Annotated in this window: 112 protein-coding genes (1 of these 112 only partly in view); 75 read left to right on the top strand and 37 right to left on the bottom strand. The window is 44.5% G+C overall.

Translation table 11 applies throughout. The features are described 5' to 3' along the window. Together DN92_RS01230 and DN92_RS01235 are read right to left on the bottom strand one after the other, a co-directional pair. Positions 1 to 72, bottom strand: partial view of a symmetrical bis(5'-nucleosyl)-tetraphosphatase gene (locus DN92_RS01230; protein ID WP_173959537.1) — the 5' end (the start) only. It extends 768 nt beyond the left edge of the window; only the first 72 of its 840 coding nucleotides appear in the window; it begins with the start codon at positions 70 to 72; its stop codon lies off the left edge, out of view. Positions 73 to 112: 40 nt separating this feature from the next. After that, positions 113 to 1,603 carry a cryptochrome/photolyase family protein gene (locus tag DN92_RS01235; RefSeq protein ID WP_173959538.1) on the bottom strand — a complete coding sequence of 497 codons (1,491 nt, stop codon included), beginning with the start codon at positions 1,601 to 1,603 and terminating at the stop codon, positions 113 to 115. Between the two features lie 61 nt (positions 1,604 to 1,664). Here DN92_RS01235 and DN92_RS01240 point away from each other — a divergent pair, with 61 nt between their 5' ends. The 8 genes from DN92_RS01240 to DN92_RS01275 all read left to right on the top strand — a co-directional run bounded on the left by DN92_RS01240 (position 1,665) and on the right by DN92_RS01275 (position 8,225). Then, the gene (locus tag DN92_RS01240; RefSeq protein WP_173959539.1) at positions 1,665 to 2,465 is read left to right on the top strand and encodes a YdcF family protein; all 801 of its coding nucleotides are present in this window, start codon (positions 1,665 to 1,667) and stop codon (positions 2,463 to 2,465) included. A 106-nt stretch (positions 2,466 to 2,571) separates the two neighbouring features. After that, a complete protein-coding gene (locus tag DN92_RS01245) occupies positions 2,572 to 3,156 on the top strand; it encodes a YqgE/AlgH family protein (RefSeq protein ID WP_173961220.1) in 585 nt (194 codons plus the stop codon). A 1-nt stretch (position 3,157) separates the two neighbouring features. Next, entirely contained in the window at positions 3,158 to 3,568 is a 411-nt protein-coding gene (gene ruvX, locus DN92_RS01250; RefSeq protein ID WP_173959540.1) for a Holliday junction resolvase RuvX, read from the top strand. A gap of 1 nt (position 3,569) precedes the next feature. Beyond that, positions 3,570 to 4,073: a bifunctional pyr operon transcriptional regulator/uracil phosphoribosyltransferase PyrR gene (pyrR, locus tag DN92_RS01255; RefSeq protein ID WP_173959541.1), complete on the top strand. Its 504-nt coding sequence runs from the start codon at positions 3,570 to 3,572 to the stop codon at positions 4,071 to 4,073. Further along, the gene (locus tag DN92_RS01260) at positions 4,070 to 5,032 is read left to right on the top strand and encodes an aspartate carbamoyltransferase catalytic subunit (RefSeq protein ID WP_173959542.1); all 963 of its coding nucleotides are present in this window, start codon (positions 4,070 to 4,072) and stop codon (positions 5,030 to 5,032) included. Before pyrR ends, DN92_RS01260 begins: the two co-directional genes overlap by 4 nt. 24 nt (positions 5,033 to 5,056) lie before the next feature. Further along, the gene (locus DN92_RS01265; protein ID WP_173959543.1) at positions 5,057 to 6,397 is read left to right on the top strand and encodes a glycosyltransferase family protein; all 1,341 of its coding nucleotides are present in this window, start codon (positions 5,057 to 5,059) and stop codon (positions 6,395 to 6,397) included. Then, entirely contained in the window at positions 6,394 to 7,293 is a 900-nt protein-coding gene (locus DN92_RS01270; protein WP_173959544.1) for a DUF6492 family protein, read from the top strand. The genes DN92_RS01265 and DN92_RS01270 overlap by 4 nt, the downstream gene beginning before the upstream one ends. Continuing rightward, positions 7,293 to 8,225, top strand: coding sequence for a glycosyltransferase family 2 protein (locus tag DN92_RS01275; RefSeq protein ID WP_173959545.1), 933 nt, complete (start codon positions 7,293 to 7,295; stop codon positions 8,223 to 8,225). Before DN92_RS01270 ends, DN92_RS01275 begins: the two co-directional genes overlap by 1 nt. 2 nt (positions 8,226 to 8,227) lie before the next feature. Here DN92_RS01275 and DN92_RS01280 read toward each other — a convergent pair whose 3' ends face one another. Further along, entirely contained in the window at positions 8,228 to 9,112 is an 885-nt protein-coding gene (locus DN92_RS01280) for an alpha-1,2-fucosyltransferase (protein WP_173959546.1), read from the bottom strand. Between the two features lie 81 nt (positions 9,113 to 9,193). Here DN92_RS01280 and DN92_RS01285 point away from each other — a divergent pair, with 81 nt between their 5' ends. From DN92_RS01285 to waaC, 6 genes are read left to right on the top strand one after another with little or no spacing between them, the layout of a single operon-like run. Further along, a complete protein-coding gene (locus DN92_RS01285) occupies positions 9,194 to 10,417 on the top strand; it encodes a glycosyltransferase family protein (RefSeq protein WP_173959547.1) in 1,224 nt (407 codons plus the stop codon). A gap of 57 nt (positions 10,418 to 10,474) precedes the next feature. Continuing rightward, entirely contained in the window at positions 10,475 to 11,533 is a 1,059-nt protein-coding gene (rfbB, locus tag DN92_RS01290) for a dTDP-glucose 4,6-dehydratase (protein WP_173959548.1), read from the top strand. A gap of 16 nt (positions 11,534 to 11,549) precedes the next feature. Further along, the gene (gene rfbD / locus DN92_RS01295; protein ID WP_173959549.1) at positions 11,550 to 12,539 is read left to right on the top strand and encodes a dTDP-4-dehydrorhamnose reductase; all 990 of its coding nucleotides are present in this window, start codon (positions 11,550 to 11,552) and stop codon (positions 12,537 to 12,539) included. A 16-nt stretch (positions 12,540 to 12,555) separates the two neighbouring features. After that, positions 12,556 to 13,485, top strand: coding sequence for a glucose-1-phosphate thymidylyltransferase RfbA (gene rfbA / locus DN92_RS01300; protein WP_173959550.1), 930 nt, complete (start codon positions 12,556 to 12,558; stop codon positions 13,483 to 13,485). Beyond that, entirely contained in the window at positions 13,482 to 14,048 is a 567-nt protein-coding gene (rfbC, locus tag DN92_RS01305; protein ID WP_173959551.1) for a dTDP-4-dehydrorhamnose 3,5-epimerase, read from the top strand. The genes rfbA and rfbC (DN92_RS01305) overlap by 4 nt, the downstream gene beginning before the upstream one ends. Positions 14,049 to 14,089: 41 nt before the next feature. Next, positions 14,090 to 15,106 carry a lipopolysaccharide heptosyltransferase I gene (gene waaC, locus DN92_RS01310; RefSeq protein ID WP_173959552.1) on the top strand — a complete coding sequence of 339 codons (1,017 nt, stop codon included), beginning with the start codon at positions 14,090 to 14,092 and terminating at the stop codon, positions 15,104 to 15,106. Here the strand turns inward: waaC and DN92_RS01315 are convergent. Further along, complete coding sequence (locus DN92_RS01315; protein WP_173959553.1) at positions 15,087 to 16,700, bottom strand: TolC family protein; 1,614 nt, start codon at positions 16,698 to 16,700, stop codon at positions 15,087 to 15,089. The two genes, waaC and DN92_RS01315, sit on opposite strands and share 20 nt — an antisense overlap. A gap of 119 nt (positions 16,701 to 16,819) precedes the next feature. Here DN92_RS01315 and DN92_RS01320 point away from each other — a divergent pair, with 119 nt between their 5' ends. The 4 genes from DN92_RS01320 to trmB are packed head-to-tail and all read left to right on the top strand — an operon-like array spanning position 16,820 to position 19,940. Continuing rightward, positions 16,820 to 17,671: an undecaprenyl-diphosphate phosphatase gene (locus DN92_RS01320; protein ID WP_173959554.1), complete on the top strand. Its 852-nt coding sequence runs from the start codon at positions 16,820 to 16,822 to the stop codon at positions 17,669 to 17,671. A gap of 39 nt (positions 17,672 to 17,710) precedes the next feature. Beyond that, positions 17,711 to 18,169: a DUF2721 domain-containing protein gene (locus DN92_RS01325; protein ID WP_173959555.1), complete on the top strand. Its 459-nt coding sequence runs from the start codon at positions 17,711 to 17,713 to the stop codon at positions 18,167 to 18,169. A gap of 6 nt (positions 18,170 to 18,175) precedes the next feature. Beyond that, positions 18,176 to 19,129, top strand: a complete 954-nt coding sequence (locus DN92_RS01330) for a UDP-glucuronic acid decarboxylase family protein (protein ID WP_173959556.1) — start codon at positions 18,176 to 18,178, stop codon at positions 19,127 to 19,129. 1 nt (position 19,130) lies between these two features. Then, entirely contained in the window at positions 19,131 to 19,940 is an 810-nt protein-coding gene (gene trmB / locus DN92_RS01335) for a tRNA (guanosine(46)-N7)-methyltransferase TrmB (RefSeq protein WP_254598311.1), read from the top strand. Between the two features lie 59 nt (positions 19,941 to 19,999). Here trmB and DN92_RS01340 read toward each other — a convergent pair whose 3' ends face one another. From DN92_RS01340 to ribBA, 4 genes are all read right to left on the bottom strand, one after another. Further along, entirely contained in the window at positions 20,000 to 21,478 is a 1,479-nt protein-coding gene (locus DN92_RS01340) for an NAD-dependent succinate-semialdehyde dehydrogenase (RefSeq protein ID WP_173959558.1), read from the bottom strand. Positions 21,479 to 21,640: 162 nt separating this feature from the next. Beyond that, positions 21,641 to 22,135 carry a transcription antitermination factor NusB gene (nusB, locus tag DN92_RS01345; RefSeq protein ID WP_173961221.1) on the bottom strand — a complete coding sequence of 165 codons (495 nt, stop codon included), beginning with the start codon at positions 22,133 to 22,135 and terminating at the stop codon, positions 21,641 to 21,643. 8 nt (positions 22,136 to 22,143) lie between these two features. Further along, positions 22,144 to 22,659 (bottom strand): 6,7-dimethyl-8-ribityllumazine synthase, encoded by a 516-nt coding sequence (gene ribH, locus DN92_RS01350; protein WP_173959559.1) that lies wholly within the window; start codon positions 22,657 to 22,659, stop codon positions 22,144 to 22,146. Between the two features lie 11 nt (positions 22,660 to 22,670). Next, on the bottom strand, positions 22,671 to 23,810 hold the full coding sequence (gene ribBA, locus DN92_RS01355) for a bifunctional 3,4-dihydroxy-2-butanone-4-phosphate synthase/GTP cyclohydrolase II (protein ID WP_173959560.1): 1,140 nt from the start codon (positions 23,808 to 23,810) through the stop codon (positions 22,671 to 22,673). A gap of 140 nt (positions 23,811 to 23,950) precedes the next feature. On the opposite strand from ribBA, the gene DN92_RS01360 reads away from it, so the two are divergent. From DN92_RS01360 to DN92_RS01385, 6 genes are read left to right on the top strand one after another with little or no spacing between them, the layout of a single operon-like run. Next, positions 23,951 to 24,298: a type II secretion system protein gene (locus DN92_RS01360; RefSeq protein ID WP_173959561.1), complete on the top strand. Its 348-nt coding sequence runs from the start codon at positions 23,951 to 23,953 to the stop codon at positions 24,296 to 24,298. Then, positions 24,228 to 24,854, top strand: coding sequence for a PilW family protein (locus tag DN92_RS01365; protein ID WP_173959562.1), 627 nt, complete (start codon positions 24,228 to 24,230; stop codon positions 24,852 to 24,854). The genes DN92_RS01360 and DN92_RS01365 overlap by 71 nt, the downstream gene beginning before the upstream one ends. Continuing rightward, on the top strand, positions 24,851 to 25,180 hold the full coding sequence (locus tag DN92_RS01370; RefSeq protein ID WP_173959563.1) for a hypothetical protein: 330 nt from the start codon (positions 24,851 to 24,853) through the stop codon (positions 25,178 to 25,180). The genes DN92_RS01365 and DN92_RS01370 overlap by 4 nt, the downstream gene beginning before the upstream one ends. Next, positions 25,173 to 25,721 carry a GspH/FimT family pseudopilin gene (locus DN92_RS01375; RefSeq protein ID WP_254598312.1) on the top strand — a complete coding sequence of 183 codons (549 nt, stop codon included), beginning with the start codon at positions 25,173 to 25,175 and terminating at the stop codon, positions 25,719 to 25,721. Before DN92_RS01370 ends, DN92_RS01375 begins: the two co-directional genes overlap by 8 nt. A 47-nt stretch (positions 25,722 to 25,768) precedes the next feature. After that, complete coding sequence (gene ribD / locus DN92_RS01380; RefSeq protein ID WP_173959564.1) at positions 25,769 to 26,896, top strand: bifunctional diaminohydroxyphosphoribosylaminopyrimidine deaminase/5-amino-6-(5-phosphoribosylamino)uracil reductase RibD; 1,128 nt, start codon at positions 25,769 to 25,771, stop codon at positions 26,894 to 26,896. Between the two features lie 32 nt (positions 26,897 to 26,928). Further along, complete coding sequence (locus DN92_RS01385) at positions 26,929 to 27,546, top strand: riboflavin synthase (RefSeq protein ID WP_173959565.1); 618 nt, start codon at positions 26,929 to 26,931, stop codon at positions 27,544 to 27,546. A gap of 1 nt (position 27,547) precedes the next feature. Here the strand turns inward: DN92_RS01385 and DN92_RS01390 are convergent, their stop codons facing one another. From DN92_RS01390 to tolQ, 9 genes are all read right to left on the bottom strand, one after another. Further along, positions 27,548 to 27,901, bottom strand: coding sequence for a type II toxin-antitoxin system RelE family toxin (locus tag DN92_RS01390; protein WP_415836387.1), 354 nt, complete (start codon positions 27,899 to 27,901; stop codon positions 27,548 to 27,550). Beyond that, positions 27,825 to 28,079 (bottom strand): type II toxin-antitoxin system prevent-host-death family antitoxin, encoded by a 255-nt coding sequence (locus tag DN92_RS01395; protein ID WP_173959567.1) that lies wholly within the window; start codon positions 28,077 to 28,079, stop codon positions 27,825 to 27,827. The genes DN92_RS01390 and DN92_RS01395 overlap by 77 nt, the downstream gene beginning before the upstream one ends. A 90-nt stretch (positions 28,080 to 28,169) precedes the next feature. Further along, positions 28,170 to 28,910 (bottom strand): 7-cyano-7-deazaguanine synthase QueC, encoded by a 741-nt coding sequence (queC, locus tag DN92_RS01400; RefSeq protein WP_173959568.1) that lies wholly within the window; start codon positions 28,908 to 28,910, stop codon positions 28,170 to 28,172. Between the two features lie 26 nt (positions 28,911 to 28,936). Then, the gene (gene ybgF, locus DN92_RS01405; RefSeq protein WP_173959569.1) at positions 28,937 to 29,674 is read right to left on the bottom strand and encodes a tol-pal system protein YbgF; all 738 of its coding nucleotides are present in this window, start codon (positions 29,672 to 29,674) and stop codon (positions 28,937 to 28,939) included. Further along, complete coding sequence (pal, locus tag DN92_RS01410; RefSeq protein ID WP_173959570.1) at positions 29,674 to 30,186, bottom strand: peptidoglycan-associated lipoprotein Pal; 513 nt, start codon at positions 30,184 to 30,186, stop codon at positions 29,674 to 29,676. The genes ybgF and pal overlap by 1 nt, the downstream gene beginning before the upstream one ends. Positions 30,187 to 30,317: 131 nt before the next feature. After that, the gene (tolB, locus tag DN92_RS01415) at positions 30,318 to 31,613 is read right to left on the bottom strand and encodes a Tol-Pal system beta propeller repeat protein TolB (RefSeq protein ID WP_173959571.1); all 1,296 of its coding nucleotides are present in this window, start codon (positions 31,611 to 31,613) and stop codon (positions 30,318 to 30,320) included. Positions 31,614 to 31,616: 3 nt separating this feature from the next. Continuing rightward, positions 31,617 to 32,453 carry a cell envelope integrity protein TolA gene (tolA, locus tag DN92_RS01420; RefSeq protein WP_173959572.1) on the bottom strand — a complete coding sequence of 279 codons (837 nt, stop codon included), beginning with the start codon at positions 32,451 to 32,453 and terminating at the stop codon, positions 31,617 to 31,619. Between the two features lie 19 nt (positions 32,454 to 32,472). Beyond that, entirely contained in the window at positions 32,473 to 32,892 is a 420-nt protein-coding gene (locus tag DN92_RS01425; protein WP_173959573.1) for an ExbD/TolR family protein, read from the bottom strand. 2 nt (positions 32,893 to 32,894) lie between these two features. Then, positions 32,895 to 33,551 (bottom strand): protein TolQ, encoded by a 657-nt coding sequence (gene tolQ, locus DN92_RS01430; protein ID WP_173959574.1) that lies wholly within the window; start codon positions 33,549 to 33,551, stop codon positions 32,895 to 32,897. Between the two features lie 76 nt (positions 33,552 to 33,627). On the opposite strand from tolQ, the gene glyA reads away from it, so the two are divergent. Both glyA and nrdR read left to right on the top strand, forming a co-directional pair. Continuing rightward, entirely contained in the window at positions 33,628 to 34,872 is a 1,245-nt protein-coding gene (glyA, locus tag DN92_RS01435; RefSeq protein ID WP_173959575.1) for a serine hydroxymethyltransferase, read from the top strand. A gap of 26 nt (positions 34,873 to 34,898) precedes the next feature. After that, positions 34,899 to 35,345 (top strand): transcriptional regulator NrdR, encoded by a 447-nt coding sequence (gene nrdR, locus DN92_RS01440; protein ID WP_173959576.1) that lies wholly within the window; start codon positions 34,899 to 34,901, stop codon positions 35,343 to 35,345. A 5-nt stretch (positions 35,346 to 35,350) separates the two neighbouring features. Here nrdR and DN92_RS01445 read toward each other — a convergent pair whose 3' ends face one another. From DN92_RS01445 to DN92_RS01480, 8 genes are all read right to left on the bottom strand, one after another. After that, positions 35,351 to 35,668 (bottom strand): helix-turn-helix domain-containing protein, encoded by a 318-nt coding sequence (locus DN92_RS01445; protein WP_173959577.1) that lies wholly within the window; start codon positions 35,666 to 35,668, stop codon positions 35,351 to 35,353. Beyond that, positions 35,661 to 36,044 carry a type II toxin-antitoxin system RelE/ParE family toxin gene (locus tag DN92_RS01450; RefSeq protein ID WP_173959578.1) on the bottom strand — a complete coding sequence of 128 codons (384 nt, stop codon included), beginning with the start codon at positions 36,042 to 36,044 and terminating at the stop codon, positions 35,661 to 35,663. Before DN92_RS01450 ends, DN92_RS01445 begins: the two co-directional genes overlap by 8 nt. A 100-nt stretch (positions 36,045 to 36,144) precedes the next feature. Continuing rightward, complete coding sequence (gene adk, locus DN92_RS01455) at positions 36,145 to 36,810, bottom strand: adenylate kinase (protein WP_173959579.1); 666 nt, start codon at positions 36,808 to 36,810, stop codon at positions 36,145 to 36,147. A 104-nt stretch (positions 36,811 to 36,914) separates the two neighbouring features. Beyond that, a complete protein-coding gene (gene kdsB, locus DN92_RS01460; RefSeq protein ID WP_173961223.1) occupies positions 36,915 to 37,661 on the bottom strand; it encodes a 3-deoxy-manno-octulosonate cytidylyltransferase in 747 nt (248 codons plus the stop codon). A gap of 35 nt (positions 37,662 to 37,696) precedes the next feature. Then, a complete protein-coding gene (locus DN92_RS01465) occupies positions 37,697 to 37,876 on the bottom strand; it encodes a Trm112 family protein (protein WP_173959580.1) in 180 nt (59 codons plus the stop codon). Between the two features lie 19 nt (positions 37,877 to 37,895). After that, positions 37,896 to 38,912 (bottom strand): tetraacyldisaccharide 4'-kinase, encoded by a 1,017-nt coding sequence (lpxK, locus tag DN92_RS01470; protein ID WP_254598313.1) that lies wholly within the window; start codon positions 38,910 to 38,912, stop codon positions 37,896 to 37,898. A 90-nt stretch (positions 38,913 to 39,002) separates the two neighbouring features. After that, on the bottom strand, positions 39,003 to 39,449 hold the full coding sequence (locus DN92_RS01475) for an ExbD/TolR family protein (RefSeq protein ID WP_173959582.1): 447 nt from the start codon (positions 39,447 to 39,449) through the stop codon (positions 39,003 to 39,005). Next, complete coding sequence (locus tag DN92_RS01480) at positions 39,446 to 40,096, bottom strand: MotA/TolQ/ExbB proton channel family protein (protein WP_173959583.1); 651 nt, start codon at positions 40,094 to 40,096, stop codon at positions 39,446 to 39,448. Before DN92_RS01480 ends, DN92_RS01475 begins: the two co-directional genes overlap by 4 nt. Positions 40,097 to 40,410: 314 nt before the next feature. On the opposite strand from DN92_RS01480, the gene xseA reads away from it, so the two are divergent. From xseA to DN92_RS01495, 3 genes are read left to right on the top strand one after another with little or no spacing between them, the layout of a single operon-like run. Continuing rightward, positions 40,411 to 41,631, top strand: a complete 1,221-nt coding sequence (gene xseA, locus DN92_RS01485; RefSeq protein ID WP_173959584.1) for an exodeoxyribonuclease VII large subunit — start codon at positions 40,411 to 40,413, stop codon at positions 41,629 to 41,631. A gap of 1 nt (position 41,632) precedes the next feature. After that, a complete protein-coding gene (locus tag DN92_RS01490; protein WP_173959585.1) occupies positions 41,633 to 43,528 on the top strand; it encodes an NHL repeat-containing protein in 1,896 nt (631 codons plus the stop codon). Continuing rightward, on the top strand, positions 43,500 to 43,649 hold the full coding sequence (locus DN92_RS01495; RefSeq protein ID WP_173959586.1) for a hypothetical protein: 150 nt from the start codon (positions 43,500 to 43,502) through the stop codon (positions 43,647 to 43,649). Before DN92_RS01490 ends, DN92_RS01495 begins: the two co-directional genes overlap by 29 nt. A 90-nt stretch (positions 43,650 to 43,739) precedes the next feature. Here DN92_RS01495 and DN92_RS01500 read toward each other — a convergent pair whose 3' ends face one another. The 3 genes from DN92_RS01500 to murB form a co-directional block, all read right to left on the bottom strand. Beyond that, entirely contained in the window at positions 43,740 to 44,159 is a 420-nt protein-coding gene (locus DN92_RS01500; protein ID WP_173959587.1) for a helix-turn-helix domain-containing protein, read from the bottom strand. A gap of 7 nt (positions 44,160 to 44,166) precedes the next feature. Further along, positions 44,167 to 44,586: a type II toxin-antitoxin system HicB family antitoxin gene (locus tag DN92_RS01505; protein WP_173959588.1), complete on the bottom strand. Its 420-nt coding sequence runs from the start codon at positions 44,584 to 44,586 to the stop codon at positions 44,167 to 44,169. Positions 44,587 to 44,733: 147 nt separating this feature from the next. Beyond that, positions 44,734 to 45,786: a UDP-N-acetylmuramate dehydrogenase gene (gene murB, locus DN92_RS01510; protein WP_173959589.1), complete on the bottom strand. Its 1,053-nt coding sequence runs from the start codon at positions 45,784 to 45,786 to the stop codon at positions 44,734 to 44,736. 117 nt (positions 45,787 to 45,903) lie between these two features. On the opposite strand from murB, the gene DN92_RS01515 reads away from it, so the two are divergent. The 6 genes from DN92_RS01515 to DN92_RS01540 all read left to right on the top strand — a co-directional run bounded on the left by DN92_RS01515 (position 45,904) and on the right by DN92_RS01540 (position 48,553). Then, a complete protein-coding gene (locus DN92_RS01515) occupies positions 45,904 to 46,389 on the top strand; it encodes a YajQ family cyclic di-GMP-binding protein (protein ID WP_046329570.1) in 486 nt (161 codons plus the stop codon). 81 nt (positions 46,390 to 46,470) lie between these two features. Continuing rightward, positions 46,471 to 46,770, top strand: a complete 300-nt coding sequence (locus DN92_RS01520) for a BrnT family toxin (protein ID WP_173959590.1) — start codon at positions 46,471 to 46,473, stop codon at positions 46,768 to 46,770. Then, the gene (locus DN92_RS01525) at positions 46,757 to 47,032 is read left to right on the top strand and encodes a BrnA antitoxin family protein (protein WP_173959591.1); all 276 of its coding nucleotides are present in this window, start codon (positions 46,757 to 46,759) and stop codon (positions 47,030 to 47,032) included. The genes DN92_RS01520 and DN92_RS01525 overlap by 14 nt, the downstream gene beginning before the upstream one ends. Before the next feature lies 1 nt (position 47,033). After that, a complete protein-coding gene (gene xerD, locus DN92_RS01530; protein ID WP_173959592.1) occupies positions 47,034 to 47,933 on the top strand; it encodes a site-specific tyrosine recombinase XerD in 900 nt (299 codons plus the stop codon). A 75-nt stretch (positions 47,934 to 48,008) separates the two neighbouring features. Then, a complete protein-coding gene (locus tag DN92_RS01535; protein WP_254598314.1) occupies positions 48,009 to 48,230 on the top strand; it encodes a type II toxin-antitoxin system HicA family toxin in 222 nt (73 codons plus the stop codon). Continuing rightward, complete coding sequence (locus DN92_RS01540; RefSeq protein ID WP_173959593.1) at positions 48,227 to 48,553, top strand: type II toxin-antitoxin system HicB family antitoxin; 327 nt, start codon at positions 48,227 to 48,229, stop codon at positions 48,551 to 48,553. Before DN92_RS01535 ends, DN92_RS01540 begins: the two co-directional genes overlap by 4 nt. A gap of 22 nt (positions 48,554 to 48,575) precedes the next feature. On the opposite strand, the gene vapB is transcribed toward DN92_RS01540, so the two are convergent. Then, positions 48,576 to 48,788, bottom strand: coding sequence for a type II toxin-antitoxin system VapB family antitoxin (gene vapB, locus DN92_RS01545; RefSeq protein WP_173959594.1), 213 nt, complete (start codon positions 48,786 to 48,788; stop codon positions 48,576 to 48,578). A 93-nt stretch (positions 48,789 to 48,881) separates the two neighbouring features. Here vapB and plsY point away from each other — a divergent pair, with 93 nt between their 5' ends. The 5 genes from plsY to DN92_RS01570 all read left to right on the top strand — a co-directional run bounded on the left by plsY (position 48,882) and on the right by DN92_RS01570 (position 51,532). Further along, entirely contained in the window at positions 48,882 to 49,538 is a 657-nt protein-coding gene (gene plsY, locus DN92_RS01550) for a glycerol-3-phosphate 1-O-acyltransferase PlsY (RefSeq protein ID WP_173959595.1), read from the top strand. Next, on the top strand, positions 49,538 to 49,909 hold the full coding sequence (locus DN92_RS01555) for an MAPEG family protein (protein WP_173959596.1): 372 nt from the start codon (positions 49,538 to 49,540) through the stop codon (positions 49,907 to 49,909). The genes plsY and DN92_RS01555 overlap by 1 nt, the downstream gene beginning before the upstream one ends. An 86-nt stretch (positions 49,910 to 49,995) precedes the next feature. After that, positions 49,996 to 50,775: a GTP cyclohydrolase I gene (folE, locus tag DN92_RS01560; protein ID WP_173959597.1), complete on the top strand. Its 780-nt coding sequence runs from the start codon at positions 49,996 to 49,998 to the stop codon at positions 50,773 to 50,775. Between the two features lie 66 nt (positions 50,776 to 50,841). Then, on the top strand, positions 50,842 to 51,045 hold the full coding sequence (locus DN92_RS01565; RefSeq protein ID WP_173959598.1) for a hypothetical protein: 204 nt from the start codon (positions 50,842 to 50,844) through the stop codon (positions 51,043 to 51,045). Between the two features lie 178 nt (positions 51,046 to 51,223). Beyond that, positions 51,224 to 51,532 (top strand): high-potential iron-sulfur protein, encoded by a 309-nt coding sequence (locus DN92_RS01570; protein WP_173959599.1) that lies wholly within the window; start codon positions 51,224 to 51,226, stop codon positions 51,530 to 51,532. Between the two features lie 128 nt (positions 51,533 to 51,660). Here the strand turns inward: DN92_RS01570 and DN92_RS01575 are convergent, their stop codons facing one another. Next, a complete protein-coding gene (locus tag DN92_RS01575) occupies positions 51,661 to 51,822 on the bottom strand; it encodes a hypothetical protein (protein WP_173959600.1) in 162 nt (53 codons plus the stop codon). Positions 51,823 to 51,955: 133 nt separating this feature from the next. Here DN92_RS01575 and DN92_RS01580 point away from each other — a divergent pair, with 133 nt between their 5' ends. The 9 genes from DN92_RS01580 to DN92_RS01620 all read left to right on the top strand — a co-directional run bounded on the left by DN92_RS01580 (position 51,956) and on the right by DN92_RS01620 (position 59,701). Continuing rightward, positions 51,956 to 53,485, top strand: a complete 1,530-nt coding sequence (locus tag DN92_RS01580; protein WP_173959601.1) for a mannose-1-phosphate guanylyltransferase/mannose-6-phosphate isomerase — start codon at positions 51,956 to 51,958, stop codon at positions 53,483 to 53,485. 63 nt (positions 53,486 to 53,548) lie between these two features. Further along, positions 53,549 to 54,679 (top strand): GDP-mannose 4,6-dehydratase, encoded by a 1,131-nt coding sequence (gene gmd / locus DN92_RS01585; RefSeq protein WP_173959602.1) that lies wholly within the window; start codon positions 53,549 to 53,551, stop codon positions 54,677 to 54,679. Between the two features lie 84 nt (positions 54,680 to 54,763). Further along, positions 54,764 to 55,741, top strand: coding sequence for a GDP-L-fucose synthase (fcl, locus tag DN92_RS01590; RefSeq protein ID WP_173959603.1), 978 nt, complete (start codon positions 54,764 to 54,766; stop codon positions 55,739 to 55,741). Between the two features lie 140 nt (positions 55,742 to 55,881). After that, entirely contained in the window at positions 55,882 to 56,505 is a 624-nt protein-coding gene (locus DN92_RS01595) for a PI-PLC domain-containing protein (RefSeq protein ID WP_173959604.1), read from the top strand. Further along, entirely contained in the window at positions 56,502 to 57,134 is a 633-nt protein-coding gene (locus DN92_RS01600) for an HAD family hydrolase (protein WP_173959605.1), read from the top strand. Before DN92_RS01595 ends, DN92_RS01600 begins: the two co-directional genes overlap by 4 nt. Continuing rightward, a complete protein-coding gene (locus DN92_RS01605) occupies positions 57,131 to 57,859 on the top strand; it encodes a glycosyltransferase family 2 protein (RefSeq protein ID WP_173959606.1) in 729 nt (242 codons plus the stop codon). Before DN92_RS01600 ends, DN92_RS01605 begins: the two co-directional genes overlap by 4 nt. Then, on the top strand, positions 57,856 to 58,185 hold the full coding sequence (locus tag DN92_RS01610; RefSeq protein ID WP_173959607.1) for a cupin domain-containing protein: 330 nt from the start codon (positions 57,856 to 57,858) through the stop codon (positions 58,183 to 58,185). The genes DN92_RS01605 and DN92_RS01610 overlap by 4 nt, the downstream gene beginning before the upstream one ends. 14 nt (positions 58,186 to 58,199) lie before the next feature. After that, positions 58,200 to 58,910 (top strand): glycosyltransferase family 2 protein, encoded by a 711-nt coding sequence (locus DN92_RS01615; protein WP_217426033.1) that lies wholly within the window; start codon positions 58,200 to 58,202, stop codon positions 58,908 to 58,910. An 8-nt stretch (positions 58,911 to 58,918) separates the two neighbouring features. Further along, positions 58,919 to 59,701: an SGNH/GDSL hydrolase family protein gene (locus tag DN92_RS01620; protein ID WP_173959609.1), complete on the top strand. Its 783-nt coding sequence runs from the start codon at positions 58,919 to 58,921 to the stop codon at positions 59,699 to 59,701. 15 nt (positions 59,702 to 59,716) lie between these two features. Here the strand turns inward: DN92_RS01620 and DN92_RS01625 are convergent, their stop codons facing one another. Both DN92_RS01625 and DN92_RS01630 read right to left on the bottom strand, forming a co-directional pair. Then, positions 59,717 to 60,424: a DUF268 domain-containing protein gene (locus DN92_RS01625; protein WP_173959610.1), complete on the bottom strand. Its 708-nt coding sequence runs from the start codon at positions 60,422 to 60,424 to the stop codon at positions 59,717 to 59,719. Positions 60,425 to 60,441: 17 nt separating this feature from the next. After that, positions 60,442 to 61,359 carry a WavE lipopolysaccharide synthesis family protein gene (locus tag DN92_RS01630; protein WP_173959611.1) on the bottom strand — a complete coding sequence of 306 codons (918 nt, stop codon included), beginning with the start codon at positions 61,357 to 61,359 and terminating at the stop codon, positions 60,442 to 60,444. A gap of 140 nt (positions 61,360 to 61,499) precedes the next feature. Between DN92_RS01630 and DN92_RS01635 the strand changes: the two genes are divergently transcribed. The 21 genes from DN92_RS01635 to DN92_RS01735 all read left to right on the top strand — a co-directional run bounded on the left by DN92_RS01635 (position 61,500) and on the right by DN92_RS01735 (position 80,338). Continuing rightward, entirely contained in the window at positions 61,500 to 62,888 is a 1,389-nt protein-coding gene (locus DN92_RS01635) for an O-antigen ligase family protein (RefSeq protein WP_173959612.1), read from the top strand. Between the two features lie 186 nt (positions 62,889 to 63,074). Continuing rightward, positions 63,075 to 64,313, top strand: coding sequence for a hypothetical protein (locus tag DN92_RS01640; protein WP_173959613.1), 1,239 nt, complete (start codon positions 63,075 to 63,077; stop codon positions 64,311 to 64,313). Positions 64,314 to 64,382: 69 nt separating this feature from the next. After that, positions 64,383 to 65,372 carry a GDP-mannose 4,6-dehydratase gene (locus DN92_RS01645; protein ID WP_173959614.1) on the top strand — a complete coding sequence of 330 codons (990 nt, stop codon included), beginning with the start codon at positions 64,383 to 64,385 and terminating at the stop codon, positions 65,370 to 65,372. 67 nt (positions 65,373 to 65,439) lie between these two features. Continuing rightward, positions 65,440 to 66,210, top strand: coding sequence for a glucose-1-phosphate cytidylyltransferase (gene rfbF / locus DN92_RS01650; RefSeq protein WP_173959615.1), 771 nt, complete (start codon positions 65,440 to 65,442; stop codon positions 66,208 to 66,210). Between the two features lie 2 nt (positions 66,211 to 66,212). Continuing rightward, positions 66,213 to 67,298 (top strand): CDP-glucose 4,6-dehydratase, encoded by a 1,086-nt coding sequence (gene rfbG, locus DN92_RS01655; RefSeq protein WP_173959616.1) that lies wholly within the window; start codon positions 66,213 to 66,215, stop codon positions 67,296 to 67,298. Beyond that, positions 67,295 to 67,855 carry a dTDP-4-dehydrorhamnose 3,5-epimerase gene (gene rfbC, locus DN92_RS01660; RefSeq protein WP_173959617.1) on the top strand — a complete coding sequence of 187 codons (561 nt, stop codon included), beginning with the start codon at positions 67,295 to 67,297 and terminating at the stop codon, positions 67,853 to 67,855. Before rfbG ends, rfbC (DN92_RS01660) begins: the two co-directional genes overlap by 4 nt. Beyond that, on the top strand, positions 67,852 to 69,075 hold the full coding sequence (locus DN92_RS01665) for a class I SAM-dependent methyltransferase (RefSeq protein ID WP_173959618.1): 1,224 nt from the start codon (positions 67,852 to 67,854) through the stop codon (positions 69,073 to 69,075). The genes rfbC (DN92_RS01660) and DN92_RS01665 overlap by 4 nt, the downstream gene beginning before the upstream one ends. Further along, complete coding sequence (locus tag DN92_RS01670; protein WP_173959619.1) at positions 69,072 to 69,923, top strand: NAD-dependent epimerase/dehydratase family protein; 852 nt, start codon at positions 69,072 to 69,074, stop codon at positions 69,921 to 69,923. Before DN92_RS01665 ends, DN92_RS01670 begins: the two co-directional genes overlap by 4 nt. Beyond that, a complete protein-coding gene (locus tag DN92_RS01675; RefSeq protein ID WP_173959620.1) occupies positions 69,923 to 71,431 on the top strand; it encodes a lipopolysaccharide biosynthesis protein in 1,509 nt (502 codons plus the stop codon). Before DN92_RS01670 ends, DN92_RS01675 begins: the two co-directional genes overlap by 1 nt. Positions 71,432 to 71,451: 20 nt before the next feature. Continuing rightward, positions 71,452 to 72,348, top strand: a complete 897-nt coding sequence (locus tag DN92_RS01680; RefSeq protein WP_173959621.1) for a class I SAM-dependent methyltransferase — start codon at positions 71,452 to 71,454, stop codon at positions 72,346 to 72,348. Then, on the top strand, positions 72,345 to 73,550 hold the full coding sequence (locus DN92_RS01685) for a glycosyltransferase family 2 protein (protein WP_173959622.1): 1,206 nt from the start codon (positions 72,345 to 72,347) through the stop codon (positions 73,548 to 73,550). Before DN92_RS01680 ends, DN92_RS01685 begins: the two co-directional genes overlap by 4 nt. Next, positions 73,543 to 74,118 carry a glycosyltransferase family 2 protein gene (locus DN92_RS01690; protein ID WP_173959623.1) on the top strand — a complete coding sequence of 192 codons (576 nt, stop codon included), beginning with the start codon at positions 73,543 to 73,545 and terminating at the stop codon, positions 74,116 to 74,118. The genes DN92_RS01685 and DN92_RS01690 overlap by 8 nt, the downstream gene beginning before the upstream one ends. A gap of 72 nt (positions 74,119 to 74,190) precedes the next feature. After that, a protein-coding gene (locus DN92_RS01695; RefSeq protein ID WP_173959624.1) for an IS3 family transposase occupies positions 74,191 to 75,332 on the top strand; the annotation gives its coding sequence in 2 pieces (ribosomal slippage) (positions 74,191 to 74,458 and positions 74,458 to 75,332; 1,143 coding nt in all). Between the two features lie 330 nt (positions 75,333 to 75,662). Beyond that, a complete protein-coding gene (locus tag DN92_RS01700; protein ID WP_173959625.1) occupies positions 75,663 to 75,941 on the top strand; it encodes a type II toxin-antitoxin system RelE/ParE family toxin in 279 nt (92 codons plus the stop codon). Next, positions 75,941 to 76,276, top strand: a complete 336-nt coding sequence (locus DN92_RS01705; protein WP_254598315.1) for a HigA family addiction module antitoxin — start codon at positions 75,941 to 75,943, stop codon at positions 76,274 to 76,276. The genes DN92_RS01700 and DN92_RS01705 overlap by 1 nt, the downstream gene beginning before the upstream one ends. A 10-nt stretch (positions 76,277 to 76,286) precedes the next feature. Next, complete coding sequence (locus DN92_RS01710; RefSeq protein ID WP_173959626.1) at positions 76,287 to 76,760, top strand: hypothetical protein; 474 nt, start codon at positions 76,287 to 76,289, stop codon at positions 76,758 to 76,760. A gap of 211 nt (positions 76,761 to 76,971) precedes the next feature. Beyond that, positions 76,972 to 78,009: an STAS-like domain-containing protein gene (locus DN92_RS01715; protein WP_173959627.1), complete on the top strand. Its 1,038-nt coding sequence runs from the start codon at positions 76,972 to 76,974 to the stop codon at positions 78,007 to 78,009. A 477-nt stretch (positions 78,010 to 78,486) separates the two neighbouring features. After that, the gene (locus DN92_RS01720; RefSeq protein ID WP_173959628.1) at positions 78,487 to 78,855 is read left to right on the top strand and encodes a hypothetical protein; all 369 of its coding nucleotides are present in this window, start codon (positions 78,487 to 78,489) and stop codon (positions 78,853 to 78,855) included. A gap of 361 nt (positions 78,856 to 79,216) precedes the next feature. Next, positions 79,217 to 79,471: an AbrB/MazE/SpoVT family DNA-binding domain-containing protein gene (locus DN92_RS01725; protein WP_173959629.1), complete on the top strand. Its 255-nt coding sequence runs from the start codon at positions 79,217 to 79,219 to the stop codon at positions 79,469 to 79,471. Next, positions 79,471 to 79,797 carry a type II toxin-antitoxin system PemK/MazF family toxin gene (locus tag DN92_RS01730; RefSeq protein ID WP_173959630.1) on the top strand — a complete coding sequence of 109 codons (327 nt, stop codon included), beginning with the start codon at positions 79,471 to 79,473 and terminating at the stop codon, positions 79,795 to 79,797. Before DN92_RS01725 ends, DN92_RS01730 begins: the two co-directional genes overlap by 1 nt. A gap of 220 nt (positions 79,798 to 80,017) precedes the next feature. Next, entirely contained in the window at positions 80,018 to 80,338 is a 321-nt protein-coding gene (locus DN92_RS01735) for a hypothetical protein (protein WP_173959631.1), read from the top strand. A gap of 118 nt (positions 80,339 to 80,456) precedes the next feature. Here the strand turns inward: DN92_RS01735 and DN92_RS01740 are convergent, their stop codons facing one another. Continuing rightward, entirely contained in the window at positions 80,457 to 81,413 is a 957-nt protein-coding gene (locus tag DN92_RS01740) for a site-specific integrase (protein ID WP_173959632.1), read from the bottom strand. A gap of 294 nt (positions 81,414 to 81,707) precedes the next feature. On the opposite strand from DN92_RS01740, the gene DN92_RS10675 reads away from it, so the two are divergent. Beyond that, positions 81,708 to 81,839, top strand: coding sequence for a hypothetical protein (locus DN92_RS10675; RefSeq protein ID WP_302479687.1), 132 nt, complete (start codon positions 81,708 to 81,710; stop codon positions 81,837 to 81,839). A gap of 23 nt (positions 81,840 to 81,862) precedes the next feature. Here DN92_RS10675 and DN92_RS01745 read toward each other — a convergent pair whose 3' ends face one another. The 4 genes from DN92_RS01745 to DN92_RS01760 form a co-directional block, all read right to left on the bottom strand. Continuing rightward, positions 81,863 to 82,948 carry an MraY family glycosyltransferase gene (locus DN92_RS01745; protein WP_173959633.1) on the bottom strand — a complete coding sequence of 362 codons (1,086 nt, stop codon included), beginning with the start codon at positions 82,946 to 82,948 and terminating at the stop codon, positions 81,863 to 81,865. Between the two features lie 102 nt (positions 82,949 to 83,050). Then, complete coding sequence (locus tag DN92_RS01750; protein ID WP_173959634.1) at positions 83,051 to 83,758, bottom strand: M23 family metallopeptidase; 708 nt, start codon at positions 83,756 to 83,758, stop codon at positions 83,051 to 83,053. A 130-nt stretch (positions 83,759 to 83,888) separates the two neighbouring features. Then, complete coding sequence (locus tag DN92_RS10625; protein WP_254598316.1) at positions 83,889 to 84,488, bottom strand: hypothetical protein; 600 nt, start codon at positions 84,486 to 84,488, stop codon at positions 83,889 to 83,891. A gap of 4 nt (positions 84,489 to 84,492) precedes the next feature. Next, positions 84,493 to 85,083, bottom strand: coding sequence for a hypothetical protein (locus tag DN92_RS01760; RefSeq protein WP_173959635.1), 591 nt, complete (start codon positions 85,081 to 85,083; stop codon positions 84,493 to 84,495). Positions 85,084 to 85,155: 72 nt separating this feature from the next. Between DN92_RS01760 and gspG the strand changes: the two genes are divergently transcribed. The 4 genes from gspG to DN92_RS01780 are packed head-to-tail and all read left to right on the top strand — an operon-like array spanning position 85,156 to position 87,350. Then, positions 85,156 to 85,668: a type II secretion system major pseudopilin GspG gene (gene gspG, locus DN92_RS01765; RefSeq protein WP_302479688.1), complete on the top strand. Its 513-nt coding sequence runs from the start codon at positions 85,156 to 85,158 to the stop codon at positions 85,666 to 85,668. A 28-nt stretch (positions 85,669 to 85,696) separates the two neighbouring features. After that, the gene (locus DN92_RS01770; RefSeq protein ID WP_173959636.1) at positions 85,697 to 86,221 is read left to right on the top strand and encodes a prepilin-type N-terminal cleavage/methylation domain-containing protein; all 525 of its coding nucleotides are present in this window, start codon (positions 85,697 to 85,699) and stop codon (positions 86,219 to 86,221) included. Beyond that, positions 86,218 to 86,631, top strand: coding sequence for a type II secretion system protein (locus DN92_RS01775; protein WP_173959637.1), 414 nt, complete (start codon positions 86,218 to 86,220; stop codon positions 86,629 to 86,631). The genes DN92_RS01770 and DN92_RS01775 overlap by 4 nt, the downstream gene beginning before the upstream one ends. Then, entirely contained in the window at positions 86,628 to 87,350 is a 723-nt protein-coding gene (locus tag DN92_RS01780) for a PulJ/GspJ family protein (protein ID WP_173959638.1), read from the top strand. The genes DN92_RS01775 and DN92_RS01780 overlap by 4 nt, the downstream gene beginning before the upstream one ends. Positions 87,351 to 87,448 lie beyond the last annotated feature (98 nt).

The raw sequence follows: 87,448 nt of genomic DNA on the forward strand, positions 1-87,448 counted from the left end.
CGATTTTTTGATGAGCGCCTTTAAGGATGGTGCGCACCCTTGAATATCCCCTACGGCATAGATCTTACTCATACCCTATCTTAAATCGGAATCAACATCACGTATGAAAACTTCAATCAGCTGGAGATTCAGGGTTAGCCTTCTTGACTATGCTGTAGCGAACCAGGGTCTTTTTACGTGCCTCATCATGGTTAACGATCGGTAGAGGGTAGTCTCGCCCCAAGAGAATACCGGCAGCCTCAAGCTCGATATGACCAGACTCCCAAGGCGCATGGATCGATTTTTTAGAGAGCTGATCTAGCTGCGGCAGATAACGTCGAATGAATTTACCCTCAGGATCAAATTTTTGCGATTGGGTAATGGGATTAAAGATTCTGAAATACGGTTGTGCATCACATCCTGAGGAAGAGGCCCACTGCCAGCCACCATTATTGGATGAGAGTTCAAAATCATTGAGGTGTTTGGCAAAGTACGCCTCACCCCAACGCCAATCAATTCCTAAATCTTTGGTAAGAAAGCTGGCAACCACCATACGCAGGCGATTATGCATATAGCCACTTTGATTGAGTTGATGCATAGCGGCATCGACTAATGGATAACCGGTTTTGCCATCACACCAGGCCTTAAACAATTTCTGGGCGTGAGCACCACTTTCCCACTTGATATTGTCATAGTCAGGCTTGAATGCTGCTCCTTCAGCCAGTCGTGGATGGTTAGCGAGAATCATGAAATAAAAATCGCGCCAGATGAGTTCACTTAACCAAATCGTTGCACCCATACTGCCTGCAAGCATGCGGCGGTGGGCTTCGCGCACCAAGCCGCGGATGGAGAGCATGCCAAAGCGCAGGTGAGTTGAGAGATAGCTTACGCCCTTGATGGCGGGAAAGTCTCTGCCAATTTGGTATTGATCGATGCGATGAAGAAACTCCTCCAAAAAATGTTGCCCGCCTTCAGATCCTGGCGGCAGGTAGGTCTCAATTCCAGTTGGAGTAAAGCCCATGGATTCCAGCGAAGGTAAGGGGGCTTGCAACGCTTTGGGAATCTCCGCTAGCTGATCTTTATTAGGAGTGCATTCATATGCGGCAATATGTTTTTCTTGTAAGGTTTTGAGCCAATTATTTTTGTAGGGTGTAAAGATCGAAAAAACCGCATTGGAATTGGTCAGAATCTCTTTCTTCTCAAAAATGACTTGATCCTTGAAGCTCTCCAATTCAATGCCCAATTTTTCTAGTGATCTTGCAATGGTGCCATCACGGGCAATTGCTAATGGTTCATAGTCATGATTGACATACACGGTGTTGACACCTAAGATTTCCGCAATCTTCGGAATACAGGTAGTCGACTTACCAAACTGAGCAATCAATCCACCACCTTGTTTGCGTAATTCTTTATCAATTTGTTGGAGACCTTGCCAAATAAAGTCGACGCGGCGATCATGGCTAAGCCCGTTTTCGTCTAAACCCTCAGTACGTAGAGGCTCCAGAATGTCAGTATCGAAAATGAAGGCCACCCAGACCTGGTCATTATTTGCGAGGGCGTGATGAAGTGCGGCATTGTCATAGAGACGCAGATCGCGGCGGAGCCAAACTAGAGCTTTTTTCATAGCCACTATATTAGGGCTTATTGGCTGATTGCGCTAGGCTTGCAGGTAATATTGGGCTTATATGGATACCTTATTTTTTATCTTCTCGAAGATGGTGCAATTTTGTATTGAGCCCCTCAATTGGGTGATTGTCTTTGTAGCATTCAGCCTTTTATTTCTTGGCTTGAAAAAACCCCACTTGTGCAAACGATTTTTGCTTTTAGCCTTAGCAGATTTGTTGCTAGTTGCTTGGCTACCCACTTCAGAGATCTTCTTGAGGGCGTTCGAGGATGTAGTCCCTAAAGTCAATCTTGCGCAAATGTCAGAAAAAGACTTTAGTGGAATCATTATTTTAGGGGGCGCAATTGAGGGTGGTGCAATTGCTCTGGACCGGGGTGAGGTGTCAATTTACTCCTCAGCTGAACGCGTCACCAAAGCCTTTGAACTCATTCGAAAATACCCCGAGTTACCGTTTATCTTTAGCGGCTTCTCTGGACGCCTTTCCCCTCAGGGAATGTCCGAGGCAGATGCCTTTCGGCAGCTCATTGCGGAGCAGGGTTTGCCAGACAAATATGCCCATTATGAAAATCAGTCCCGTAATACGTATGAGAATGTGCTTTATATGAAGCCAATGATCTTCGAGCTAGGGACTGGAGATCCACAAAAGCCTTGGCTCATGGTTACTTCGGCTTCCCATATGTATCGATCACTCAAGATATTTCAGAAACAGGGAATCCAGGTTATTCCCGTTCCCGTGGATTACCAGACGGGTAATCATTTGCGGTGGGATAAATTTGATCTAGAGGATGGCATGCAAAACTGGAACAAGCTCATGCATGAGTGTATTGGGCTTGTGGCCTACTGGATTACCGGCAAGATCTGACAATAATTCGGTAAAATAAACCCACATGAACATGGCTAAAAAAGCCCCTGTGGGTCAAGTTGCAGCACCCACCCACACTTCCCAGACTTCTGCTGTTGGGTCCTCAATTGCTTATTCTGCCGATCACCTAGCTAATCAGTTCTTAATTGCTATGCCAGGCATGGTCGACCCCAATTTTGCAGGTACGGTCATCTATCTGTTTGAGCATACTGAGCGTGGTGCCATGGGCCTGGTGGTCAATCGCCCAACAGAGGTAGATTTAGCTACCTTGTTTGATAAGGTTGAGCTCAAGCTAGAAATTGCACCATTACTGGATCAGCCCGTCTACTTTGGCGGCCCCGTCCAAATTGAGCGCGGCTTTGTGTTGCATGAACCAACTACTGAGGTGCTTTACAGCTCCTCCTTGGCTGTACCCGGTGGCCTGACGATGACCACCTCCAAAGATGTGCTTGAGGCGGTAGCAGCGGGCAATGGGCCGGGCAAGTTTCTGATGACTTTGGGCTATGCAGGTTGGGGTGCTGGGCAGCTAGAAGAGGAATTGACCCTGAATGGTTGGATGAATGTCCCTCTATCTCAGCAACAAATGATCGATATTGTTTTTGATACTCCTTCCAGCCAGCGCTATGAGCGAGCGATGAGCCATTTAGGCTTTGACCCCTCTCATCTATCTGATCAGATGGGGCACGCCTAATATGGGAGCCCCCGAGTTAACAGTAATGGCTTTTGACTATGGCACCCGTCGAATCGGCGTGGCAGTTGGCAATACACTTACTCAGGCAGGCAGGCCCCTGAAAACCGTCTCCGAGGGATCAGGCGAGGCTTGTTTTAAGGCGATCGAAGCGCTGTTGAAGGAATGGCAGCCAGACCGTCTAGTAGTAGGTATGCCTTGCCATCCAGACGGCGCTGAGCATGAGATGAGCACAAAAGCACGTCGATTTGGCAATCAGCTGCACGGCCGGTTTAACTTACCAGTAGATTGGGTAGATGAGCGCTATACATCGGCAGTTTTAGAGAGCGATCCAGAGATGCGAGACAATTTGGATGCACAGTCTGCAGCCTTAATATTAGAGCAATATTTTCTAGAAAAGAATTGGATTAGTTGAAATGAATGCAGAGCAGTCCTACCTAAAATTATTGGAGGCATTGCGCAAACGCAAAGATGCTGGCGATCTATTTGAGTTAGCCGGTCTTGCAATGGGCGGCGCCTGGATTGCAGAGCGTTTAGCGGCAGACTTAAATTTGCATCACTATGGGGTGATCAATGTAGCCTTTCATCGAGATGACTACGCTGAAAAGGGAATGACCGCACTTCGCACCTCTAGTACGATGCCTACGCACCTTCCCTTTGAGGTCAATGGCGCCCACATTGTTTTGATTGATGATGTGTTGCTGACAGGTCGTACGGTTCGTGCTGCGCTCAATGAGCTGTTTGATTTTGGTAGACCGGCGCAAGTCGAGCTGATGGTTTTGGCTGATCGTGAAAATCGGGAGTTACCCGTTGCCGCTGATTTTATTGGTGAGCAAGTCAAGATTTCGGATAAGCAAATTTTAGTTTTGGAAAAAGATGGTGCTGGCAAGTTCAGCTTCCAATTAGAGGAGCGTGAATGATGAGTCAGCTAGTCAATCAATTTAATTCTGCTGGAGAGTTAACGCATTTATTGACTTTGGAAGGTTTGCCCAAAGAGCAAATCCTCCATATTTTAGATACTGCCCAGCAGTTTGTGAGCGTAACGGATCCCGCGAGAGAAGTGAAAAAAGTTCCACTACTGCGTGGCAAGAGTGTATTCAACCTCTTTTTTGAAAATTCTACTCGTACTCGCACTACTTTTGAGATCGCAGCAAAGCGTTTATCCGCTGATGTGATCAATTTAGATATTTCTACTTCTTCAACCGCTAAGGGCGAGAGCCTGTTAGACACGATTGATAACTTAGTGGCAATGCAGGCTGATATTTTTGTAGTTCGCCATAGCACTTCTAGGGCCCCCATTGAGATTGCGCAACATGTACCGGCGCATGTTCATGTCGTCAATGCCGGCGATGGTAGCAATCAGCATCCTACTCAAGGCTTGCTTGATATGTACACTATGCGCCACTTTAAAAAAGACTTTAGCGGTCTCAAGGTCGCTATCGTTGGCGATATTGTGCATAGCCGAGTGGCTAAATCCAATATCTGCGCCTTAAGAACTCTGGGTTGTACTGATATTCGTGTGATTGGTCCTGAAAGCCTTTTGCCAAGTGATTTGGATATGCTGGGTGTGAAGGTTTTTCACAGTATGGAAGAGGGTCTTAAGGGAGTTGATGTCGTCATGACCTTGCGGATTCAGAAAGAGCGTATGGAGGTCGGACAAGTTCCTGAAGGGGATGCATTCTTTAGGCAGTATGGCTTGACGCCCACACGCTTAGCACTGGCCAAGCCCGACGCGATCGTGATGCATCCAGGACCCATGAATCGCGGTGTAGAAATTGACTCGGTAGTAGCAGATGGCCCCCAGTCAGTCATCCTGAATCAAGTTACTTTTGGTATTGCGGTGCGTATGGCTGTGATGTCGATTGTTGCTGGTAACTAGCTGACCGCATTAACGAATGCACTAATGCAAAAAAGGAACTGGTTAATTCTGTCGCATGGTTTCAATATGGATGGTCGGGCATCTAGTCTCACCATTACTGACAAGATTCCTTACTTATTGGAGTCTGGCATAAAGCCTCATGTCTTCAGTGCGATTACCGGAATTAAGGATAACCGCTTTCCGCATCAGCAATTTCTAGCATGGGGTCCGGCAGCTTTTCGTTTCGACTTCCGGCATTGGATTGCAAATCAATATGGTCGCGGACTTTTTTATAAGATTTCTACTGGCTTAGTCTCGTTATTGCTTGCCCCATTCATCGCGCTGGAGAAATTCTTTCTTGGCTACTCTAGTCAATGGTCTTGGGCGATGCCGGCATATGCCCATGGCTTAAAGTTAATCAGAGACGGTAAGGTCGATTTAATTTATTCGACTGGAGGCGCTTGGTCTGCCCACTTAGCAGGTTTATGGCTGAAGAAAAAAACTGGACTGCCTTGGATTGTGGAAATTCATGACCCTTTAGTAATACGTAAAAATCCTGATGATTCTGGATTTGATAAGCCCAAAAACCGCGATGCACAATTTCGTCAATATTTAGAAAAGCAAATTTGCAAATATGCAGATTTAGCTTGGTGGTTTACCGATGGTGCTTTGCATTACGCAAAAGTGCGCAATCCCAATCTCAATACCCCAAATAATGCCCATGGTTTTATGGTCCTTCCTGGTGCTGAGCCGCCAGGCGGCCTGAGTGCATCTAAGATACATTCCTATTCTGAGCATCTCAATTTATGCCACTTTGGGTCTCTGGCTAATGACCGATCACTCTCCAGCATCCTGAGAGCCCTTGTTGCGCTATTCAACAAATTCCCCGAAGCAAGAGAGTGCATTCGGGTGCATGCCTATGGTGCGCCCTTAGATCCTTTGACTGTGGAGGCAGTTAAAAATCTTCAGATGGAAGATATATTACTAGCCCATGGTCGATTGGAGAAAGACGCTGTAACTGGTAAATCGGGAAGAGAGCGGGTTATTGAAAAGATGCAATCTGCAGATGTGCTAATTCTTTTGCATGGCAACGATGAGTGGTGCGCTGAGTACATTCCGTCTAAGCTCTATGACTACCTTTGGACTGGAAGGCCGATTTGGGGTATTACGCATCGCAATCCCCAACTAGACCAGATGTTACTAGATCGGTCGGCCTACTTGAGCCCCCAGAGTGATGTAAAGGCTATTGAGCTTGCTGTAGAAAGAATTTGGTTGGACTGGAGAAATCAGCAATTGATTGAGCCTAAGTGGTTGCCAGTTGGCGTTGATCAGGCTGCGTATAGAATACTTTCAGAAGTTCAAAAAAATACTGAAAGAAGCGCTTGAAAGATCTCGTTCTCTACTGCAAGTCTTATCGCCGAGATTTCCTCCGCTTAAAGAGATTACTTGCCTCGATTGATCGGTATAACATTGATCAAATACCATTTTATATTTCTACCCCAAGATCAGATAAAGCATTACTGGAGGAAACATTGGGTGTGATCGGGTATTTCTGGGTAGCTGATGAAGAAATTGTTTCGGCTAATCCAATGGCTAAGCTTAGTCAATATCAAGATATGCCCGGGAGGCTTTCTCAGCAAATCGTTAAAGCCGAGTTTTGGCGCCTGGGTTTTTCTGAGAACTATCTTTGCTTGGATTCAGACAGCAAATTTATCCGTGATTTTCAACAATCAGATTTTGTCATTGATGGCAATGTACCCTATACCGTTTTGCATCAGAATAAAGAGTTGTTTCAAATGGCTGATAACCGCGGACACATAAAGGTTGAGCGGGATTTACGGCTGGAAGCTGAGCGAGTAAAGGCTTTGTTTGAGCGGTCTGGCCCCATTTTTTATGGTGCACCATCGCCTTTTAATTGGTCGGCAAAGGTTTGGAGATCTTTGGATCGGGAGTATTTGCAGCCACGAGGTATGACTATCTGGGACTTTATTACCCCGGAATTTCCAGAGTCATTGGTTTACTGCGAGACTTTATTGAAATACCATGCAATTCCTGTGATAGCAATAGAGCCTTTATTTAGGGTCTATCACTATGATTGGCAATACTATTTAATGAAACGTCTCGGCGAGACTGAAGAAAAAATTGCAAGACATTTTTTGGGTGTGATTTATCAATCAGCCTGGGATGTGAATAATCAGATTGATTTGACCAATAAGTCCCTACCATCACGTCTTTTGCGAAGTATTAAGCGATTTGGACGTTATCTGCAGAGTTTTATCTAATGACTGTCACAACTGCATCTCCATTGGTAAGCGTATTAATGCCTGCATTTAATGCCGAGCAACACATAGCGCAAGCAATTAAGAGTATTTTGCAGCAAACCTATCCACATTTTGAACTGCTCATTCTGAATGATGGCTCCACAGATCAGACAGAAAAAATCATCGATCAATTTGATGATCAGAGAATTATAAAAATACATCTAAACCAGAATAAGGGTTTAGTAAATGCTCGCAATCAATTGGTTTCTGCGGCTAAAGGGCATTACATTGCTTTTTTAGATGCTGACGACATCGCCTTTCCAAATCGATTGCAGTTGCAGGTTTCTTTTTTAGAAAAACATAATGCAGATCTTTGTGGCGGGGCACATTATTCGCTTTACGAAAGTAGCGGACGAATGAAGGCATCAAAACAGCGATATTCAGATCCGGATATCCGTGCCTTGATTACTGTATGTAGCCCTTTATGCAATCCTGCTGTTATGGGTTTGGCGGATGCATTCAAGAGGCATCCTTTTAGACTTGGAAAAGATGGTGCAGAGGATTACTCGCTCTGGGTGGACTTGGCTTTGGCTGGATATCACTTCGCTAATCTGCGTGAAAAGTTAATTACTTATCGCATACATGATAGGCAAATTAGTCAGGTTCAGAATTCAGAAATAAACTGCATTTTTAATGATGGTAGAAGTGCTTATCTTGTGGGCCTTGGAATGGATGGCGAGTGTTATCCAAAATCAATTCCATTCTTCAATAGGTTGCAGTTGGCATTACCATTTATGTTGAGGTTAAATCAGAAAATTCCGAATGTTTCTGTGGCAGCCAACTATGAAATCTTTGCACGTTTCCAATTTCGTGGCAACGGCGTATTCACACCATTTACTCGAATAGAGCGGATCCTAGTGGCGATGCTTGCATCGCTTAGGGGTAGGATGTAGTTTTAGATTCGTTGCCAATGAGCTGGTAATAAATCATCCCAGTTCAACGCAGAATCATTGGTCCAGCGGCTTGGGCAAATCACTGTGTTAGCTGGATTCTTTGCTAGCCAGGCCGCCCACCAACTCAAGGAACTATTTGCTATTAAATGACTTTGACAGTGCGTCATTAACTCTAACTCTTGAGTGACCGCGTCACTACTCTCCAGAGTTTGAATAAAGGTAATCTTGTCTTGGTGGGGTAAATTTGATCTTGCCCAAACTAAGTCGTCTGAAAATACAAAAAAATGGGTGTCGGGATCCCTGCTTAGAAGGTTAGACATTCCTTGCACATAGTAATCTAGGCCAACAAAGCCATGTACCTTTGCTGCATTCGCCAGATGAACATAATCACCACGCCGAACATGAACCATCGCAGATTTACTCGCTTGAATTTGATTCAAGTAGTTTTGGTAATGCGTATGTAGTGAGACTTTTAGGCTTATTTCAGACTGTAATATGTTTTTGATCTGATCAAAGTAGCGATAAGACTGCCAATATCCCATCAGGTATAGGTTTTGAGCTTTAAAGGTGGGGGCTTTTGTTAGATAGGGATCGAAACAATATGGGGTTTTTTCTGAATAAACATAGGGGTTAACAGGCCACACTTTCTGAAGGATGCGGCGAATGAGCTTGGGCTTCTTTGGTGGCGAATCAAGGGAAATGAAGGCCCCCTTAGTGTTTAACGTGGTGAGGAGTAATTCCCTGGGAGTAACGTCATCATAAGTCTTAGTGAACCAGCCTTGATCAATCAGCAGGGAGGTTTGGTGCCGATGCGCTAAGGCTCTAGCAGTGGCGTACTGAAATAATTGGTTTCCTAAGCCGCCTTGGAGCTGTACGATGATGTTCATAATTCTATAATTAGACCATCAGATGAGCTCAATTGGGAGTCTTGTCATGTAAAACTACATTCTTTGTATTTCAAGCTGAATATGACTCTTAACCACTTGTTGCAGCTTGCTAAAAAACGCAAAGTCAAACTACAGCGCTCATTTGAAAAGCATCAATTTGATTGGCGCTTCAATTCAACTAGCCTTCAACAGCATGATCTCATTCTTGCTCAAGTGGAAAGTGCATTACGAAATAAGTTAATCCACGAAGATATAGAAAATTGCTTTAATTCAAATGACCCCCTAGTTCAGCAAGGAACTCGTTTGAGAATAGATTTAGAGGCACTTTTCAAAAATTGCATGACTGGGTTAAGTGACGAGCGCATCATGATTCAGATTCCGGAGGCACGTTTTTCTCCGGCGGGATTCTCGCTCTTCTCGAATTTGATGGAGAGCTTAAACTACATTGGTATTCCTGCGAGAGCTCTGGGCTGGGAAGAGGATACACAAATAGCATTAGATCAATTTAAGCCTACTGTTTTGCTCTCTAGTGATCATGATGAATATCTCCGTCGTATTGATTGGGGTGCCATTACTCGTTATAAAGCAAGCAAGCACTTGCGGGTAGGGTTAAGCGCTGCATTAGAAGAGTACGAGAGCTCGCCACTATTGCCACGGCTCGCGTGGGCAAAAAAATATCAAATCGATTTTTACTATAGCTATAGAGATAAAGATTACGTCAAAAGTCGCAAAGAGTACCAGCCTTTTTTCGATGCAGGATTTAATATTATTTTTATTCCATTTGGCGCGAATATATTGCACTATTTTCCTGTTGCAGAATTTGAGCGCGATCTAAACTACGTGTTGATGGCTTCCCGAAAGCGTGAGCACATTACTTATTTAAAAAATATTACATCCGAGTATTCTGGATTTCTCGATGGGCCTGGCTGGAAGCAGGTGAAGAATTTTCAATTTAATCGAGAGCGAGATCGTTATATTTATGCACGCGCGAAGGTGGGTTTGAATGTCCATCTTCCGGAGCAAATTGATTGGGCATGTGAATTAAATGAACGTACTTATCAATTGGCGGCATGTGGTGTTCCCCAACTCATTGATCATCCAATGCTCTTAGATAAGATGTTTGGGTCAAAGTCATTCTTTATTGCTGAATCACCTGCTCAATACTTCGAGTTATTTAAAGAATTAATGCATGACCCGCAATTGGGAGTTGAAAAAGCACTGTATGCGCAAAAGGAAGTTTTCGCTTCCCACACTACTTTTCATCGAGCCAAGTCTTTGATAGATCAGTTAAAATTATTAACATAATCTTAATTCTTATCCACCGCATGAAGACACATAAGTAATTGTTTTAAAAGGTAAAAAATGATCTTAGTAACTGGCGGTGCTGGCTTTATTGGTGGTAACTTCGTGTTAGATTGGCTTGCTAACCCCAATGCCGATGGCATTCTAAATTTAGACAAATTAACTTACGCCGGTAATTTGACTACCCTGGAATCGTTAAAAGATGATCCTCGCCATGTCTTTGTGCATGGTGATATTGGCGACAAAGCTTTGGTTGCGCAATTGCTTAAGGATTATCAGCCGCGTGCTATTGTCAATTTTGCTGCTGAAAGTCATGTGGATCGATCGATTCATGGCCCTGCTGATTTTGTAAATACGAATATTGTGGGTACCTTTAATCTGCTTGAATGTGCTCGTGAATATTGGAATGGTTTAGACGACGCTGAGAAAAAAGCGTTTCGCTTTCATCACGTATCTACTGATGAAGTTTATGGTTCTCTATCCGCTACCGATCCTGCTTTTACGGAAACCAATTCCTATGAGCCCAATAGTCCTTATTCTGCATCTAAAGCAGCTTCAGACCATTTAGTTCGAGCCTGGTTTCACACATACGGTTTCCCGGTAGTCACTACGAATTGCTCCAATAACTATGGCCCGTATCATTTCCCAGAAAAGCTCATTCCACTGGTGATTCTTAATGCATTGAATAGCAAGGCATTGCCAATTTATGGCGATGGTCAACAGATTCGGGATTGGCTTTATGTCGGGGACCATTGTTCCGCTATTCGCGAGGTCTTAGCACATGGAAAATTAGGTGAGACCTATAACATTGGTGGTTGGAATGAAAAGGCCAATATTGATGTTGTTAAAACCATCTGCACTATTTTGGATGAATTACAGCCGCGCCCTGATAACAAGTCTTATTCAGAGCAGATTACTTTTGTTAAAGATCGCCCTGGTCACGATCGTCGCTATGCCATTGATGCCGGTAAGGTAGAGCGTGAATTAGGTTGGCGTCCAGCAGAGACCTTTGATACCGGGATTCGGAAGACGGTGCAGTGGTATTTGGATAATCCAGTATGGGTAGAGGGTGTTGTTAGCGGCTCCTATCGTGACTGGTTGCAAAAGCAATACAGCTAGACTACGCAAGCTACTAATGAATATCCTGATATTTGGCAAAGATGGACAGTTGGGTAAAGCGTTTCATGTTTTATTAGACTCGCTATTGCCTGCTTTAGTGGCTAAGCCCAACATTCAATACGTTGGTCGTATTGAATGTGATCTGACGAATGAACAAGCTATTACAAGCCTGTTAAGTCATTTTCAGCCGAACCTGATCATTAATGCATCAGCATATACCGCGGTTGATAAAGCCGAGACGGAACTGGATTTAGCATTTGCAGTCAATGCGAGATCTCCTGAAATAATGGCTCAATATGCTGCCCAGCATGGCGCTACTTTTTTACATTACTCAACAGATTATGTTTTTGATGGCGAGAAGTATGGATTTTATCTAGAGGATGACATACGCAATCCTCTGGGGATTTATGGCAAGAGCAAGGCTGCTGGAGAAGAGGCAATTGCAAAAGCATTTTTGAGTAGTACTGCAAAAGAGACTGCTCAATATGCCATTTTCAGAACGAGTTGGGTTTATGGCGAAGGTGGCAATTTCATTCGTACTATTTTGCGTTTGGCTAAAGAGCGTGAAGACCTAAAAGTGATTCATGATCAGTTTGGTGTTCCTACTAGTGCCCATTGGTTGGCACAAGTGAGTCTGAATTTAGCTGTAGATGACAGTATCCGATTAAGAAGATTCGCATCGGGTATTTATCACGCTGTACCTACCGGTGAAACGACGTGGTTTGGCTTAGCGTCTTTGGCTGTGCAGGCAGCTTTAGACGCCGGCGCTACTCTAAAGGCTAATCCAGGAGCTATCAAGCCCATTCAAGCTGTGGAATATCCATTACCCGCCCCAAGACCCATGAATTCAAGGATGTCTAGCGATAAATTGCGACTCGCTCTGGCCAGGTCCGAAGCCGATCATTCCAACTCTTATAATGAAGTGGCTAGGATTATTGAGTTTCCGGGGTGGGAGGCTATGGTGCGTGAATATGTATCTAAGCTGGCTCGCGATAAATTGATTTAAGTATATTGGGACTGCAATGGCGACTAATCGCAAAGGTATTATTTTGGCAGGAGGGTCTGGTACACGCTTATACCCAGTTACCCAAGCTGTTTCCAAGCAGCTCATGCCTGTCTATGACAAGCCGATGGTGTACTACCCATTAACAACTTTGATGCTTGCTGGCATTCGAGATATCTTATTGATTTCTACACCGCATGACACACCTCGCTTTACTGAATTGCTGGGGGATGGTTCGCAGTGGGGTTTGAATATTGAATATTGTGTCCAGCCTTCACCTGATGGATTAGCTCAAGCATTTACTTTAGGTAAAAATTTCGTTGGTAATAATCCAAGCGCTTTGGTGCTTGGGGATAATATTTTTTATGGCCATGAATTGGTTGATCAACTCAATAGCGCTCATGATCGTACTAGTGGTGCTACGGTATTTGCTTATCACGTCACCGATCCAGAGCGTTATGGCGTTGTTGAATTTGATAAAGATTACAAAGCACTCTCCATTGAGGAGAAGCCACTCATGCCGCGCAGTAGTTATGCGGTGACTGGCCTCTACTTTTATGACAATCAAGTCTGTGATATCGCGGCCTCAATTAAGCCCAGTGCTCGTGGAGAGCTCGAGATTACCGATGTCAATCGCGCATATCTAGCCAAGAATGAACTCAGTGTAGAGATTATGGGCCGTGGTTTTGCGTGGCTAGATACTGGAACGCACGATTCACTATTAGACGCGGCTGGTTTTATTGCGACCTTACAAAAGCGTCAAGGTTTGATGGTGGCTTGCCCAGAAGAAATTGCTTATCGTCAAGGCTGGATTAGCGCAGAGGATGTTCTCAAGGTAGCTACTCAATTGAGCAAAAATAGTTATGGCCAATATTTAACGAAGATTGTGAATGAACTGAATACGTCTGCTCAACCTGTTGCTTTATCGCATAAGAAGATGATTGGATGAGTACCACTTCAAAACTTCTAGTGACGCCGACAGCGATTCATGATGTGCTGATTATTGAGCCCAAAGTATTTGGTGATGAGCGTGGTTGGTTTACCGAATCCTTTAATGCGCAGGACTTTGCAGCGGCCACTGGTTTGAATATGGAATTTGTTCAGGATAACCATTCTTTTTCTCGTCAATGGACTTTGCGTGGTTTGCATTATCAGTTAGAGCAGACCCAAGGTAAATTAGTACGTGTTGTTGCTGGTAGCGTGTTTGATGTCGCAGTGGATATTCGTAAAGATTCGCCTACTTACGGTAAGTGGGTGGGTGTTGAGCTAAGCGCTCAAAACCACAAGCAAATGTGGGTCCCTCCAGGCTTGGCTCATGGTTTCTTAGTTCTTTCAGAAACTGCAGAGTTTTTGTACAAAACTACGGATTACTATCATCCGCAAAGTGAAGCCTGTTTAGCCTGGAATGATCCTCAGATGAATATCAAATGGCCCTTTCCCCAAGGCATCAGCCCCAATATGAATGCCAAAGATTCTGCTGGCTTATCGTGGGATGCTGCTCCTAAGTTTTAATTAAATTGTGGAGCATTGTCAAAAGATAAGATAATGCTCGCATGAGCGCTTCTCCCAAAATCCTGCTGGTAAAGTTGTCCTCTCTCGGGGATGTATTGCATAACTTACCGATAGTGTGGGATTTACGTGCACGTTTGCCAGATGCGCAAATTGATTGGGTAGTGGAGGAGGGATATGTTCATCTTTTGGAGCCCTTACGATCACGAGATGGTTTCCGAGGAATAGATCGCATCATTCCTTTTGGCTTGCGTCGTTGGAAGAAAAATATTTTTAGCCTGACAACCTGGAAAGAATTTTTCTCTTTCAGGAAAATACTTCAATCCACTACCTACGATGTATTAATCGAAACCCAAGGTTTATTGAAATCGGCCATGGTGTGCTCTTTTGCTAAGAAGAGCTCTGGGGCAGTAGTTGCGGGCCTTGCCAATGCCACTGAGTTTTCAGGTTATGAGCCCCTTGCAAGGAGCTTTTACAGCCAGTCCGTGCAAGTCCCAGTCCAATGCCATGCAGTAGATCGCTCGCGTTGGGTCACTTGCTCGGCATTGGATTGGCCTTTGATAGAGCGCACTGATACACCACAGTTTTATCCTCAAGAATGGATTAAGAGCATTCCAAAGAGTGCTGTCGTAGGTTTGAAGGCTCCTTATGTATTGTGCTTTCATTCCACTGCTCGAGAGGCTAAGCGTTGGTCTAATGAGCATTGGGTGGCCTTGGGTAAAGAATTATCTGCCAAAGGCTACCAACTGGTTTTTCCTTGGGGAAGCCCTGCGGAGAAGGCGGTTAGTCAGCTCCTTGCTGCGCAGATTCCGGGGGCGTTTGTACCGCCGGCTTTTTCTATTGAAGATGCGTTCTCGGTGATTGCAGGAGCTGCATTAACAGTGGGTGTTGATACAGGATTAACGCATCTTGCAGCAGTGCTGAATAAGCCTACCGTAGAAATTTACTGCGATTCACCGCGCTGGAAGACTGATGGTTATTGGTCTGATCGCATTGCTAATGTCGGTGATATTCAAAATCCACCAAGCATCCAAGAGGTTCTTAGCGCAGCAAAGTATTAATCGAAATCAGATCCTCATCAGTTAATGCGGCGGCATGAGCCTTTAACCTGATCGCATTCAGAATCGTGTTGTAGCGCGCCTGCTGCAGTTGTGAGCGGGTGGTAATTACAGTATCCAGCGCAATCAGCACGTCAATATTGATTAAAGTTCCCACCTGAAATCCCAGCTTGCTAGATTCCAGTGCTGAGGTAGATGAGCGCTCAGCAGCTTCATAAGCTTTGACGCTGGCCAAGCCTCCGTAGAAGCCAGTAAATGCAGCTCGCGTATTTTGGGCTGCGGTGCGACGAGCGTTGTCGAAATTGGCTTTGGCTGCATCGAGTAATGCTGCATTTTGACGAATCACCGAGTTATTGTATCCACCAGACACCAACGGGATTGTCATTTGCAATGCGATAGTGTTGTTGTAAATATTGGTTTGCGCTGGCGTTAAAGTATTGCTCGTGCCATTTGAAGTGTTATAGCCTGCTGTACCGACAAAATTAACCGATGGATAGTTCAGCGCCTGTGATGCTCTAAAGGAGCTTTCTGCTAAGTTCACTGAAAGCTGGCCCGCCAACACGCTAAAGTTTGCTGCTTCAGCCTGCAAAATCCAGTCATCGAGAGTCTGGCCTTTGGGTAGCTCTGGATTAACACTGTCCGCAATCGGGATGCCCTTGCTGTCTTTATTTTTGGAGCGAGGATCTTTTAGTACCCCGTCAATTTTTGCTTCTTTAATAAGCGGTCTTAGTGGTCCAACTGGGCGCCCTGTCAATTGCTCTAAAACGCCACGTTTAACAATTAAATCTGCTTGCGCAGCAATTTCTTGGGAGTTAGCAAGGTCCAGAGCTGCTTGAGCGGTGTTGACATCAACAATAGTAGCTAGGCCAGTATCAAACTTGGCTTGGGCAATCTCGAGCTGCTGCTGAATAAGGCTTTTCTTATTGCGAAATAGTTCAACATTATCTTGGCTGGTGAGCGCATCAAAGTAGGCTTGTGAAACTCGCAGAATCAGATCTTGTTGCGCTAAGTAAAACCGCATATCAGCGATCTTCGTATTAAGGTCACCTTGCTTAAATGCTTCTAGGGCAGCCATATTAAATACAGGCTGCGTCAGAGTGACGGTGTAGTTTTTTTGGTCATATACCCGAGAGCCTGTCGCAGCCCCTGGGGGTGCATTGCCAGCGGTATGCTGGTAATAGCGTGTACCACCAGGTACTGCATTAGCTTGGGGTAGCAAGAGGGATAGACCTTGCCAGTAGAGCTCTTTACTCGCCTGGTAATTAAAACGCGCAGCATTGAGAACGGGATCGCTAAATGCAGCCTCTTGGTATAGACGAATCAGATCCACAGCAGAACCAGTATTAGCCGCACCGTTTCCATTAAGGTTTGAGGGCGCGCTATTAGTGGGGATAGCCTGCTTTGGGGCAATCACCATTTGTGGTGGCATCTCTAGCCCAACTAAGGACTGGGCGCTCATTGCAGTGGGTAACGATGGTTTTGCACCAATAGCAGCCTGCGCAAAGGCGTTGCCTGAGACCATACTCAGCCCGAGCGCCTGCCCTAAGACCAAACCTAGTGTGCTGAGCTGCAAGAGTCGAAAACGGGCTGGGATCATCTGATTTGCTTACTTTTGATGTGCCATGAAGTTTAAGGCCTAATTCAGTAAAGCGCCTGAATTGACCCCCATTTTGCCAAATACCAAGACCGACTTCATCTATCTATAAAATCACGCTTATGGATTTAATTTTGCTAGGCAAAGCCGTCATACTGGGGATAGTTGAGGGCTTAACGGAGTTTTTGCCAATCTCCAGTACGGGCCATCTGATACTGGTAGGGGATTTGCTCGACTTTAACGATGAGCGCGGTAAGGCTTTTGAGGTGATTATTCAGTTTGGTGCCATTTTGGCAGTTTGCTGGGAGTTCCGAGCAAAGATCTGGAAGGTCACGTCGACTTTAAAGACAAGCGCTATCTCCCGTCGCTTTGTTATGAACCTATTCATTGCCTCCATTCCCGCGATGGGTTTGGCATTCATATTCGGAAAACAGATTAAGACATTCTTGTTTTCGCCTATCCCAGTGGCTAGCGCTTTTATTGTGGGTGGCTTGATTATTTTCTGGGCCGAGCGTCGTCAAAGTAAAGCACTTCACTCGACTGGAAAATCCTACATTCAGTCGGTGGATGATCTGACTCCCTTAGATGCTATTAAGGTTGGTTTAGCTCAATGCGCTGCGTTAATTCCCGGGACATCGCGCTCTGGAGCAACCATTATTGGCGGCATGTTATTTGGCTTACCGCGCGCCGTAGCAACCGAGTTTTCATTCTTCTTGGCTATTCCGGTCATTGGTGGTGCTACTGCTTATGAGCTACTCAAGTTATGGAAAAGCCCTGTTTCTTTATCGGGTGACTTTACTTGGGCGATTGCAGTCGGATTTATTTCAGCGTTTATTTCCGCTTTCATTTGTGTGCGCTGGCTAATTCATTATGTTGCTGGGCATAACTTCATCCCTTTTGCCTGGTACCGCATTATCTTTGGTTTGTTAGTCTTAATAAGTGCTTATAGTGGTTTAGTTGCTTGGTCTCATTGAGATCCCCCTCAACATCAATAAAGATCGACTGAAATTCCTATGGATGTATCAATAGACGCAATCACAAATAATATTCAGCTAGCACTGGCTCCGGTATTTTTACTTACTGCCGTTGCTACTTTAATTAATGCAATTTCTGCTCGATTGGCTAGATCGGTTGATCGGATGAGAGCGATTCAGCATCGTATTCAAGAGGGCAGCATTAAGGACCAGGCGATGCTAGTCCATATGGTTAAGGAAGCGAATGAGGCAAAAGTTCGAGGCCGTCTTTGCACGGCTGCAATCTTCTTTAATGTGTTGAGCGGGGTGCTGATTTCACTAACTGTTCTGGAGTTATTTTTCTTTCAGGCTGGTGCAGTTCGTGCCTTACAAGCTACTTATGTTATTTGGACTTTTGTCCTCGGCCTGATTTCATTTATGACTTCTCTTTCGATCGTACTGGCTGAAGTAGTCTATGCCTATCGTTCAGCGGGCTGGGATACCCCTTTTCTAAAATAAAAAATTATGCAAAATCATAATCGCAATAACAAAATCCTCATCACTGGCGGCGCTGGCTTTCTAGGTTCTCACCTTACTGAGAAACTACTTAAAGAGGGTAATGAGGTTTTGGTCGTCGATAACTTCTTTACCGGTACTAAGCAAAACTTAGCTCATCTATTGGGTAATCCCCATTTAGAAATCATGCGTCATGATGTCACCTTCCCACTTTATGTAGAAACCAATCAGATCTATAACCTGGCTTGCCCAGCATCACCAGTGCACTATCAGTACGATCCGGTGCAAACCACCAAGACCAGCGTGCATGGCGCCATTAATATGCTCGGCTTAGCCAAAAGAACCCGGGCGCGTATCTTGCAAGCGTCTACTAGCGAAGTCTATGGTGACCCTGAAGTGCATCCGCAGCCAGAAGCGTATTGGGGCAAGGTTAATCCGATTGGCATTCGCTCTTGCTATGACGAGGGCAAGCGCTGTGCGGAGACCCTATTTTTTGACTATCACCGCCAACATCAATTAGATATCAAGGTTGTACGCATCTTTAATACGTATGGTCCCCGCATGCATCCCAATGATGGCCGCGTGGTGAGTAACTTTATTGTTCAAGCACTGCAAGGCAAAGACATCACCATTTATGGTGATGGTCAGCAAACCCGTAGCTTTTGCTATGTCGATGATCTGATTGATGCCATGGTCAAAATGATGAACTCTGAGGATGGCTTTACAGGCCCAGTCAACATTGGTAATCCAGGCGAGTTCACCATGCTGCAATTGGCAGAAACAATCCTCAAGCTCTCAGGCAGTAAATCGAAAATCATTCACAAACCATTACCCTCAGACGATCCCAAGCAACGTCAACCCGATATCGAGTTAGCAAAAGAAAAGCTAGGTTGGGAGCCCAAGGTGAATCTAGAGGATGGTCTTAAAGAGACGATTGCGTATTTTAAGAAGGTAGTTGCTTAAGGTGTCCTCGGAAAAATCAGAGAAACATTTCGATCGTATTCGTTCCTTTGTCTTGAGAGCAGGAAGGACTACTGCTGGTCAACAGCGAGCGATGGACGAACTAGGTCCCCAGTTTTTGATTCCCTATCAAGCTCAAGAGCTGCATCTTCAAGAGGTTTTTGGTGGCTCCACTAAGCCCAAGATCTTAGAGATTGGTTTTGGGATGGGAGAGACTACTGCCAAAATTGCTACCTCACGCCCCGAAGATGATTTTTTGGCGATTGAGGTGCATCCTCCTGGCGTAGGCGCTTTACTGAAGTTGATTGGCGAAAATAATCTCAGTAATTTGCGTTTGATTCGTCATGACGCCGTTGAGGTTCTGGAGCAAATGATTGCTCCCAATTCTTTGGATGGCATCCATATTTATTTTGCAGATCCATGGCATAAAAAGCGTCATCACAAGCGTCGACTCATTCAGGCAGAGTTCGTGAAATTATTAGTTTCTCGTTTAAGGCCCGGAGCCTATTTGCATTTGGCTACCGATTGGCATAACTATGCAGAGCAAATGCTTTTAGTCTTAAATGCTGAATCTCATTTAGTAAATACTTCCACCGAGCAAATTCGCATTGAGACTTTTTCAGCGGCCGATGTTGCTAGCGAGTTAGAGCTAAGCAAAGAATCCTTTAAAGAATTCAAGCCTACTCTTGAGCAGCTTGATGCTAAACATCCTGCTTATGTAGAGCGCCCCGCATACAGACCCATTACCAAGTTTGAAAACCGAGGCATAAAGTTGGGTCATGGGGTGTGGGATTTAGTTTATAAGAAAAAGTAGAACAGAAAAAATCAAGCCGCTATTTAGCGGCTTGATTAATAGATTCTTACTGCTGACTCTTAAAGTCCCAAGCAAACATATTTGAGTTCTAAATATTCATCCATACCGTAGGCGCTACCTTCTCGGCCTAGTCCGGATTGTTTCACTCCTCCAAAAGGACCCGCCTCATTGGAGATGATTCCAGAATTCACACCCACAATCCCATATTCAAGGGCTTCGGCGGCTTTCCAGATACGACCAATATCTCTGCTGTAGAAGTAGGATGCCAGACCAAATTGACTATGGTTTGCGAGTCTTAAGGCCTCTTCATCGCTTTCAAATGACATGATCGGGGCTACCGGACCAAAGGTTTCTTCGTAAGTGATCAGCATGTCATTGGTGACATTGGACAAGATCGTGGGCTCATAAAACGTGCCACCTAGTGCTGAGCGTTTACCGCCTGCCACTAATGTAGCTCCCTTGCTGAGAGCATCGGCTACATGCCGCTCCACTTTTGCTAGTGCGGCTAGCTCGATGAGGGGCCCTTGGGTAACTCCAGCTTCCATGCCGCCACCAAGCTTAATCACCTGAATCGCCTTAGCAAACTTCTCTACAAATTCATCATGTACTTTCTTGTGGACATAGAAGCGGTTAGCACATACACAGGTTTGACCAGAGTTACGATATTTTGATGCCATGGCGCCCGTTACAGCCGCATCGATGTCAGCATCTTCAAATACGATGAAGGGGGCGTGACCGCCGAGCTCAAGCGCTAATTTTTTGACAGTAGGTGCGCACTGTGCCATCAAGATGCGACCCACTTCAGTAGATCCCGTAAAGGAGAGATGCCGTACTACAGGCGATGCACAAAGCGTTTTGCCGATCGCAATAGACTGTTCGGCATCTGCTGTCAGGATATTGATGATCCCAGGTGGGATTCCTGCACGTTGAGCAAGTTCAGCTAATGCGAGTGCAGACAGCGGCGTGAGCTCTGCCGGCTTGATCACAATAGTGCAGCCTGCCGCCATTGCAGGAGCAATCTTGCGGGTAATCATGGCGATAGGAAAGTTCCAGGGCGTAATGGCTACACATACCCCAATTGGTTGTTTCATCACGATGAGGCGCTTATCGCTCCAAGTACTAGTTGGAATAGAGCCTGCAACGCGTTTTGCCTCTTCTGCAAACCACTCAATAAATGAGGCGCCGTAAGCTACCTCACCGGCAGACTCAATGAGGGGCTTGCCTTGCTCCAAGGTCATCAGAGTGGCTAGGTCTTGGGTATTCGCAATGATCAAATCAAACCACTTGCGCATAATGTTGGCGCGCTCTTTACCAGTTCTATTTTTCCAACTCTGAAAAGCCTGTTCGGCTGCAGCAATAGCGAGCTCGGCCTCTTGAGGACCCAGGTTACTTACATTGCCAATCAGATCATTGTTTGCTGGATTGGTAACTTCAAAGGTTTTACCTGAGAGACTCTTTACCCATACTCCATTAATGAAGGCTTCCTCTTTAAAGAGGCTGGGATCTTTAAGTAAGTTCCGAATATCTATTTTTTGCATTATTAGTCTCCGAGAGGCCCCAGGCTTGATGAGTGAATTCATTTTATCCCGCTAGCTTCACTTTGCCATGAGATCAGGCTAACAGCCAATAAAAAACCCCTAGACTCTAAGGGAGTGCAGGGGTTTGTGTAGCCATAGAAGCTATTAGGAACTTCGATCCATTTAGCCAGCTTGGATTTCAGTGCTACGTAATTTCTGTGCAAGAAGGTCTAAAACTCCGTTGACATACTTGTGGCCATCGGTGCCACCAAAAGTTTTCGCAAGTTCCACTGCTTCATTGATGGCTACCTTGTAAGGCACAGCCAAATCCATGGCCAATTCATAGGTACCAATTAATAAAGCAGCGTGCTCTACTGGGGAGAGCTCATTAATGGGGCGATCGAGAGCTGGAGTGATGAGGCCTTCCAATTCATCGGTATGCTCAAGGACACCAGCAAAGATACCTTGAAATAGCTCGAGTTGGCAGCGACGAAAGCCGGGATCTTCAGCGAGTTGTTTGGCAATAGCTGCAGCATTCGGTAGGCTACCTGCGCGGCGCATTACCAAGCTTTGATATACACCTTGCAGTGCGTATTCACGAGCTCGACGTCGGGGTGTGAGGGATCTCTTTGGTGCGCTAGCTACAGGAGTTTGTGATGTTGAGGGAGTCTGAGTCATATCAATCATTACTCCTGGCCAGGGTGGATTTCAAAATCAATATCGGGAGTTAAGGCAAGTGCTAAGTTGGCCATTTCAACAACAGCTTTAGCACAATCAGCACCTTTGACCTGAACCCGTACTTGCGCTTGCTCATCGGTATCGCAGGTGAGAACGCCATTCGCAATGGGTAGACCAGAATCCATGGAAACCCGAGTGATGCCAGAAGCAGACTCATTGGAAACCAATTCAAAGTGGTAGGTCTCGCCGCGAATGACGGCGCCCAAGGCAACCATGCCATCAAACTCACCAGTCTCCGCCATTTTTTGGAGGGCAAAGGGGAGTTCTAGTGCGCCTGGTACCGTAACTAATTTAATGTCGGATTGAGATACGCCTAGCCTGATGAGTTCTTCAATGCAGGCGGTAGTCAATGCAACGCAATGCTCTTCATTAAAGCGGGCTTGCACGATGCCTACGCGCAGATCCTGGCCATTGAGATCGGCCTCTAAAACGCCAACAGCTTGTTCATTATTAGTTATGGTCATGTTTGAATAGCTTATTGTTTAGGTTCAAAAGGGGTGTAGCCGGTAACTTCAAGCTTATACCCAGAAAGACTGGGTACTGGATTGGGGTTAGCGAGTAAGCGCATTTTTCCAACGCCAATATCTTTTAGGATTTGAGCGCCAATGCCATAGCTGCGGAAATCCGTTTTGCGAGCTAAAGGTTTTTGGGTCTGCTCTGCATGAGTGCCGTTGAGTTTATGAAATTGCGCCAACCAATCGACATCATTTGGAGATGCAATACCCGAAGCATTTAACAGTACTGCTACGCCTGCTGGTGAAGATGCGAGCTTTTGTAATGCTTGCGCTAGTGGCCAAGAGTGAGTGCTGACGTTGGCATCTAAGAAATCCAAAACGGTCACAGGCTCATGTACGCGTACGAGGGTTTCTTCAGTCTCAGAGGGCTTGCCATGAATCAATGCAAGATGAATGCATGAACTTGGTGTGTCACGATAAATGATTCCGTGAAACTTACCCCAAGGAGTAGCAAATTCACGCTCACCTTCCCGAACCACAATACTTTCATGTTGGCTACGGTACTGAATCAAGTCTGCAATGCTACCAATCTTCAATTGATGTTCTTTGGCAAACTCTAATAAATCTGGCAGGCGCGCCATGCTGCCATCGTCTTTCATGATCTCGCAGATGACGGCAGTAGGAGAGCAACCAGCCATAGCAGCTAAATCGCAGCCTGCTTCGGTGTGTCCTGAGCGAATGAGTACACCACCTGGTTGCGCCATTAATGGAAAAATATGACCAGGTTGAACGAGATCGTCTGGCTTAGCTTGTTTGGCTACCGCAGTTTTGATGGTGTGTGCGCGATCTGCTGCGGAGATACCGGTGGTGACACCACTAGCAGCCTCAATTGAGACGGTGAAGTTTGTCCCCATGGAGGTGCCGTTATCTCTCACCATTAAAGGGAGGTTGATTTGTTGGCAGCGCTCACGGGTTAAGGTGAGGCAAATCAGGCCACGACCATACTTGGCCATGAAATTGACTGCCTCTGGGGTGACATGGTCAGCGGCTAGTACGAGGTCACCCTCATTCTCACGATCTTCTTCATCGACCAGAATGACCATCTTGCCAGCCTTGAGTTCGGCAATGATTTCTTCTGTGGAGGCGAGATTATTTTGCATAGCCTTCTATTTTAAGCTGAGGAGGAGTTTTAGAGCTGTAAGCCTGGATCTCCTCAAATAGGCGCTCTTATCCGCTGTTTCTGACAAGTGGCATCTATCGATGGCATTTTTTTATCACTCCAGCCTCGAGAAAATGTCCTATGCCCCAATTTTGCCGAGTAAACCCAGAATCGTTGAGTGCACTCAGGCCATCTAGACAAGTCAATGGGTTTATCTTGCTCGAGGTTTTGGTGGCTCTGAGTTTAGTGGCCGGCAGTTGGGTTGCTCTGGGGAGCACTTACCAAGGGATTATTTTGCGCTTAGGTCAACTGCAGGCAACAAGAGATGCAATAACAACAGAGTGGGATCGGCATGAGATGGCCGTATTGAACACTGCGCAATTGAGTTCGACCACTTCACCCTTAAGAAAGTCATCTAATGAGCTTGCTGGAATGTCTCGTCGCTCTCGCCCTCTCTCTCATTCTCGTAGCGCCTCTGATAAAAAATAGCGGGGAGTTTATTGCCAAGAAAATTGCGCATGAAAAATCCCAATCTCTGACTGCTGAAGCGGACCGTGCTTTCGAGTTGATAGGGCGAGCAATTCGGATGGCTGGATATCGAAATATCCCCTCATCGATTTCGTCTGCAAAAAAACACATTGCTTTGAGTGATTACATTCAAATTCAAAAAGGGAGCGGGTATCGAGGCTCAGATTCACTCATGGTTAAGCATGAAATCTCTCAAGGACAAGACTTTGATTGCATTGGTAACACCCTATCAAAGGACCGTACTAAACATGATTTAGCGCAGCAGGGATTTTTTCTTGATCGACAGTCATCGATACCCAAAGGTATGCGAGTCAATGGTGGATCATTGGTCTGCCAGTCATTAGATCGTCAGGGACGCCTACAAAATACTACTCTGATGAATGGTGTGAATTTCCTTTCCTTCGAAGAGCTTACAGGTAGCGCTGGTAAGGCCTACAGGGTGAAGTTGGAGATGACAGACGGGGCGTCTATTCATCAAGAGTTTGTGCGTACATTTGCTACTCGCAATTTGCTGTGATTATTACCTGGATCCTATCGCTATTGACACTACTCTCCACCCTAGTCATGGAGTTAGAGCGCTTAGCGGCACTTGAAGTGATAGCTCTTAACACTTATGTGGAATCTCAAAAACAATTTATTGCTGCAGAAAAATCTTTACTTGAATGTGAGCAGTATATTGCAAACGTTGCTCTATTGCCCAATTCCCCATGTCATCTTCAGTCCGTAGGAAAAAATCTGTGGCTGGTATCCAGTAAGGGCAAACCTAGACTGGAGGTGATGGTTCTTTGGGATGAAAAAAAGACTATAGCTACTCGTTTGAATTGGCGGCAGAATTTTGATTAACTCAGATCGTGGATATAGCTTATTGGAGCTTATGGCGGTAGTCCTCATTATCGCCATCATGGTGCTGATGACGATGCCGCTATTGCATGAACACATGGCTGCTCGAGAAATCGACATGATCGCTAGACGCTTTATTGCGCATGCGCAATTTGCACGGGCACAAGCTTTAAGATTGGGAGCACCTGTCCGCATCATGCCTCTGCATGAAAATCTATGGGATGAGGGATGGATTGTTAAAAACGCTTGCGACCGCAACCAATTGAAATCTACCTGTGTTGAACGGCAGTGGTTTTCACAGGGTGATATTGCCCCGGTCTATTTCAAGGGGGGTGGTAAGCAGTTTATTGACCCCCATACATCCCAGAGGGGGATTTTATTCAATGGGGCGGGTGCTGCAAAGACCACCCAGGGAGGGTTTGTGGCTAACCGCCTCATATTGGGTCATGAGCGCAATTCTTTGCTCGAGCGTCAGTTGATATTGGGTAGCGGGGGCCGCTGGAGAATTTGTGACCCGACTCGGGACTCAAAAGCTTGTAAGTAAAGAGGGTAAATTTGCCGCTTCCGGCCACAATCGGTTTTAATAGACCCATGTACACCGCAGTTGACCATCAATTTATGAGTCAGGCATTAGCCGAGGCTCAAAATGCCCTATATTTAGCCAACCCCAATCCTCGGGTGGGATGCATCATTATTAAAGATGATGAAGTGATTGGGCGGGGTTATACCCAAAAAGTTGGCGGTCCCCATGCGGAAGTTCAGGCTTTAGCTGATGTGAAGTCAAAGGGGATAGATCCTGCTGGATCGACCATCTATGTCACGCTAGAGCCCTGTAACCATACCGGTAGAACCCCGCCTTGTGTCGATGCCTTAATTGCAGCTAAGCCAGCCAGGGTGATTGTGGCGATGTTAGACCCCAACCCCTTAGTTAGCGGTAAAGGCCTCGAGCGTCTAAGGGCTGCAGGAATTGATGTCCGTTGTGGCCTATTAGAGTCAGAATCTCAGGAGCTTAATCGGGGTTTTATTTCTAGAATGACGCGCAGTTTGCCTTGGGTTCGCATGAAGATCGCTGCGAGCTTAGATGGCAAAACCGCTTTGCCGAATGGCCAAAGCCAATGGATTACAGGCCCTTTAGCTAGAGCTGATGGGCACCACTGGCGAGCTCAAGCATGCGCCATATTGACTGGAGTAGGTACGGTTAAAGAGGATGATCCGACTCTCAATGTCCGCGATGTTAAAACTGAACGTCAGCCCTGGAAAATCATTGTCGACTCTAAGCTAGAGACACCACTGACCGCTAAAGTATTAAGCAATCCCAAAGCATCAGGCATCATTCTGGTTTGCGCTTCATTAGATTCGGTAGACGCACAAGAGAAGAGAAAAGCATTCGAGGCCATTGGTGTTGAAGTGATTGCGATGGCTAATACCCATGGCAAGGTCGACTTAACTAAGCTCTTTGCTTACTTGGCACAAGAGCGTCATATGAATGAAATCCACATCGAGGCAGGATTTAAACTCAATGGCTCCCTACTGAGAGAAGATTGTGTTGACGAGTTATTACTGTATTACGCCCCCTTTATGGTGGGTGATGGTATTGGTATGGCAAACATCTCTTCATTGACAGCTCTGGATCAGCGGCAGGATTGGCAAATAATGGATCACAGCCTATTTGGTCCTGACCTTCGCTTACTTCTGCGTCTAGATAAAAAAACGATTTAAGAAAATTACAAACACCTTTTTAAGATCTCACTATGTTTACTGGAATTATTACTGCAGTTGGCCAAATTAAAAGCATTCAAGCTAAAGGCGATGGTTTGTACTTGGTGGTTGAAGTACCTACGGGCTATCTCGATGATGCGGTAATGGGCGATAGCATTGCGATACAGGGGGCCTGTATGACCGCTACGGAATTGACTAGCAATACTTTTGCCTTAGATATCTCGCGCGAGTCTCTTAATAAAACTGTTGGTTTGGATCGGGTCGGCCCAGTGAATCTAGAAAAAGCACTGCGTTTAAATGATCGCCTAGGAGGTCACTTGGTAAGCGGCCATGTGGATGGCGTTGGTAAGGTCACGCATTTTGCAACTGTGGCACAAGATCCCTATGGCTCTTGGTTACTGCGGATTGAAGCTCCAAAAGCGCTGGCACCATTCTTGGCATACAAAGGATCTATTGTGGTGAACGGCGTTTCGCTCACAGTCAATAAAACTGAAGACAGTAAACATGTCTGCATAGTGGATATCAATATCATTCCACATACGCTAGAGAATACGACTTTGGGTAAGTTAAACCAGGGTGATGCAGTGAACTTAGAGGTAGATTTAATTGCGCGCTATGTTGCGCGGATGATGGAAGCGCAAGTCAAATAATTTACCGTCTTTTACTTGCTTTTTCATAAACCTCAGATTGATCTCGCCTGCCAACAGCAATAATGAGTACGACCAACTTATGGTCTATGACCTCATATACAAGCCTATAGCCAACTGCCGCTAGTTTTATCTTGTAAAAATTATCTAAGTCTCCATGGAGTTTAGCCGATGCAACTCTAGGATTCTGAACTCGCTTTTCAAGTTGCTTTTTAAACTGGCTGCGGACTGAATTATCTAATTTTTTCCACTCTCTGAAGGCTAGTACATTGAATTCAAGACTATAGATCTGCAAGCTTGACCTTAATTGTTTTTCCACCGCTTCTAGACTTAATAGTTTTAATGAGTGAGACATCATCTACTAAATCAAGTAAAGCCTCATATGCTTTTGCTGAGAGAAGGTAGGCTTCAGGTTTATTGTGATTCAGAACGGCAACGGGTAGGTCGCCAGCAATCTCTAAAATTTTGCTCGGATTGCGCCTAAGGTCAGTCATGCTGACGGTCGTTTTTGCGTGAATGGTTTGTGTCAAAGTCATAATAAATTGCCCATAATTAAGTGCATTATTATGCGCTTATTAGGTAAAGTCAAACCCTTTTAAGGGAAGGACTTTGACGTACAGATACGCTTAAAGTCGGCGATATCGCGTTGGATCACTGAGATTGGCTTGCTTAAAGCCAATCTGCCTCAACCGACAAGACTCACATTCTCCGCAAGCCTCACCTAAATCGTTGGCTTGATAGCAAGAAACGGTTTGCGAGTAATCCACGTCTAGGGTGGTGCCCAGTTGAATGATCTCTGCCTTGGTCATGCCAATGATGGGCGCATGCACCCGAAAGCGATTTTCAAGATGAATGGCTTCTACGCCAGCCTTGGTAGCTAAGTTTGCCATCGTTTCAAATGAGGCAACGTACTCTGGACGGCAGTCTGGATAGCCAGAGTAATCGACTGCGTTAGCGCCATAAAAAATATCTAAGCCACCTAAGGATTCTGCCCAACCCAAGGCAAGTGATAGCAGAATCGTATTACGTGCTGGCACGTAAGTCACAGGAATCTCTTGATCTTTACCGGGAGTAGTTGGCACATCAATCGATGCATCAGTTAAGGCTGATCCGCCAAAACGGGTGAGATCTAAATTGACTACTTCATGACGGACTACACCCATCTTCTTAGCGATATGTTTTGCAGCGGCCAGCTCAGAGGAGTGCCGCTGTCCGTAACCAACTGACAGAACATAGGGCGCGTAACCAAGATCCTTTGCAAGCGCCAAAATCGTGGTGGAATCGAGACCACCAGAAAACAGGATGACTGCGGGGGCATTCGGCTTGCGTGGAGCGATATTTTGAAATGCAGCAGATAACAGAGACATCGGAATTGGGCTTACCTTTTTACTTCTTACTTAATCGCAGCATTGAGTTGTTGCGCGTCTTTTGCTGCTTCCGTATCGGGATACCTGCTGATGATCTCAGCAAACGTTTTTTTAGCCGCTGCCTTATTGCCACTTTCCAGCTGTGCATTACCCAAGGTCAACATTGCAGACGGAATGCGAGGATGAGTAGGGTAGCGCTTGATCAAGCTTTGTAACTGCGCAATAGCGCCGGCATAGTCTTTATTGGCGTACTTGCTGTTGCCACTCCAAAAAATAGCTAGTGGAGCATAAGGACTCTTGGGATAGCGTTTATCAAAAGCAGAGAAACCTTCATCTGCCTTTTTGAGGTTGCCGGCCTGGAACGCCTTTAATGCTTCGTCATACGCCTTTTTCTCCTCAGGTTGGATTGTGCCGCTGACCCCTTCAATGGTCGCATTACGTGGCTCAAAATTACCTAAGCGGGTATCCAGGTCCTGGTAGTAAGTTTTTTGACTGCTATTGATATCCTCGCCTTGCTTCTCCAAATTTTCAACCTTGCCACGCAACTCTGCATTTTCTGTTTTGAGCTTTTCAATTTGATTTTGTAAGTCCAATTGCGTTGTTGCTAGAGACTTACGTAAATCCAAAATCGCTTTGCGAGCATCATCGTCGGCAAAGAGTGCCCAAGCATTACTTGAGAGGCCCAAGCAAAGTGTGGCAACACTTAAACAAAACGCTCGTGAGAGCGTTCGTTGGAAAGAGCAAGCCTGATGCATGAGTCGCATTAGTTCGTGATGTAAACAATGTCAGCGCGGCGGTTTTCTGCCCAGGCTGCTTCGTTATCACCTTCGGCTTTTGGTCTTTCTTTACCAAAACTGACTGCTTCCATTTGGTCATCAGATACACCCATCAGATTCAGTGACTTACGAACCGCATCCGAACGACGTTGGCCTAATGCTAAGTTGTACTCAGCTGTACCACGCTCATCAGTATTACCCTGAATAATGATCTTTTGCTTAGCATTGGCTTTTAGAAAACTGGCGTGGGCAGATAATTGTTTTTGGTATTTTGTCTGAACGGTGTACTCATTCAAATCAAAATAGACGCTGCGCTGAAAAAGGGGGCTACTAGGATCGTTCCATGGTTGTGAGCCAAACTTACCATTACCACCGCCACTACTACCGCTATTAGCGCCATCTACATCATCTAATTTGACGCTAGAGCAAGCGGCTAAAAACAGTGCTGTTACACCAAGGAGGGTGAGGGTTGCGGCACGGCGTGCGATAGAAATTGTCATGATCTTTCCTTTTCCTACAAATGAAGCTATGAAATGAGCTAATAATTAATAGCTAGTATTTAATATTATGCCCCTAAGAGTCTAATTTTAGCTATTGAACTGGAAAGATCTGTGTTTATTTGCTGAAGTGATTAATCCATAAATGGACCCCAGGATGGCTGACGGACATCAGATCCTGGAATACTTAACACCTGCTTGGAATTGCCATCTACTGATACGGCTGCCAATACTCGCTTGCCACCGACCTTGGTGGAATACAAGACATAGCGACCATTTGCTGCAAAGGAAGGGGACTCATCACTACTGCTGTCCGTTAAGGCCTGGGCATCACCTGTAGCCAAATTGAGGATATAGAGTCGGAAAGCACCCCCAATATTGGCAATATAGGCCAAATACTTGCCATCTGGAGAAATGCGCGGGGATGTCACAAAGCCTTGCTTAAAGGTGATGCGCTTGGCACCTTCAACTTGTTCGCCATCCGCACTCATTCGGTAAATCTGGGGATTTCCGCCACGATCGCTGGTGAAATAGATAGAGCGACCGTCAGCAGAATATTGGGGCTCTGTATCAATCGTACGGCCCTGAGTCAGGCGCTGTAAGCCGCTCCCATCAGCGTTGATGCTATAGATCTGGGTATTGCCATCTTTCGAAAGGGAGATCGCTAGTTTTTTACCATCCGGTGACCAAGCCGGCGCACTGTTATTACCCTTTTGATTTGAGAGGGGGATGCGACGACCTGTTGCGAGTTCATGAACGTAGATCACTGGCTTGCGATCTTCAAAGGACACGTAGGCCACTTTCTTGCCGTCGGGGGACCAAGATGGGGAGATGATGGGCTCACCACTATTCATGGCATTACGAATGTTTTGACCATCTGCATCGGAGATGACCAAGCGATAGCGTCTACCTTCTTTAATGACATAAGACAGCCGTGTAGAGAAGATGCCGCGCTCACCCAGCAATTTGAAGATGATGTCATCGGCAATCTTATGGCCGGCAGCGCGTAAATTATCCGCGCTGGAATTGATATTGAGGCCGCCCAAGCTCAACGATTTACGCACATCAAATAATTTGTATTGAATCTCAAATTGATCACTTCCTTTTTGGACCACAGAGCCCACTACCAAAGCATCTGCTCCGCGAGCAGCCCAAGACTTGTAGTTAGGAGTGCCTTCATCGCTCTCACTGGCATTACCGTTCTCAGTATTTTTAAAGTAACCACTACGAGCTAAGTCTTGGCGAATGATTTCGGTAACACTCGTTGGTAGTTTGTTCTCATCCTTAAAGCGCATAACGGCGATGGGATAGAGTGACTGTCCCACACCAGTGATTTCAATATTCATTTGCGCTGTAGCGGGAATGGCGAGGCCAATCAATGACAACGCAACTGCAACAAATGAAAAATACTGCTTAGCTAATTGCAACATGCTTTAGTCCTTGGGTTTAAAGGTCAGCTTAACTTCTCTTTGAGGAATTTTGCCATTGTCGTCTTTTGGTAGGCTTTCTGCGCGAGTGAGTGCGAGTAATACTGCACGATCCCAGCCAGCACTGCCGCTAGAACTTAACAACTCAGTGCTCAAAATAGCCCCATCGGGCGCGAGATTGACTTTAACTACTGCCGCAGGATTGCCGCTGATGGACTCTGGGTTGTAGACAATTAAGGGTTTTACTTTTTTAATGACCTTATCGGTCCAGCCGGGAGGGGCATTGCCACCACCACCTACTCCACTACCGCTGGTACCGCCACTACCGCCTTCTGCGCCAGCTGCAGCGCGAAGACGTGCCATCTGATCGGCGCGGACTTTCTCGGCAGCAGCATTGGCTTTGGTGTCTGCAGGAGTTGCTGCCTTAGGTGCTTCCACTTTTTTGGCTGGCTCCGCCTTTTTAGGCTGCTCTTTTTCCTTCTCCTTGGCTGGAGTCGGCTTAGGTGGAGTTACCGGCTTAGGAGTTTCTTTCACCACCTCTTTTTTAGGAGGCTCTTTTTCAAGTTGCTTTTTCTTAATCGCAATATCGGCGGCCTCTTCCTTCATCTCGGTTTTGATTTCTGGGACAACAGGCGCTACTACTTGCTGACTGGCATCCCATAGTTCAACCTCGACCCCAGAAGGGGTAGAGTTATTCCAGCTAATACCGATCACCAAGAAAGCCACCAAACCTAAGTGCGCAGCCAGAGAAAAACTAAAAGCACGTTGAGTGCTTTCGTTTTGAGTAGGGCGACCTCGTTTGAAAGTCGACGGGCTTAAGTGAAATGTTTGCGCGCTATTCATGAATGAAAGACAAAGAGGTTTACTGACTCTTCACTGCAAGACCAACCCGTTTCACACCATTTTCTTTAAGCTTGGACATGACATCCATGACTACTTCGTATTTAATGGATTTGTCAGCGGCGAGTACTACTGGTTGCTCAGCTGACTTTTCTGCTTGCGAACGTGCAAAGGCACCCAGTTCGAGCTTATTCAAAGTTTGCACTGGATCACCATCTTTACGAACAATGACATTCTCATTGGCGTCAATCGTTAAAAAGACAGGAGGCAAGGTTTGTACTTTGGCGCCACCGACGGTCGGAAGGTTGACGACGCCGGGATTTACCATCGGTGCGGTCACCATGAAAATGACCAACAACACCAACATCACGTCGATGTATGGCACTACGTTAATGTCGGCCATTGCTCGACGCTTGGAGGACTTTCTGAGTGAGCCAGCCATACTTATTTTCCTGAGGCTTGACGTTGCAAGATGTTTGTAAATTCTTCAATGAAGGTTTCAAAGCGAATTGCCAAACGATCTACATCCGTTGCAGCGCGGTTATAGGCCACTACTGCTGGAATGGCAGCAAATAGACCAATCGCAGTAGCGACTAGCGCTTCTGCGATTCCAGGAGCAACTGCTGCCAAGGTCGCGTTTTGAACATTAGCTAGGCCACGGAATGCATGCATGATCCCCCAAACGGTGCCAAAGAGGCCGATATAAGGTGATACCGAGCCCACAGAGGCCAGGAATGGCAGATTGGCCTCTAGCATGTCCATTTCGCGTTGGTAAGTGGCTTTCATGGCGCGGCGGGCGGCATCTATCTCTCGACACTTAGTGAACTCCTGCATGCCAGCTTCAAAAATATGCTCCAAGACGGCGTCGCTACGGGTATTACGCTGGGCAGCTTCAAGGAGGGTGCCCAGGTCGCCACCGGACCAAAAGTCCCGCTCAAAGCGCTCGGTATCCCGCCTAACACCACGCAAAATGGCCGTTTTCTTAAAAATGATGGTCCATGAGGCCACAGACATGCCCAGTAATAACAACATTACTAACTGTACTAATAGGCTGGCATTGAGGACTAGAGAGAGAAATGAGAGGTCTTGAGTAGGAGTCATGATGGATTTTGTATGATGTAGGTTGATTTTACTAAGTTAATTCACTTAGCAATCCAACTTTTTCAGGATTATTATCATGTTCGACCGCCAAAACACCTTAGCCAAAACCGATCCAGAATTGTGGGCATCGATTCAGAATGAAAATCAGCGTCAGGAAGACCATATTGAATTGATCGCTTCTGAGAACTATGCCTCACCAGCAGTGATGCAGGCACAGGGCTCTCAGCTGACCAATAAGTATGCTGAAGGCTATCCAGGTAAGCGTTATTACGGTGGTTGTGAGTTTGTGGATGTCGCCGAGCAATTAGCGATTGATCGCGTGAAAGCGTTATATGGTGCTGAGGCAGCAAACGTTCAGCCCCATTGCGGCGCGTCTGCGAACCAAGCTGTGTTCTTGGCGTTTTTAAAGCCAGGAGACACTTTTATGGGAATGAGTTTGGCTGAAGGCGGTCACTTGACTCACGGTATGGCCCTGAATATGAGCGGTAAGTGGTTTAACCCGATTTCTTATGGCCTCGATAAAAACGAAGCGATCGATTACGAGCAAATGGAGCGTTTAGCGCGTGAGCACAAACCTAAATTAATTATTGCCGGTGCATCTGCCTATTCTCTCGTGATTGACTGGGAGCGCATTGGTAAGCTGGCTAAAGAAGTCGGTGCTATTTTTATGGTGGATATGGCGCATTATTCTGGCCTGATCGCCGCTGGTGTTTATCCCAGCCCAGTACCGCACGCAGATATCGTGACTTCTACTACGCACAAGAGTTTACGTGGCCCCCGTGGCGGCATCATCTTGATGAAGGCTGAACATGAAAAGGCGATTAACTCTGCGGTATTTCCAGGTCTACAAGGCGGCCCTTTAATGCATGTGATTGCGGCTAAGGCGACAGCATTTAAAGAAGCTCAAGAGCCTAGTTTTATTGAATATCAAAAGCAAGTGATTGCAAATGCGAAAGCCTTGGCTGAGACTTTGATCGCACGTGGCTTGCGCATTGTTTCCGGGGGCACCGATTCCCATGTGATGTTGGTAGATTTGCGCGCCAAGAAAATGACAGGTAAAGAAGCTGAGCGTGTATTGGGCGAAGCCCACATTACCTGTAACAAAAACGGTATTCCAAACGATCCAGAAAAGCCGATGGTGACAAGCGGTATTCGTTTGGGTTCACCTGCAATGACGACGCGTGGCTTTAAAGAAGCTGAAGCACGTCAGGTAGGTAATTTCATTGCTGACGTTTTGGATAACCCAAATGATGCTGACAACATTGCTAAAGTGCGAGCACAAGTAGCCGAGTTAACCAAGCGTTTCCCGGTTTACGGTTAAGTTCTAGAAACTGAGGAAAGCATTCATTGCGCTGCCCTTTTTGCCACAACGACGATACCCAGGTACTCGATACCCGGGTATCGGACGAAGGCGATACCATTCGTCGCCGTCGCCGTTGTGCGAAGTGCGACAAACGATTTACTACCTATGAGCGCGTAGAGCTTGCATTGCCAGCGATCGTAAAGAAAAACGGTAGTCGCGTGGATTACAGTCATGACAAATTAGCCAGCTCAATTAAGCTCGCTTTACGTAAACGTCCCGTCTCTTCTGACTCTGTAGATGAAGCTATCGGGCGTATTGAAGAAAAACTACTGAGTCTTGGTGAGAAAGAAATTCCGAGTGAGCGCGTTGGTGAGCTGGTGATGCGCGAGCTCAAGCGCTTGGATAAGGTGGCTTACATTCGGTTTGCTTCAGTCTATCGAAGCTTTGCGGATATTGAATCTTTTGAGAGCGCACTCAAAGAGTTAAAATAATTTTCTTACAAAATAACTTCTAACCCTTTTCTCTCGATTAAAGATAAAAGCTTTAAGGACGTGCCGCTTGGCTTTTTATCTCCAGCCTCCCATTTCTGAATAGTCGACAAACTAGTATTAATTGCCAAGGCAAAGACAGCCTGGCTCAGATGGGTTTTACTTCGTAGCTGCTTAATTCGCTTGGCGGTCATCGGTTTAACCTCTAAGTGCCGTAAGGCCTCAAATTCCTCCATACTTTTTATAGTGATGACGCCGGCTTTATGAAGGCCCTTTACGGTATCCGTCATCTCCTCAATAATTCTACTTTTTGTTTTATTAAGCATTGTTTGTTAACTCCTTTAGTTCTCCGGCAAGGATTGCGTTTTCAATATCTTGATCGGTTAGGTGTAGTAATTTACTTGCCACACCTTGTAAATAAACTAGCTCGTCATCAGTAATATTGTCTTTTTCATTTTTTACGAAACCAAAAATAAAAAACCATTTTCTAAAAATTTTCCCTGCTACCAGCGTTCTTGCCCCGGCCCTTTTACCCATGCCTGGTAGAGCAATTCTTTTCTTAAATACATTTCCACCAAGATCTGCATCAACGAGGCCTGCCTCCATTTCCGCAACTGCGAAGAGTAGATCTCCATCTTTTAACTCAGTTTTTCTCATCCACTTATTAAAAGTTTTTGTCTTAAAGGTACGTTTTTTGGTCATAAAAAACTATACCACTAGGTACGTTATTTAAATAATACCCCTTTTCCTGACAAAGAAAAAGGGCTGCAAAAGCAGCCCCTATAATTAGCGGGTAGGTAAGTTATTTCAAAACTGCAAAAATAGAAGCAGTAATGTCATCAACGTTACCTGTGCCGCTGACCTTGCGATAGGCAGGCGCCGTTACTTTGTCTGAGGCATTACTTTGTACTGCCCAGGTTGAGTAGTAGTCTACAAGTGGACGGGTCTGATCGTTGTATACCTGCAAGCGCTTACGAACCGTTTCTTCTTTATCGTCATCACGCTGAATTAAGTCTTCACCAGTAACATCATCCTTGCCTTCCACCTTAGGTGGATTGAATGTGATGTGATAAGTGCGACCAGAGGCTGGGTGAACACGACGACCACTCATGCGATCGATAATGGCATCAAATGGCACATCGATTTCGAGAACGTAATCGATTGGCACGCCAGCATCTTTCATGGCTTGAGCTTGAGGAATCGTTCTTGGGAAACCATCAAATAAATAACCTTTACTACAATCCGGCTGGGTCAAGCGATCTTTGACTAAGCCAATGATGATGTCATCAGAAACCAGACCGCCAGCGTCCATAATTTTTTTAGCGGCAATACCCAGTTCAGTTCCTGCTTTCACGGCAGCGCGCAACATATCGCCTGTCGAGATTTGTGGAATAGCAAATTTTTCGCAAATGAACTGAGCTTGTGTTCCTTTGCCAGCACCTGGTGCACCGAGCAGAATTAAGCGCATTGTTTTCCCCTTAGAAGGCCTTCATTGTCCCGTATTTTTTCGGGTTCATTGATAAGTAATTCCTAGGATTATCCCCGAGAACTCTCGTATAACCAGAATCTTGGCTAGCTAGCGAAGATGCGACGTACCCGCTCGAGGTCTTGGGCTGTATCAACCCCTGCTGGTGGGGCTTCATGGGCGGTATGAACAGCAATACGGTAGCCATTCCAGAGGGCGCGAAGCTGCTCTAAAGCTTCGGCTTGCTCTGGCGGAGCCGGCTCAAGCCGGGCATAGGCCTGCAAAAAATCCGCACGATAGGCATAAATACCTAAATGCCGTAAGTGAGTCACATTACTGCTTGTTGATGTATCGCGTACAAAAGGAATGCTCGCTCTGGAGAAATAGAGGGCCTCACCGACTTTATTGAGAACGACTTTAACTACATTGGGATTGGTAATCTCCGAAGCATCCACAATCGGGACTGCAACGGTCGAGATTGCGCAAGCGGCATTGTCAGCCAAAGTTTGCGCAACTTGATTAATCAGCTCCGGTGGAATAAGAGGTTCATCACCTTGTACGTTGACAACTAATGTATGTGCCGGCAGTTTTAGTAATTGCGCTACTTCTGCAATTCGGTCAGTGCCTGTGAGGTGGTCTGGACTGGTCAATAAACACTCGATACGGTGTTCGTCACAGGCCGCCTGAATTTCTGGTGAGTCGGTCGCCACCACAACACTCTGTGCATTGGATTGTTGCGCACGTTCTGCCACACGAATCACCATAGGCTTACCGCCAATATCAGCAAGGGGTTTACGGGGTAAGCGTGTGGATCCCAGTCTTGCCGGAATAACCACTAAAAACTCTGGAGACATATTACTCATCTTAGGTTCAATCGATGGCGATTGAATTAATTGCACTCATCAGCCGAGAGGCTGCGCGCCTCATCAACCAGCATTACTGGGATGTCATTCTGAATCGGGTAAGCCAGACGATCTGCCTTGCAAATCAACTCCTGTTTCTCGCCATCTAAATGCAAAGTACTTTTGCATAAAGGGCAGACCAAAATCTCTAGTAAGCGCTTGTCCATATATGATCTTTGCTATCTTTTATAAAGTGTATTGGTTTGGATCAGGTCTTTGCAAAATAGACTGTAGCCAATCTGCTAGTGTATTCGGGAGCTCTAAACTCATGGGAACCACCCAAATGCGCTCATCTTGTATTGAAGTGCATTTTACGGCATCCTTTTCCGTGATGAGAATGCACTCAGCATGAATGGTAGAGAAAAATTCCGGAGTGTAGGTGGCGTGATCGGCTAAACCGATGCATTTGCCTGCGATGCCCTTTTTCAGCAAGTCATCAAAAAATCCCTGCGGATTGCCAATCGCTGCCACGGCCGTAATTTTATTTGGGAGATAAGTGTCGGCAATAACCGCCAACGACTGTTGATTGTCTGGGTGGGCTAGCTGATAGGATGTGCCTAATTGACTCTGGAGAGTAAAGGCACGGCGTCCTAAAAAATATTCAGCAGCAGGATTTGTGGATTGTGAAGCACCAGTCATTAAGGTGGCATCTCGCTCTCGCGATGCTGGCTCACGTAAGGGACCTGCCGGTAACAAAAATCCATTTCCTTCACCGCGTTGATCACGCACTACCAACTCAATATCACGGCCACCTTCTCTTGCGGGCCAGCGTACCAAGCTACGATGTTGCAGACCATCATCACTGATGATGACATTTACAGAAGGGTCTCGCTTGAGGAGCGATCGAATGCTTTGTACTCGCTGAGGATGTACCCAAATCGGAAATCGATCTTGTGTCCGTTTAGCAATCAGCACTGGTTCATCGCCTACAAGTGCTGGGTCGGAAGTGCTACCTACTGAAATCGGCGACCTTGCTGCAGTTGCACCATAGCCTCTGCTGATAATGCCGGGCTTCCATCCCATGCGCGCAAGGCGCTCTGCTAATGCAATGACGATCGGTGTTTTACCGGTTCCGCCTACGCGGATGTTACCCACAATAATGATAGGAACCGCTTGCGTCTGACGCTTTCGGAAATCCAAATCATGGATCAAATCGAGGCCACGATTAATACATCCATAGAGCCAAGATAGGGGCCATAGCACCAGACTAGTCGGCCCACGCCGCTCCCAAAACTGGGGGGCCTTGTTCAAGAAAGAGGATCTCTTAGGTAAAGGCATGTGGGAGAGCTTAGTCTACTTCTTAGTAGTTTGACTACTAAACACAATATTGGATAGATTGGCATCACGCGCCGCCTCTAGTGCGCTCATGACTGCTTGATGCGGCGCTCTTGCATCGGCATCGATGTTTACTTGAATTGCATTATCTTTATTGAGTGTACTTAAGCCATTGATGAGCTGGCTGCGATCAGTCACTTTGCCGTTGATTGCAAAACGCCCATCTCGACTGACGGCAATATGAATTTGCTTGACTGCGGATTGGCTGGCTGAGCCATTAGCAGTTGGTAGTGTGATTGCCAATTCTTGATAGCGGGTAAAGGTGGTGGAGATCATCAAGAAAATCAACACCACCAACAACACATCAATAAAAGGGATGAGATTGATCTCAGGCTCTACAGAAGTAGATTTCACTCCTAGAGAAAATCGCCCATGGTGATGAACGCTGTTATCTAACCAACTCATTTTTGATCCGCGGGATTGATGTGCTTGGGATACAGCTTTTTAAATAATTGACGGGTAAATTCTTCACACTCATGTTGGCGTTGATTTGCCATGGCACGTAAACCACGCCAGGCAGCCAGAGCGGGAATTGCAATTAAGAGTCCAAAGGCAGTGTTGTAAAGCGCCACTGAAATACCATGCGCGAGTTGTTGAGGGCTACCTGCGCCACCATTGATGGCGCCTTGACTGCCAAAAATCTCAATCATCCCCACTACCGTGCCAAAGAGTCCTAGTAATGGTGCAACAGTGGCAATTGTGGCGAGGGCGCCTAGATAACGATCGAGCTTTAACCAGGTGGTCTGGGCGCAAGCTTGCAACTCTTCTAGGGCGGCATCCGCTGAATTTCCGGCTAATTTTTCACGTAGGATGCAGGCAAAGAGGGGTCCTGATGGTGAAAGCTGACTGATGGCGCTAATTTCAGCCTCGGTGACATCTTTTTGCTGTGAAACGGTATTCGCCAACCCAAAGACAGATGCAAGACTATCTTTAGGAAAGACGTGAATTTGACGCAAATACCAGGCCCGTTCGATAACAATGGCTAGGCCAATAACGGAGATGATTAGTAGGGGCCAGATGGGCCAACCGGCAGACAGTAAGATTGAGTACATAAGCTCAGTACTTTAGCTGAATTAAAAACTGGTTTTCATAAAGCGATCCTGTGGATAACTCTGTGCAAAACTTTTTAGAAAGCAAGCTGTAAGTCCTTGATTGATGGTGAATAGGGCTTATTTTGAGTGAAATGATTCAAAATACTTTGTAAAAATAGTGTATATGAATCATGTACTTAAGTATGCTATGCTGGATTTATGAGACGATCTGGGTCAGTAATTGCTTACTTGTTGAGCTTAGATCAAGGGTTAATAGGTCTCTGTGGATATTTATTGGCCTTCGAGCCTAATAGCTGTGTAAAAGAAGAGAAAAAATGTCGGAAATACAAAGAGAAATTCTCAGTGTTGGCGATCTGAACCGCGCCATTGCTAGCTCTTTAGAGGAGCGTTTTGATACCGTTTGGGTTAGCGGGGAGATTTCGAATTTCAAGGCTTATGACAGCGGGCATTGGTACTTTTCTCTGAAGGATGAAGAGGGGCAGATTCGTTGTGTGATGTTCCGGGGTCGCAATGGACAGGTTGGCTTTATGCCCCAATCGGGGGATTTGGTGGAAGTCGCCGCCAATCTGGGGTTTTATGTGCCCAGAGGGGATATTCAGCTCACAGTGCAAAGCATGCGCCGTGCTGGCATGGGCGGTCTATATGAGGCTTTTCTCAAACTCAAGGCGAAGTTAGCGAATGAGGGCGTATTTGATGCTGAGAATAAACAATCCATTCCGACCCATCCCAGATCGATTGGCATTATTACTTCACCACAGGCGGCAGCTTTAAAAGATGTCCTGAGTACATTGGCCAGAAGAGCGCCACATATCCCCATCGTGATTTACCCAACCCTAGTGCAGGGTCCGGATGCACCAGCCGGAATTATTTCCGCACTCAAGGCAGCCGAAAAAGAAAATGCCGTAGATGTCATTTTGTTGGTGAGGGGTGGCGGCAGTATTGAAGACCTTTGGGCATTTAATGATGAGCAGCTTGCTTACGCTATTGCAGCTTCACCTATTCCAATTGTGAGCGGTGTCGGTCATGAAACAGATGTCACTATTGCTGACTTTGTTGCAGACTTGCGTGCACCCACCCCTACGGGCGCGGCAGAGTTGGCTGCACCAAGGCGTGATCAACTATTGCAAGAGTTAGACGCCATCATGCAGGCGCTCTTACAAAGAGTAAACCAACGCGTGGAGCGTGAAGCGCAAACCTTAGATCAATTGGCCTTACGTCTGAGTCATGCTTTGCCCAATCCAGATCGTATGCGAGAACAAATTCAGGGATGGCAGAAGCGGCTCAATCAAGCATGGCTGGTCAGAATGGAAAACTGGAAGCGGGATCAAGGCCACTTCCAGTCTCAGCTAGAAATGCTCAATCCACAAAGAACCTTAGAGCGCGGCTATGCTGTCATTCTGAGTAAAAATAAAGCAGAATTACAGGCGGTACGAAAGCCTAGTGAGCTTCAGGTGAAAAATATCTATCAAGTGCAATTGGCGGAAGGTCAAGTAGAAGTTCAGTTTTCGGAAGTCAATCAACTTGAAAGTAAATGAGATGAAAAAGCAGATTCAAAAATGTACTGCACTGCTGGGGATACTATTTTTGGCTGCGATGCTAACTGGTTGTCCAAGCAGCGGCTCTGGTAATAGCACCGTCATTTATGGCATTGTCAGTACTGGTGGAGGGTCAACGCCGATTGCCATCAGCGGTGCCGCAGTAACGATTTATCAAATCGACTCTGGGGTATCTTCGGCTCTTGCTCAAACTACGTCAGATGGCTCAGGTAATTTTTCTGTAAAAATACCCAGCAATTCTGCTAATACAAGCAGTAATCCCATTACCTACTATGCAGTTGCAAACAAGTCTCCCAGTATTCAGTTCATTGCGAGCTTGGGTACAGGCCCTCTTACTGCAGTACGGATTAACGAGCTTACTACCGTGGCATCAGCCTATGCTTTTGCCCAATTCTTTCGTAATGATTATTCGATTGGGGGCAGCGCTCTGCCTATAAGTATTGCAGCGGGCATGGCTGAGAATTTGGTTTCCGCAGAATCGGGCACTGCTGCTAACGTCATTCGAACTTCACCGAATGGTTATGAAACCAATACCTGGAGTGCGCTTGGTACGCTGGCGAATGTCTTGGCAGGGTGTACTCAGGGTGTAGCTAATGCCTGTACCAACTTATTTGCCTTAACCCCTTCAGCAAGCGGTGTTACCCCAACGAATACCTTGCAAGCGATGGTGAACATCGCATTAAATCCTACCGTGAATGTCAGCGGCATTTATGACCTAGGGAATGTGGTGACAAGCTATACGCCAGCGCTGACTACTAACCAGGGGCCTAATTCCTCAGCGCCACTACAAAAGCTCGATGCTTGGACAATGGCGGTCAAGGTCAACAACACTGGCAGCAGCGGCTGCCCATTCGGTGGCCCCGGTAATGTGGCGTTTGATATTAATGGATATGCGTGGATTAACAATAATGTGATCCAAGGAACACCCAATTCTTCAAATTGTTTAATAGTGCTTAAGCCCAATGGTCAGGCAGCTAACGGGATTGCTAACACTCCCATCTCACCGATCACTGGCGGCGGTATTTTGGGTTCAGGGTTTGGAGTTGCGGTCGATAAACTAGGATACATTTGGTCAGGCAGTTTTGGCTGGGGCAATAATGTGCCGACTAGTGGAGCCGTAGCAAAGCTATCTTCACTCGGGGTGCCAATTTCTCCTGCCGCAGGTTATACCTCAGGCTTGTTGAGGGTCCAAGGCACTGCAATCGATCAATCCAATAATGTCTGGATGGCGAGCTATGGTAACAGGGCCGTCGTGGTGTATCCCAATCAAACGACAACACCGATCAGTTATGAAGATAATAATATCGAGCCTTTTGGTATGGCCATTACGAGCGATGGCTATGCATGGGTGAGCTATACAGGATCAGATACGGTTTCTAAATTGCGTTATAGAAATGGCGGTGTTTCGAAATTATTTACAGTTTCTCTGCCGAGCGGTAGCAATCCAAAAGGGATAGCAGTAGATTCTCTTGGCAATGCTTGGGTAGCAGCAGGGGCAACGTCTACGGTATATGCCATCAACTCCAGCGGCACGATTGTGGGAACCTATACAGGGCAGGGCATTAATGGCCCTTGGGGCATTTCATTGGATGCCAAAGGAAATGTTTGGGTGTCAAACTTTGGGACTAGCAGTCCTAGCTTGCGCTACAGCATTGTGCAATTGTGTGGAGCGACCGGAAACTGCCCAACCGGAGTCGCTATGGGAACGGCGATGACTCCAAGTACTGGCTTTACCTTACCCTCTGGGGGGGAGTCAGGTATTACTAAACTCTGGTCAGCCTTTGTATGGAACAGGAGCGCCACCGTCTTATTTGCCATTAATGCGATTAACGTCAGTGAATGCGGACATGGCCGGAAATATTTGGGCAGCGAATAACTGGAAGCCTGCTGGATTAAATGATGTGCTCTTAAACCCTGGTGGTGATGGCATGGTCATTTTTGTTGGAGTGGCAGCGCCGACTAAGGCGCCTAGCTTGGGACCAGCACAAGCACCTTAGTTTTTCAGCTACTAAAGTGATTTTCAGTATCAGAGAAAAATCTTAGGAAGTGCAAGTGATGTATGCCGTGTGCAATCCAAAGAAGCTCAATCAACAGGCCCGATCGAAAAATACGCCTGCTGGCACCTTAAAGCGTTTTGCCAAAGCATTTATTTGGCGGACATTCAGTTCGCGAGCACCAGAAAGAATTTGAGAGATAACGCTTTGATTTCCGACCTCGGGTAAATCGGACTGTTTAAGCCCATGCTCCTCCATCAAAAATGAGAGAAGTTCTTGGGGTTTTGTATCTGGCACATTAAAGTGCTCCAAATCATATGCCCGAATTAATTCGCTTGTCAGTTCAAATAAATTGAGAAGAGAATGTTTTTTAGATGAGCCGATGATATCGCTCAGCATATCTGCGAGCTCAACCATCTTCCGGTATTGTTTTTCGGAGTGAATCTGATGCGATTGAGCTTGCATAGTGATGCCAGTATTTTGTTGCGGTTGTTTGAAACTAATTTCGATCATTACATCATTAGACGGCTACTGTAATTTCAATATGACATCCAAGAACAGTAGCAGCAGCTTCAATCTGATCAAACTTAGATGAGTGTTTTAAATCAAATAATCTATCAATTTGAGGCATATGCCAGCCTAGGCTACGTGCTAGTTCGGCTTTCTTAATTCCTTGATCCATCATCGCTTGATATTCACCTAACTTTGCGGACTCTAGTGCAGAGGGGCTAACAAGCTTTTGCCCGCGCTTAGCTTTGCTAGGCTTGGGCAGTGGCTTACGTGCATCAACATAAAAAGATAATCCTGTTTCCAATGCATCCACAGCATTAGAGAGCGCATCGGCTTCAGTTTTGCCAAATGTAATAGCTTCTGGTACATCTTTAAATGTAACAAGAAGATCTCGACCATCTTTGGTAATTGTTGCTGGATACTTAAACATGTAACCCCCCTTTATTTCAAGCCTAACTGTCGTTTGTTTGACGGTATAAACTTAGACGGCCTGAGAATTTGGACATTTAATATTGTCTAGGATTTGAATAACCCGAAAGCAAAGAGGGTAGGAAGGCTTCTCCTTGCGAAGGAACAGCTAAAGAATATTTGGCTCGATTTCGAGTTCTACGCCGAATTTATCCAACACTTCTGTCTGAATACGTTCTGCTAGATTTAATATGTCAGCAGATGTGCCGCCACCATGATTAACCAGCACTAGCGCTTGATTTTCATAAACGCCTACAGCGCCGACACGCTTGCCTTTAAAGCCGCATTGATCAATTAACCATCCAGCCGCTAACTTTCGCTTGCCAGTGGTATCCGGGTATGACACGATATTTGGAAATTGCTCAATCAATCGCTGGTGCTGTTCCTTATCCACGATTGGATTCTGGAAAAAACTACCAGCATTACCAATTACCTTGGGATCTGGCAATTTCATCGATCGGATAGCGCAGACGGCATCAAAAATTTGCTTAGCAGTTGGAGTAGAGTTTGTGTTTGTGTTTGTGTTTGCGAATTGCTTTGCCAGATCGGCGTATTGCAATCTCGCTTGCCAAGCTTTGGGGATTTTAAAAACGACCTTGGTCACGATCAATCGATTGGGATTTTGCTTGAAGTAGCTATCGCGATAGGCAAATCGGCATGCTTCTTGCGGGAGAGTGACAAAGGCATGAGCCGCAGAATCAAATGCTTCGATGTTGTCAATGTATTCACCAATCTCCAGGCCGTAAGCGCCAATGTTCTGAATAGGGGCTGCACCAACCGTTCCAGGTATGAGTGCCAGGTTCTCAAACCCTGGAAGGTGGTGTTCTAGTGTCCAAGCGACCAATTCATGCCAGTTGACCCCGGCACCTACCGCTAGCCATGTACTTTGTTCATTTGATTTGATTACTTCCTGCCCCAGAATATTAATGAGTAGGGTTGCTCCAGGTAATGCGTCTGGAAGGATCACATTACTGCCACCACCCAATACACGCCAGGCCAGTTTCTGATCACTCAACTCCTGCATTAGGGGCGGTAATTGCTCTGCAGAGCTAATTTCATATGCCAATTCCGCTATTGAATCCAAGCCAAAGCTATTCCGGTGCTTGAGTCCCAGATTGGGAGTCAATTTTGCTGGATGGGGCGCATTTTTCGCGGAGTTCATGCCACAATCTTATTCGTGTTCGAGTTTCTGTTCGTAATTTATGAAAAAACTTGAAAAGTAACAATGCAATGATTGAATTTGCAGAATTGAATACCCAGATTATTTAAGGAGTTTGAGATGCCCTCATTTGACGTAGTGTGTGAGCCAGACATGATTGAATTGAAAAATGCAATCGAGCAATCGAATAAAGAGATTACCAATCGCTTTGACTTTAAAGGCTCCGATAGCCGGGTTGAGCAAAAAGATGAGACTTTGATCTTGTTTGGAGATGATGACTTTAAGTTAGGTCAAGTTCGCGATGTTCTCTACGGCAAGATGGCTAAACGCAATGTGGATGTGCGCTACCTGAAAGACGACAAAAAAGAGACTATTGGCAGTGATAAGCGCAAGCAGACAATGAAGATTCAAAAAGGGATTACTTCAGAGTTAGCTAAAAAAGTAGTGCGCATCATTAAAGACAGCAAGATCAAAGTGCAGGCGAGTATTCAGGGGGATGCGGTTCGTGTAACAGGCACTAAGCGCGACGATCTGCAAGAAACCATGGCAATGCTCAAGAAGGAAGTATCCGAGGCCCCATTAGGCTTTAATAACTTCCGTGACTAATTCTCTCTAAAAGAGTAATTGGGTATCGTCTCAATACCCACTTGCAGATTGCAGTAATGTATATTATAGTAATATACATTAATGATCGATTTTCAAAAAATAGTTGGGTTTCAGTGGGATGCGGGCAATGCTTACAAGAATCACAATAAGCACGATGTTTCTCAAGGTGAGGCAGAGGAGATTTTCTTCAATCAACCTTTATTGATTGAGGGTGATGAGAACCATAGTTATGTGGAGAGTCGGTTTCTCGCTTTAGGCATTACGAACACCATGAGACTTTTATCAATTATTTTTACTCTGCGTAGTCAGGAAACCCTGATTCGCATAGTTTCAGCAAGATCGATGAGTAAGAAAGAAAGGGCGTTCTATGAAAAAGCCTAACAAATTAGCCATTCCATCCTTTGGGGATGAAAAAGAGGAGCGCATTTTTTGGGAAAAAAATGATGCTGCTGATTACTTTGATTTATCAAAAGCTAAACGGGTAACCATGCCCAATTTGAAGCCCACAACAGCTTCTATATCTCTACGCCTATCCCAAAGTTTTCTCGAGGGTATTAAGTTGCAGGCTAACAAGATTGATGTTCCCTACCAGTCTTTGATGAAGATTTGGTTAGCAGAAAAGTTGGAAGAGGCTACCAAGTAATATGCAACCCGCAAGCCAAGAAGCTATTGAGCGCTTCTGCGATGCTTGTTGGCTGGAAGATGGTTTGGCAAAAAACAGCTTATCTGCCTATCGCCGAGATCTATTGCTCTTGGCCCAGTGGCTGAAACAGGATTCTGGTATCGATCTCTACGGCGTTGCAGAAAAAGATCTCACTGCATACATCGCACATCGCCGAGCTGATAAGGCGACTACTGCCAATCGTCGCTTGACGGTATTCAAACGCTTTTATCGCCATGCCCTGCGCATGAACTTGGTTAAAAGTGACCCTTGTATTGGTTTGCGTGCCGCCAAGCAAGCATTGCGTTTCCCGAAGACCTTGAGTGAAGATCAGGTCACTACCTTGCTCAATGCCCCTGATGTAGAGACAGCACTGGGATTGCGAGATCGCACCATGTTGGAGTTAATGTATGCCAGTGGTTTGCGTGTTTCTGAGATCGTGGCATTAAAGACAGTTGCATTGGGTCTAAATGAGGGTGTGATCCGAGTTGTGAATGGTAAGGGTGGCAAGGAGCGTTTGGTGCCATTTGGTGGTGAGGCAGGGCAATGGTTACGTCGCTATCTAGCGGATGCGAGAACGCCATTACTTGAAGGCAAGACCTCTGATGCGGTCTTCATTGGGCGTCACACTGGCACAGGCCTCACTCGTCAAGCTTTTTGGGCGCTGATAAAGCGCTACGCTACCATCGCTAATATTCCAGTAGCCTTATCTCCGCATACGCTGCGACATGCCTTTGCTACTCATTTACTCAATCATGGTGCAGATTTAAGAGTTGTGCAGCTACTTTTGGGACATGCCGATATCTCTACTACTCAGATATATACCCACGTGGCCAGAGAGCGCCTCAAGTCTATTCATCAGCAGCATCATCCGCGCGGCTAGGGGTTTCAGATTGATATCATTTTATGATATCATTTAGGTAATGAATAGCAAACACCAAAAAACTCTACAGGCAGAGTGTTTGCTAAACCCACTTCTGCAACGATAGAGTGGAGAAAGATTGAATTATTGTTGATAGCAATTGGTAGTCAATGTGTTGAAGGTGAGGGATCTAGGGTAAGCTTTTTAATAAATAACCACAGGCTGGATCTGCATAGGCCACACCCCAGTAAAGAAGCAAAAAGGTATCAAGTAAAAGATGTTCAAAGTTTTTTGGTCCTAATAGGAGTTAAGCCATGAACAAGCCGCTAAGTTACAAGAATTACTCTGCCAACGTTGAGTTTGATGCAGATGATCGTATTTTTGTCGGTCACTTGACTGGCATTACAGATATCGTCTCTTTTCATGGCGAGTCTGTTTCGGAGTTAATTAAAGCCTTCGAAGCGGCGGTGGATGGTTACATCACTATGTCGGAAATGCATGGTGTAAAGCCACAAAAACCATATTCTGGAAAGTTGATGTTGCGCATTTCACCAGAAATTCATGCGAAAGTAGCAAGAACTGCTGAGGCATCAGGAAAGAGTATTAATGCCTGGGTCGCCGATGTATTGCAGGCTGCGTAATAGAGAGCTCGCAGTATAGTTTTTACTCTCCACACTCCTTCATGAAGTCATCAGACACGGATGGCCCGTTTAAGAAAAAGTTATCCCAAGTGTTTGCTAAGGGTGAAATGATTCTCTCATGACCGCGAATACGGACAATGACCTGTTTCACTTTATCTGGCAAGCAAGCCTCGGTGGGTAACCTGACTGCTTGACTCTGATTGCAAGTAAGTACAGTCGAAATGACTATTGGCATGGCACCTCCTCATACATTCAACACTACTGTAGCAAAAATCTTACTTCTGGATAGTTAAAAACCATTATTTGGAGAAGTGTTTAAGATAGCACAATGAATTTCTCCTTAGATCTATTGCTGATTCCAGCTGCCTACCTGATTGGTTCCATCTCTTTTGCGGTAGTGGTCAGTAAGTGCATGCGCTTGCCCGACCCCCATTCTTATGGCTCAGGTAATCCCGGCGCTACTAACGTTCTGCGCACAGGCAATAAGCTTGCAGCCGTCCTTACACTCATTGGAGATGCGCTAAAGGGTTATTTTGCAGTGATGCTAGCGAGAGCATTGCTCGGCGATGCAGCTTTGACATCGACACTCAATTCTTGGTTATTGTGCGGGGTGGTAGTAGCAGTGTTCCTGGGTCACCTGTTCCCAATTTTCCATGGCTTTAAGGGTGGTAAGGGTGTAGCTACAGCTTGCGGCATCTTGTTTGGAATTAATTGGATCTTAGGTTTAGCAACTCTGAGTACTTGGATCATTGTTGCGACATTCATGCGCTACTCATCACTTGCTGCGCTAGCTGCTGCTGTATTCGGCCCTGTTTACTTTATATTTTTATTTGGTTTTCACCCAATGGCGCTTGCCTTAGCGGTGGTAAGCGCATTATTAATATGGCGCCATCGTAACAATATTACTAATCTCCTGAATGGGACTGAGAGCCGTATTGGTTCAAAGAAAAAAGCTCAAGCAGAGCACTCAACTAAAGGACATTGATGACTATCGCCTATTGGTGCATTCTGTTTATGGGGCTATTTCCGATTGTGGCAGCAGGGATTGCCAAAAAAGGTTTTGAGGGTTATGACAATGGCATGCCAAGACAATGGCTTGCTCAGCAGACAGGCTTTCGGGCGCGAGCGAATGCTGCTCAAGCAAATTTATTCGAGTCTCTTCCTTTATTCTTTGCTGCAGTGATCATCGCATCGATGGCTAACGCGCCACAAAATAGGGTCGATTTATTAGCAATGGGATTTGTACTGACGCGTATTGCTTATCTGATTTGCTATTTAGCCAATTGGCCAACTACGAGGTCAATCGTTTGGCTTGCTGGATTAGTGTGTGTCGTGGCGATCTTTTTTCAGATCTAAATCCATTCACCAACCCTTGCTGAGATAGCCCCTCAAAAAATCATCTTTTAATTAGTATAAAAAATTCATCGAGACAAAAAATATTTATGGCCACTAAGAAAATTGCAACAAAGTCAGTTGTTAAAACACCTGTCAAGAAAGTTGCCAGCGTAAAGCCTGTTAAGGCAGCTACTACAAGTAAGAGTGAAAGTGGTACACCGTTGTCGGTAGTGATTCGTCGACGTATCGAGGCTCAAAAAGCACGCTTTCATGCAAATGACAATATTTCTAAGTTTATTCAACCAGGAGAGCTAGAGGGCTTGGTGGATGAGGTTGCACAGAAGATGCAGGCAGTCTTAGAGAGCTTGGTTATTGATACTGAGAGTGACCACAATACTCAAAATACCAGTCAACGTGTTGCCAAAATGTTTGTTAAAGAGGTCTTTAATGGTCGCTATGTTGAGCAGCCTTCCTTAACGAAATTCCCGAATGTCAGCCGCCTTAATGAGTTGATGATTATTGGGCCCATTACTGTTCGCAGTGCTTGCTCTCACCATTTCTGCCCCATCATGGGCCGGGTTTGGATTGGCGTCTTACCTAATAAAGAATCTGCACTCATTGGTTTATCGAAGTACTCGCGCTTAACTGAATGGATCATGTGTCGACCACAAATCCAAGAGGAGGCAGTGGTGGAGTTGGCAGATATGCTAGAGAAAAAAATTAAGCCTATTGGGGTTGCTATCGTCATGGAAGCAGACCACTTTTGCATGCAATGGCGCGGTGTTAAAGACCCTAATTCGAGGATGATTAACAGTGTGATGCGCGGAGCGTTCTTAAAGGACTCGAATTTGCGTCGTGAGTTTTTATCTCTTTTAGATAAGAGGTAAGAGACGAAAGACAAGAGAAGAAAGACAAGAGACAAGAGATGAGAGACCAGGGTAATTAAAGAGAAGATGACAGCACTACTTAGCTTGTTGATGAGCGCAGTCTTGTTTGGGTGCTCTTTATATCCGGACGTCAATCGTGACCCCGCCAAAAATAATCAAGCGACTTTTCGACAAGATGCCGTAGATTGTGCTCGAGCATATCCAGAGTCGGGATCTGGGACTCATATTAAGCAACGTATTGGCTGTATGAATCTAAAAGGTTGGCGCTAACGACATCTCGTAAGTCTGTGGTGCATCCAGTGCAGTTGGGTACTTTCTTGGTTGAGAACAGTTCTCAACAAAATAGCTAAGTAAATCAATAGCTTGGGCTGCCCATAGCTGAGTAATTTGATCTGCTCTATGATCCATTTAGTGCATTCTTTGTTCTATTTCACTTTCTGGAGTTCATATGAAAAATAGTCGTCGCCAATTTATGATTTTGTCTGCTGCTGGTGCTTGCACATTAGCTTTGAACGGTCATGTTCAGGCTCAAGCCATGCTTGCTGAAACTGATCCACAAGCTGTTGCTTTGGGTTACAAGGCTGATGCCTCCAAAGTGGATAAAGCGAAATATCCTAAATACGCTGCAGGTCAAATTTGCAGCAACTGTGCCTTGTATCAAGGTAAAGCAGGTTCTGCCGCTGGTGGTTGCTCTTTGTTTGGTGCTAAGCAAGTTGCTGGCCCAGGCTGGTGCTCTGCTTACGCTAAGAAGGCTTAAGCTCTGCTGACAGTTTGAGTATTCAGTAAAAATGGCTGCCCTACGAGGCAGCCATTTTTTTTACTTATTCTGGCCATTTCTGGAGAACAGCTCCCGCGGCAAGCTGGGAGTCTGATTGTACTGCTTGATTATTGTTGCTTAGTGGCTGCAATCGACAAAATGCAGTCCTTGATACCGTAGTTGTGATATTTCCCGGCATTTTCCTTTTTAAGGGATTGGGCGCACTCCAAAACAGAGTTGCGAACATTGGTTTTGGGGGTGGCATTGGTGGTCATAGTACGAATTCTCATGATCTATTGGTTTGGTAAAAACTGCTTTTAGAGCATATTCCAAAAAATCGAGTGCTGCCTAATAAACCTATAAAATTAATACCTATTTACTTATTTGTCTATTAAAGCGAAAGCGCGAAGTCCTATTTACTATATGACCCAAGTCATCCCAGCCACCCCAGTCATTCTTTGCGGCGGATCCGGTACACGGCTATGGCCTTTATCGCGCTCGGGCTTTCCGAAGCAGTTTTTAGTGCTTTCTGGGGATAACTCCAGTCAGAGTTTGTTTCAACAGGCAATCGAGAGAATTCACTCTATCGGAAGCACTCAGATTCAATTGGGTACTACCTTGATTGTGACCAATGAAGACCATCGCTTTTTAGCTTTGGATCAATTGCGAGAACTCAAAGAGGTGCGAGCTACCTTATTGCTTGAGCCATCAGGCCGCAATACTGCTCCAGCACTGACCTTGGCAGCATTCTGCGCAATGGATGGCGAGCTGAATGAGCAGATGAATGAGCAGATGAATGCGCAGGGTGGATCCCATGATCCTATTTTGATCATCACTCCAGCTGACCAAACAGTCAAAAATTCAATAGCTTTTACTAAAGCCTTGCAAGATTGTGTGGCTCTGGTTGCTAGCGATACGACTAATCAAACGATTGCCATTTTAGGTATTACGCCAACTGCTCCTGAAACTGGCTATGGTTACATTCGTCGTAGTACTGTAGTTGGATCTCATCATGAATACACAGTGGAAGCGTTTGTTGAAAAGCCGGATGCCAAGACTGCCCAAACCTATTTAGAAGACGGTAACTATCTTTGGAATAGCGGCATGTTTGTCATGCGTGCGAGCACTTGGCTTGCCGCTTTAAAAGAATTCCGTCCCGATATTTTTGGTGCAACTGAAACGGCTTGGGTTGGTAAGACGACAGATCAATCAGGTCAAACTACTTTTGTACGTCCGGACAAGGTAATTTTTAATACTATTCCTAGCGAGTCGATTGACTATGCGGTGATTGAAAAGTGCCCCAAATCCAATTTTTCCATCAAGATGGTTGAGCTCGATGCCGGCTGGAATGACCTGGGTGCATGGGATGCCGTATGGCAAGTGGGTCAACAAGATGGCGAAGGTAATGTCACTTCTGGTGATACGTTACTGAGTAACACCAAGAACTCCTTGATTCATGCTAGCACCCGTTTGGTGAGCGCAGTAGGAGTGGAAAATTTGATTATCGTTGAGACGGCAGATGCCGTATTGGTGGCCGATCGGTCCAATAGCCAAGATGTGAAACACATCGTCAATCAATTAGACACACAGCAGCGGGAAGAAAAAAACCTCCACCGTAAAGTTGCGCGCCCTTGGGGTTGGTACGACAGTGTGGATGAAGGCGAACGATTTAAGGTCAAGCGTATTCAGGTGAAGCCGGGGGCGAGCCTCTCTTTGCAAATGCATCACCATCGTGCCGAGCACTGGATTGTGGTTAAAGGGGTTGCAGAGATTACCAATGGTGATCAAGTGATCACATTGACTGAGAATCAAAGTACGTATATTCCGCAAGGACAAACCCATCGCTTAGCCAATCCCGGAACAACTCCTTTGGAGATTATTGAGGTGCAGTCTGGGAGCTACTTGGGTGAAGACGATATTGTGCGGTTTGAAGATACCTATGGGCGTAGCTAAGAATTACCAGAAAAATGATTAACGATGTAGATTGAAAAACTAGATAAAGAAACTAATAAAGTTATGACCACTAAACAAAAAGTAGCTCTCATCACCGGTATCACTGGCCAAGATGGTTCCTACCTTGCCGAGTTCCTTTTAGAGAAAGGTTATATCGTTCACGGTATTAAGCGCCGTGCCTCTTCTTTTAATACCGAGCGCATTGATCATCTGTATCAAGATCCCCACGTTAATCATCCAGACCTCATTCTGCATTACGGTGATTTAACGGATACCAGTAACTTGGTGCGCATTATTCAAGAATGCCAGCCTGATGAGATTTATAACTTAGGTGCTCAGTCTCATGTAGCGGTATCTTTTGAATCTCCTGAGTACACGGCAGATGTCGATGCGATGGGCCCACTCCGAATGCTTGAAGCTATTCGGATCTTGGGTTTGGAGAAAAAGACCCGCTTTTATCAAGCCTCTACTTCTGAGCTCTATGGCTTAGTGCAAGAAATTCCGCAAAAAGAGACTACCCCGTTTTATCCACGTAGTCCTTATGCAGTAGCAAAGCTTTATGCCTATTGGATTACCGTGAACTACCGTGAAGCCTATGGCATGTATGCATGTAATGGCATCTTGTTTAACCATGAGTCTAAGCGCCGTGGTGAAACCTTTGTAACCCGTAAGGTCACTCGTGGTTTAGCCAATATTGCACAAGGTTTAGAGAAATGTCTTTACATGGGCAATATTGACGCCTTACGTGACTGGGGTCATGCCAAAGACTATGTCCGTATGCAGTGGTTGATGTTGCAACAAGATAAGCCGGATGATTTTGTGATTGCGACAGGTGTGCAGTTCACTGTTCGTGAATTCATTACCCGTAGCGCTAAACAGTTAGGCATCACCCTTAAATTTGAAGGAAAGGCCGAAAATGAACAAGCTATTGTTGCAAGCATTGAGGGCGATAAAGCACCAGCACTAAAAGTGGGCGATGTGATTGTGCAAATCGATCCACGCTACTATCGTCCTACTGAAGTAGAGACCCTCTTGGGTGATCCTACTAAAGCCAAAGAGAAGCTGGGCTGGGTTCCAGAAATTACGCTAGATCAAATGATTGTCGAGATGGTTGCCAACGACTTGGATCAAGCTAAGCAACATGCCCTACTGAGTAAGCATGGTTACTCTGTAGCAGTGGGTAAAGAAAACTAAGAACTAAGAACTAAGAACAAAGAACAAAAAGTAAAATCAAAAAAGATAAAAAGATAAAAAGATAAAAAGATAAAAAGCATCAGCATGAGTAAAGATCTGAATCAAAAGATTTATGTTGCCGGCCATCGTGGCATGGTGGGTTCTGCCATTGTGCGTAATCTTCAAGCCAAAGGCTTTACTAATATCGTTACCCGCACGCATAGCGAGTTAGATCTGACCAATCAAGCCGCTGTAGAAGCGTTCTTCCAGACTGAGAAGCCTGATCAAGTCTATTTAGCGGCTGCTAAGGTGGGTGGTATTCATGCGAACAACACATTTCCGGCCGAGTTCATTTATCAAAACCTCATGATGGAAGCCAACGTGATTCATCAGGCTTTTGTCAGTGGAGTCAAAAAACTCTTGTTCTTGGGATCAAGTTGCATATATCCAAAGCTGGCCCCGCAACCGATGAGTGAGTCTGCCTTATTGACTGGAACGCTTGAGCCAACCAATGAGCCTTATGCCATTGCCAAGATTGCGGGCATTAAATTGTGTGAAAGCTACAACCGCCAGTATGGTCAAACTCACGGAATAGATTACCGCTCAGTCATGCCGACTAATCTCTATGGTCCTGGGGATAACTACCACCCTGAAAATAGCCATGTGATACCCGCACTCATCAGACGGTTTCACGAAGCAAAAATACATCAATATCCTGAAGTGGTTATCTGGGGGACGGGGAAGCCCAAGCGCGAGTTTTTGTATGTCGATGATATGGCGGCTGCTTCGGTATTTGTGATGGACTTAGAAAAAGAGATTTATGAATCCCATAGCAACCCAATGGAAAGCCACATCAATGTGGGCTACGGTAGTGATGTAACGATTGCGGAGTTGGCACGTGAAGTGGCCAATGCGACTGGGTATGAAGGGGGGATTAGCTTTGACTCTAATAAGCCGGATGGCGCCCCACGTAAATGGATGGATTCATCAAAATTACATGGTTTGGGATGGGCTCCACTGGTAGAGTTGCCGGTAGGATTGCAAAGCGCCTATCAAGCTTACCTTGCCACATTAAAACTGTAGTAATCGGGTTACTGTGAATATTCAATTTGGACTGTTTATTCAAGTATCTGCCACTAATATCGGTAGCGGCCTAAATCATTTGCGAGAGATGCGCGCTTTTTGGTAAAGAAATTTCACGCATTACGAGGGTTAATTGAATAATGAAGATTATTGCTCACCGAGGTCTTTGGTTTAAACCAGATGAAAAAAATACACTAGTAGCATTTGAACGCGCCTTGCAAAATGGATTTGGTATTGAAACTGATTTTAGGGATCGCAATGGGGAGCTGGTCATTAGCCATGATCCTGCAGCAGCTGATTCAATTGAGGCAAATGTATTCTTTGAATTATGCAATCAATATCCAGATGCGGACCCACATGCCATAAATATAAAATCCGATGGTTTGCAAAAATTACTTGCCCCACATCTCCTTGCATGGAGTCCTGATCGATATTTCGTATTTGACATGTCAGTGCCAGACTCCCTGGGCTATCTCAAGCAAAACATGAATACGTTTACCCGGGTAAGTGAGTACGAGTCTTACCAAGATTTTGATGGAAAAACTACTGGTGTCTGGTTAGATGGGTTTGGTGGGGAATGGTTTGGGGCTGAGCAAATCGATCATTACTTGGCACTAGGTAATTCTGTAGCAATAGTATCTCCTGAGCTACACGGACGAGATCATGAATCGCTTTGGGCTAAGATTAAATCGCTGTACACTTCAAATATGTCATTAATGCTTTGCACAGATTTGCCCTTAGAGGCAAAGAAATATTTCTCATGATTAAAATCAAGTGCGTTATTTTCGATATGGATGGCGTCTTGATAGATGCTCGTGATTGGCACTACGAAGCCTTAAATAGAGCTTTGGCAATCTTTGGTTTTCAAATTTCAAGGCATGATCACCTGGTTACTTATGATGGTCTGCCAACCACGAAGAAGCTAGAAATCCTGAGCACGCATTCTCAATTACCAAATCAATTGCATGGCTTTATTAATGATCTGAAGCAAATCTTCACCATGGATATTACGATGACAAAATGTGCTCCTACATTCTGTCATGAGTATGCTATTTCAAGATTAAAAAGTGATGGATATCGCATGGCGGTTTGCTCAAACTCTATCCGAGATACCATTACTTCGATGTTGTCTAAAGCAGCCTTAATTGATTACTTTGATTTTTATTTATCCAATCAAGATGTGACTAAATCCAAACCTGACCCCGAGATCTATTTAAAAGCAATTCAGCGCTTTGGAGTGCACCCGAGTGAGTGTCTAGTATTGGAAGATAATGCCAATGGCATTCGTGCAGCCAAGGATGCTGGAGCTCATGTAATGAAGATTGATCAAGTGACGGATGTGAGCTACGCCAATATTGTGAAATATATTCAAAAGATTGAGGCGACTTCATGATTAATGTACTTATTCCGCTGAGCGGCGGATCCAAGTTCTTTGATTCTGAGGAATATTTTTATCCAAAAATGCTGGTTGAGATCTTGGGTAAACCCATGATTCAGCATGCTATTGAAAATCTGCAGACATTGCGGGAAGATTTGCAATTTACCTTTGTAGTTAAAAAAAGTGACTGTACTCAGTTTCACTTAGATGACACTCTCCGACTCTTGACTGATGCAGAATGCAAGATTGTCGTTCTGGACGAAGAGACTAAGGGCGCTGCCTGTAGCGCTTTAATGGCTATTGATGCTATCAATAATGATGATCCCTTGGTGATTGCCAACTTTGATCAAGTGATTGATTGCAATCTTTCTGAGTTGTATGATGAATTTCATAATTCAGACAGTGATGCAGGGTGTCTTGTTTTCAGTACGACTCATCCTCGATGGTCATTTGTTTTGCTTGATGAGCAGGATTGCGTACTAGAGACTGCAGAAAAGAGGCCCTTGAGCCGAAATGCCATCGCCGGTTTTTATTGCTATAAGCAAGGCAAAGATTTTGTTGAGGCTGCCAAGTCAATGATTTTGAAATCTTGCTCTAACGCAGATGTATTTTATATTTCCCCTACCTTTAACGAGTTAATTCTTAAGGGTAAGAGCATCAAGGCACTTCGCATCCCTAACGAAAAATATCATAGCTTCTATACGCCTCAAAAAATTGAAGAGTACGAGAAGGGTTTATGAAAAAGTATCAACTAAACACGATGACCAAGGGGTGGTTTGTTGGTGACTTCTCGCCAACCATCATTAAAACTCAAGAAGTTGAGGTGGGCGTTAAGCAGTATCTCAAGAATGAATATGAAGAAACGCACCATCATAAAATTGCCACCGAAGTTACGGTAATCGTCTCTGGAAAAGTGCGTATGAATGGTGAGATTTTTGTTGCTGGCGATATCATCGTTATCGAGCCGGGGGAGTCTACCGATTTTGAAGTTTTAGAAGATGTCACAACGGTAGTTGTGAAATACCCTGGTGCTCAAAACGATAAATATATGGGTGCATCAAGTTGAACATAGTAATTCCGATGGCAGGCCTGGGCTCTCGCTTTGTCAAGGCAGGTTACCAAGCCCCAAAACCGTTAATTGATGTTGCCGGGAAGCCTATGATTGTGAGGGTGATGGAAAACCTGCAACAACCCGGAGCTACATTTACTTTATTGGCTAGAAAAGAACATATTGATAGCAATCAAGGGCTAGTTGCCCAAATACAGTCAGACTTTAATGCAGTGTTTGTTCCCATTGATAAATTGACTGAAGGCACCGCTTGCACCGTTTTATTCGCTAGGTCTCATCTTGATCCTAATCAGGAAGTAGTTATCGCTAATTCTGATCAAATTATTGACAACTGCTTTACTCAGTTTTTGATCGATGCCAAGGTAAGGGATCTAGATGGATCGATCTTGACTTTTATTGATGCAGAGTTAAATCCGAAATGGTCCTTTGCGAAGATTGATGCTGCGGGATTGGTTACTGAAGTTCAGGAAAAAAAAGTCATCTCTGAATTTGCAACAGTAGGAATCTATTATTTTAAACGTGCCGACGAGCTGGTTGACAGCATCATTCAGATGATCATTGAAAATGACCGTGTGAATAACGAATTTTATACATGCCCCGTTTATAACTACCTCATTCGCGAGGGAAAAAAGGTGGGCATATTTAACATAGACCAATCCCAAATGCATGGAATTGGCACCCCAGAAGATTTAAACACCTACCTGAAGCTTATTCAAGGTTAACACTCTCTATGGGTACTGTTTCATCTTTTCTTCAGCCGCTTAAAGAAAATATTAAATTCCGTTTACGGTGGCGGTACCTGTGGAAAGATTGGTTTTTAGGAAGACATGCTTGTCTTGGGTATGACGTTCTAAAGTACTACGACAAACTACCAAGAGAGGTTAACTTTCAAAAAGGTCGTGCAGATCTTTTGCTGCGGTATTGGGCTGATAAATCACTTCTACCAATCAGTAGTCGACTTTCCCCATTGATGGCAAGAAACGATGTGCTACCGCACATTCGTCAGTTAGAGTTTTTTAATTGCTTACCGATGCATCCACCCCGATTTATTTTGATGGATTCATTTGCAGAGCTTACAGATCAATTGTTTACGCAACGTTCTGAAGGGTGGCAATTTTGTTGCGCCTATAGCGATTTAGTTCAGGAGAAGTCATTTTCTGAAGAGTATGAAAGTAATGGCCTGCTACCCATTGAAAATATGAGGCAGGTCTACTTAGAGCTGTTTAGTTTTTTTATCAATAGGTGGGGTGCTGTACCTATTTACTTTTTACACTTTCCAATTGCCCTAGAAACTCGGGAAAACTTGAGAAAACGGCATGCGGCAATGATTGAAATTATCCATCAGATAGCACTGGAATATCCTAATGTTCACTCCATTGCAATTGATGAGTCAAGTGTTCAGTGGCCTAACAATACTCCTGAGGAGTTAAAGGCTTTTCCTTATCATTATGATGAGGAAACTTATCTCGCATTTAAGAAAAATATTGAGCAAGTAGCGCCATTACAGCGTTAAGTACTTGTTGATGAACTAGCGTTGGAAGTGAAAGCAGCCACAACCATAGATTTGACCTACTGTATTTGCTTGATTTGCTTGTGGGATGTATTTTCCTGCATCATTGATGTAAGAAAAATCAACAAGTTGCATATCTAAAAAATACGATAGTATTTGTTGGTACGTATAAATACGATGCGCGTTATATTGAATAATTGCCTTTTCGCCTAAGGGGACTACAAACAAGAGGCTTCCGCCCGTTGCAACTACTCTTTTTAGCTCAGCGATTGCTTTGAGGTCGCCTTGCGCATCTAGCGGATCGCCATAGCGCTCGAGTCCAATATGCTCAACTACATGCATGCAAGATAGCGATTGCACTGAATGATCTGGGAAGGGTAGATTCATCAAGTCGGCTTTGTTTGATTCAAGTCCCGACAGATTCAGCTTTGCTGGACGATAGTCATAAAAGCGAACGGGTACAAAAGCCGAGACTAAAGAAACAAATCGCAGACAAGAAGAAATATCAACATGTAACTCTGGTTTAGTTTTTGCTAAGACTCTTGCAGCCCAAGCAGTGTGAAATAAATAATGTGCATCAAACCCAGTGGTCGAAGTTGCATCATTGAGGCAAGGATAGCGATCCTCCCAGCGCATGTCAAAACGCCCATCTTCTAATAGATTTTTTTTGGCTGAAAAGTGTTTTGTAAATCTTGCTTTTCTGAAGTATTTCTTTAGAAGACTCATCTCAATGAACTTTGGTTTTATAGGGTGACATTTTGGAATTGACTAGCCCAGATATTTTCCTGAGCAGCGATCTCCTGTTGAATTTTATATTTCGATATTTTTTTCTTGAGACGCCCAAGAAGACCGCGGGAATGGTAGCCGCAAGGATGTATCTTAGCGCTATGCTGGGCCCACTGCGTTTCAGTCCACCATGGATGCTCCCATGCCTGACCTAAACTTCTAAATCCTGCTTGAGCTCCAAACCATAAAATTCCCAGTTGCTGATGGTCAATGAGTCTCAAGTAGTTTTCTGCAACAGACTTATGGTTTAACTGTTGACTGGCATGCTGATTAATTCGTGATCGATACAGGGCATAAAGTTCTGCTTCAGCGCAGTAGAGATCTTCTAGGGATGGCAGGCCAAGATATTCAGGTCCGAGCGCCACTCGATCCTGTTCGGACATATTAAACATCTGCTTGTAATTGAAGCCATCATCACTCCACAGTTTTTCCATCTCGTGGATATGTCCAAATGAGAATAGATCTGGCATGGTTGAAAAGCTATCTGGACTAATTGAAATATTACGAAACGCTGGAACAACAATTCTAGAATTCGTTCCCTCTGGAGGCGAAAAGTGCGCCCACTCCATCAATTGGTTTACTGCCATGCGTGTTGGCAGCATATCTGTTCGCCACTTGAGAACATAGTCACATCCAGCGGCTTTGGCGGCATCTAAACCCCTTGCGCTGGAGAAGCGTTGGTAGTTGCGGTTGGTAAATCCCGCTACGACAGGTTTTGGGCTTCTGATGAGCTCAAAGTCACCTTTTGGGATGATCTGTCCATCATTCCAGGTAGATAGGACCGTATAGTCAAAGAGATGGGGCAAGGTTTCAAGGATCAGTCTGCTACCCCTGCGGATATCGCCCTGAATAATGCAGCCGACTTTCATTGCCATTTCACCACTTATTTTGAATCTAATGATTTTAGCATTGGAGCCCTGTAGTAATTAGGCGCTCACGTGGTACACATTATTTAAAAAGTCTAATAAAGGGCTCGTAGGCAGTAAAATAACGCTAATTTCTATAAGTAAGACATATGCTTAAAACTCGCCAGTTATCGCTGATAAATTACCTTGGGTTATCCATCGTACTTTTAAGTGCTTGCTTACTATCCATTTGGGCAATGAAACACACCATTGCATTGCGCAACATCCTTTTAAGCCTGGGTTGTCTGCTTTCCATTATTTACATTTATCAAGCTAAAAAAATCGCGCCATTCTCGATTGCTTGGCGCAACCTCACACCATTTCTATTTATCGGCAGTCTCTTTATTTGGGTGCTGGTGCATTATTTTTTGTTTTCACAGGATTCAGTTCTGCAGCTTAAGGAGCTCAAGTCTATTTGGTTTCGGAGTCTGGAGGCATCCCTTTTAGGGTTCGTTTGCGGCCTAGTAATTGCTCAAAAGCCTTCCAGAATCAATTTATTAGCCTATGGGCTGATTGCTGGCTTTGCTGTTCTCTACTACCAATACTTGCCAAAGGTGTTGGCAACGCATCGGTTGTTTCATCCAGATCATTTCAATTACATTTTTTATGGAAAAATTAATGGGGTCTTGATTGGAACCCTGTTGATTGCGGGGGTTGGCGGTCATTTGACTGATCTACTATCGGGCAGTCTCGCTGGACGCTTGAAAATAGCTTTAAATGCCATTGCCTCGGCATTGATCGTTGCAATACCCCTATATGCTTATGTCTATATTTTTGATGCTAAAAATGGGATTGGGTTAGCTACCATCCTCGCTTTTGTCTGGATTTGTTGGGGGGTGTATGGATTTTTCAAGCCGAAACCTCAGGCGGAGCAACGGAAAAGCAAATTGGCATGGATTTTGATAATCCTATTAATGTTGAGTCTAGTTGCCCTATTTGGGCGGCTTCAGCTTAAACAACATCCAAGTTGGCAATATCTTATTGAGGATGTTCGGGAAAGTGTTCAGATTGACAAATATCCCCAATGGAAGAGTCCATCTACCCTGGGCTACCCAGTTCTGCCCTCGGGCAGGGTGATTACCCCCAATGTATTTGAGCGGGTTTCGTGGGCGACAGCCGGATTAACGTTGATCCCCAAAAATCCTTGGGGTAATGGCATTTTGCAATACCCTTTTGAGCGTTCGCTAATGCGGCAATTCCCCAATTCCCCACCTAATTCGTTACCAGGATCGACCCACAGTGGATGGATAGAGCTACTTCTATCATTTGGTTTTCCAGCCTTGATCTGCCTTTGGGGGGCTTTAGCATCAGTAGCATATGGGGCAATGAGAGGTTCAGCACCGACAAAAGGGGTGGCAATTAGTGTCTTAATAGCTATTTTTTGCCTATATACAGTTGGCGAACTTAGCAACCATCACGCGGTAGAAATATTACTATTTACCATTGCATTGTTGGCAGCTTTGAATTTAGGCCAAAGGCCGTCCAGTATGGAAGATTAGCGATGCTAAGTAACGCGGCCTAGATTACAATTAGTACTAAATTTTAGATGGGATTATGTTTTATCAAACAAGGCTCAATTCGAGGGCAATAGCGCGTTTTTTGGTTTGAGTTGATTCATCAAAGACCGCTAGTAGGCAGTATGATTTTTTCCCATTGTTTTTTAATAAATTAAGTGATTACCTAAATTGAGCAATCAAATTGTTATAGATGACTTAAAGCAAGAGGAGAATGAAATTTCCCTCCTCGATATCATTACTTTCATACAAGAGTCCTGGAAAAAGCTGGCAATTGCCGCTATTGTGGGAGCCATCTTAGGTTTTGCAAGCTGGAATTTCTTAGGCAGTTATCAAGCTGAGTATGTTTTACTAAATAATACCAATACCAATACCAATACCAATACCAATACCAGTATCAGCAGCAACACTAATTCGAGTAGCTATGCCCTGGATCTAGTTTCTTGGAAGACTATTCAAAAGAGTTTGCCAAACCTAGCGGCGCAAATTGAAGATGAGGGCAAGGCTCCTGAAGGTCAAGCCCGTCTTTACAGAGTCTTAGCAAATGATCAGTGGTGGCAAAAAAATGTAGTGCCTAGCTACGCTATCTCTAAAGCAGATACTAAAGATCTAGCGGCCATCAGTAAGGACCTCGACACTGCATCAACCACGATTTTGAGCTTAACACTAAAGTCAGATGGCCCCACAACAGAGAAGGCTGTAGAGAACGTACGCACAGTTGCCAAATTTTTACGTACCGGCAGCGCCTACCTACAGATACGTAATATTCTCAATAGCTACGAGAGCGAGACGATTTCGATGGTGGCTGATTTGCAAAAACGCATCACTTCCACTGAGATTGAGATGAGTTACCAAGTGCAGCGCGCCAAGAGTCTAGAGGAGTTGTATAAGCGTTTCCCCAGTGGTGCAAGCGGGGCTAACCAGGTGGTCGACCTTAAAGACTCGGGCGCTAAATACTTACCACTGGCTACCCAGATCATTGCGGCTAATAATGACATTAATCAGTTTAAAGAAACTTTGCAGCGCTATAAAGATCGCTTAGCGCAAATTGCGCTGATGAAGACCTTTGTAGACCAAGCCATTCCCTTGGCAGAACAAACCTATGACGGGCTTGTCTTAGATGAGCAGTTGCTTGAAGTAGAAGCTGCTATGAGAGCGAAGCTGGCAAAAGAGGACATTAAGCAGCAAGAAGCTTTAGATCAACTGCGTGGCCAGTTATTGGTAGTCAAAGCCCGCTTTACCAAAGGCTTGGAGGGTAATACTGCGCCAACAGCGAGCAAAAAAGGAATGATCAAAACTACGGCCGGTGGACTGGCAGGCGCGTTCTTCCTGATGCTATTCCTGCTCTTGGGTCAAAAAGTCTGGGTGAGTATTAAAGGTAGTCAAAAGAGTGGTGGTGTCAGATCATGATCCAACTAAAAGCAGTGGCTCGGGATCGGGCATTAGCGGGCGCAAGAAAAAGATTGTGAAGAATATTAAATGGAAGTAACTGATAAATCGAATGCTAAAAGACGGGCCCTGATCTGTGGGGTATCAGGTCAAGATGGCGCCTATCTTGCGCAGTTATTGCTCAGTAAGGGGTATGAAGTGTGGGGTACCTCTAGAGATGCTCAAACCTCTAGCTTTTCTTCTTTAAAGAAGCTGGGCATTCTCGATAAAGTAAAAACCATTTCGATGTCTCTGGTTGATTTCCGAAGTGTGTTGCAAGCTTTGTCTAAGGTAAGCCCTGATGAGATTTATAACTTAGCAGGTCAATCTTCTGTTGGCCTTTCCTTTGATCAGCCGGTAGATACCCTCGAAAGCATTACTTTGGGCACAGTCAATTTACTCGAGAGTATTCGTTTTTTAAACCCTAATATCCGTTTTTACAATGCAGGCTCAAGCGAGTGTTTTGGCGATATTGGCGGGGTCTCTGCTACTGAAAATACTGCCTTTCGCCCTAAAAGCCCTTATGCAATTGCCAAAGCGGCCGCGACTTGGCAGGTCGATTTATATCGACAGGCTTATGGCTTGTTTGCTTGTACGGGAATTTTGTTTAATCACGAATCCCCTTTAAGACCTGAACGTTTTGTGACTAGAAAAATTATTGCTGCAGCCTGTCGCATTTCCAAAGGGAGCGCAGAGAAATTAGAGCTCGGTAACATTGAGGTTCGTCGGGACTGGGGGTGGGCACCAGAATATGTTGATGCGATGTGGAGAATGCTAAATCATGGCGAACCACAAGATTTTATTATCGCTACGGGAGTGACCCAAAGCCTGCGACATTTTCTGAAGACGGCGTTTGATGCGGTCAATTTAGATTGGAATGATCATGTCCAAACGAACCCTAATTTATTAAGGCCATCCGATCCCCTGGAGATTGGCGGGGTTGCCACAAAAGCAAAAGAGATTTTGCTGTGGGAGCCTGAATTTAAGGGGGAAAACTTGGTCAGAAGATTGGTTGAGGAAGAATTAAATGGGGCTGCCTAAAGCTAGCTAGGCGATTGATTAATTAATGAATGAATTATAGTTTTAATAATTAGAAAGATTTATTAAGATGAAGGCAGTTATTCTGGCAGGTGGACTGGGTACACGAATCTCCGAGGAGACCCATTTAAAGCCCAAGCCGATGATTGACATTGGCGGTAAGCCGATTCTTTGGCACATCATGAAGTCGTACTCGGCGCATGGCGTCAACGACTTTGTCATTTGCTGCGGCTACAAAGGCTACGTCATCAAAGAATATTTTGCCAATTACTTTTTGCATATGTCAGACGTGACTTTTGATATGGCAAGCAACCAGATGGAAGTGCATCAGCGCAACGCTGAGCCGTGGAAAGTGACTTTAATTGATACTGGTGATGAGACCCTAACTGGCGGCCGCTTAAAACGGGTTGCTAGTTATGTTCAAGGCGAGTCTGAGTTCTGCTTTACTTACGGCGATGGCGTAAGCGACCTGAATATTACCTCCTTAATTGATTTTCATCGCAAGCATGGAAAATTGGCGACGGTGACTGCAGTTCAACCTCCGGGACGTTATGGGGCCCTTAAGCTCGAGGGAAATCAAGTCACGGGCTTTACTGAAAAACCGCGCGGAGATGGCGGCTTAATTAATGGGGGGTTTTTTGTGCTCTCCCCAAAATGCTTAGAACTCATCGCAAGTGATTCGACGACTTGGGAGGCGGAGCCCTTAATCGAGCTCTCCAAAATGGGGGAGCTCATGTCCTTTGAGCACAATGGTTTTTGGCAGGCAATGGATACCCTTCGGGATAAAACCCACCTTGAAGAACTTTGGGCTTCTGGGAATGCGCCCTGGAAAAATTGGTAGATATGTTGACCAATGCATCTCCCCAATTTTGGTCTGGCAAGAAGGTGCTTCTTACTGGGCATACTGGCTTTAAGGGTGCATGGATGGCTCTTTGGCTCCATCAGATGGGGGCAATTGTGTGTGGGATCAGTCTGCCACCCCAAACTCAGCCCAATCTTTTTACGCTTGCTAAGGTTGGCGATTTGATCGAGAGTCATTTTTGCGATATTCGTCATGCAGATGCTATTGCGAGCGTAATTAAAAGTGCTAATCCAGAAATTGTGTTGCATCTAGCAGCTCAGGCCTTAGTTAGATCAAGCTACAAAGATCCTCTAGCCACTTTTGCGACAAACGTGATGGGTACTGCTAACGTACTTAATGCATTAAGAGATTTACCATCGGTAAAGTCGGTTGTATGCGTTACCACGGATAAGGTTTACAAAAACTTAGAACATAGTTATCCATATCGGGAGACCGATGTATTGGGCGGTCATGATCCCTATAGCGCCAGTAAAGCAGCTAGTGAAATTGTGATTTCTTCTTTTAGGGATTCTTACCTTAAAGAGCAAGGCGTTGCCGTAGCTTCTGCCCGTGCCGGTAATGTGATTGGGGGTGGTGATTGGTCCGAGGATAGACTCATACCAGATGCTATTCGTGCATGGGAAAATAACGCACCCCTAGAAATTCGTAGGCCCAATGCAGTTCGTCCATGGCAGCACGTGCTAGAGCCAGTTAATGGCTATTTAGTGCTTGCCGAAAAACTATATACAGATGCCTCCTTATCGGGCGCATATAACTTCGGCCCACTCACCCATGAGGCGGCTACCGTGGGGAGTGTTATCAAGTTGGCGCGCCATATTTATGGATCTGGTGAGGTGGACTGGGGTGATGGTAGTCAAGGTCCACATGAGGCAGGGCTACTCTCTTTAGAGGTATCAAAATCACGGGCGGCGCTGGATGTGGGTCCTCGTTGGGGTCTGCATGAAACTATAAAACGAACCATCAATTGGTATCAGTTACAGGCCACCAATCAAGATGCGCAAATATTATGCCAAGAAGATATTTTGGCTTTTATTGAAGCAAAAAATAGTAACAACGAATCAGTATGAGTCAATTTTCTATTATCGATACCCCCCTATTCGACTTAAAAGTGATTGAGCGTAAGCCAATTGGAGATAGCCGGGGTCATCTGGCGCGTATTTTTTGTGCCGATCAGTTAAAAGATGCTGGCTGGAAAAAGCCGATTGCTCAGATCAATCAAACGATGACCAAAAGTCGGGGAACAGTTAGGGGCTTGCATTTTCAAAACCCACCATATGCCGAGATGAAATTAATTTCTTGCTTGCAGGGAGAAATTTGGGATGTGGCTGTCGATTTGAGAAAAAATTCACCCACATTTTTACAGTGGCATGCAGAAAGATTATCTTCTGAAAATTATCGAGCGCTCTTAATCCCGGAAGGTTTTGCACATGGGTTTCAAACACTCACTGATGATTGCGAATTGCTTTACTTGCATTCAGCCCCTTATAAGCCAGCAGCAGAAGGCGGCATTCGCCCCAATGATCCCCATTTAGCAATCGATTGGCCTCTAGATTTTTATGAAATTTCAGCAAGAGATTCTGAGCATCCCTTATTAAATGATTTATTTGAAGGAATTGAATTATGAAGTGTCGTCACTGTTTGGCTGAGCTAACCCATGTCTTCCTAGACCTTGGTTTTGCACCACCTTCTAACGCGTATTTAATGAAGAGTGATTTAACTAAGCCAGAAAAGTATTACCCTTTAAAGGTTATGGTGTGCGACCAATGCTGGTTAGTGCAGACTGAGGATTACGCGCAGGCGAATGAATTGTTTGATTCTGAATACGCCTATTTTTCAAGCACCTCCACTAGTTGGTTAGAGCATGCCAAACGTTATTCTGAAAAAATGACACAAGAGTTGGGATTAAATGAAAAGAGTCTTGTTATCGAAGTGGCTTCCAATGATGGGTATTTGCTTAAGAATTTTGTGGCTAACAGTATTCCCTGTCTAGGAATTGAACCAACAGCTAGTACTGCGGCTGCGGCAGAGGCATTAGGTATTCCTGTTTTACGAGAATTCTTTGGTGAGCAGCTAGGCAAACAATTGGCTAAAGAAGGTCGTGCAGCCGATTTAATTGCGGGGAATAACGTTTATGCACATGTGCCCGATATTAATGACTTCACCCGTGGATTAAAAGCAGCATTAAAGCTTAGCGGAACCATTACCTTGGAATTTCCGCACTTGATGCGTTTGGTTGAATTTAATCAATTTGACACTATTTATCACGAACATTTTTCTTATCTTTCTCTATATACCGTTGCCAAAATATTTAAAGCGGCAGGTTTACGCATATGGAATGTAGAGGAATTACCTACGCATGGTGGAAGTTTACGTATCTACGGTTGCCATGAATTTGACGATCGCCAGGACTTGCCGGTTGTTCAGGAAATTCTTGATCGGGAAAAGCAACGCGGCTTACAAGATCTGACGATCTATAGTGCATTTCAAAGTAAAGCCGACGTAATTAAAAATGACTTTTTAGAATTTTTAATTGCCCAAAAGAAGTTGGGTAAAAAAGTAGCAGCGTACGGTGCAGCCGCTAAGGGTAATACATTGCTTAACTATGCGGGAGTCAAACCTGATTTACTGCCATTTGTTTGTGATGCTGCTGCCGCCAAACAAAATAAATATATGCCGGGAAGTCATATCCCCATACTAAAACCCGAAGCATTATCTGTGGCGCATATCGATTATGTCGTCATTTTGCCCTGGAATATTGCAAAAGAAGTTATTGAGCAAAATGCTAACCTATCGAAGCTTGGCACTCAATTTGTTATAGCAATACCTGCAATTAAAGTCTTATGAAGATTGCAGTAACTGGTTCAACAGGTTTTATTGGTCAATATGTACTACGCGAATTAGTTTCGCGTAGTGACGTTGATTCAATTATTGCTACAGGACGCCATAAAGAACGCCCTTTGATAATTCCAGAGGAATTTCAGTATGAATATTTGGATATGACCTCTCCATCTCCGGATGATTACGAAAGAATAGGGCGACCAGATATCTTGATCCATCTTGCCTGGGAGGGCTTACCAAATTATCGATCTTTACATCATTTCGAAACTGAACTTCCTAAGCAGTATGCGTTTTTAAATTCACTTCTTAGTTCGGGACTTCCATCCTTATTAGTAACGGGGACATGTTTTGAGTATGGAATGGCGTCGGGGGAGTTGAGTGAAGAAATGGCGGTGCGCCCCACAAATCCCTATGGGTTTGCAAAAAATGCATTACGCGAGCAACTCGAATACAGACAAAAAAAATCAGAGTTTAATTTAACTTGGGCACGTCTTTTTTATCTTTATGGGAATGGGCAGGCTTCTAGCTCTATATATTCTCTGTTGATGAGCGCTATTAACAATGGTGAAGTGAATTTTAAAATGTCTAAAGGGGATCAACTTCGCGACTTCCTTCCAATAGAAATAGCTGCTAAAAATTTAGTAAGATTAATATTTCAGGATTCCAATGTAGGTATCGTTAATATTGGCTCGGGATCCCCTATTTCTATTCGAAGTTTGGTGGAAGGGTGGGTATCCGGCAGAAATGCAAAAATTTCCCTTCAGCTTGGGAGCTTCCCTTATCCAGACTATGAGTCGCTTGCATTTTGGGCATCAGCAAAAAAACTTAATCAAATTTTAGTTGGTAAAGATTAGTGACTATCAAGGGCTCTCTGATTAAGCGTAATATTGCAGCCAATCTTATTGGGACGGGCGTGGTCACGCTTCTGACATTGGTAATCACGCCCCTCCAGATAAAAATTTTAGGTATCGAAGCCTATGGAATAGTCGGTTTTATCGCCACTCTTCAAGTAATATTTGCGGTATTTGACCTTGGTTTATCTAGCACCTTGACGCGTGAACTGGCTATTGATAGTAGTCCAAATAAAGTGACTTGCCGAAGTTTAATTTCAACTGTTTCAGGGGTGTATTGGTTAGCTGCAGTTTTAATTAGTATATTGATAATAGTCTTTGCAGAGCCAATTTCTCAGTGGTGGTTTCTTCCGGGTGAAGTAAGTCAGGACACTCTCACTTTTAGTGTGAGGGTTATAGGTCTTTATTTGGGATTACGATGGCCTGTTGCTATGTATGTTGGGATTTTGAGCGGCCTTCAGCGTATGCAAGTTTTAAATATAGTTAAAGTCGGCGTAACCATTTTCCGTCTAGGAGGAGGGATTGGCGTCTTGCTTATTTGGCGCAATCTAGATATTTTTTTAATTTGGGTAGCAATTAGTGGGCTATTTGAGTTGGGGTGTTATTGGTTTGCATGCCGAAGAGCATTTCCAGACCTCTCTTTATTTAAGCACTTTTCAATAGACGAGATAAAAAGAGTGTGGAGGTTCTCATTTGGTATGAATGCATTATCAATCTTGGCAATCATTATTGTCCAGATGGATCGATTAATGATAAGTAAGTTAAATACCTTGGAAATTTTGGGGTATTACAGTCTCGCCTACATGGCGGTCACTGGGTTGAGTCTAGTTTTAAGTTCAATTAGTTCTGCAGCTCTTCCTTGGTTAGCAAATTCGCTTCAATCAAATAACAAGGCAGACCTTATGAGCCGCTATGAAAAATCATCACTATTAATTCTTTTGGCGGTAGGTTTTTTTGCATGTGCTATGGTTTTTTATCCTTACCTACTTCTTTCTATTTGGGTTGATAAAAATACTGCACTCAATACGTCAAGCATATTTTTACTCCTTGCACTTGGCACATGGCTTTCAGCTATTAATGCGAATTTATACAATGTTGCAATAGCGAGTGGCCAACCATATTGGCATCTTAGGGTTAATTTAATTCTTATAGCACCATATACTGTGACCCTTTATTTTCTTATAGAAAATTTTGGTGGAGTTGGTGCCGCTATTGGCTGGATCTTGCTTAATTTGGGGTACATATTGCTCTTATCGAAGGCAGTCAGTGTAAATATTCTTAGAATTAAAGTCTCCAAATTATTTATAGAGATTGTTTTTCCTGCATTGTTTGTTGCTCTTGTTTCGTACGTACCATTTAAAATATTTTCAACTATTTTTAGCTTTGAGCAATCTGCAGAATTATTAATATTATTGTTAAGCTCTTTCCTATATCTTCTAATTGGATATTTAGTTTTACCTAAAACTTTAAAGGTAAGCTTATTCGGACATAGTTTAAAAAACATTTTTTGAGCATAAAATTCAATTTAAATATGAAAACAGCTACTTGTCTCAACTGCAGCCATGCTTCTCCCCTTTTTTTTAAGGCGGAAGACTATAACCGCCGAGTTTCTAAGGAATCTTTCCCTTATTATCGCTGCCCTAACTGTAAATTAGTCTTCCTTGATCCGGTCCCAAATAATCTTGGAGAATACTATCAGACTGACTACTATGATGTTCCGAATAGCATCTCTGAGCATGATGCAAGGGCAAAAAATTTACAGCAATGGAAGATTGATTTAGTTAATCGATTTGCTAAAAAAGGTAAGTTACTTGAAATCGGACCAGCCTATGGGCTCTTCTCGCATCTTGCCAAGCAATCCGGGTTTGATGTTACCGCTATTGAGATGGATGCTCGCTGCTGCGAGTACTTGAGAGATATTGTTGGAATCAATGTAGTGAATGATATGGATACCTCTGCTGCCTTATCTAGATTACCTAAATTTGATGTCATCGTCTTCTGGCAAGTCTTGGAGCATTTAGTTGACCCAATGACTGTCCTTGATCTAGCTGCTGAACACTTGTCACCTGGTGGAGTTCTGATATTTGATACCCCAAACCCAAATGCATTCCAGTTTAGAGTGCTGGGAAAGTATTGGACTCATATTGATGCCCCCCGCCACGTAACTTTGATACCTATTGAGTTGGTTTCAGAGAGGTTAAAAGCTGCTGGCTTGCAGCCAGAGCTAATAACATCCTCCGATAAAAGCGCTAATGGCTTTAATGGTTTTGGCTGGGCATTTAGTTTTAAAAATTTCTTTGCTAGTGAAATCTTAGGATCGATAGTGCATTTATTCGGTCGAGTATTGGCAAAAATTTTAATACCAATTGAAAGAACTGGATGGAGGGGGAGTACCTATACGGTAGTCTTTAGGAGGCCAAAAATATGAAATTTTCAGTTTTACTTCCAACTCGAAATCGACTTGAATACTTACGATATGCAATAGAGACAGTTTTACGGCAAGATTATCAGAATTGGGAAATCATTGTTTCTGATAATTGCTCTGAGGATGATATTGCTGGGTATATCGCATCTCTGAATGATCCACGTATTTACTATATACGTACCGATACATTTGTCCCTGTGACTGACAATTGGAACAATGCCTTAAGACTCAGTACTGGTGAATACGTAATTATGCTGGGGGACGACGATGGATTACTTCCAAATTACTTCTCAAGAATGATGGACGCTATGGAATTATTTCCAGATCCTGATTTTGTTTATGTAAGCGCATATTTTTTTGCTTATCCAGGTGTTATGCCTGATTCCCCAAATGGCTTTTTACGCCGAGACATCAATAAATTATTAGGGGGCAATAAGCCATACATTCTAGATTCGTCAATAGCTAGAAAAATAGTAGATGGGTATCTTAATTTTTCAATGCCCGTTGCATCAAATATGCAATTCTCGCTTATAAGTAGACGCAAAATAAATGAGTTATCAATTGATGGAGATTTTTTTAAGTCACCTTATCCTGACTTTTATGCTACTCCAATGTTGTTTTTAAAGTCTTCAAAGATTTTGATCTATCCAAGTCCTATGGTAATCATAGGAATCACACCAAAATCTTATGGATTCTTTCACTTCAATAATCGACCTAATGAAGGCGTTCAATTTCTTAAAAATACTTTAAAGGAAGGACATTCACCTAAAATTTTAAATATCCTATTGCCCGGAACTTCCTACAATGACTCTTGGATGCTTTCAAATGAGACTTTATTTTTAAATCATATAAAAGCATTAAATGAGGAGCCCAACTACAGCAGGTATAGATTTTTACAAATAGTCCACTGTTATAAAAGGTTCTATTATGATCAAACACTACCCTTAAAAGAGATTGTTAGCCTAAAGTCGTTAATGACTGTGCAAGAACGTTATTTGTATGGCACATCAATGGCTACATTATTCACCCTACTTCGTATTGTTCCTATCAACTTAGCTAAAAAAATAATTACATTACTTCGTCAATTAATTGGTCAGCATTCCATTAAAGATCGTTTAGATTCGAAGATAAGGTTTGAGAATCTAATCGGTGTTTACAACCATTTAAGCTATCAGCAAGATCTTGACGCCTGCCAAGATGAGTGAGAAAAATAGAAATGAGGTTTCTGAGTTGCCTAACCCTCTAATTAGTATCGTAATCCCTACTCGTGATCGAGAAGATACGCTTTTTTATACCTTAACTACTGCACTAGCACAAAAAAGCAATAATTATGAAGTAGTTGTGAGTGATAACAATAGTGATATTAAAACTAAGAATGTGGTGGATTTGTTTCCTGATAATCGCATACAGTACTTTAATACTGGAAAGCGCCTGTCCATGTGTGATAACTATGAATTTGCTCTTTCGAAATGTCGCGGTGAGTATGTGATCATCATAGGAGATGATGATGCAGTTATTCCAGGTAGGCTTGATGATTTAATTAATGTATTAGAGAAATTAGATCAGCCAATGATTCACATGTGGCCGTTGCATATCTATGATTGGCCTGTAAATAATGCGCTCGCCCGAGTAGCGTACTTAGCGCCGATTGTGAAATCAACCAAATTAAATTTGAAAGAAAAAGCGCAATTTGTCATTTCAGCGGGGGGTTGGAAGTATTATGAGCTTCCATCCCCATACCATAGCGCGATTCCAGTAACAATCTTAGATTGAACTGACTTGATTTTTAGTACCACTCCAGAAGAGAGGATTTTTGATAATCTTCACCTTAAAGGAGTGCTAAATATGGCAAAAGGCCAACGTCTTAAACCCGAGCAAATCGTCACCTTATTGCGTCAAATCGATGTCCTGACAACGAACGGCAAAACCCTAGCCCAGGCCTGTAAAGAAGTGGGAACGGTAGAGCAAAGCTACTATCGTTGGCGCAAGATTTATGGCGGCATGAAGGTCGATCAAGCTCGTAAGTACAAAGATCTAGAACTGGAAAATACCCGACTCAAGAAGCTCGTAGCGGACTTATCGCTACGAGAAGTCATGCTTAAGGAAGTCATTAAGGGAAACTTCTAAGCCCTACTAGGCGTAAAAATGCAGCGCAGCTGCTCATGGACCAGCATTCTATCTCTGAGCGGACTGCCTGCAGTTTAGTGGGGCTATCTAGAGCAGCGTATCGCTATATGCCATTGCCTAGAGATGACGAAGAGCCCCTTAGAGCCGAAGTCATCCGCATGGCCAGCACCTATGGCCGTTACGGTTATAGATTTATTGCGGGCATGATGCGTAACGCTGGTTGGGGGCAAGCGACTACCGCCAAGGTTGCTCGCATCTGGCGGCAAGAAGGCCTAAAGATCCCACAAAAGCAACCTCCTAGAGGCAGACTCTGGTTTAACGATGGCAGCTGTATGAGGTTGCGAGCTACTCATACCAATCATGTTTGGAGTTATGACTTTGTCTTTATCAGGGACGCTTATGGTGGCAAGATCCGGATGCTGACCATGATTGATGAGTTCAGTAGAAAGTGTTTAACGATCCACTGCGCTAGACGAATTGGCTCAATCCAAGTGATTGAACAACTGGCCAACGCCATGATTACTCACGGCATCCCCGAGCACATCCGAAGTGATAATGGCCCAGAATTTATTGCTAAAGAGCTGCGTAGTTGGTTATCTGGCATTGGAGTAAAGACAGCCTACATTGAACCGGGCAGCCCTTGGGAGAATGGCTTTTGTGAAAGCTTTAACGGCACCTTTAGAGACAATCTTTTGGATGGGGAGATCTTCTATAGCTTAAAAGAAGCCCAGATCATCGTGGGGGAGTGGGTTAAGCATTACAACCATGTCAGGCCGCATAGCGCTTTAGGTTACAGACCACCAGCACCCCAAACCCAAGTACCCCAAATAATACAAAATCAACCCATGTTGCTGCAATGATTTACTATAGAAAAACTCTCTTTGGTAGTGGACCTAAATTGACAGCAGTTCACAAAGAGATGCAATCGATGTCTCGCCACCGGCTCATGAGGCTGAATAAAGAGGGCCCTTTAAAGAGGGCGGATACGGGCGGCATCAAATAAAAAGCCGTTTTTTACAAAACAGACTGATTCTCAACTGGGCCGTATATCAATCTCTAAAGGGATCTGTTTTAGAGCTTGAGTAGGGTAGTGATCGGTGCGCTAATGCCATGTCTCAGACCTCAAATTTTATGTAATGGCTTCCTTGACATTGTAATTGTACGCATTACAATAATAAAAAAGGAAAAGCATGATCGTATCGTTTCGTCATAAAGGGCTGGAGAGCTTCTTTATTAAGGGAAGCTATAAAGCTATTCCAGCGCAGTTCGCTGCCAGAATCGAGCGAATGTTGGATCGTTTAGACGCTGCGATCATGCCGGAAGATATGGATTTACCAGGATTTAAGTTTCATCAGTTAAAAGGGGTTCGCAAAGGCGTTTACTCAATCGTCGTATCGGGAAACTGGCGTATCACTTTTAAATTTGATGGCGATAATATGATTGAAGTTGATTTGGAGGATTATCACTAATGACTAAAGCGATGAGAAGTTTAAGAAACCCAAACCGCAAGCCAACCCATCCAGGTGCTCTGTTGCGCGAGGATGTTTTGCCTGATCTAGGAATTACTCAAGCTGCCTTTGCAAATTACTTAGGCGTGAGTCGTTTAAGCGTTTCGGAGATCCTTCATGAAAAAAGAGGTGTCAGCGCTGAGATGGCCGTCAGAATTTCTAGGGTGATTGGTGGAACGCCAGAGAGTTGGCTGCATATGCAAGAAGCTGTTGATTTGTGGGAGGTGCAACAGAGATTTAAAAGTAATCCTGCAATTGCTCCATTGGTAGCGAAACCCTTGTTGGCTGCTGCATAAGAAAAAAGCAATGCAATGGATTATTGATTTAACCAAATTAAATTATGGCCCGTATTTCATCCAAATTTTTCTTTTTGGTGTGTTTGCTTATGTAGCGCGACACTATTTTCCATTATGGGTTGCTGAGCAGATTAAATTGCAAACTCAAAAAGACCATACTCAATTTTCTGAAGCTTTGAAGTGGGAATTGAAGGGTAGAGAGCAGGCAGTAAAAGTAGCGGAGTATCTTGCTCTAGCAAATACACTTAAAAACTCTTCGTCTGAAGAGGAGTATCGAAAAGCAAATCAACTTTCATGGGAGCTAGCTATGTGGCTGCCCAAAGATATCTATAAAAAGATGGTTCAAGGGGTTATAAATCGAAATGCAGATTCTAATGAATTGGCAACCGTTATTCAGGTTAGGAAATTGCTGTTGGGTGATAGCTCGGGTAATTTAACTGCAGAGGATGTGGCTGCACATGGGCCATCAATTGGTAGACAATGATTTGTGACCAAGACCAAAAACTATAGATGTCTAGGGGTGGAGCGAAATAGCTGTTTGAATTGAGCTATATTCGGGTTAATTGGTTAGTTAGGCTCCCTAACTCAATGTATCGTGACACATTTTGAGATGATTTTTTTGTAAAAAACTTTACAATAAATAAACAAAACTTTACAATAATACATAGATACTTTACAAATAACCAAAGGGTGAAATGACTCTTGCCACGACAAAACGCTCGGAGATTATTCGTCGCTTCTTGCTAAGCGGCATTAAGACTAAAAATAGTAACGTTATTTTAGACGCTACAGAAGCATTTGGGATATCCCGGCAAGCCGTGCATGCCCATTTAAGCGCATTAATAAAGCAAGGTTATTTAGTTGCCGTTGGCAATACGAAGGGACGCACCTATCAGCTGGGAGTCAATCGATCTGAGTCAGGCATATTCTCGCTAAAAGATTTACAAGAGTCCGATGTGTATTACCGTGATTTTGGGTCGATCTTTGCCGACTTACCTCGTGAATTAGAAAGTATTTGTCATTATGGTTTTACAGAAATGCTTAATAACGCCATTGACCATTCTCTAGGAGTGACGGTGGTCATTGGTGTTGAGCGAAGTGCAGAAAAAATTGCTATCACCATCATGGATGATGGAGAGGGGATCTTCAATCACATTGCTCGCTTGAAGAATTTGAGGGATCCGAGAGAGTCAATCTTGGAGCTAAGCAAAGGAAAGCTCACTACAGATCCTGATAATCATACTGGTCAGGGTATCTTTTTTACTTCCCGGGCTTTCGATGAATTTTTTATTGTGTCAGGCGATTTAGCGTTTTCACATCTCGAGGTATATGAGGATGATTTTTTACTACATAGAGAAAAAAATCAAAAGGGAACCAAGATCTATATGGAGATTTTTCTAAATACGGATCGAGTATTAAAGTCCATCTTTGATGAATATACTGGCAACGAAGATCAAGACTATGCGTTTAATAAAACAGTGGTACCAGTCAAGTTAGCGCTTTATGAGGGGGAAAGGTTAGTATCCCGTTCACAGGCAAAGCGAATACTCAATCGCGTTGATCAATTTGAAACCGTACTCTTGAACTTTAAGGGGGTCGATATGATCGGCCAAGCATTTGCTGATGAAGTGTTTAGGGTATTTGCAAAACGTAATCCCCAAATTTTTATAGACGCTATTCATCAAAATGCTGATGTGGAAAAGATGATCAAAGCAGCAAAAGCGGGCGAATGAGGGTTAATGATTTGATGCCTTCTATGGGCTAGTATCGGGTGGTTAATTGTGTGTGCTTAACCCTATTTTTGGCTGAGTTGTATTGCTCTATTAGAAATTATAAAGTATAATTTGTATATACAAATTAATGGAACATTCATGAAAAACCTCATTAATTAGCCCCGATACTGAAGAAAAACTAATCAAAAAACATGGTTTAAGGCGGATTGACGTGGAGCAGTGCTTTAGGAATAGAGAGCGCTCTTATTTACTGGAAACACGACCAGAAAATAAAACTGAGCCATTGAGTGAGTGGTTTATATCTGAAAATGATAGAGGTATATTGATCAAGGTTGTTTGTATTTTCATAGAAGGCATGATTCACCTGAAAAGCGCATTTCCTCCAAATGATGAAGAGATTAGTATATACAATACAATGTCTGAAAATTACTAAAAGTGTTGGCAATCAAAAGCAGATAATTGAAATAGAGGACAGTGATGACTACAAACGAAAAAACAAAAAAGATTGAAGCCGCCCAGGACGCTTGGGAAAGTGGCAAGTTAGGTAGAGATAGTAAATATGCCGTGGCAGCTAGCAAAGAGCTTGGCGATCAAATCGATGATGCATTGGGTTTGCAAATGATCTCCATTCGGCTGGATAGAGAATTAATTGATACATTCAAGCTTTTGGGTGGGAAATACCAAATGGGCTATCAGCCTTTAATGCGGGAAGCATTAAAGCGGTTTGTCGATGGTGAGCTGAAGATGGTTGCGATTGAGGCTTTGGAAAAACAAAGCTTAGCAAGATCAAAATCAAAGGATGATCAAAATCACCCCAAGAAAGAAAAGGTAGCCAAGGCTGCATAAAGTCAAAGCTCTACCAGAGGCTCTTTCATTACGTGGAATGGTCTTGATTCTCCCAAGGATTTAATAGAAAGCGCACCAAAAATGCCATCAACTAAATCATTTAAAGAAACAGTCTATTTGCGAATGGTGCGTGATCCTGCTTTCAGGCTAGCCTTACTTCAAGAGGCGCTCTCTGCTTTACATATGGGGGATATACCCCTTGGAAAACTCATACTACGAGATTTACTTATCCACAATTAGCCTTGAGAGTTATGCCTGCTAGGCGCTAGTATCAGACTCATCTATCAAGTTATATATTTATATAATATTTAAACATGGTAAAATTCGTGTTATATTTTTATATAACTCAAGGGGGCAGGAAATGCAGACAAGCTTGAGAAAAGTAGGTGGTTCGATAATGATGGCGGTTTCGCCCGCATTTTTAGAGGAGTTAAAGATTCATTCGGGTTCAATGGTTGATGTTGCGCTGCTAGAAGGTCACTTAGTAGTAAAGCCTATTACCAAGCCTAAATATAAATTGACTGATTTATTGGCAAAATGCGATACGAAAGCCAAAATGCCCAAAGAGGACAAGCAATGGCTTGAGCTTGCTCCAGTTGGCAATGAGATCTTGTAATGAATCGAGGCGATATCTATTTGGTTTCATTAGACCCTGCTTCTGGCCATGAGCAAAAGGGAATGCGTCCTGTGCTCGTAGTTTCGCCAGGATCTTTTAACAAGTTAACGAAGACGCCAATGGTGGTGCCCATCACAACAGGCGGAAATTTTGCAAGAGTTGCTGGATTTACAGTCGACCTAGTAGGCTCTAAAACAGTAGGCGTGGCCCGGTGCGATCAACTCAGGGTGCTGGACTTGGTGGCAAGAAAAGCAAAGAAGTTAGAGGGTGTTTCGACTGACGTAATGGATGAAGTATTAGCCAAATTATCGACATTAATTACTTAGCATTGTTCTTCAAATAATATTTCTTTATGGGAAATTTACAAGTCAATCATCAAGCTTAGTGAATTATCTAGTAAGGCCATTTTCTTAAAAGCTGCAGATAATTTTTTAAATGCCTATATGAATCCTGCCTTTGGTGCATTGTCCCAAGGGTCATCCATTTTTAGATGGCAATAGACGTGCCATGCTTCTGGTTCATGCTGAGTGATGTTTTCGTGCGAACATGTCTATTGATTGGGTTGGCACTGACAAGACTACTTATTTAGAAGCATTGACCCGTGAGATTGAAGATCCGCATGCTGGCCTTTTAGATCGCTTACAAGCTTGCAGAACAAAACGTAAGTTCATCAACAGATGGCTCGAAATGACGAAAGTGATTATTCGTACTGGTGCAGTTAAAGGATTTTTTGAGCGCGCACGAAAAGTGGCGCAAAAAGCGGATAGTGGAGAGCCAATTTTCAAGTCAGAAACCATCACATTTGAAGGCCCTCAAGAAAAGGCTATCGCTCTTTCGAATCGAGCCGTAAAGGATCGTGGTGCTTGAAAAAAAACTGACTTCGAAACTCGATTACTGCAACTAGCCTAGAGCATAGTCCCGCTACGAAGTAATTGCTAATCAAAATTGTGCATAGATACATTAATAAAAGATGGCGAAGATGACCCTATTCAATTTCTTCATAAGGGCTAGTGAAGTTTTCTATGTATTTCATTACGGTATCCGTCTTGGACCATCTTCCTCTACTCATGATCATGGGCATGCTGGCGCCCGATGTGAGTAAGTCTTGGGCAGCACCTACTCGCATAGAGTGCCCACTGATTTGATCGATGATAGATTGATCGAGATTGGCGCTTTTAGCCAGCCTTTTATAGATGCGATTAACTTGACCCCCACCAAGACTTTTTAGCAGGATATTTCCTCGGCTTATCCCTCTAAATAAAAATCCTTCAGTAATTTGGGCTTGCTGTATCCACTCTTGAGTTGCTAGATAAGTTAACTTTCTGATGTGGGCGATTCTGCCGTCGCCCTCTTGATCAGTTTTACTTTTCCGTATGCGCATATGGTAATAAGTGTTTCCCCCTTTGGTATGTGTGGATAAGTTATTCACTTGATAGGAGACCAGCTCACTTCGGCGGGCCAGTGTGTCATAGGCAATTAATAGCAGAGCTCTATCTCTGTAGTCTCGGATGGATTCGAGATTTTCAGGAATTAATTTACTTAAAGTTTCCCATGTAATGGGGTGAGCTTGTTTTCTATAGCGCCCCAGTTGGCGATGCATTCTTTTCATTTCCAGTTTGACATCGGGATGAGCTGTTACATCAGTAAATGAATTAAGCTGGTGTATTGATGACAGTCCACATATCGCCCTGCGAATGCCGGCTGAGGACTTGCCAATGGCAATGAGCCTTTTTATAAAAAGACAAACTGCTTGGGGTATGGCTGGTAGTGAGCTTAAGCTATGTTCATCACAAAATGCAATGAAACAAATAAAGTCTTCCTTATAGGCGCGAATAGTGGCTGGAGCATAGGCGCCACTGATTTTTTGTATAGTTTTATTTAGTAGACTGTTCGGATTCGGATTCGGATTCGGGTTCGGATTGGGATTGACCGGCTCTGTCATGGTGCGCTATTTATTATTTGGTGGATTCCTTGAGAGTAATCAGATAGTCACATCACGGATGACTAATTAAGGACCAGATTATCTTGATTCATATGTATGAGACTGCGGATCGCAGATGCCGCTATCTTTTTGAGCTTGTCGTTTTAAACGCTGGCGAAAATTAATTCCACTTCAATTATGGCGATGTATTGTTATCGCACGCACCAATTCCTACATTCACTTCAGTATCTATCGACTGATTTATTCCGCTTCGTACTTTAGGCTTGACTGATCCTCTAACCTAAAGGAGTCTTCATGTTATCGATTGAATATGTGCACAAAAGAGTGAAGTTATTTCGGATTGAATTGAGGCTAGTGGTACTCGCCAGTCTCTTGGTAGCGATTCTCATTTGGCAAATACTGCGTGTACTGATGGTGCTGAAATAGTAGATCAGTATTTTTAAGTGAGTCTAGGATTGGGGATGCATCCATTGTGGCGTTCTAAATGTCACGATTTGCTTATAGAGCCATACATAGGCAATGATGAAGATTAGTAAGCATCCAATGAGTATGGCAGTGGAGTTGTAAAACAAAATTGCTGGAACGACTGCTAGGCTACTGAGTACCCAAAGATAGGGTGATGTTCTGGCATTGGCGCTAAACCAATCACTCTCACTAGTAATGTGGGTTTTATTGAGGATGCGTCTAAAGATCAGTGAATGAAAGTGAATGCCATCCGGATGGCCTGGACTCTTGCCTTGATGAAATTTTCTGCGATAGATAGTAAAGACTGTTTCTAAGATAGGGTACGCATTGAGCATCAATGCAAACCAAGGAGAAATCTCCCCATGTCGGCTAACTGCAAGAATGCTCATGATCGCAATCCAAAAACCAATGAGATAGGCACCACCATCGCCTAAAAAGATCAAGCCTCTGGGGTAATTCCAAATAAAGAACCCTAAGATGGCGCCTGCCATGATCAAGCTCATAGATAAGATCATTGGATCATTGAATTTAAAGCCGATATAGCTCAGCCCCAATAAAGAGATGATGCCTACCATGCTCGATAGCCCATTAAAGCCATCGATAATGTTGAAGGCATTGGCTAAGCCAGTCACAGCAAATATGGTGAACAGTATTGCCACTGCTGGTAGAGCAAATACATAATCTAATCCTGGAATATCTAGACTTTGAATTTGTACATTCAAAAAAAGGCAGGCTAGTAGCGCCCCAAATGCCGTAAACATAAGACGAGTACGTACACTCACTTTCTTGGTAATGTCTTCTGCAACACCAATGCTAAATGCAGGGATAGCGCAAAATAAGAGCAACAATTCGGTAAAGTTCGACACGTCTTCTTCATAGCGTAGAGCAATCGCAAAGAAGAGGCCCAGACCAATGGCAACCCCACCAATTCTGGGAACAGGCCCCATATGAAACTTTTGTGGTCCAGCAAGATCGTGATCGCCGCTAAATCCTCCATGCAATTTCTGGGTGCGAATAATCAGAATAGTCGCAATAAAGGATACAAAAAAAGCGGTTAACAGGCTAATCATCAATTCATTATAAATTCTATTATTTCTTGTTTAGATAATTTAAGTCAGTATTAACCATAGCTGTTGATATCAATCGCTTCAAGGATCGCAGTTTTAGCTTTTTTAATTAGTCGGCCCTGTAATCCGCGATCGCACAATCACATAGGGTTCTCCCGAGGGCCGGGTATTTTTAGAGGAATACAGCACCTCTGGCTTCATTTTCCCGCTGGCGAACTGGGCTAGTTGACCAGGGGCTTTGAGCTTTTTGGAGGTAAAAATCAGGATATTCTGATTGTTGGGGTCCTTACTGGGATAGTGACCTGCCAGTAGGAGCATGGGATCGAACGGCTTGCCTAAATAACTGACTTCAAAGTGTAAATGGGGTCCAGTGGATCTGCCAGTACTACCTACAGTAGCAATGATTTGCGATTGCTTAACGAGATCTCCTTTGTTAATCAACATGGTTTGTGCATGCCCATACCGAGTGGAATAACCCTGCCCATGATCAATTTCTACTAAGTTGCCATACCCAGGAGCGTAAGCAGCATAGGTCACTCTGCCATCTCCCGTTGCCAGAATCGGGCTCCCAGCCTGCGATGGAATATCGACCCCATTATGTTGCTCATGTTCACTAGTAAACGGGCTAGTTCTGACCCCAAAAGGACTGGAAATGGTTTTAGCGCTAGAAGGGTTAGCCCCGATATGCTGAGGCTGAGCAAAAGCAAGTGCTGGCGCCATACCAAGCCAGAAACTGTATTTGAGGGCATGGATTCGCAATGGGTAGCATTTGCTAGCCAGTTTATGGAGGCGCTGTTGTTGATCGGATTTCATATTCTGCTGATGCTCTTAAGTGTCGGCCTTAGTGCCTAGTTCAAAGTAATTAACTGCAGTTACTAATCGCAGCTTCATACTTTTTAATAACATTCCCTCAACCCACCATCAGAGGATTTTTATTAGCCAGCTACCACGTTGAATCAAATACCTTGATTTTGAGCTGTAGTGCAATAGCACCATGCACACGATCGCCAATGGTTGGAATGAGAAACACATTTGCTCCTACCCAATTCCCTTCCCAAGTTAAGGCTGGTACTGCTGAGGCAAACCAGCCGCCGTTATTGGTTTGGGGGTATCCATTAAACCCACCAAAGACAGCGCCAACTTTGATTGGGCCAATGGCAATGGGCTGGTAATACACGCCAGCATAGTTAGAGTAGGCGCGGTCGCTGTTGTAAAAGCGTCCGGCTGTGACTGAAGCAACGGTATTAAAGCGGTACTCCAAGCCTGCACCCCAGTTGCCCCCATTCAGATTCTTATCTTGTTGAAAGTGATACGAAACCATGCCCGGATTAATCCAGAGTTGACTTTTGGTCTTAGGTTCTAGAATCTGAAAGAAGTTATCGCTTTTATCAGCTTTGGTATCTGAGCTTGTTTGGGCATTGCTTGATGTCGTTGATGTAGGTGCCGTAGTTTGTGCCTGCGCATGTGCACTCCGTACAAGGGCTGTAAGCCCAACTAGGGTGAGGCATATTGAAAGCGATGTTCGTAGAACGGCGCTCTTCATCTGCTTATTTCTTGCTGGCGCCTTTAGCACTTTGATTACCTTTAGCAGGACCTGACTTATGTAATTTGAAATCCAGTTTTTGACCTTGATACAAAAGGGTGGCTGATTCATCACCAATGCTGTGTAAGGTTAGGCCCTTACCGAGTCCTTCGCCAACACTAATAGCATTCGTTGGCTTGCCATCAATTTCAAAAATAGCAAAGCCGTCTAAGGAGCCATCTTTATTCTTGGAGGTAACTACGATACCCTGCAGGTAGATATTTTCAGTGACCAATGGTTTATTGCCAAATAGGTCATAAGCAGCGCTAGCATCTTGATTGGAATACAAGGTCATGCCTTTGTTCATGCCTAAGGCACTCTGTCCTGGTGCTGAAGGAACTTGTGCCACTCTCATGAGCCAATAGGTAACTGAGACAGCGCACGCGAGCATCAAGATGTAAGTCAAGAGTCTACTGACTCCTATAGGGCTGATGAATGCGCTATTGGCAGTGAGCATAGTATTGAGCTTGTTGCCAGCAGATGGAGATGTCTTTTGGGCATGGTCATTTCGTCGCGGGTTGACGACTGTTTTTGCTTCTTTAATGCGTGTTCGCATTTGCTTGATAAATTCGCTCAAAGTAACAAAATACCTATAAAATTTAGACCAGTTTAAATCAATGAAAGTGCCATGTTTATGTCTTTCTGCAATCTACGCCTGTTTAGTCATAAATCATCCAAAAACTCCCCTGTTCGCTCTGAATTAGCCCAAACGCTGAATCGCAAAAGTGGTGAGGCGGGATTTACTTTAATTGAAATTATGGTGGTCATTGCCATTATCGGTATTTTGGCTACGTTGATTGTTCCAAAGATCATGGGTCGCCCTGATGAAGCGCGTGCCACTGCAGCCAAGCATGATGTGGGCACCTTGGTACAAGCATTTAAGTTATATCGTTTAGATATTGGCCGCTATCCCACGTCTGAGCAAGGAATCAAAGCTTTAGTAGAAAAACCCACTTCTGAACCTGTTCCTCAGAACTGGAAAGCAGGTGGTTATTTAGATTCCATTCCAAAAGATCCTTGGGGCAATCCATACCAATACGCTAATCCAGGTACTCGTGGTGAAATCGATGTCTTTAGCTTTGGTGCAGATGGTAAAGCCGGTGGAACCGGAACTGATGCCGATATCGGTAACTGGCAGTAAGCTATCCACGGGGGATCCTCAGTCAAGCATGCTGCGTAAAAGCAGTCGTGCTCAGGATCATGAGCATGATCAAGCCCAGGCTCAGGCTGGTTTCACCTTAATTGAGGTACTGGTAGCTCTTGCGATATTTGCCATTGTGATGGCGGTTGCTGTCTTAGCGATACCGAATCACGATGATCGCTATTGGCGAGACAACTTAAATCAACTGGTGGCTTCGCTCAATTTAGCGCAAGACGAAAGTGCGATGTCCGGCATGACAATGATTGCACAAGTGGACAGTAATGGCTGGCGCTTTTTTACTCCCGGCGCTGCGGGTAGTGCTGCTAGCAATGTGCCACCGAACTTCAGTAACTCTAGCGGCTTGATGCCCGACGTGTATCAAGCAAAAAATTGGTACAAGCCAGTCGATATGGCGCCGCTGTTGCTCACACTGGGTGGTGAGCAGGTAACAGCAGTGTTGCAAATTCCGATTAGACAAACCACCAATTCTGAAATACGCCAAGCTCTTTTGATTCGTAATCGCAATGGGCGCTTTAGTTGGAATAAGCCATGAGCCAATCTTTGAATGCAGATCGCAATGGTTTTGCTCTCGTTGAAGTGCTGGTCGGACTGGCAGTGCTCAGCATTGCCATGCTGGCAGGCCTTCGTGCAATTGCTAATGGGGCTGATACGCAGTTAGCTGTATCCCAGCGGACGATGGCTTTGTGGAGCGCAGACAATGCCCTGATGAGCTTGCGTGCGACTCGTGTATGGCCAGAGCTAGGTACCACTACCTTTAGCTGTCCTCAAGCAAGTTATGTTTTTGTCTGTCAACGCAAGGTGATCAGCACTCCCAATCCGGCTTTTAGAAGAGTCGAGCTCACGGTGTACATATCGAGCCCTGATAGCGCTGAAGTAGCCAGTGGCCCGCGCTTAGCCTGGTTAACTACAGTGGTCTCTAATCCGACTGGCGGTGTAATGTGAGCAATCACACACCACTTGTATTGCCATCTTGTGATTCAGCCTGCGCGATTAATGACAAACAATCTGATCGCGGCTTCGCCTTAATGGAAATGGTAGTGGCATTAGTCATCATGGCATTAGTCGGCTTGATGGCTTGGCGCGGAATGGATGCCATGATTCGGGGGAATGAGGTGATTGATAAACGTGCCAATCAAGACGCTGACTATGCTCAATTGGTGCGTCAGTTTGAGCGCGACTGTCAGTCTGCCTTAAGCAAAGATGAGATTGCTAGCTTGGCCGGTTCGGCTAGTTCGGCATCGGGAAATGCAATCACTAGTCCCATAGCGGCTGGCGCAAAAAATATTTGGTTCTTACGTCGTTACCGTGCAGACAATAGCGATGCATGGTTAATCGCAGGTTACGTGATTGGCCCTGCAGGCTTACAGCGCTGGACTAGTCGACCGCTGACACAAAGAACTGATGCGGGTGCTTTATGGACGGGTATTGCGCGTGATCCCGATCTCAGCTCAAGTGATCTTTTGGTGAGCTTGGAATTACCCTCTATCGTGCGCCAATCTTTTCAGGTTCAGACTGCAGTTGTGAGTGGGGTAGGGGCAAATCCAAGTGCGAGCACCAGCACACCGCTTGTTGCTGATTCTCAAGGTGTGACGATGCAGTGGTGGGTAAAGGACATGACCTTTCCGATTACGCGCTCTTGTCTCATGGGCGGGGCACTCTAATGCAAGACCGCTTCTTGGTTAACCGTGAGCGTGGCTCGGCTACTGTTACTGCGCTCATTGTGGTGGGTGTGGCGGCTGTTTTATTGGCTGGATTGATG

It is taken from the genome of Polynucleobacter arcticus (genome assembly GCF_013307205.1).
Classification (GTDB): Bacteria; Pseudomonadota; Gammaproteobacteria; order Burkholderiales; family Burkholderiaceae; genus Polynucleobacter; species Polynucleobacter arcticus.

What these genes read in the sequence shown, in the direction of transcription:
- DN92_RS01235 (WP_173959538.1), bottom strand. Translation starts at nt 1,603, where the DNA reads ATGAAAAAAGCTCTAGTTTGGCTCCGCCGCGATCTGCGTCTCTATGAC.
- DN92_RS01240 (WP_173959539.1), top strand. Translation starts at nt 1,665, where the DNA reads ATGGATACCTTATTTTTTATCTTCTCGAAGATGGTGCAATTTTGTATT.
- ruvX (WP_173959540.1), top strand. Translation starts at nt 3,158, where the DNA reads ATGGGAGCCCCCGAGTTAACAGTAATGGCTTTTGACTATGGCACCCGT.
- pyrR (WP_173959541.1), top strand. Translation starts at nt 3,570, where the DNA reads ATGAATGCAGAGCAGTCCTACCTAAAATTATTGGAGGCATTGCGCAAA.
- DN92_RS01260 (WP_173959542.1), top strand. Translation starts at nt 4,070, where the DNA reads ATGATGAGTCAGCTAGTCAATCAATTTAATTCTGCTGGAGAGTTAACG.
- DN92_RS01265 (WP_173959543.1), top strand. Translation starts at nt 5,057, where the DNA reads ATGCAAAAAAGGAACTGGTTAATTCTGTCGCATGGTTTCAATATGGAT.
- DN92_RS01275 (WP_173959545.1), top strand. Translation starts at nt 7,293, where the DNA reads ATGACTGTCACAACTGCATCTCCATTGGTAAGCGTATTAATGCCTGCA.
- DN92_RS01280 (WP_173959546.1), bottom strand. Translation starts at nt 9,112, where the DNA reads ATGAACATCATCGTACAGCTCCAAGGCGGCTTAGGAAACCAATTATTT.
- DN92_RS01285 (WP_173959547.1), top strand. Translation starts at nt 9,194, where the DNA reads ATGACTCTTAACCACTTGTTGCAGCTTGCTAAAAAACGCAAAGTCAAA.
- rfbB (WP_173959548.1), top strand. Translation starts at nt 10,475, where the DNA reads ATGATCTTAGTAACTGGCGGTGCTGGCTTTATTGGTGGTAACTTCGTG.
- rfbD (WP_173959549.1), top strand. Translation starts at nt 11,550, where the DNA reads ATGAATATCCTGATATTTGGCAAAGATGGACAGTTGGGTAAAGCGTTT.
- rfbA (WP_173959550.1), top strand. Translation starts at nt 12,556, where the DNA reads ATGGCGACTAATCGCAAAGGTATTATTTTGGCAGGAGGGTCTGGTACA.
- rfbC (WP_173959551.1), top strand. Translation starts at nt 13,482, where the DNA reads ATGAGTACCACTTCAAAACTTCTAGTGACGCCGACAGCGATTCATGAT.
- waaC (WP_173959552.1), top strand. Translation starts at nt 14,090, where the DNA reads ATGAGCGCTTCTCCCAAAATCCTGCTGGTAAAGTTGTCCTCTCTCGGG.
- DN92_RS01315 (WP_173959553.1), bottom strand. Translation starts at nt 16,700, where the DNA reads ATGATCCCAGCCCGTTTTCGACTCTTGCAGCTCAGCACACTAGGTTTG.
- DN92_RS01320 (WP_173959554.1), top strand. Translation starts at nt 16,820, where the DNA reads ATGGATTTAATTTTGCTAGGCAAAGCCGTCATACTGGGGATAGTTGAG.
- DN92_RS01325 (WP_173959555.1), top strand. Translation starts at nt 17,711, where the DNA reads ATGGATGTATCAATAGACGCAATCACAAATAATATTCAGCTAGCACTG.
- DN92_RS01330 (WP_173959556.1), top strand. Translation starts at nt 18,176, where the DNA reads ATGCAAAATCATAATCGCAATAACAAAATCCTCATCACTGGCGGCGCT.
- DN92_RS01340 (WP_173959558.1), bottom strand. Translation starts at nt 21,478, where the DNA reads ATGCAAAAAATAGATATTCGGAACTTACTTAAAGATCCCAGCCTCTTT.
- nusB (WP_173961221.1), bottom strand. Translation starts at nt 22,135, where the DNA reads ATGACTCAGACTCCCTCAACATCACAAACTCCTGTAGCTAGCGCACCA.
- ribH (WP_173959559.1), bottom strand. Translation starts at nt 22,659, where the DNA reads ATGACCATAACTAATAATGAACAAGCTGTTGGCGTTTTAGAGGCCGAT.
- ribBA (WP_173959560.1), bottom strand. Translation starts at nt 23,810, where the DNA reads ATGCAAAATAATCTCGCCTCCACAGAAGAAATCATTGCCGAACTCAAG.
- DN92_RS01360 (WP_173959561.1), top strand. Translation starts at nt 23,951, where the DNA reads ATGCCCCAATTTTGCCGAGTAAACCCAGAATCGTTGAGTGCACTCAGG.
- DN92_RS01365 (WP_173959562.1), top strand. Translation starts at nt 24,228, where the DNA reads ATGAGCTTGCTGGAATGTCTCGTCGCTCTCGCCCTCTCTCTCATTCTC.
- ribD (WP_173959564.1), top strand. Translation starts at nt 25,769, where the DNA reads ATGTACACCGCAGTTGACCATCAATTTATGAGTCAGGCATTAGCCGAG.
- DN92_RS01385 (WP_173959565.1), top strand. Translation starts at nt 26,929, where the DNA reads ATGTTTACTGGAATTATTACTGCAGTTGGCCAAATTAAAAGCATTCAA.
- DN92_RS01390 (WP_415836387.1), bottom strand. Translation starts at nt 27,901, where the DNA reads ATGATGTCTCACTCATTAAAACTATTAAGTCTAGAAGCGGTGGAAAAA.
- DN92_RS01395 (WP_173959567.1), bottom strand. Translation starts at nt 28,079, where the DNA reads ATGACTTTGACACAAACCATTCACGCAAAAACGACCGTCAGCATGACT.
- queC (WP_173959568.1), bottom strand. Translation starts at nt 28,910, where the DNA reads ATGTCTCTGTTATCTGCTGCATTTCAAAATATCGCTCCACGCAAGCCG.
- ybgF (WP_173959569.1), bottom strand. Translation starts at nt 29,674, where the DNA reads ATGCGACTCATGCATCAGGCTTGCTCTTTCCAACGAACGCTCTCACGA.
- pal (WP_173959570.1), bottom strand. Translation starts at nt 30,186, where the DNA reads ATGACAATTTCTATCGCACGCCGTGCCGCAACCCTCACCCTCCTTGGT.
- tolB (WP_173959571.1), bottom strand. Translation starts at nt 31,613, where the DNA reads ATGTTGCAATTAGCTAAGCAGTATTTTTCATTTGTTGCAGTTGCGTTG.
- tolA (WP_173959572.1), bottom strand. Translation starts at nt 32,453, where the DNA reads ATGAATAGCGCGCAAACATTTCACTTAAGCCCGTCGACTTTCAAACGA.
- DN92_RS01425 (WP_173959573.1), bottom strand. Translation starts at nt 32,892, where the DNA reads ATGGCTGGCTCACTCAGAAAGTCCTCCAAGCGTCGAGCAATGGCCGAC.
- tolQ (WP_173959574.1), bottom strand. Translation starts at nt 33,551, where the DNA reads ATGACTCCTACTCAAGACCTCTCATTTCTCTCTCTAGTCCTCAATGCC.
- glyA (WP_173959575.1), top strand. Translation starts at nt 33,628, where the DNA reads ATGTTCGACCGCCAAAACACCTTAGCCAAAACCGATCCAGAATTGTGG.
- DN92_RS01445 (WP_173959577.1), bottom strand. Translation starts at nt 35,668, where the DNA reads ATGCTTAATAAAACAAAAAGTAGAATTATTGAGGAGATGACGGATACC.
- DN92_RS01450 (WP_173959578.1), bottom strand. Translation starts at nt 36,044, where the DNA reads ATGACCAAAAAACGTACCTTTAAGACAAAAACTTTTAATAAGTGGATG.
- adk (WP_173959579.1), bottom strand. Translation starts at nt 36,810, where the DNA reads ATGCGCTTAATTCTGCTCGGTGCACCAGGTGCTGGCAAAGGAACACAA.
- kdsB (WP_173961223.1), bottom strand. Translation starts at nt 37,661, where the DNA reads ATGTCTCCAGAGTTTTTAGTGGTTATTCCGGCAAGACTGGGATCCACA.
- DN92_RS01465 (WP_173959580.1), bottom strand. Translation starts at nt 37,876, where the DNA reads ATGGACAAGCGCTTACTAGAGATTTTGGTCTGCCCTTTATGCAAAAGT.
- DN92_RS01475 (WP_173959582.1), bottom strand. Translation starts at nt 39,449, where the DNA reads ATGAGTTGGTTAGATAACAGCGTTCATCACCATGGGCGATTTTCTCTA.
- DN92_RS01480 (WP_173959583.1), bottom strand. Translation starts at nt 40,096, where the DNA reads ATGTACTCAATCTTACTGTCTGCCGGTTGGCCCATCTGGCCCCTACTA.
- xseA (WP_173959584.1), top strand. Translation starts at nt 40,411, where the DNA reads ATGTCGGAAATACAAAGAGAAATTCTCAGTGTTGGCGATCTGAACCGC.
- DN92_RS01490 (WP_173959585.1), top strand. Translation starts at nt 41,633, where the DNA reads ATGAAAAAGCAGATTCAAAAATGTACTGCACTGCTGGGGATACTATTT.
- DN92_RS01495 (WP_173959586.1), top strand. Translation starts at nt 43,500, where the DNA reads ATGGCCGGAAATATTTGGGCAGCGAATAACTGGAAGCCTGCTGGATTA.
- DN92_RS01500 (WP_173959587.1), bottom strand. Translation starts at nt 44,159, where the DNA reads ATGATCGAAATTAGTTTCAAACAACCGCAACAAAATACTGGCATCACT.
- DN92_RS01505 (WP_173959588.1), bottom strand. Translation starts at nt 44,586, where the DNA reads ATGTTTAAGTATCCAGCAACAATTACCAAAGATGGTCGAGATCTTCTT.
- murB (WP_173959589.1), bottom strand. Translation starts at nt 45,786, where the DNA reads ATGAACTCCGCGAAAAATGCGCCCCATCCAGCAAAATTGACTCCCAAT.
- DN92_RS01515 (WP_046329570.1), top strand. Translation starts at nt 45,904, where the DNA reads ATGCCCTCATTTGACGTAGTGTGTGAGCCAGACATGATTGAATTGAAA.
- DN92_RS01520 (WP_173959590.1), top strand. Translation starts at nt 46,471, where the DNA reads ATGATCGATTTTCAAAAAATAGTTGGGTTTCAGTGGGATGCGGGCAAT.
- DN92_RS01525 (WP_173959591.1), top strand. Translation starts at nt 46,757, where the DNA reads ATGAAAAAGCCTAACAAATTAGCCATTCCATCCTTTGGGGATGAAAAA.
- xerD (WP_173959592.1), top strand. Translation starts at nt 47,034, where the DNA reads ATGCAACCCGCAAGCCAAGAAGCTATTGAGCGCTTCTGCGATGCTTGT.
- DN92_RS01540 (WP_173959593.1), top strand. Translation starts at nt 48,227, where the DNA reads ATGAACAAGCCGCTAAGTTACAAGAATTACTCTGCCAACGTTGAGTTT.
- vapB (WP_173959594.1), bottom strand. Translation starts at nt 48,788, where the DNA reads ATGCCAATAGTCATTTCGACTGTACTTACTTGCAATCAGAGTCAAGCA.
- plsY (WP_173959595.1), top strand. Translation starts at nt 48,882, where the DNA reads ATGAATTTCTCCTTAGATCTATTGCTGATTCCAGCTGCCTACCTGATT.
- DN92_RS01555 (WP_173959596.1), top strand. Translation starts at nt 49,538, where the DNA reads ATGACTATCGCCTATTGGTGCATTCTGTTTATGGGGCTATTTCCGATT.
- folE (WP_173959597.1), top strand. Translation starts at nt 49,996, where the DNA reads ATGGCCACTAAGAAAATTGCAACAAAGTCAGTTGTTAAAACACCTGTC.
- DN92_RS01565 (WP_173959598.1), top strand. Translation starts at nt 50,842, where the DNA reads ATGACAGCACTACTTAGCTTGTTGATGAGCGCAGTCTTGTTTGGGTGC.
- DN92_RS01570 (WP_173959599.1), top strand. Translation starts at nt 51,224, where the DNA reads ATGAAAAATAGTCGTCGCCAATTTATGATTTTGTCTGCTGCTGGTGCT.
- DN92_RS01575 (WP_173959600.1), bottom strand. Translation starts at nt 51,822, where the DNA reads ATGAGAATTCGTACTATGACCACCAATGCCACCCCCAAAACCAATGTT.
- DN92_RS01580 (WP_173959601.1), top strand. Translation starts at nt 51,956, where the DNA reads ATGACCCAAGTCATCCCAGCCACCCCAGTCATTCTTTGCGGCGGATCC.
- gmd (WP_173959602.1), top strand. Translation starts at nt 53,549, where the DNA reads ATGACCACTAAACAAAAAGTAGCTCTCATCACCGGTATCACTGGCCAA.
- fcl (WP_173959603.1), top strand. Translation starts at nt 54,764, where the DNA reads ATGAGTAAAGATCTGAATCAAAAGATTTATGTTGCCGGCCATCGTGGC.
- DN92_RS01595 (WP_173959604.1), top strand. Translation starts at nt 55,882, where the DNA reads ATGAAGATTATTGCTCACCGAGGTCTTTGGTTTAAACCAGATGAAAAA.
- DN92_RS01600 (WP_173959605.1), top strand. Translation starts at nt 56,502, where the DNA reads ATGATTAAAATCAAGTGCGTTATTTTCGATATGGATGGCGTCTTGATA.
- DN92_RS01605 (WP_173959606.1), top strand. Translation starts at nt 57,131, where the DNA reads ATGATTAATGTACTTATTCCGCTGAGCGGCGGATCCAAGTTCTTTGAT.
- DN92_RS01610 (WP_173959607.1), top strand. Translation starts at nt 57,856, where the DNA reads ATGAAAAAGTATCAACTAAACACGATGACCAAGGGGTGGTTTGTTGGT.
- DN92_RS01615 (WP_217426033.1), top strand. Translation starts at nt 58,200, where the DNA reads ATGGCAGGCCTGGGCTCTCGCTTTGTCAAGGCAGGTTACCAAGCCCCA.
- DN92_RS01620 (WP_173959609.1), top strand. Translation starts at nt 58,919, where the DNA reads ATGGGTACTGTTTCATCTTTTCTTCAGCCGCTTAAAGAAAATATTAAA.
- DN92_RS01625 (WP_173959610.1), bottom strand. Translation starts at nt 60,424, where the DNA reads ATGAGTCTTCTAAAGAAATACTTCAGAAAAGCAAGATTTACAAAACAC.
- DN92_RS01630 (WP_173959611.1), bottom strand. Translation starts at nt 61,359, where the DNA reads ATGGCAATGAAAGTCGGCTGCATTATTCAGGGCGATATCCGCAGGGGT.
- DN92_RS01635 (WP_173959612.1), top strand. Translation starts at nt 61,500, where the DNA reads ATGCTTAAAACTCGCCAGTTATCGCTGATAAATTACCTTGGGTTATCC.
- DN92_RS01645 (WP_173959614.1), top strand. Translation starts at nt 64,383, where the DNA reads ATGGAAGTAACTGATAAATCGAATGCTAAAAGACGGGCCCTGATCTGT.
- rfbF (WP_173959615.1), top strand. Translation starts at nt 65,440, where the DNA reads ATGAAGGCAGTTATTCTGGCAGGTGGACTGGGTACACGAATCTCCGAG.
- rfbG (WP_173959616.1), top strand. Translation starts at nt 66,213, where the DNA reads ATGTTGACCAATGCATCTCCCCAATTTTGGTCTGGCAAGAAGGTGCTT.
- rfbC (WP_173959617.1), top strand. Translation starts at nt 67,295, where the DNA reads ATGAGTCAATTTTCTATTATCGATACCCCCCTATTCGACTTAAAAGTG.
- DN92_RS01665 (WP_173959618.1), top strand. Translation starts at nt 67,852, where the DNA reads ATGAAGTGTCGTCACTGTTTGGCTGAGCTAACCCATGTCTTCCTAGAC.
- DN92_RS01670 (WP_173959619.1), top strand. Translation starts at nt 69,072, where the DNA reads ATGAAGATTGCAGTAACTGGTTCAACAGGTTTTATTGGTCAATATGTA.
- DN92_RS01680 (WP_173959621.1), top strand. Translation starts at nt 71,452, where the DNA reads ATGAAAACAGCTACTTGTCTCAACTGCAGCCATGCTTCTCCCCTTTTT.
- DN92_RS01685 (WP_173959622.1), top strand. Translation starts at nt 72,345, where the DNA reads ATGAAATTTTCAGTTTTACTTCCAACTCGAAATCGACTTGAATACTTA.
- DN92_RS01690 (WP_173959623.1), top strand. Translation starts at nt 73,543, where the DNA reads ATGAGTGAGAAAAATAGAAATGAGGTTTCTGAGTTGCCTAACCCTCTA.
- DN92_RS01700 (WP_173959625.1), top strand. Translation starts at nt 75,663, where the DNA reads ATGATCGTATCGTTTCGTCATAAAGGGCTGGAGAGCTTCTTTATTAAG.
- DN92_RS01705 (WP_254598315.1), top strand. Translation starts at nt 75,941, where the DNA reads ATGACTAAAGCGATGAGAAGTTTAAGAAACCCAAACCGCAAGCCAACC.
- DN92_RS01710 (WP_173959626.1), top strand. Translation starts at nt 76,287, where the DNA reads ATGCAATGGATTATTGATTTAACCAAATTAAATTATGGCCCGTATTTC.
- DN92_RS01715 (WP_173959627.1), top strand. Translation starts at nt 76,972, where the DNA reads ATGACTCTTGCCACGACAAAACGCTCGGAGATTATTCGTCGCTTCTTG.
- DN92_RS01720 (WP_173959628.1), top strand. Translation starts at nt 78,487, where the DNA reads ATGACTACAAACGAAAAAACAAAAAAGATTGAAGCCGCCCAGGACGCT.
- DN92_RS01725 (WP_173959629.1), top strand. Translation starts at nt 79,217, where the DNA reads ATGCAGACAAGCTTGAGAAAAGTAGGTGGTTCGATAATGATGGCGGTT.
- DN92_RS01730 (WP_173959630.1), top strand. Translation starts at nt 79,471, where the DNA reads ATGAATCGAGGCGATATCTATTTGGTTTCATTAGACCCTGCTTCTGGC.
- DN92_RS01735 (WP_173959631.1), top strand. Translation starts at nt 80,018, where the DNA reads ATGTCTATTGATTGGGTTGGCACTGACAAGACTACTTATTTAGAAGCA.
- DN92_RS01740 (WP_173959632.1), bottom strand. Translation starts at nt 81,413, where the DNA reads ATGACAGAGCCGGTCAATCCCAATCCGAACCCGAATCCGAATCCGAAT.
- DN92_RS10675 (WP_302479687.1), top strand. Translation starts at nt 81,708, where the DNA reads ATGTTATCGATTGAATATGTGCACAAAAGAGTGAAGTTATTTCGGATT.
- DN92_RS01745 (WP_173959633.1), bottom strand. Translation starts at nt 82,948, where the DNA reads ATGATTAGCCTGTTAACCGCTTTTTTTGTATCCTTTATTGCGACTATT.
- DN92_RS01750 (WP_173959634.1), bottom strand. Translation starts at nt 83,758, where the DNA reads ATGAAATCCGATCAACAACAGCGCCTCCATAAACTGGCTAGCAAATGC.
- DN92_RS10625 (WP_254598316.1), bottom strand. Translation starts at nt 84,488, where the DNA reads ATGAAGAGCGCCGTTCTACGAACATCGCTTTCAATATGCCTCACCCTA.
- DN92_RS01760 (WP_173959635.1), bottom strand. Translation starts at nt 85,083, where the DNA reads ATGCGAACACGCATTAAAGAAGCAAAAACAGTCGTCAACCCGCGACGA.
- gspG (WP_302479688.1), top strand. Translation starts at nt 85,156, where the DNA reads ATGTTTATGTCTTTCTGCAATCTACGCCTGTTTAGTCATAAATCATCC.
- DN92_RS01770 (WP_173959636.1), top strand. Translation starts at nt 85,697, where the DNA reads ATGCTGCGTAAAAGCAGTCGTGCTCAGGATCATGAGCATGATCAAGCC.
- DN92_RS01775 (WP_173959637.1), top strand. Translation starts at nt 86,218, where the DNA reads ATGAGCCAATCTTTGAATGCAGATCGCAATGGTTTTGCTCTCGTTGAA.